Source organism: Mesorhizobium sp. LCM 4577 (assembly GCF_001854795.2).
Classification (GTDB): Bacteria; Pseudomonadota; Alphaproteobacteria; order Rhizobiales; family Rhizobiaceae; genus Mesorhizobium; species Mesorhizobium plurifarium.
The window spans coordinates 343,382-427,344 of record NZ_MDDU01000035.1; the positions used below are offsets into that span (position 1 = coordinate 343,382).

Sequence of the window (83,963 nt, forward strand, 5' to 3'; positions counted from 1 at the left end):
GCTCTCGGCCTTTATCGAAGAGATGCGGGCGAACGTGCCGGAGAATGCCGAGTTGCATGAGATCGCCGGCCACATCAATGACGCCGCCTTCAGCGCCAAGGCGCTGGAGATCTTCGACCGCTGGGTGGCCGAAGGCATCGTGCCTCCCGGCGTCACCGGTAGGCAGCCGGCATGAGCGGGGTGAGGCCGCAGGCGCTGGTGCTCGATTTCGGCGGCGTCGTCACCCGCACGCTGTTCGAGACGCATGCACTGACCGAGCAGGCGCTTGGCCTCGCGCCCGGCACGCTCGATTGGCGCGGGCCGTTCGACCCAGCCTCCGATGCGCTGTGGCGCTCGATGCAGGCCGACGAGATCAGCGAGCGCGACTATTGGAAAACGCGCACGCGCGAAGTCGGCCAATTGGTGGGCGAGGACTGGCAGGACATGTCGACCTTCGTGCAGCGGGCGCGCGGCGCCGATCCGCAGGCGGTGGTGCGGCCCGAGGCCGAGCGTGCGATCCGCATCGCACATGAAGCCGGTGTCCGCCTCGCCATCCTGTCGAATGAACTCGACCTGTTCTATGGCGCATCCTTCCGCGAGCGGCTGCCATTGCTTTCGCTGTTCGAGACGATCGTCGATGCGACCTATAGCAAAATCCTCAAGCCGGACGGCCGAGCCTATGCGATGGTCGGCGAGGCGCTCGAGCTGCCGCTTTCGGCCTGCGTCTTCGTCGACGACCAGAAGCGCAATGTCGACGGCGCGGTTGCCGCCGGCATGCTCACCGTTCACTTCGACGTCGCAGAGCCGGCGCGAAGCTATGCCGAGGCGCTCAGCCATTTCGGCCTTACGCTCTCCTGATTGGAAAACCGGAGTTCCTCCCGATGCGTGACATCAACTTCCTCACCGAGAACAACGCCAAGCCGATCTGGCATCCGATGGCGCATCCGGCCGAAATGCGGGCGAGCCCGCCGAAGATCATCATGAAGGGTGAAGGCGTTTCGGTCACCGACGCCGAGGGCCGCACCGTGCTCGACGCCGTCGGCGGCTTGTGGAACGTCAACCTCGGCTACAGCTGCGATCCGATCAAGAAGGCGATGACCGCGCAGCTCGATGCGCTCCCCTATTATTCCGGCTTTCGCGGCACCTCCACCGGACCGTCCATCGAGCTCGCTTACGAGCTGACGCAATGGTTTGCGCCGGAGGGCATGGTGCGCACCTTCTTCACCTCGGGGGGGTCGGATTCGGTCGAGACAGCGCTCAGGCTCGCCAGGCAATATTGGAAGATCCGCGGCCAGGGCGATCGAACGAAGTTCCTGGCGCTGAAGAAGGGGTATCACGGCACGCATTTCGGTGGCGCCTCGGTCAACGGCAATGCCAATTTCCGCCGCAACTACGAGCCGCTTTTGCCCGGCGTCTTCCACACGCCGGCACCTATGACCTATCGCAATCCGTTCGACGAGACCGACCCGGCGAAGCTAGCGAAGCTCTGCGCGCGGGCGATCGAGGAAGAAATCGCTTTCCAGGGCGCCGACACGATCGCCGCCTTCATCATGGAGCCGGTGCTCGGCGCCGGCGGCGTCATTGTCCCGCATGAGAGCTTCATGCCGATGGTGCGGGCGATCTGCGACCGTCACGACATCCTTTTGATCGCCGACGAGGTGGTGACCGGCTTCGGCCGGACCGGCGCCTGGGCCGGCTCGCGGCTCTCCGGCGTGAAGCCCGATTTCATGACCATCGCCAAGGCGATCACATCGGGTTATTTCCCTCTCGGGGCGACAATGATCGGCGCCAGGGTCGCCGATGTGTTCGAGGCCGACAAGACGAGCTTCGGCGCGATCGGCCACGGCTACACCTATTCCGGCCACCCCGTCGGCTGCGCGGCCGGTCTGGCGGCGCTCGCCGAGACGAAGCGGTTGGCCGTCAACGAAAATGCCGTCGCGCGCGGCGTTGAGCTTGGCAAGGCGCTGGAAGCGTTGAAGGCCAAGCACCAGCTTGTCGGCGATGTCCGCTACCAGGGCCTGATGGCCGCGCTCGAGCTGGTCTCGGACCGCGCAGCCAAGAAGCCGGCCGACAAGAAGACGATGGCCGCCGTCGCGGACGGCGCCTATGGCGCGGGCGTCATGCTGCGTGTCTCCGGCAACAACATCATCCTGTCGCCGCCGCTGGTCATCACGGCCGCCGATGTGGCGAAGATTGCCGAGGGGCTGGATGCGGGGTTAGCAGCTGCCGCGGCCTAGGGTTTCGCAGCAAGAGCTGGATGATGGCGGCTGAGGGCGCAAACACGCTGGTTTCAACCATAACGGTTGTGAAGACTGGGGATAAGGTTGTGGGTAACTCAACCGCAGCCGCAACATCTTGTGTTTTGGCACATTGACGCTACCATAAATAGTGGTTCGCAGCTTATGCGAATCGACTGACTATGGTATGCGTGACGTTGCGTAACAGTACAGCGATTCGAACGAGGGGACCAGACCCAGCAGGCATTCTAGCGACAAGTTCGCCGTCATATTGAGCCCAAGCCAAGGCCTTGAGCCTTTCCTTGGCTTCGGCGGCATCCTTCGCGACGATGTCAACCGTGTAGGTCTTATCCTGAAAGCGATAGCTGAACAGGTGAGTTGCGTATTTTTCAACTGTAGCCATACGAAAGGAGATCCAAGTTATGGCGACCAGCACCGGTTACTACGAAATCTACAAATCTGGGTATGAGTGGCGTTGGCGTTTCAAGTCAAACAACCATGAAATCATCGCCAGCGGTGAATCCTACTGGAACAAAGCCGATTGCCTGAACGCAATCGCGTTGGTGAAGGGCTCCAAGGACGCTCCCGTTTACGAGAGATAGTCAGAGCCCTTCACCTCTTCGCTTGGTAACTGGGACGGCTTCTGCCGTCCCTTTTTTTATTGAAGCAAAAGTGCGTATCAGAGTCGATTCGCCTTTTGGTCACAATGCTAGTAACAATGCTCTTACATTGCAAGAACATTGTGCCTGGACATGCCCGTCAAGCGTGAGACTAGTTCCGATTCTGTGCAGTTCTCGGTAACGATATCGAGGCAAGCGGCGGCGATGATTGACCAATTGATTGCCGTTGGATTGCACGGCACGACAAGGTCGGAAGTGACGAGAACACTAATCCACAGCCGCCTTGAGCAGCTTTTTATTGCGGGTGTCTTTGGAGCCGGCGCAGGGACCGAAGGCTAAATCGACCGCTGCCAGTACCGATCGCGCGCGCAGCCTCTATTCGAGGAGCTGAATGCGATTGGCGTTGACGATGACACCGGCCCTTACCCTACTGCCTAACCGCTCTTTTCGCCACATCRCCGGCGCCACCCCAACCGCCTGGCGAAAGAAGCGCGAAAAATAGGTCGGATCGTTGAAGCCGGTCTCGTAGGCGATGTCCTCGACCGTGCGGATGGTGAAGAGCAGAAGGCGCTTGGCTTCGACCAGGCGCCTTTCGCCGATCGCCTGACGCACGCCGGATCCCAGTACATGATGCGAAGCCTTGTCGAGCAGATGGCGTGTGGTGCCGAGTTCCTCGACATAGCGCTCGACCGGCCAGTCGTCGCGAAAATGGCGGTCGATCAGCCGTCTGAGCCGGCCGCCCAGAGCAACCGCCGCAGGCACGGTGACCGCATGTGATTGCGCATAGAGGCGGGCGATGTGCGACAGTGCCACCGCGACCAGCGGCGGCAGGATCTTTTCCGCGCCGGCTTGCGCCTCGACATATTCGGCCTGGATCATGCCGATTGTCTCGCTGAGCCTTTGCCAGAGCACCGCCTCTCCCTGACCGGTGACAAAGACCGGCTGGTCGAGCGCCAACGCCGAATGCTCGGCGATCGCCGCGAGGGCCTCATCGGCGATCGAGACGACGGTCGCGTCGGTGCCCGGCTCGATGTCGAACCCATGCACGACGCCGCTCGGCATGAAGCTTACTGTCGGTGCCGAAAAACTCCAGGTCCTGTCCTCGATCCGGTAGATGCCCTGGCCACTCGTCCAGAAGGTGATCTGCGCCATTTGCGGGTGTTTGTGCGCCAGGACCTGGCCGCGATGCACCGAAGCGCGGGCCTGCACGGTCTCGACATGCAGGAAGCCGACGTCGAGCACCCGCGCCGGCTCGCCGTAGACGAAGAATTCCGGGATAGCGGTCTGGCTCATGAGACGCCCGAAAAAGTCCAAGCGGTTTTGCGCTTTCGTCCATAAACCATTGCGCTGTCCGCGGCTACTCTCAAGAGATCAAGGGAGGATCATGATGCGATCGGAAGATTTCCGGGCCGACAAATCGCGGCCGTTTACGGGCGCCGAATATCTGGCCAGCCTGCGCGACGGGCGCGAGGTCTATATCAATGGCGAGCGGGTGGCCGACGTCACCACCCATCCGGCGATGCGCAATTCGGCGCGGTCGCTGGCGCGCCTCTACGACGCGCTGCATGATCCCAACCAGCAGCCTGTGCTGACCTCGCCCACCGACACCGGCTCGGGCGGCTACACCCACAAATATTTCCGTGTCGCCCATTCTCCCGCCGAGCTCGCCGCGCAGCAGGGCGCGATCGCACATTGGGCGCGCATGACCTATGGTTGGATGGGCCGCACCGCCGACTACAAGGCGGCGCTGATGAACACGCTCGGCGCTAATGCCGAATGGTACGGCCCGTTCAAGGACAATGCGCGCGCCTGGCATAAACGCGCCCAGGAAGCGGTCCTGTTCATGAACCACGCCATCGTCAATCCGCCGATCGACCGCCATAAGCCGGCCGAGCAGGTGAAGGACGTGTTCGTGCACATCACCAAGGAAAACGATGCCGGCATCTGGGTGTCGGGCGCCAAAGTTGTGGCGACGTCTTCGGCGCTCACCCACTATAATTTCCTGGCGCAGAGCTCGGCGACGGTGACGGAGGATCCGTCGCTGTCGGTGATGTTCATCGTGCCGATGAACGCGCCGGGCATAAAGATGTTCTGCCGCGTCTCCTACGAGCAGACGGCCAACAGCGTCGGCCACCCCTTCGACTATCCGCTGTCGTCGCGCTTCGACGAGAACGACGCGATCCTGGTGCTCGACAACGTGTTCATTCCCTGGGAGGACGTGCTGGTGCTGCGCGATGCGCAGAAGATCCTGTCGTTCCACCCGGCGTCGGGCTTCATGCATGGCTATTGCTTCCAGGGCTGCACGCGTTTTGCCGTGAAGCTCGACTTCCTCGCCGGACTGCTTGCCAAGGCGCTGCGGGCCACGGGCGGCGACGCCTTCCGCGGGAACCAGGCGGCGCTCGGCGAAGTGATCGCGCTGCGCCACATGTTCTGGAGCTTTTCCAATGCGATGGYGCACAATCCGATACCGTGGGCGAATGGCGCGGTGYTGCCAAATCTCGAGGCCGCGCTTGCCTACCGCACCTTCATGTCGGAAGCCTATCCGCGCGTCATCGACACGGTGCGCCGGGTAATCGCCTCCGGCCTCATCTATCTGCCGTCCTCGGCGCGCGATTTCGACAATCCGGAGATCGACCGCTATCTCGCTCAATATGTGCGCGGTTCCAACGACATGGGCCATGTCGAGCGCATCAAGATCATGAAATTGCTTTGGGACGCGACCGGCACCGAATTCGGCGGCCGCCACGCGCTCTACGAGCTCAACTATGCCGGCGCGCCGGAAGAGGTGCGGCTGCAGGTGCTGAAGGGCGCCGAGCGCGGCGGCCGGCTGAAGCAGATGGAGGAACTGGTCGACCAATGCATGGCCGACTATGACGAAAAAGGCTGGACCGGCGACACCTGGCTGCCGCCGCTTGCCGCGCAGGCCAACTGAGCGAAGCCCGCCATGGAAGCGGCCATGACAACACAAGTCGCGAGGCTGGAATTCCGCGAGGCCATGGCGCGGGTCTGCGCGCCGGTCAACATCGTCACCACCGACGGCCCGGCGGGGCGCGGCGGCTTTACCGCCACCGCCATGTGCAGCGTCTCCGACGACCCGCCGACGCTGCTGGTGTGCATGAACGAGCGTTCGGCGCAGACCGGCATGTTCCTCGCCAACCAACGCTTCTGCGTCAATGTGCTGACCCAGTCGCATATGCATCTGGCGGCGAAATTCGCGGGCGCAATCCGCGACATGACCGAACGCTACCAAGCCGCGCGCTGGCAGACCATGCCGTCCGGCATGCCGGCGCTGCTTGACGCCATCGTCAGCTTCGATTGCGAGATCGGCGCGGTCAACAAGGTCGGCACGCATAATGTGATGTTCGGCCGCGTCGTCGACATCCGCCACGGCAGCGACGAGGCGGCGCTGCTCTATGTCGGACGCAACTACATGCAGCCAAGCGCGCTGGGGAGTTTTGGCGGATAGGCTTCTCAGCCCTCCACCGTCTCCGACTGGATCAGGCTTTCCAGCATGTCGAGCAGGCGCTCATGCTCTTCGGCGCCATAGCGCTTTTCGATGGCGTCGTAGATGGCGATACGTTCGGGCGCCAGTTCCTCGATCAGCGCTACGCCGGCCGGGCTGATGGCGAGCAAGGCGCGGCGGCCGTCGTCCTTGACCTTGTTGCGGGTGATGAAGCCACGCTCCTCCAGCGCCTTGATGATCCGGGTGAGACTGGGCGGCAGGATCGAGGCGCGGTTGGCGAGCTCGGTTGCCTCCAGGGGGCCGGTTTCGGCAAGAACGCGCAGCACACGCCACTGCTGCTCAGTGATGTCGTGGCGGGCAAGCATCGGCCGGAAGTGCGCCATGATCACTTCGCGGGCGCGAAGCAGTGCCATGGGCAAGGAGCGGCGAGTGCTGGGCGGTAGCAAGGTCAGGTCTCCAATTCAATTTCCGCTGGCGACTCGGAGCGAAATTCGACGGCTATCGAGTTATATCCGCGATTTTGCCGAGACCGGCAATCCTGCGTCCCAAGCCGCCACGGCGCATCGACAACGACGCTTGACATTCCGCCGTCAAGATGTAATTCACATGTTAATTACAAGAACCGGCGCTGCCGGCGGAGGAATCCTTGCCCCATATGGCGATCGAATATTCGGCGAATCTCGATGCGAAGGTCGATATGGGTGAGCTCTGTGCGCTGGTCTCGCGCACCATCCTCGAAACAGGCTTGTTCGAGTCCGGCGCCGTGCGGGTACGGGCCTTCCGGGCCGAAGCCTATGCGATCGCCGACCGGCTTCCCGAGAACSGCTTCATCGACATGAATTTCCGCATCGGCAAGGGCCGTAGCGCGGCGGAAAAGAAGAGCGCCGGCGAGGCGATCTTCGCGGCGGTCACCGACCATCTTTCCTCGCTGTTTTCCACGCCGCATTTCGCGCTGTCGCTGGAGATCCGCGAGATAGACGCCGAGCTCAGCTGGAAGAAGAACGCCATCCATCCGCGACTGCGCGGCAAATGAGCGGCGGCAAGCAAGCAACAGGAAGAACCCATGGCGGCACTGGACGATAATCTGAGGAAGGCCGAGGCCTATCTCGAACGCTTCCGCAAGGACGGCGTGCTCAACCAGATCGGCGGCGAAGCGGTGCCCTCGGCCGACGGCTCGACCTTCGAGACGCTTTCGCCGGTCGACCTCAAGCCGATCGCGACGGTGGCACGCGGCAAGGCGGCCGATATCGACCGCGCGGCCAAAGCGGCCAAGGCCGCCTTCAAGGATTGGGCGGCGGTCTCTGGCGACGCGCGCAAGAAGCTGCTGCATAAAATAGCCGACGCCATCGTCGCGCGGGCGGAAGAAATCGCCTTCGTCGAATGCATGGATACCGGCCAGTCGCTGAAGTTCATGGCCAAGGCGGCACTGCGCGGCGCCGAGAACTTCCGCTTCTATGCCGACCGCGCCCCGGAGGCGCGTGACGGCCGCTCGCTCCGGGCGCCGGGCCAGCTCAACATGACGACGCGCGTGCCGATCGGCCCGGTCGGCGTGATCACGCCGTGGAACACGCCCTTCATGCTGTCGACCTGGAAGATCGCGCCGGCCTTGGCCGCCGGCTGCACGGTGGTGCACAAGCCGGCGGAGTTGTCGCCGCTGACCGCCCGGCTGCTGGTCGAGATCGCCGAGGAAGCCGGCCTGCCCAAGGGCGTCTGGAATCTCGTCAACGGTTTCGGCGAGGATGCCGGCCGGGCGTTGACCGAACATCCCGACATCAAGGCGATCGGCTTCGTCGGCGAAAGCCGCACCGGATCGATGATCATGAAACAGGGCGCTGAAACACTGAAGCGCGTGCATTTCGAGCTCGGCGGCAAGAACCCGGTCATCGTCTTCGCCGATGCCGACCTGGAGCGCGCGGCGGACGCCGCCGTCTTCATGATCTATTCGCTGAACGGCGAGCGCTGCACCTCATCGTCGCGCCTGCTGGTCGAGGCATCCGTGCATGACAAGTTCACCGACCTGGTGGCGGAGAAGGCGAAGCGCATCAAGATCGGCCATCCGCTCGATCCTGAAACCGTGGTCGGTCCGCTCATCCATCCGGTGCATGAGGAGAAGGTGCTCTCCTATATCGAGATCGGCAGATCGGAAGGCGCGGTGGTCGCCGCCGGCGGCGGCAAGTTCGCCGGACCGGGCGGCGGCTGCTATGTCAGCCCGACGCTGTTCGTCGGCGCCACCAACAAGATGCGCGTCGCCCAGGAAGAAATCTTCGGGCCGGTGCTGACGGCGATCCCGTTCAAGGACGAAGCCGAGGCGCTGGCTCTCGCCAACGACACGCAATACGGCCTCACCGGCTATCTGTGGACCTCCGATGTCACCCGCGCGCTGCGCTTCACCGATGCGCTCGACGCCGGCATGATCTGGGTGAATTCGGAGAATGTGCGGCACCTGCCAACGCCGTTCGGCGGGGTGAAGAGCTCGGGCATAGGCCGCGACGGCGGCGACTGGTCGTTCGACTTCTACATGGAAACCAAGAACATCGCGTTCGCCACGGCGCCGCATTCGATCCAGAAGCTCGGCGGCTGAGCGGAGACACCAATGGCCCTGCCCCAACCCAACCTCTACCCTGCCTTCAACATCGTGCGGCTCAGCCATGTCGAGCTTGCCGTCACCGACCTTGCCAAGTCACGCGCCTTCTATGTCGACACGCTCGGCCTGCAGGTGACCGACGAGACGAGCGGCGCCATCTATCTGCGCGCCATGGAGGAACGCGGCCATCACTGCATCGTGCTGCGCAAGGCGGCGACGCCGGAAGCGCGCGAACTCGGCTTCAAGGTTTTCTCCGACGAGGACCTCGACAAGGCCGAGCACTTCTTCAAGGGCAAAGGTTTACCGGTGGAGTGGGTGGAGCGGCCCTACCAGTCGCGCACCTTCCGCACCCGCGATCCGCACGGCATCCCGCTCGAATTCTATTCGAAGATGGAGCGGCTGCCGCCGATCCATCAAAAATACGTGCTCTATCGTGGCGTGAAACCGCTGCGCATCGACCACTTCAACTGCTTCTCGCCGAATGTCGATGAATCAGTGGCCTTCTACAATGAGCTCGGCTTCCGCGTGACCGAGTACACGCAGGACGAAGAGACCGGGAAGCTGTGGGCGGCCTGGACGCACCGCAAGGGTGGCGTGCACGACATCGCCTTCACCAACGGCTTCGGCCCGCGGCTGCACCATGTCGCCTTCTGGGTGCCGACGCCGCTCAACATCATCGACCTGCTCGACCTGATGGCGACCACCGGCTACGTCGGCAATATCGAGCGCGGCCCTGGACGGCACGGCATCTCCAACGCCTTCTTCCTCTACATCCGCGATCCCGACAACCACCGCATCGAGATCTATTGCTCGGACTACCAGACGGTCGACCCGGACCTGGAGCCGATCAAGTGGGATCTCAAGGATCCGCAGCGCCAGACGCTGTGGGGCGCGCCGGCGCCGCGAAGCTGGTTCGAGGAAGGCAGCGTGTTCGCGGGTGTGGAACCGCGCAAGGCCGACCTGGCGGCCTCGCCGATCGTGGCGCCGTAAGGGGGCATCGGCATGAGCATGGCGCGCCTCGCCACCTTCACCGTCGGCGGCAAGACGCGCTACGGCGCGATCACCGACAAGGGCGTCGTCGATCTCTCGACGCGCCATCCCGAATGGCCGACGCTGCGCGAGGTGATCGAGGCCGGTGCGCTCGTGAGACTCGCCGAGGAGGCCGACGGCCTCGCGGCCGATTTCCGGGTCGAGGACATAGCCTACGAGATTCCGGTCCCCTCCCCCGAAAAGATCATCTGCGTCGGCGTCAACTATCCGGACCGCAACGAGGAATACAAGGATGGCCAGGCGGCGCCTTCCAACCCGTCGCTGTTCATCCGCTTTCCGCGCTCCTTCGTCGGCCATGATGCGCCGCTGGTGCGGCCGCCGGAATCGTCTCAGCTCGACTATGAGGGCGAGATCGTCATCGTCATCGGCAAGGGCGGACGACGGATCGCCGAGACCGATGCGCTCGGCCATATCGCGGCGCTTTCGCTCTGCAATGAAGGCACGATCCGCGACTGGGTGCGCCACGCCAAGTTCAACGTCACCCAAGGCAAGAATTTCGACCGCACAGGCTCGATCGGGCCATGGCTCGTGCCGTTCACCGACGAGGCGCAGATCGCGGACATTGCGCTCACCACGCGCGTCAACGGTGAAATCCGCCAGCAGGATCGCACGGGCCGCATGATCTTTTCCTTCCGCAAGATCATCACCTACATCTCGACCTTCACGACACTGGCGCCAGGCGACGTCTTCGTCACCGGCACGCCGACGGGCGCCGGCGCCCGCTTCGACCCGCCGGTCTGGCTGAGGCCGGGCGACGTGATCGAGGTCGAGGCCGAAGGCATTGGACTCCTGCGCAACGGCGTCGTCGACGAAGAGGCCGGCCGATGATGACCGAAAGCCAAGTCGAGGACGCCGCCCGCCGGCTGTTCGAAGCCGAGCGCGACCGTCGTCAGATCGGGCTGCTCAGCCTCGAATTTCCGCAAGCGACGATGGACGATGCCTACCGCGTGCAGGCGGCGTTGGTGAAAAGGAAGGCCGCTTCGGGATTGACGATCAAGGGCTGGAAGATCGGCCTGACCTCGAAGGCGATGCAGTCGGCGCTCAGCATCGACATTCCGGATTCCGGCATCCTGTTCGACGATATGTTCTTCGCGGACGGCGGCACGGTGCCGGCCGATCGTTTCATCCAGCCGCGCATCGAGGCCGAGATCGCCTTCGTCATGAAGGCGCCTTTGGCCGGCCCGGACATTTCGATCGACGATGTGYTCGACGCCACCGACCACATCACCCCGGCGCTCGAAATCCTCGACACCCGCATCGAGCGGATGAACAAGGAGACCGGCAAGATCCGCACCTTCTTCGATACGATCTCGGACAATGCGGCCAATGCCGGCATCGTCGTCGGCGGCCGCGTGACCGGCCCGCGCGAGGCGGATCTGCGCTGGATCGGCGCGATCGTCTCGCGCAACGGCGAGGTCGAGGAAACGGGCCTGGGCGCCGGCGTGCTCGATCATCCCGCCAAGGGCATCGTCTGGCTCGCCACCCGGCTGCATCAATACGGCATGCGGATCGAGGCCGGGCAGGTCGTGCTGTCGGGCTCATTCATCCGGCCTGTCGAATGCCGGCACGGCGACGAGATCGTCTCGGATTTCGGCCGCTACGGAACCATCCGCATAAGCTTCGCCTGATCGGCCTAAAGCGCGTCGCGATCGTTCAGATTCGCTCCATGCGCTTCAGGCTTTTGATTTTGCGCATATCTTTATCCCGAAACCGGTTCCCACTTTCGGGAGACATGCTTCATTCCAGCACGGATAAGAAAAAGGCCGGGCGCGAAAGCGGCCCGGCCAAGAATGAAGGTCATAACCTTCAGAGGGGAACATCGCCCGGCGCAATGGGAGGAAAACACCGAGCGATGCCATCTATTTGGGGCCTGAACGGTGTATTTTCCACGAACAGAATTCCAAAAAAAATCGAAATCGCGAAAAAATCTCGCTCACTCATCGGAAACCGTCAGCCTGCGGCCGATACTTTTTCCAGCAGGTCGGCATAGTGACGCCGCGCCACGTCGGGATGCGACCTCAGCCGGCCTTTCAGCACATTGGTCCCGACATTGCGGAAGAGCGGATTGTCGGGGTCGCTGGCCGGGCCGCGCGCCTCGGTCGCCAGTTCCTCGGGCAGATCGAGCAGCGGGATGGTGGCATCGAGCCGGGCGCTGAAGAAGAACGGCACCGAAATCCGTTCGACGCCGGCCGGCGGCGTGACAACGCGGTGCACTGTAGCTCTGAGGTAGCCGTTCGAGGCGAGCTCGAGCAGCTCGCCGATGTTGACGACCAGCGTTTGCGGGATCGGATCGACGTCGACCCAGCTGCCGTCATATTCGACCTGCAGGCCCTTGTTCTCGTCCTGGAGCAGGAGCGTGAGGAAGCCGCCATCCTTGTGCGCGCCCACGCCCTGGTCGTCGCCGGTGGCGTCGCGGCCGGGATAGCGCACGATCTTCATGCGGTGGTTCGGTTCGCCGTGATAGATCGGATCGAAGGCGTCCTCCGGCTGGTCGAGCGACAGCGCGAAGGCCTTAAGCAGCCGGATCGCCACATCGGTCGCCTTGGCCTGCCAGGCAAGCAGCGCCGGCTTCAGATCAGGGAGCGCGGCAGGCCACTGGTTCGGGCCCTGCAGCCGCGTCCAGGCCGGCACCCCCGGCCTTTGCGCAATGGTCGCGCGTTCGACGCCGATGTCGAGCTGCTCTCGCCAGTCTGCCTTGCCCCTGGTCAGCTCGCCGCCGGCGCGCGTATAGCCACGGAATTGCGGCGACTTCACCATCTCGATGCCGAGCTTGTCGGCTTCCGGCAAAGCGAAGAAGCGGCGCGCCGCGCCCAGCACCGCGTCGATCTCTGGCTGGGTGATGCCGTGACCGCTCAGATAGAAGAAACCGACATCGCGGGCGGCGGTGCGCAGATCGAACAAGAATGTCCGCAGTTCCGATGCGCCCTGCTCCAGGCGGTCGAGATCGAGAACGGGAATTATTCTAGGCATTGACAGGCTCCTCTTGGCGAGACTCGCGGCCCCACCTCACGATGACATGGGCGTCATTGCGGATGAAGAAACGTACCAACCAATCTCATTGCAAACGGAGGAAGCTCGCGCTCAATTCCCATCGGTCGCGGCAAAATTGCGTTCGTTCCTCCCGCCCGCGTCCTCATCCGCGGTGATCCAGCCGCGCCACCAGCTTGTCGCCGATCCACTGGATGCCGCAGACGAGCACAATGAGCACGACGACGACGGCAACCATCACGCTGGTCTCGAAACGCTGATAGCCATAGCGGATGGCGAGGTCGCCGAGCCCGCCGGCGCCGATGGCGCCGGCCATGGCCGAAGCGCCGACCAGCGTCACCAGCGTCACCGTGAAGCCGGCGACGATGCCCGGCAGCGCTTCCGGCACCAGCACCTCGCGAATGATCGTCCAGCGGTTGCCGCCCATGGCGCGCGCCGCCTCGATCAGCCCGTGGTCGACCTCGCGCAGCGACACTTCGGCGATGCGGGCGTAGTAGGGCGTGGCGGCGATCGACAGCGGCACGATCGCCGCCCAGGTGCCGATCGAGGTGCCGACGATCAGCCGCGTCACCGGGATCAGCGCCACCAGCAAAATGATGAAAGGAACCGAACGGAAGCCGTTGATGATGGCGCCGAGAATGCGGTTGACCCAAAGGCTCTCCGCGATGCCGCCGCGATCGGTGGCGACCAGGGCAAGGCCGAGCGGCAGGCCGAAGACCAGCGAGATCAGACCGGACGCCCCGGTCATCAGCACCGTTTCCCAGATCGAGCGGATGAGGAGTTCAAACAGGACCGGCGACATGGCCAAGCACCTTTACCCGCGCGTCGCGCTCCTTGAGGAATGTCGTCACTTGCGCAAGATGCGCGGCTTCAGCGCCGGCAACGGCCAGGAACAGCGTGCCGACGGGCTGGCCCTGGACATGGTCGACGCCGCCATGCACCAGGCGGAATTGGCCCGGCACCGCCGCGGCAAGATCAGAAAGCAAAGCCCCGCGCGCGGCCTCGCCGGCGACATCGATCCTAAGGATCGTTTCCGCGCCTTCGCCCGGAACCAGCCGGCTGGCGATCTCTGGCGGCAATTGCGGCCGGATGCCGCCGAGCAGGCTGCGGGTGATCTCCGATTTCGGATCAGCGAAGACCTGCCACACGGCGCCTTCCTCGACGATCCGGCCGGCGTCGATCACCGCCACGCGATCCGCGATCGAACGGATCACCTCCATCTCATGCGTGATCAGCAGGATGGTGAGCCCGAGCCTGGAATTGATATCCTTGAGCAGCGCCAGGATCGAGCGCGTCGTCTCCGGATCGAGCGCCGAGGTGGCCTCGTCCGACAAGAGCAGCGCCGGTCGGGCGGCAAGCGCCCTGGCGATGCCGACGCGCTGCTTCTGCCCGCCCGACAGCGAGGCCGGATAGGCCCTGGCCTTCTCGGACAGGCCGACGAGTTGCAGAAGCTCGGCCGCTCGCGCCATGCGCTCGGCGCGCGGCCGCCCTTCGATCTTGAGCGGCAGCGCGACATTCTCCTCGACCGTCTTCGCCGACAGAAGATTGAAATGCTGGAACACCATGCCGATGCGACGGCGCAGCGGCTGCAGCTCGCGCTCGCCCAGACGGCTGATCTCGCGGCCCTCGATGAAGACCTCGCCGGAATCGGGGCGCTCCAGCCCGTTCAGGCAGCGGATCAGCGTCGACTTGCCGGCGCCGCTGCGTCCGATGATGCCGAGGATCTCGCCCTTCTTCACCGTGAGCGAGACACCGTCGAGGGCAGCCGTCGCGCCGAAGCGGCGCTTCAGGCCGACGAGGCGGACAACGTCTTCAAGCCCGGCCGGCTGGACGCGGACGGGATCGGCGACACCGGCCGAGACATGCTGGTTCATCTCTGTTTCCGTCTCAGTCCGAAAATACGATGGCGGCCCGCTCAGAGGCGGACCGCCTGTTGCTGCCAGCCAGGCGCCGATCAATAGGCGCTGATCCCGGTGCCTTTGTAGACCTTGTCGAACTCGGCCTTGACCGCCTCATTCTGATAGGAGGCGACCAGCGTCTTCACCCACGGCTCGTTCTCGGCTCCGGCCTTGACCGCGATGAAGTTGCGGTAGGGATTATCCGCCACCGGTTCCTGCGCGATGCGGTTTTCGGGGCCGAGGCCGCTCTTCAGCGCCCAGTCGGTGTTGACGACGGCGGCGTCGAGATCGTCGACCGAGCGACCGACGATGCCGGCGTCGAGCTCCTTGATCTCGAGCTTCTTGGGGTTCTCCGCAATGTCGGCGGTCGTCGCCAGGATACCGGTGCCGTCCTTGAGCTTGATCAGGCCTTCATGGTCCAGGACATGCAGCGCGCGGCCCTCGTTGGACGGATCGTTCGGCACACCGATGACGGCTCCTTCCGGCAATTCGGCGACCTTGGCGTGCTTCTTCGAATAGAGGCCGATCGGCCAGACGGCCGTGTAGCCGACCGGCACGATGTGGTAGCCTTGCGTTTTGATCTGGTTGTCGAGATAGGGCTTATGCTGGAAAGCGTTGGCGTCGATCTCACCGCGCTCCAGCGCCTCGTTGGGCTGGGTGTAGTCGTTGAAGACGACGGTCTCAATCGTCAGTCCTTTCTTGGCCGCCTCGGCGGTGACGACGCGCCAGACATCCTCATCCTCGCCGCTGATGATGCCGACCTTGATCGACTTCTTGTCCTCGGCGAAGGACGGCGACGGCGCAGCAAGGCCGATGACGGCCAATGTCGTGGCGAGAAGCGCCGCCAATCCGGCGCGTCTGGTGATTGACGTAACGAGAGATTTTGAAGCGTTGCCACTTTCGGACATGATGCGTTCCTTGCGATCCTGAAATCTTTTTGGCCTGGCGGGATGCGAAGCCTTGATATCAGCATCGCCAATGCTGCCCGGCTGGGCAAAGAAGCGCTTTTCCTCTCAGACGGGAGGCGGAAAATATTCTCTCAAAGATTTTGTGACTTGGAGAACACCGGCTGCTCGCAAGCCGGCTTTGATCTGGAAGCGGTGACGAGCGGTTCAGCGTTTCATGGAATCGCCAAACCGCTCCAATTTCTTGTTTTCACGCAATTCCGGACGGAAAACCGCTACGCACTTTTCCTGGATTGCTCTAGGAGGCCCGCTGCGTGGYGCGCCAGCTCGATCGGCCATTCGCGCGCAAGCGGGGCACCTTCGGCAGGCCCCGCGCTTCCTGAACGCCGAAGCCCAATCGTGTCAGGCTGGCTCGCGCCAGTGCCGCATTGCTGTCGATGACGATCAATCCGTTCGTGTCGCCGAGGCTGGCCGCCACCACCGACAATTCGGTGCAGCCGAGAAGTGCTGCATCGGCGCCGGCCAGCTGCGCGAGATGAAGCGCGCGTTCGGTCTCGGCCGCGGCTTGCGCGATCGACCCGGCCTTGACGAGCATGATCGCGCTGTCGACGCGCTCCTGAAACTCGGCATCCAGCGGGAGGCAGAGGTCGAACCCCGCCGCCGATATCCTGTGCTGGTAGAAGCCGGAAACCAGCGTGCCCCGGGTTGCGAGGTTCGCAACCCGGCCCCGGTCCAGGCCGCGGCGGATCTCCGCCACCACCGCGTCGCCGATGTGGATGATCTCGGCTCGCGAGTTCGCCGCCAGCTTGTCGTACCAATGATGGGCGGTGTTGCAGGGCATGGCGATGCACGCAACGCCGAGCGCATTGAGCGTCGAAACCGCGGCCGTCAGCGGGGCCAGAGGCCCGTCATGGCCGGCCAGGATCGCCTCGGTCCTGTCGGGCAGTTGCGGCACGCTGAGGATGACGCAAGGCACATGCTCGTTGTCGCGCAGCGCTTCGGTCATCCGGGTGAGCTTGAAGTAGAAATCGGCCGATGCCAGCGGCCCGAGACCACCGATGATGCCGAGCTGGGGACGGATGGCTTCGTCGATCATCGAGCGGGCTCGGCTTCGAGCTCTTGCGCGATGGTTTCAGTGCCCTGCGCCGCCTCCCGATGGCTGGGCGCGATCATTGCCGTGCTTGCGGCCACGGTGGAGACGCTGGACAGCGTCATCAGCGTGTCCACGGCCGCGTCCACCGCGACAAACAGGGCGAACGCCGCCTCGAAGGGAAGCTTCAGATAACCGCAAACAATAGACATCTGCGACAGGATCAGCAGGCTGCCCATGCCGCCTGTCGTTAGCGCTAGAAGCGCGGAGGCGACGCCGACAAGCAAGAGGTCCGGGATCGCCAACTGATGGCCGTAGAGCTGGGCGATGAACAGCGTGCCCGAGATGTAGACCAGCGCCGGACCGGTTCGCAGCAGCGCCGCCTGCAACGGCACGAGCAGCTCGACCACCACAAGGTTGAAGCGTAGCCGTTCGCTCAAAAGGTTGATGACCCAGGGGAGCGAGGCGACTGTGGAGCGCGTCGTGATGGCCACCATCAGAAGCGGCTGAAGGGTCTTGATCGTGGCCCAGTAGCTTCGCCGCGAGCGTATGGCGATGACGGCAAAGGCGCCGGCGAGGAATGTCAGGCAGGACAGGCCCATCACCAGCAGGTAACCGCCCATCAGCATCAGCGGCTTGGTGCCGGTCGACGCGGTCTGGTCGGCGATCAGGATGAAGGTTGCGAAGGGCAGTCCCCAGACGAACCAGTTGGTCAGCACCGTGCAGGCCCGGTACACCGCGTTGAGCGCCTGCGACAGGCTGAGCGACGAGGGCTGCGGGATTTTCCCCATCGCCAGCCCGAAAAGCAGGCAGAACAACAGCACCTGGATGGTCTGGCCCGAGGCCAGCGCGTTGAAGACGTTGTTGGGCACCAGATCCATGAAGATCGAATGCCCGCCGTTCGGATCCCCGGTCGACGGCGGCGGCTGGAAGGGAAATGCGAGATCGGTGGAGACGCTGCCCTGGGAGTTGATGAACTCGCCGAGCTCGATGCGCGACTGCGGGTTTTCGATCTGGCCAGGCTTGAGGATCAGCGAATAGGTGCCGCTCACCAGCACGGCGAGGAACGACACGACCAGCACGGCGATGCCGACCTTGCCGAGGTAGCGGACCGATTTCGGGTCCTGGACCATAGCCGTGATCGAGAAGATGACGGACGAGACGAGATAGGGCAGGACGACCATCTTGAGGAAATTCAGGTAGACCTGCGCCAAAGGGCTGATCGCATGGGCGAATGCCGGGTAGTAGAGTCCGCACAGGATCCCGGCCAGGATCATGATGATCGTCGTCAATGGCGAGCGCAGGATGCGCTTTGCCGCCAAGCGCCAATCGAAGGGCATGGGTGCGGCTGCATCCGAGACGGCCATTGTCAGGCTTTGCTCCCCTGGCGATAGCGGGCGATGATCTCGTCGGTGTTGAGGACCTGCTGGCCTCGCGCGAGATCGAGATAGAGATCGACAAAGGCCGCCAGATGCGGATTGGCCGGACTGACGCCGACCGCGATCGTGTCGACCTTGTCGGTCAGCGTGATCGAGCGCGCGACCACCGTCATCGACGGATCGTCGACCATCAGCTTCTTGATCTCGAAATCATCGCGATAGGCGAGGTCGATCGTGCCGTTGCGGATCGCATCGATGACCGTGTTCCAGCCCGCGAACCGCTGGATCGTGGCGTGCGGGAAAGTGACCGCCGCATAGGTGGCGAAGGACGAGCCTTCGATCACGCCGAGATCGCCGGAGAAGTCGCGGATGATCTGTTCAGGCGGCTTGCCTTGCGTGATGCGCGCCAGGTTCACGCGATTGGCGAGCAGGCCCTGGTGCAGCATGGCGTAAGGCCGCGAATAGAGGATCGAACGGCCGCGCTGGAGGGTGCGGCTCAGCTTGCCGATCGCCAGGTCCGCCTCACCGGAGGTCAGCCTTTGCACCATGGCGTCGAAGGTCACCGCAGACCGGTCGAACACCGGTTCGACGCCAAGCTCCGTGGCTAAGCCGCGCGCAAGATCCATATCGATGCCACCGGCTCCGGAGCCGTCGGCCGGAAAGAACGGATCCGAAGCGAAGGCCGGCATGGCGATGCGCAGCCTGTTGTCGCCGACGATGGGTCTTGGAGCGTCCTGCGCCCGGGCCGGCGTGGCCGCGGCTTGGGCCTGCGCGATCAGCAGCCCTCCGCCTCCGGCTGCAAACAGCGTGCGACGTGTAAGCGGCATGCCCATTCTCAATTCGTGCAGGAGAGCCGGACAACAATTCTGACCAATTCGCAGTATGCACGCCGAAGTTAAGTAAAGGTATCTTTTATTTTGTGCTTTTTTACATTGCAGATCGCTAAAATGGCACCACGGCATATGCAGACCTTCTAAAACAAAGAGTCCGCGGCCGGGTGCGTTATTGTGCAGTTCGTGCGACGGATCGTCAGAACGTCTCGACCCAGGGCCTCAGCTCGACCTCGAAGCTCCAGGCGCTGCGATGCTGGCGATGGACGGCGAGATAGGTCTCGGCGATCGCGTCGGGCGAGAGGCGACGATCCGGACGGTCGGGCTCGGGCGCCTGTCCGGTCGGCTCGATCTGGCCGTCGATGATGAAATGCGCGACATGAATGTTCTTCGGGCTAAGCTCGCGCGCCATCGATTGCGCCAGCCCGCGCAGGCCGAATTTCGGCATAGCGAAACCGGCCGAGCCGGGGAAGCCCTTGAGGCTTGCCGTGGCGCCGGTGAACAGGATCGAGCCGGAGCCGCGCGCAAGAAGCCGGCGCGCCGCCAGCTGGCCGACCAGGAACCCGCCATAGGCACCGACAAGCAGYGCCTGCTTGACCGCCTCCGGATCGAGCTCGGCGATCGGGCCGCGCGTGCGGCCGCTGGCGTTGAAGACGGCGATTTCGAGGGGGCCAGCCTTATCGGCCGCCTCGAACAGCCGCTCGACGGAAGCCGGGTCCGACACGTCGGTTTCCACGGCCACCGCGCCCGTTTCCTTCAGCAGCGCGGCAAGCTTGTCGACATTGCGCGCGGCGAGAACGACGCGGAAACCTTCCTTGGCGAGAAGCCGCGCCAGCGAGGCGCTTAAGCCTGAGCCGGCGCCCGCGATCACTGCAACATTGGCTGCCATGGCCTTTCCTCCGGATAGCTCGATATCGGATCCGCAGGCTCGCGCCTTCGGCGGCAAGAGGCAAGAACGTGGTTGCTCGATTTTCGTCCTTTGGCGCAAAAGGCGGCCGGCATAGAGCGGTTCGCCGTTTCACGGAAGCGGCGAACCGCTCTATCTTCTTGTTTTCACGCAATTCCGGACGGAAAACCGCTCACACTTTTCCTGGAATTGCTCTAGGCGCGGTGAAAGACTTGCCTGCCGCGCCGATCCGTCCGACACGTGGTTGGACGACGATTCGGGGACAAGATCATGGAACCAATCTGGGCCGTCGGCCTGATGACCGGCACGGTGCTCGACGGCAATATCGACGTGGCGCTGATCAAGACGGACGGCGAGCGCATCGCCGACACCGGCACGTATACGCTGGCCCCCTACCCGCGATCGATCCGCGCCCTGCTCGAAGAGACGCTGCGCCAGGCGCGCGCCTGGAATTTCGAGGGACCGGAGCCGGCGATCTTCCGCGAGGCGGAGGAGGCGCTGACGCGGGCGCAATCGGCGGCGGTCAAGGATCTGGTCGAGAGCCAAGGCATGAGCATGGCCGATATCGGCATCGTCGGCTTCCACGGCCAGACGGTGCTCCACCGCGCGCCGCAGCCGGGACGCATCGGCCGCACCCGCCAGCTTGGTGACGGCGAACTGATGGCCTCGCTGCTCGGCACCAAGGTCGCCTATGATTTCCGCTCGGCCGATGTCGCGGCTGGCGGGCAAGGCGCGCCTTTGGCGGCCGCCTATCATGCGGCGCTGCTCAAGGCGGCCGATGTCAGCGGCGATACCGCCGTGCTCAATCTCGGCGGCGTCGGCAACATCACCTGGTGGGACGGCAAGGGCGATATCGTCGCCTTCGACACCGGGCCGGCCAATGCGCCGGTCAATGATTTCATCAAGGCGAAGGGCCTCGGCGAGATGGACCGCGACGGCAGGCTGGCGGCCGCCGGCAAGGTCGACGAAGAACGGCTCGTCAGGCTCTTGCAGCATCCGTACCTGACGAAGCCTTATCCGAAATCGCTCGACCGCTTCGACTTCACCGCGGCGATGGCCGAAGGACTCGGACCCGAAGACGGCGCGGCGACGCTGACAGCCTTCACCGTGTCGGCCGTCGGCAAGGCGCTCGACCTGTTGCCGCGCCGGCCGAAGCGGCTGGCGGTCAGCGGCGGCGGCCGCCACAATCCGACGATGATGGCGATGCTCGAAAGCCGCGCCGGCGTCGAGGTGGTGCAGGCCGAGACGCTTGGATGGAAGGGCGACGCGGTGGAAGCGGAATGTTTTGCTTTCCTCGCCGTGCGCGTGCTGCGCGGCCTGCCGATCAGCTTTCCGAGCACCACGGGCGCGCCTGAGCCGCTACGCGGCGGAAAGCTGGCTGGCTGATCAGGGCTACAATTTCTTCTGCAGGAAGATGCGGCTGCGGCCGACCGGGAAATCCGGCAATTCGCCGAACGGCCTGTAGCCCTGGCGCTCGTAAACCTTCTCGGCGGTCGGACTGAAAGTGTCGATCCAGGCGCCATGGCAGCCGCGTTCGATGGCCTCCCGTTCGGCGGCGTCGAGCATGCCGGCGGCTGTGCGCCGGCCGCGCAGCCTTTCGTCGACCCACAGCCACTGCACGTAGAGCCAGCCCCAGGCGGTATAGCCGGAAATGCCGGCAACGACGGCGCCACGCTCGTCGCGCACGAAAACCGCCAGCGGTTTTCGGCCCGACGCGCCGACATCGGCATCGTTGAAGGCGGTGAGGCTCCCGCTCAGGAAAGCGAGGTCCTGCGGCAAGGGCTCGGCGGTGATCTCGAGGCTCGTCTTCATCGCGCTTCCGCTCCGGTTCGCAAGCCAGCCTTAGCGAAGGTGCGAACGCAGATGCAAGCCTATTGCCGGGCGGATGAACGCCATGCCGCTGCGCCCGCTGCCACCAGMATCAGCCCGGCCGCGATCAGCACGCAATTGGCGAAGCCGAGGCTCGTGTAGATCGGGCCGAAGCCCGCGGTGCCGACGGTGACGGCGAGATAGGTGACCGCGCTGTTCAGGCCCATGATGGTGCCGCGCCGCGACGGGTCGAGAGCGGTGAGGCGCATGACCAGCACGTTCAGCCCGAAATGGTTGGCTAGGCCCCAGACGGCGATCGTCGCGATCAGCAGGCCGAAGCCGGTGCTCGTCAGGGCAATCGCGACATAGACAGCGGCGACCAGCAGATAGGCGAAGGGCATGACACGGCGAGCGCCGAGCCGGTCGATGACGCCGTCGAGCAGAGCCGCCGCGCCGAAGCCGAGGCCATACGCGATGGCCGCCAGGCCGTTGGCGCTGACCGGCTCGCCGAGAGCTTCATGGAGATGATCGCCGAGATAGCCGTAGACGCCGTAGAAGGCGGTCATGAAGGCGCCGCAGGCGATGAGCAGCGGGACGATGCCGGCAACGGCGAGCGCGCCGAGCGGTGACGGCGCGGGGCCGCTTTTCCTGGTGTCGTGCAGCGAACTCATCGCCAGGCCGGCAACAGCCGCTCCCGCCAGCAGCGCTACGGCCGCGAAGACGGCGCGCCAGTGGATGAGGTCGGCGATCACTGCCGACAGCGAGACGCCGGCGACCATCGAAAGCGTCCAGCCGGTCAGCACGACACCGATGGTGCCGCTCTCGCGGCCGGGCGGCGCGATCGCCGCCGAGCTGGCATAGATCGCCGGCATGGCGATGCCGGCGGCGACGCCGGCAACGAGCTGAGATGCCACTAGCGCCATTACCGTCGGCGCGAGGGCACTGGCGACCAATGCTGCCGCCAGCAACAGCAAGGCTCCCTGCAGCATGCGGCGCGCGCCGATCCGGTCGATGTAGCGAGCCAGGAAAAGCGCGCTGGCCGACGTGCCGAGGCCGAAGGCCGCGGCAGCCGTCATCACTGCCGGCACGCTGGCGCCGAACGATGCCGCGACTGCCGGCGCGATCGGTCCCAGAACCAGCGAATTGGAGCCGATGACGGCGATGCAGCCGGTCAGCAGGTAGGCGGCGGCCGGGATCGGCGCGCGGGGGGCCTCGGTTATGATTGCTGATTGATTGGTGTTCGACATATCATCATAATGGCCGAATTAAATTCCGCATCAATGGAGAATTTCCATATGGACTCAGAAACAGATGACATTCAGCGGAACAGGCATCCGACCCGCGAGGTCGACCCTATCGACCGAAAGATATTAGGCGTCCTGGTCGAGGACGCGACCATCAGCTATGCCGAACTCGGCGAGCGCGTCGGCCTGTCGCCGCCGGCGGCGCACGAGCGGGTCAAGCGGCTGAAGCGCGGCGGCGCCATCCGCGCCACATCGGCGATCATCGATCCGAGGGCGGTGAAGAAGCCGCTGCTTGCCTTCGTGCATATCGACACCAGGGGCTGGGGCAAGACGCCGGAGCTGATGGCGGTCTCCAAATATCCGGAAGTCGAGGAGATCCACACCGTCGCCGGCGACACCTGCATGCTGCTCAAGGTGCGCACCGAGGACACGCGCGCGCTGGAAGGCCTGCTGGCCCGCCTCTACGATACGCCCGGCGTGACCTCGACGCGCAGTTATGTCGTGCTGTCGACCTATCTCGAGCGTCGGGTGCAGCCGGAGATCACGAGCGAGTGGCCGGCGCCCAAGCACATGGCGACGCCTGTGTATTAAGCCGCGGCCAGCTGACGGCGCCTGGAACGCGCCAGCAGATAGAAGGCCGCGACATGCGTGATCATCAAAAGCGGCACGTAGAGGGTCGGGATCGCGTAAGTGGCGCCCAACTGCCCGGCATGGCCCGGTAGGTCGAGCATGACGCCGTGGTAGTAATCGCCGACAAGGTCGACAACGCCCACGACATTGAAGGCGACGGCGAGCGGCCAGAAGATCGTGGGCCGCCTCACGCCAAGCAGCGCCAGCATGGCGAGCAGGCCGGTGGCGAAATCGCCATAGGCGGCGAAGCTTGCGAAGCCGGCTGACAGGTCCGGCCCGGTGACGCCCGGGATAAGAAAAACAAGCCCGAAGAAGCGGAAGCTGTGCAGCGCTGCGATCGCGCGCTGCGCCTCTATCGGCTCCATCGATTTGAGCTTCGGCCAGATATAGGCGGTGAAGCAAAGCAGCCAGGGCACATAGCCCAACGCGAGGTGGATGTTGAAGATCACTGCCGGTGACATCTTCGCCTCCTATAAATCTTAGTTTTCGCAATTCCGGACGAAAGGCTACGGCGAAGTCGCCGAGCCTAACCGCTGAACACTTTTCCTGGAATTGCTCAGTTGACGGGAACGGCTTCGAACACCGCCGTGAGGATGCCCAGCCGACCTTCCATAAGATTGCGTCCGAGATTGGTGGCGAGTTCCGCGAACCCCTGCCCCATGACGACGCCGAGATTGAGTGTAGGCGGCGGGCCGGAGGCGCGGAGCTCGGCGAACCAGGCCTTGGCGACGGTGGTGTCGTCGCGGCGCACGAGCGTGCCGAAGCCGGCCGCCTCGATCGCCTCGCAGGTCGCCTCGGCCGTCAGCAGGAAGCTTTCGCCCGGCGTCCTCGCCCACGGAACCGGATAGAGCGGATCGCCGCTATTCAGCACGACGTCGAAGGTCGCGAATTTTCCGCCTGGCTTCAGCACGCGCCTGATCTCGCGGTAGAGCAGCGGCCGGTCGGCGATGTTCATCGCCACATGCTGCAACAGCGCGGCGTCGAACATGCCGTCCTCGAAGGGAAGCGCAAGCGCGCTGCCGGTTTCGAACGACACCTTGTCGTCCTGCCCGGTTCGCGCGGTCAGGTAGCGCGCGGCCTCGACGAAAGGTTCGCTGAGGTCGAGGCCTGTCACCTGGCAGCCATAGGTCTCCGCAAGGAAGCGAGCCGGCCCGCCGACGCCCGATCCGACGTCGAGCACCGACATGCCGGCAGTGATGACGGCCAGATTGGCGAGCTCCGCTGTCGCGGCCAGCCCGCGGGTGTGGAACTGGTCGAGGGTCGCCAGTTGCCCGGGCTTCAGCCGCTGTTCCTGAGGCCCAAACACCGCCAGCGCAGTCTTCAATCGATCGGTCAATCCTGTTGCGCGATAGTGATCGCGCACGCGGTCCAGTTCATCGGTCATCGCCACTTCCTTTCAGGCTTCCAAGGTCACGCCAGAAATACGGCCGCTTTCTGCCGGCAACTATCCGCGATAATGTCGATGGGTCATGAAGCAGAACTTCACAGTCAGGCATGGCGCGCTCGACGGCGTCGAAGCCTTCTTGAGCGTGGCCAGGCACCGCAATTTCCGCAAGGCGGCAGCCGAGCTTGCCGTCACCCCGTCAGCGATCAGCCAGGCGATACGAACGCTGGAGGCGCGCATAGGCGCTGCGCTCTTCATCCGCACGACGCGCAGCGTCGGCCTCACCGAAGCCGGCGAGCGCTTTTTCACGCGCGCCCGGCCGGCCTTCGAGGAGCTGATCGCGGCAAGCGAGATCGCGCGCGGGATGGGCCAGCGGCCGGCCGGGCTGTTGCGCCTCTCGGTGCCGCCGGCCGTGGTGCCGATGCTGCTGGAGCCGATGATCGCCTCCTTCTGCCAGGCCTATCCCGAGATCGAGCTGGAGATCGTCGCCAGCGGCGAGCTGGCCGATCTCGCCGCGGAAGGTTTCGACGCCGGCATCCGCATGGGCGATCTGATCGCGCCTGACATGATCGCGGTTCGCCTGACGCCCTCCTTTCCGATGGTGATCGTCGGCAGTCCGGATTATCTGCGCCGGCGCGCGACGCCCGAGCGCATCGAGGACCTGCGCGACCATGCCTGCCTGCGCCTGCGCCGCTCGAACGGCTCGGTCGCGCCCTGGTCCTTTGTCGACGGCAACAAGGCCGTCGAGGCAATCGTGTCGGGACCGCTCATCGCGCACGATTATCCGTCGCTGCTCGGCGCGGCGATCCAGGGTGTCGGGCTGGCCCAGGTGCCAGGCCCGATCGCCGAAGCGCCGATCGCCGACGGGCGTCTGCAGGCGCTGCTCGGCCGCTTCGCGGTGACCACGCCCGGCGTGTTCCTCTATTATCCGGAAAGGCATCAGGTTCTGCCCAAGCTGCGCGCCTTCATTGACCATATCAGGCATTCGGGCGATACCGGCACTTCCCCGAAGCGGGCAGGCAGGCGGAAGCAAAACTGACGCTTCACGGCGTCGGCTGTATCCGCGGATATTCGAGTTGCATGGCGACGAAATCGGTGGTGCGCTCGCCGTAGCGTGCCGTGATGTCCTTGAGCGTCCGGTCCAGCGCCTTTGCCGGCGGAACATCCGCCATGGCCGGAACCTTCCGATCCGCCGGCCAATCGCTTGCAACCTGGTCGGGCAGGATGCGGATACCTGCGCGGCTGACGACGGCGCCGCCCTTTGGGGCGAAGGTGACCGCGCGGGAGCGAAAGGTCCGCGACCAGGCGTCGGCAGCCAGCGCCAGCGACACCTCGTCCATGCCTGGCGTCAGCGGAATGCCGAGCTGCTCGTGATTGAAAAAGGCCAGCGTGTTGCCGATCGCCGTCAGCGCGAAAGGCCGCGTGAACTTGAAGGCGCCGCTGTCGTGGCGCGCATCCCAATGGTCGAGGCCGAGATCGCGGGCGACGGCTTCCGCCTTGTCGCGGCCGGCTATCGCCTCGATCAGGGTCAGCATCATCGGCATCGACGCGGTGATGCCGGTCGTGGTCGCGACATTCCGGTCGACGACGTAGCGGCGATCGGCAACGTAGCGGATCGTCGGATGTTTCTGGCGCAATTCGTTCAGGGAATACCAATGCGTCGTCGCGCGCTTGCCGTCGAGCAATCCGCTGGCGCCGACCACCGTGGCGCCGACGCAGACGCCGATCACCATGGCGCCCTTGGCCGACTGGTCCCTGATCCATCTCAACACGTCCGGATCGTCGTCGCGCATCATGGCGGGAACGATGACATAGTCGGCGCCTTCCGGATGCTGGGCATCGAACGCCGCTATCGTCGCGTCGGGCTCGACGCGCAAAGCCGGGTGCAATTGCACCGGTCCCGGCCGCGTCGCCAGCGCGACGACGTCGGCGACGTCGGCGCGGCGCAGGATGCCGTAGGGCATCAGATAGTCGGTCGTCTCGGTGCCGTCATTGACGCCGACGATCGCGATCAGCGGGCGCTGGCGCTTCGGCTTCAACGCCGCGAGCGTGGCTTCGGCCTCCTTGGCATCGATCGCCGGCTGCACCGCGGCCAGCGACGCGGAAGGCAGCGACAGCAACCATGCGGCGCCGGCTGCGACGAAAATCAGCAGAACGCCGAGAACGCTCCACAACACGATACGCAGACTCATGGCTTGATCCTTCCGATCTCAACGCTTGACCGGCAGGCTAGCTCCGATAGGTTTTGGCCGAAATGACATATATCGGGCAAAAACTGCCATGCGCATGATAGGCATCATCATCCATCCGGGCTTCCAGTTGCTGGACGTAGCTGGCCCCGCGGCAGCCTTCGAATTGGCCGAACACTATCAGCCCGGCAGCTACAGGCTGGAAATGCTGGCGCCCAGCGGCGGCGAGGTCGAGAGTTCATCGGGCATGCGGCTTTCAGCATGGCCTCTGTCCGATGCCAGGCCCCTCGACACGGCTGTCGTTTCAGGCGGCGAGATCATCCGCTCCATGGCCGCGGCCCAGGAAATCGTCGCCTGGCTGCGACAGGCAAAGCCGCGCCGGACGGCAAGCGTGTGCACCGGTGCCTATCTGCTGGCGGAGGCAGGCCTGCTCGACGGCCGGAGCGCCACCACACATTGGTGGAGCACAGACGATTTCGCCCGCCGCTATCCGAAGGTGAAACTCGATGCCGAGCGCATCTTCATCCAGGATGGCAGCGTGTGGACGTCGGCCGGCATCTCGGCCGGCATCGATCTCGCGCTGGCGCTGATCGAGGACGATCTCGGGCCGGCGATCGCGCGCCGCACCGCGCAGCAGCTCGTGGTCCACCAGCGCCGGCCTGGCGGGCAGTCGCAATTCTCCGGCCTTGTGGAGTTCGGCGGGCGTTCGGGCCGGTTCGTCGAACTAATCGAGTGGATGCGGACCAAACTCGCCCAGCCGCTGACCGTAGAGCGCCTCGCCGAACGCGCTGCCATGAGCCCGCGCAATTTTTCCCGCGCCTTCGCCACTGAGACCGGCACCACGCCGGCCAAGGCTGTCGAACGCCTGCGCCTCGAAGCCGCGCGGATGGCGGTCGAGACGAGCAACACGCCGCTCGACCGCATCGCCGAGGAGAGCGGCTTCGGCGACGCCGGACGCATGCGCCGCGCTTTCATGAGGAGCTTTGGCCAACCGCCGCAGGCGCTAAGGCGCGCGGCGACGAGGGCCTGAGGAACACGCCATCAGCCAGCGCGGGACTCAATCAGTGACCGGATGCGTTCCGCATCCGCCTGCGTCGCGGGGTTGTAGACGATCATGCCGAGCTCGGGCCGCCCGTCGACGGCAAAGACCGAGAACTCCAGCTCGATCAGTCCGATCTCGGGATGGCGCAGGCGCTTCACGCCTTCGCCATGGGCCGGAACGACGTCGTTGTCGCGCCACAGCGCCTCGAATTCCGGACTGATCCGGCAAAGCTCCTCGACGAGCTGGGTGATTTCCGCGCCCGCGCCTGCCCGCGTGGCATCCGCCCTGAAGGAGCCAACCACGAAGCGGGCGACGCTCCGCCAATCCTCCTGCGCGTCGCGCACGCGGGGATTGCCGAACATCAGGCGCAGGATGTTGCGCTGCTCGCGCGGCAGCTTGGAATAGTCGGTCAGCATCGCCGCGGCGGCACGGTTCCAGGCCACCACATCCCAGGTTGCGGTCTTGATGATCGCCGGGCTGGGGTCCAAAGCGTCGAGGACGCGCTGCAGGCGCGGCGTCACGCTGTCGACGTTCCTGTAACGGACCTCTGGCGGCCGGCCGAGACCCAGCATGAACAGATGCTCGCGTTCGGGCTCGGTCAGCATCAGTCCCGCCGCGATGCGGTTCAGCACATCGGCGGACGGGGCGCCGCCCCGCCCCTGCTCCAGCCAGGTGTACCAGGTCGGGCTGATGTTGGCGCGCTGCGCCACTTCTTCGCGGCGCAGCCCTTGGGTACGCCGCCGCCCCGTGGCGAAGCCGAACGCTACGGGATCGAGACGCATGCGGCGATCGCGCAGAAAGGTGCCGAGCTTGTTTGCGGCCTGTTTGTTGGCAATCTCTTGGGCCATCGCCACCCTGTTGGCAATTATACCATGATAAAGTCACTACTTTAACAGGATGAGTTATAGCGCAAATAAGGTCTCCGAACAACCACAGGAGACCTTCCCATGCGTGTATTCCTTACCGGCGCGACCGGTTTCATCGGTTCCAGGATCGTGCCCGAACTCCTTGCCGCCGGACATCAGGTGCTCGGCCTGACCCGCTCCGAAGCTGGTGCGCGCTCGCTTGCCGCCGCCGGCGCCGAGCCGCATCGCGGCGACATCGAGGATCTCGACAGCCTGCGCGACGGCGCGGCGAAATCGGATGCGGTGATCCACACCGCCTTCGATCACAATTTCTCGAATTTCGTCGCGAATTGYGAGAAGGACAAGCGGGTGATCGAAGCGCTGGGCGGCGCGCTCGCCGGCTCCGACCGGCTGCTCATCATCACGTCGGGTGTGGGCATGGGCTCCGCCGAACACGGACAGCCGGCGCGAGAAGACGTCTTCAACACCGACCATCCCAATCCGCGCATCCTGTCCGAGCTCACCGGCGCGGCGATGGCCGAGAAGGGCGTCAAGGTGTCGGTGGTGCGGCTGCCGCAGGTGCATGACACGGTGAAGCAAGGGCTCATCACCCCGCTGATCGCGCAGACGCGCGCCAAGGGCGTGTCGGCCTATCTCGGCGAGGGTCGCAACCGGTGGTCGGCGGCRCATGTGCTGGATGTCGCGAAGCTCTACCGCCTGGCGCTGGACAAGCAGGAAGCCGGCGTGCGCTACAACRCCGTCGCCGAGGAAGGCATCGCCATGCGAGGGATCGCTGAAGTGATCGGCGCCGGCCTCAACGTGCCGGTGGTCTCGCTGTCGCAGGAAGAGGCCGCCGACCATTTCGGGTGGCTCGCCATGTTCGCGGGCCTCGACATGCCGGCGTCGAGCGAATGGACGCGTCAGCATCTCGGCTGGCAGCCGACCGGACCCGGCCTCATCGCCGATCTGGAGCGGATGGATTATTCGCAGGCCGCCGCGGCTTAACAGGCTGCCCAGGCGGTTCGGCAATCCAGCTGAACCGCCTGCAAGTCGCTATGCGCGCAGCAAATCCGCCAGGCTGTCAGACTTCTCGACCTTGTCGGTGAGGTCGAGCCCGGACAAAAGATCGACCAGATGGCTGTTCATCAGCGCGGCCGCGTCGGCGCTGTCGCCGGCCTCGATCGCATCGACCAGGGCGTGGTGGGCGTGCTTCTCGCAGGTCGCGTCGCGGCGCTTCCAGTAGAGCGCGATGATCAGCGAGGAGTGCGAGACGAGATCGCGGACGAAATTGGTGAACACCGAATGCGCGGCGATCTCGGCGATGCCGACATGAAAGCGCGCCGACAGCATGATGGCATCGCTGTCGCGGCCGTCATGCAATGCTTCGTGCTCCTTCTCAAGATGTTGGCGCAATTGCACGATGTCGGACGGCACCGCCACCTTGGCGGCAAGCGCGGCGACCTTTGGCTCGATCAGGGCTCGTGCCTCGAACACCTCGCGCGCCTCGATTTTCGATGGCTGGGCGACAAAGGCGCCGCGATTGGGCTCCAGCCGCGCCAGCCGGTCATGGGCAAGAGCCTGCAGGGCGGCGCGGACGACGGTGCGGCTCACCGAATAGATCGAGGCCAGCTCGTCCTCCGGCAGCTTGGTGCCTGGCGCAAGGCGATGGCTGACGATGGCATCCCTCAACCCATAATAGATCGGCGACCAGCGCGCCGCCGGCTTGTCATCTCGATCTTCTTCCTTGAGGACTGTCAGCATGCTCTTCAACGCGCAGGCGCAACACGCCTGATTTGCCTCCACCGGTAGAGGTGAGTTCAATCTAATATGGCTTGCGCGACGGTCAATCCCGGCAACCTCCTCTCAGCCGGTCGGCGACAGCGAGGCGAAAGCGCCCGAAAAGCGCTTGCCGCGCGGCGCGGCATAGCCGCCGATCTTCGATGTCTTCAAACCGACCTTGAACAGGCTCTCGGCCAACGTGACGGCGCAGACGACACCGTCCAGCACGGGAACGCCATGCTCCTCGGACAGGCTGTGCGCAAGGTCGGCCATGCCGGCGCAACCGAGCACGATCGCCTCGGCATGGTCCTCGTTGATGGCGCGCGCGATCTCCCGCGATATCCGGTGCCTGGCATTCGAGCCCGGACGTTCGAGCTCGAGCACGGCGACGTCCGACGAGCGCACCTTGGCGCAGCGCGAGGCGAGGCCGTATTTCGCCAGATTGTGCTCGATCGCCGGAACGGAGCGGGCAAGCGTGGTGACCACGCTGAATTTGCCTGCGACAAGGCTCGCCATATGGAACGCGGCCTCGCCGATGCCGATGACCGGAGCCTCGGTGGCGCAGCGGGCTGCATCGAGGCCTGTGTCGTCGAAGCAGGCGATGACATAAGCATCGGCAGGCGCCTTGCCCATTTCGGCGATGATGCCCGGAATGGCGAAGACCTCGTCGAAATAACCCTCGATGCTGGGCGGACCGTCGGCCGGATTGACGGCGACGATCTGGGTGGCCTGGGACGCAACGCTTGCCGCCGCCTCGCCGATCTTGGCGGTCATCGATTGAGTGGTGTTGGGATTGATGACGAGAATGCGCATTCCAATCAGCCTCAGATCTCGCCGCCCAGGTAAAGACGCTTGACCCGGTCGTCGGTCAGCAATTCGGCGGAGTTGCCGCTCAGCGCGACACTGCCGGTGGTCAGCGCATAGGCGCGCTGCGAGATGCGCAGCGCCATGCGCGAATTCTGCTCGACCAGAAGCACGCTGACCTTCTCGTCGCGGTTGATGGCGACGATCGAGCGGGCGATGTCCTGAACGAGCTTTGGCGCGACGCCGAGCGACGGCTCGTCGAGCAGCAGGAGCTTCGGCTTCGCCATCAAGGCGCGGCCGATGACCAGCATCTGCTGCTCGCCGCCGCTCATCGTGCCGGCGGCCTGCGAGAAGCGCTCCTTCAGCCGCGGAAAGCGCCCCAGCACCATCTCCATCGACGCGGCGATCTCGGCTTTGCTGGTGCGCGTGAAGGCGCCCATCAGGAGGTTGTCTCTGACCGACATGAAGGGGAAGACGCGGCGTCCCTCGGGCACCATGGCGATGCCCATCTTGACGATCTCGTCGGGGGCGGCACCATCGATGCGCTTGCCGTTGTATTGGATTTCGCCGGACCAGATCTTGCGCAGACCGGTGATGGCGCGAAGGATCGACGATTTGCCGGCGCCGTTGGCGCCGATCAGCGCGACCGTCTCGCCCTCATTGACCTCGAGCGAAACGCCTTTCAGCGCATAGACGTGGTCGTAGTAGAGCTCGACATTGGCGAAGTTCAGGATCTGGTTCATAGGCCGATCGCCTCGTCTTCGCTGCCCAGATAGGCCTCGATCACCTTCTCGTTGGCCTGGATTTCCGACGGCGTTCCCTCGGCGATCTTCTGCCCGAAATTGAGCACGACGAGGCGGTCCGAAATCTTCATCACGGCCGGCATGTCGTGCTCGACCAGAAGGATGGTGAGGCCGCGCTCGCGCAGGCGTCGCACCATTTCCACCATGCGCATGGTCTCGTCGTGGTTCATGCCGGCGAAAGGCTCGTCGAGCAGCAGGATGGAAGGGTTGGTGGCGAGACCAATGGCGATGYCCAGCGCGCGCAAATGGCCGTGCGGCAGGTTGCGGGCGGTCTCATTGGCGAGCGAGGAGAGGCCGAGCAGCGCCAGGATCTCGTCGGCCGATTGGCCGAAGTCCGCTTCGTCGGCCTTCGCGGTGCCAGTGCCGAGGAAGAAGCCGAACAGGCTCGCCTTCGAGCGCAGATGATGCGCGATGATGACGTTGTCGCGCACGCTCATGTTCTTGAAGATCGTCGTCTCCTGGAAGGTGCGCACCACGCCCCTGCGGGCGGCGATATGCGGGGCGAGACCGGAGATGCGTTCGCCCTTCAGGCGCACCTCACCGGTTGTGGGCCTGAGGAACGACGAGATCAGCTTGAACAAGGTCGACTTGCCGGCGCCGTTCGGACCGATCACCGACAGGATCTCCTTCTCGCGCACCGAGAAGGACACGTTGTTGACCGCAACCAGACCGCCGAAGCGCTTGGTGATGCCGGAGACCTCGAGCATTTCGGCCATCGCTCAACCCTTCTTCCGGGTCGTTTCGGCAAGGCTGAGCAGACCGTTGGGCAGCACCAGCATCAGCACGATCATCAGGCCGGAATAGATGAGCAGCTGGAACTGGCCGGTCTGGAACAGAAGGTCCCAGCCGAAATAGAGCACCAGCGTGCCGAGCATCGGACCGAACACATAGCCGAGACCGCCGAGGAAGCAGTTCAGCATGAAGTTGACGGAATCGGTGACCGTGAAGCTCGACGGGTAGATCGATTGCGAGATGGCGGCGAAGATGGCGCCGGAAACGCCGCCGAAGAAGGACGACACGGCATAGGCGATGACGCGCAGCCAGGCGATGTTGACGCCGATCGAGGACGCGAGCTCCTCGTTCTGCTGCAGCGACTGGCAAAGCTTGCCGATGCGCGAATTAACCAGCCGGTACATGATGGCGAAGCAGACCACCATCAGCGTGACCGCCAGCAGATAGAAGGCGAGCCGCGAATTCTGCAGCGTGGCGAAATCCGGAATGATGGTCAGGCCGAAGATCGACAGGGCGCCGGGCAGCGGGATGCTGACGATGCCCTTGGCGCCGTTGGTGATCGGCAGCGCCAGCGCAAGCAGCCGCGCCACCTCGGTCAGCACCAGCGTGACCATGGCGAAATAGACGCCGCGCAGCCGCAGGATCGGCAGGCCRATCAGCACGCTTGCAGCGGCGCAGAAAAGCCCGGCCACTGGCAAGGTCAGYCAGAACGACCAGCCATGGTTCATCACCAGTATGGCCGAGACGTAGCCGCCCATCAGCGCGTAGGCACCCTGGCCGATGTTGATGCGGCCGATGTAGAAAGTGAGCCAGACACCGGCGCTGGCGATGCTGAGCAACGCCACCGAGGTCAGCGTATAATAGAGGTCGAAGCGGCCGCTCGACGAGATGGCAGCCGGCACGGCGACAAAGACGATCGCTAGGAAGGCGACGACCGCGGCGATCCTGGTGTTGCGATTGACGATCATGGCGCCATCAACCCCACGGCTTGCCCATCAGCCCGTTGGGGCGGACCGACAGGAACACCATCAGGGCGGCGAAGATGACGAGATAGGTCACGTCGCCATATTCGCGCAGCACGGTGAGGCCGACCGACTCCATCATGCCGAGGATGAAACCGCCAGCGATCGCGCCGCCGACGACGCCGGCGCCGCCGATCATCACCATCAGGAAGGCCTTGATCGAGATCGGCCCGCCAATGCCGGAATTGACGCCGGTGATGGTGACCAGAAGCCCGCCGACGACGCCCGCGAGCATGGCGCCCATGGCAAAGCCGATCATCGAATAGCGGTCGACGCGGACGCCCATCAGCTGGGCTGCGACGCGGTCCTGGGCGAGCGCCCGCATGGCGCGGCCGACCCGGCTGTACTGCATGTAGAGCACGAAGGCGGCGATGAAGACGATCGCCAGCGCGCCGACGACGATGCGGTCGTAGGGCATGATGATGCCCGCGTCGTTGAAGACGCCCTTGACGATCTTGGGAACGCCGCGCTGCTTCTCGCCGAACAGGAGCAGGATGACGGCGTCGAAGAAGAAGGCCGTCGCGGCGGCGAGCAGCATCGTGCTCTCCTCGCGGTGGCTGCGCCGGATGACGGTGCGGAAGAGGAATTTCTCCATCAACGCGCCAATGACGGCGAGCGTGACGCCGGAGGCGAGCAGCGCCACCACGAAAGGCAGGCCGAGCTGGCCGTAGACGGTGTAGGTGATGAACCCGCCCAGCACATACATCTGGCCGTGGGCGAAATTGAGCACGTTCATCAGGGCGAAGATCAGGGTTAGCCCGAGCGCGATCAGCGCGTATTGGGCACCGAGATACAATCCGTTGGCGATGACCTGTTCCATGGATACCTTCGATCTTCCGCGAGGTCCGGCCTATCGGACCTCGCGGCAAGCTGGAGGAAGCGGCGCTCGAAGGTAACGCTAGTCGACGGAGCCGACGAAGAGGGTCTGGAAGGCGCCGTCCTTATATTCGTTGACCACCATCGGCACCGAAAGCTGACGCTTCTGGCCGAAGGACGTCATGCCGACATAGCTGAGCTTCGCGTCGCCCTTGAGGAAGGGATTGGGCGCCGAGAAGCTGTCCATGGTCTTCTTGAATTCGGCTACGTCGTTGATGGCTGCCGGGTTCGCCTTCAAGGTCTCGATGATGTATTCGAGCGCATAGACCTTGGTGTTGGACTCGTCGTTGTATTCGCCGAACATCTTGGTGTAGCGGGTGACGAATTCCTTCATGGCGTCCGAGGCGATTTCCGGCGTGGAGGCGCCGCCGACGGAGATGAAGCCGTTGGCGTATTCACCGGCGCCCTCTTCCAGGACCTTGGCGTCCTGCGCGGTTTCCGTCGAGATCAGGCCTTCATAACCGAGCTCGCGGGCGGCGCGGATGAGCAGCGGCGCGTTGGCCGGCGCCACGCCCGACAGCACGAGCAGGTCGGGCTTCAGCGCGACGATCGGCGTCAGCACCGGCGTGAAGTCGCGGGTGTCGTTCTGGTAGGTGTCGTTCTGGGCGACGATTTCCAGGCCGAGCGCTTTCGCCGCCTCGACGCCGCTGTCGCGCTGGCTGAGCGGATCGGATTCATTGGCCGCGACGAAGGCGATCTTCTTCACGCCTTTGTTTTCCTTGAGATATTTGTAGATCGCCGGACCGGACTGGTAGTTGGCGATCATACCGAGCACGGCATTGGAGGCCGGCTTCTGATAGAGCGCCTTGGGGAAGGCGTAGGGGAAATAAATGATGCCGTTGGCTTCGGCGACGGGGCGCACCGCCGCGGCGCCGTCATCGACATTCGGGCCGACGACATAGTGGACGCCTTCCTGCGCCATCTTCTCCATGCCGGCGATGGCGCGCTTGGGGTCCTTCTGGTCGTCGAAGGTGACGATGTTGATGTTGTAGGTGTCGTTGCCGATCTTGACGCCGCCGGTCTCGTTGATCCAGGCGGCGCGGGTCTGCATCGAGCGCACGTTCGACGTGCCCCAGGCGGCCGCGGGGCCGCTGGTGACGCCGACGAAGCCGATCTTCAGTTCCTTGTTTTCAGCCTGCGCGGACGAAATGCCGAGAGCGGCAAGCGCCAGGGTCGAGACGGCGCCGAGCGCCATTGATTTCAAAGTCGAGCGACGGTTGATCATATCGGTAGTTCCCCTTGGTTATCGCGCTTTGTGTTTTGCTCGTAGGCTGCGCGTATGGCGTAAGGGAAACCGACTGCGACAGATTGTCAACATCTTTCTTTGGTATTGTATACAATATTTGAGCCGAATGTGTGCGATGACCCGCCAACCATAACAGGATCAACATTCAAAGGAGGCTAGGTCCGGCCAACGACAATCACCCCAGCGACTCCAATGAGTTCGCAGGGATCATAAACGCAAATGGGGTCGAGGCTTATCGAAATGGCCCGCGCGGCACGCCGCCGGGGGACCCTACTTCCCGCAATAGTGGTCGTTGATGTCGTTCACCGCATTCGCGTCCGGTCCGACGCGGTGATACGCGCAGGCGCCCGCCGCCGTGTTGGTCATCTGCTGGTCGTAGTAGCGCGGACCACCGAACAGCGTCTCGATAATGTCGTCGCTGGCCGGAACATAACGCTCGTGCTCGACGACGCGGTAGCGATGTTCGCCGGCGGCAGCGGGACCCGCTATCGCGGCTGCCGCGGCAAGCATGAGCGCGGCGATTGCAAAATGTTTCGTCATGGCAGCGACCTTCCAGCAATTTGGACTTGCAGCATATCCAAAATCGCCAGCGGAGCAAAAGTTCCCGCAGCTGCTTTCATCCCAGCTAGTGCAGATGCCGCAACTTGTCGGGGTTGCGCATGACATAGATCGCCGTGATGTTGCCGTTCTCGATATCGAGCGCCGTGGTCTGGAGTTCGCCATCGACCTCCAGCGTGACGAAGCCCGGCAGGCCGTTGATGAAGCCGTAGCGGATGAGCGTCGAGGGATTGTCCTTCAGCCACGACGCCACGGTCGCGTATTGCGTCATGACCGCCTCGAAGCCGAGGGCCGGCTCGGTCGCCGCCGGGCGCTTGCCGCCGCCGTCGGCGTGAGCGGTGACATCGGCGCTCAGCATCGCGCCGAGCGCTTTCATGTCGCCGCTGCGCGAGGCGTTGAAGAAGGCCTCGGCGATCTCCAGCCCGCGCTCTCTCTCGACTTTGAAGCGCGGCCGTGCCTCGCGGACATGCTCACGCGCTCTGGCCGCAAGCTGGCGGCAGGCGGCGGGATCGCGCTCGATCTCCGCCGCGACCTCCTCGAACTGCAGGCCGAACACGTCATGCAGCAGGAAGGCTGCGCGCTCGAGCGGCGACAGGCGCTCCAGCACCAGCATCAGCGGCAAGGTGACGTCCTCCGCCTCGTCTTCCTCCACCAGCGGCTCAGGCAGCCACGGGCCGACATAGGTCTCGCGCTGATGCCGCGCGGATTTGAGCTGGTCGAGGCAAAGCCTAGTTACCGTGCGGCGCAGGAACGCGTCGGGCTGGCGCACCTCGGCGCGCTCGGTCCGCATCCAGCGGATGAAGGCCTCCTGCACCACATCCTCGGCATCGGCGACCGAGCCCAGCATGCGGTAGGCGACCCGCATCAGCTTCGGGCGCAGCGGCTCGAACTCCGCCGCCGCGCCCGTCAATGCCGGCTCCGTCGTCAAGCCGCGGCCGCCTTGTTGGCAGCCTGGGCGGCAGCCGCCTTGTTGGCGGCCTTGATGGCGGCCGGATCGACAAAGCCGCCGAAGCCGACCGCGATGCGGTTCCAGCCATTGATTATGTTGATCATCAATGTGAGCTTCACGCGCTCCTCCTCGGAGAAATGCGGCTTCAGCGCTTCATAGGCCGCTTCATGCGTATGGCCTTCTGAGATTCTGGTCAGCGCTTCGGTCCAGCCGAGCGCGGCGCGCTCGCGATCGGTATAGCACGGCGCCTCGCGCCAGGCCGACAACAAATAGATGCGCTGCTCGGTCTCGCCGCGCTCGCGGGCATAGGTCGAATGCATATTGATGCAATTGGCGCAGCCATTGATCTGCGAGGAACGGATCTCGATGAGCTCGGCCAGCGCCGGATCGAGGCTGCCGGAAATGGCGAGCGAAGCGCGCTGCCACTCCTTCATCAGCGAAGGAGCGGCGGCAAGGGGGTCAAGTCTGACAGTCATGGGTCGATTCCTTTCGTTGCTTCCGATCTCAAGACGAGCGAGGCTTGGCCCGATGTGACATCGGCGCCGGAAATTTTCGCCGCCGTGCCGCTTATCCGGACCGCGGAAAAATAACGGCAACCGCGACGGCGGATTTTCGACAATGGCCGGCTCCGATGCCGGATATCCTGCATTCGTTCGGCCACCAGTCCGGAGGCCTGAGGAATTGCCCGATGACAGCCAGAGTGATCGTCCTCGACGCCAAGCCGCTGGGCACGGAAGATGTCGCCGAGATCGCGCGGCGCAATGCCCGGCTCGTGCTCGGCGAGGAAGCCATGCGCCGCATCCGCGCCAGCCGCGCCCTGATCGAGCGTCTCACCCAGCTCGGCAAGCCGCTCTATGGCGTCACCACCGGGCTCGGCGCCTGCGTCGACACGCCGCTTGCCGAGGCCGACCTGATCGCCTTCCAGCACAGCGTGCCGCTCAGTCACTCGATGGGCGCCGGTCCGTCGCTGCCGACCGAGGCGGTGCGGGCGCTGATGGTCGCGCGCATCTGCGGCATGGCGGCAGGCGGCACCGGCACCTCGGAAGGCGTGGTGCTCGGCCTGCTCGCCGCGCTCAATGCCGGTGTCCATCCGGTCATTCCGAGCTGGGGATCGGTGGGCGCCGCCGACCTTGCGCCGCTCGGCCATCTGGCGCGGGCGCTGCGCGGCGACGGCGAGACGGAATATCAAGGCCGGATCATGCCGTCAGCCGAGGCGCTCAAGCTTGCAGGGCTCGAACCGCTCGACCTGCGCGAGAAGGATGGCCACGCCATCATCGTCGCCAACAGTCTCTCGACCGGAACGGCGTGCCTTGCCCTCGAGGAGGTCGCCTGCCTGATCGATTGGTCGCTGGCGGCGGTGGCGCTGAACTACGAAGCCTTTCGCGCGTCGCTCAAGGCGATCGACGAGGATGCGCTGGCGGCGCGGCCGGCCTTCGGCCAGCGCGAGATCGGCGCGCGGCTGCGGGCAGAGCTTTCCGGAAGCGGGCTGTGGCAAGACAACGCCGCGCGGCGGCTCCAGGATCCGCTCAGCTTCCGCTGCGTGCCGCAAGTGTGGGGCGGGCTGCTCCATGCCTATGAGCAGGCCAAGCTGGCAACCGAGATCGAGCTCGGCCATTCCGGCGACAATCCGGTCATCCTGCCCGAGGCCGAACGGGTCGTCTCCAACGGCAATTTCGACCTGACCGCTTTCACGCTGACCTGGGAAAGCCTCGGCCAGGCGCTGGCGCATTGCGCGGTCGGCACCGCCAACCGCTCGATGAAGCTGATGTCGCCGACGGTGGCGGAGCTGCCGCGCTTCCTGTCGGCCAGGGGCGGCAGCCGCCAGGGCTATGCGGAACTGCAGAAGCCGGTCGCCGCGCTTGAAGCCGAGATCCGGCACCTCGCCAATCCGATGTCGCTCAGCCCTCTTGCCATCTCGGACGGCGTCGAGGACCAGTCGTCGATGGCGCCGCGTGTCGTGGCCAAGACCGCCGCGATCATCGAACGCCTGCGCTACCTGGTGGCGATGGAACTGATCTTCGCCGCGACCGGCGTCGAGTTGCGCGGCGTGCTGGACTCGATGGGCGACGGCCCGCGGCGCAGCTATGAGGCCGTGCGGGCGCTCGTCGCCCCGCTCGACGACGATCGCGAAATGAGCGCCGACATGGCGCGCGTCGCCAGGATGGTCGCGGGGCCGCGGCTGTAGCGCAGGCCCGCTGCAAGCCTCAGTGGTAGTAGATACCGCCGTCGACGTTGAGCGCTTGACCGGTGACGAAGGCCGAGAGATCCGAGGCGAAGAACAGCACCGGACCGATGATGTCCTCCGGCGCGCCGAGGCGCTTCAGCGCCGCGACATCCTCCCAATGGCGGATCGCCGCTTCGCTGCCCAGATTGTTCTTGCCCATCTCGGTCAGGATGATGCCTGGGCAGATCGCATTGACGGTGACGCCGTCCATGCCGACCTCCTGCGCCAGGACACGCGTCAGCGTGATCACCACCGCCTTGGTCGCGGCGTAGTGGCCCTGCGTCGGCACGCCCTGCCGACCGGCGATCGAGGCGATGTTGATCACCCTGCCGGACTTCCTGGCGCGCATATGCGGCAGCACCGCCTGGCACATCATCAGCACGCCCTTGGCGTTGACGTTGAAATGCGCGTCCCAATTGGCCTCGTCCAGATCCTGCAGCAGGCTGGGTTTCAGGATGCCGGCATTGTTGACCAGCACATCGATGCTGCCCGCCGCTTCAAGCAACGCCTGCGCGGTCGCTTCGATGTCCTTCTTCTTGCTGACATCCATCGTGTAGACATAGGCCTTGCGGCCGGCCGCCTCGATCTCGCTTTTGGTCACGTCAAGCTCCGCCGCCTGCGACGGCAGATCGGTGATGGCGACGTCGAAGCCCGCTTCGGCGAGCCCCTTGGCGAGCGCCCTGCCGATGCCGCGGCTGGCGCCGGTGACGAGAGCCGTCTTGCCCTTGGCCTCAGGGAGAATTGTCATGCTGCTTCCACCTTTGATGTCTTGACCGGAAGCGAGTTCATCGCCGCGACCGTGTCGTCGAATGAAACGAGTTTGCCGTCGGAGCCCAGCCCCATCGCCACCTTGGCGGCGACCGCGCTGGCAAAGCGCGCGGACTGTTTCAGGTCCCAGCCCTTGACGATGCCGACGATGATGCCGGCCGTGAAGGAATCGCCGCAGCCCGTGGTGTCGAAGACCTCGACCTCGAAGGCCGGCAGATGGAAATCCTCGCCATGCTCGGGCGAGACATAGACGCCGCCGGCGCCGAGGGTGAGGATGCAGTTCCTCACGCCCCTCGCCTTGAAGAAGGCGGCGACGCGGGCCGGATCGCGGTCGTGCGCCATCTCGCCGGCCTCGTCGATGCTGGGCACGAAATAGTCGATATAGGGAAGGCATGGTTCGACCAGCTTCCAGGTCTCCGGCGTCGCCTGGATGAGGTCGAAGGTGGTGATACGGCCAAGCGCCTTGGCGCGCTTCAGCAGTCTGACCGTCGGCTCGCCGTCAAAGCGCTTCAACAGGCCGGTGCCGCCGACATGGACCACGGTCGCGTCGAGCGCGGCATCGAGATCGGCATCGGCGACCTCGAACAAGGCGGCTGTGCCCGGCACATGCAGCGCGGGACGCTCGCCGTTCGGCCGCACCGGCAGGATGGTGGACGAGGTCTGGACGCTGCCGTCGCGGCGCACGAGGCTCGTCTCCAGGCCGTATTTCTTCAGCTTGGCGAGGAACCAGTCACCCATGTCGTCGGTGCCGAGCGTGGTGACGGCTCGCGTCTTCAGGCCGAGGATGGCGCAATCCATACCGGTCGCGCCGGCCGTGCCGGCGACGGTCATGCGGATCTCCTCGATATAGTCGGCGCGGCCGCCTTCGGGAATGCGCGAGACCGGCCGTCCCAGGATGTCGAGGACGTAGAAGCCGATCGAGCTGACGTCGAACTGGGGCATGGCTGACTTGACCTTTCGAACTCAATGGGCGGCGCGGCGCAGGCCGAAGCTCGCGGCCAGCACCAGGAAGACGAGCACGCCGATACCGACCTGCTGCCAGTAGAAATTCCAGCCGACGAGCAGCAGCCCGTTCTTGACGATGGCGAGCAGGAGCACGCCGAGCAGCGTGCCGATGACCGAAGGCTTGCGCTCGCGGCTGAGCGTCGTGCCGATGAAGGTGGCGCCGATCGCGTCGAGCAGGAAGGCGTTGCCCGACAGCGGCACGTAGGATTTCACCGTTGCCGACAACAGAATGCCGGTGACGCCGGCGAGCAGCGCGCACAGCACATGCACCATCGACAATTCGCGCGGCACGCGGATGCCCGAATACCAGGCCACGCCCGGCTGGGCGCCCATCGCCTGCACGTAGCGGCCGAACACCGAACGATGCAGCAGGAGATGGRCCGCGACGGCGAGCACGATCAGCACAATCACCGGCGTCGGTATTCCGAACAAAGCGGTGCGGGCAATGGCGTTGAACTGGTCGGCGGCATAACCGCTGGTGAGATAGATCGGCTGGCCGCCGCTGGTGGCGAGCTGCTGCGTGCTCTGGCCGATGAAGAGCACGCCGAGCGTCGCCAGGAAGGGGCTGATGTTGAGCCTTGTGATGAGGATCGCGTTGAGGATGCCGACGATCAACGCAGCGCCGAGCCCGCCGGCGACGCCGACCACGCCGCTGTAGCCGGCGGCCAGAAGCATGACGAAGATCATGCTTGCCATGTCGACCGAGACGCCGACCGAGAGATCGATGCCGCCCGACGAGATGACGATGGTCAACCCGAGCGCCACGATCGCCAGCATGACGACGTTGTTGACCAGCACGTTGAAGAGGTTTGCCGGCGTGAGAAAAGTCGGGCTCGCCACCGAAAAGAAGATGACGATTACCGCGAAGGCGATGAGCACGCTGTATTTGGCGAGGAAGCCGCGCATACTCGCCTTGGATGCGTTGTCGTTGGCCGAGACGCTCATCGCGAACCCTCCGAACCACGGGCAAAGGATGTGATGGCCACCACCAGCAGGATCAGCGCGCCCTGCACGCCGTTGACCCAGTAGCTGGAGACGTTGAGCAGCTGGAAGCCGTTCGCCAGAAGGCCGATGAACAGCACGCTGAGCAGCGTGCCGCCCATGGTCGGCACGAAGCGGCGGGAGAAGACGGTGCCGAGCAGTGCGGCCGCCAGCACCGACAGGAGCAGCTCGCCGGAGCCGGGCGTGCTGGCCGACAGGCGCGAGACGGTGAGGATGCTCGCCACCGCAGCGCAGAAGCCGCTCAGCACATAGGTGAAGGAGACGTAGAAGGGCACGCTGATGCCCGCCGCGCGCGCCGCCTCGGGATGGCCGCCGACCGCGTAGAGCCTGAGCCCGAACGACGTGCCGTGAACGACCACGATCATAACAGCGGAGAAGACGATCAGCGCCCAGGCAAGCGCGGAGATGCCGAGGAAGCTGCCCGAAACCAGCACGCCGAGCAGCGGGGAGGATGCGCCGACGACCGTGTTCTGGGTGAGCGTGAGTTCCATACCGGCCGCGACGTTGAGCACGGCAAGCGTTGCCAAGAGCGGCAGGATACCGAGGCCGACCACGGCAAGCGCGTTCAGCGCGCCGACCGCCATGCCGACGGCAATCGCCGCCATCACCGAGAGAAAATCGCCATAGCCCATCGACAGCAACGTGGCGTAGACGGCGGCGCAAAGCCCCATATTGGCGGCGATCGAAAGGTCGATGCCGCCTTCGGTGACGTCGGAGCCGCCGCCGATGATGACGGCCGTCATGCCATAGGCGAGCACGCCCAGGATCGCCGACTGCTCGACGACGTTGATCAGGTTGAAGGTCGAGGTGAAGCCCGGCGCGAAGATCACGAAATAGGCCATGATCGCGGCAAAGGCGGCGATGGCGCCAAGCCGCACGACGAGCGCGCCAAAGCGACGGCCGGCGCTCTTGGCGGCGGCTTGCTTTTCGTCTGACACGCCGACTTCGGTGTGGAGGACTGTCGCGCTCATGCGGCCACTCCATCGGCGTTCGAGCGGGCCCCGGACGAAGCCGCGAGCAGCGCGTCGCTGTTCATCGCGGGACCGGAGAAGCTGCCGGCAAGCCTGCCGCGATAGACGACCAGCACGCGGTCGCAGACGCCGACCAGCTCGAGCAGGTCGGAGGACAGAAGCAGGATCGCCGCGCCCTCGCCCGCCAGGCGATTGAGGAGATTGTAGATCTCGACCTTGGCGCCGACATCGACGGCTACCGTCGGCTCGTCCAGCACATAGACCCGCGACTGGCAGCTCAGCCATTTGGCGATCGCCACCTTCTGCTGGTTGCCGCCGGAGAGCTCGCGCACCAGCGCGTCGCGATGCGGCGTCTTGATCGACAGTTCCTTGATCAGGCCGTCCACCGCCTGGTTCTCAGCGCCACGGCTGACCATGCCGCTGCGCGAATAGCGGCGCAGGCTGGCCAGGGAGATGTTCTCGCGCACAGACAGGCCAAGCGCCACGCCATGCGCGCGGCGGTCTTCCGGCAGCATGGCGATGCCGTCACGCACCGCTTTGACCGGCGTCGACAGCGACAGCTCCCTGCCCTCGACCTTGACCTCGCCGCCATCGGCGGTCTTGAGACCGAACAGGCACTGGACGATCTCCTTGGCGCCGGAGCCGAGCAGGCCAGTGAGGCCGACGATCTCGCCGGCGCGCACATTGAAGCCGATGTTCTCGAAGCTGCCGCCAAGCCGCAGGTTGGAAACCTCCAGCACCGGTGCGCCAAGCTCGACCGAGCGCTTCGGAAACATCTCGCCGACATCGCGGGCGATCATCATCGCGATGATCTCGTCGATCGGCGTCTGGCGCGGATCGACCGTGCCGACATCGGTGCCGTTGCGCATCACGGTGACGCGGTCGCAGAGCTTCTCGATCTCCTGCATGTAATGCGAGATGAAGACCACGGCGATGCCGTCGTCGCGCAGCCGGCGCAGCACGTCGAACAGGCTGTCGACCTCGCGCTTGACCAGCGCCGCCGTCGGCTCGTCCAGCACCAGCACCGACGCCTTCTGCGCCAGCGCGCGGGTGATCTGCACCACCTTCTGCTGCGCGGTGGTCAGGTCCTTCACCAGCGTCCCGGCCGGCAGCTCCATGCCGAAGAACCGCTTCAGCAGATCGGCCGCGCGGCGCTCCATGGCGCGGCGGCTGACGAACGGGCCGAGGCCGATCTCGTGGCCGAGGAAGACGGCTTCGCCGACGGTCGCGGTCGGCACCAAAAGCCTGTCCTGATGGATGAAATGGACGCCGAGCTTTTCGACCGACGCCGGCGTCAGCGTGCTGACGGTCTCGCCGTTGATGACGATCGAGCCGCTGTCCGGCTTGATGATGCCGGCCAGCACCTTGATGATGGTCGACTTGCCGGCGCCGTTCTGGCCGACAAGGCCGAGGATCGAACCGCGCGCGATCTCGAGGTTCGCGTTTTCCAAGGCGCGCACCGGACCGAACCGCTTCGATATGCCTGTCATCGATACAGCAATGTCACGCTTTGCTGTCTGCATGGCCGTCAATCCTGATTGGATGTGACGGGCAGCCGCATAGCCATGGCTGCCCGTCGTTTCGTCCGCTCTATTTAACGCCGGCCTTCTCGGCGGCGTCGAGGAAAGGTTTACCCTTTTCAGCGGCATTTTCCTTGTTGATCAGCACCGACGGAACGAAGGTGAAGGGCGGCACCTTCTGGCCGGCCAGGTACTTGGCGGCGTTGTCGACCGAGGTCTTGCCGATCTCATAGGGCTGCTGCGCGGCGACCGCGCCGGCCGACGACTTCGGATCCATCACCATCTTGATGACTTCCGGGCTGCCGTCGATGCCATAGGTCTTGACCTCGTTGCGGCCGGCGGCCTCGACCGCCTGCGTGGCGCCGATCTGCGGCACGTCCCAGCAGGCCCAGACCGCGCCGATCGAACCCTTCTCGGGCGATTTGGTCAGCATGTCGGTGACGTTGGAATAGGCGCTCTGCACCGTGTTCGGGATAACGTCGCGCAGCTCCGGCTCGACGATCTTCACATCCGGGAACGAGGTCAGCACATATTTCAGCTGGTCGTAGCGGATCTTGCAGACCGGCACGCTGTAGAAGCCGTTGAACACCAGCACATTGCCCTTGCCGCCCATGTCGGCGACCATCTGCAAGGCGATCTCGGCGCCGATATTGTAGTTGTTGGAGGTGGTGTTGTTGATGGCGTGCGGCGTCGCGGTGTCGACAGTGAACAGCGGGATGCYGGCGTCGCGGATCTTCTGCAGCCACGGGTTCAGCACTTCGAGGTTGCCGAGCTGCTCGATGATGGCGTCGGGCTTCTGCGCGATCAGCGTCTGCAGCTGCGCGATCTGCTGCTGATCCTTGCGGCCGGCGTCGAGCGCGATGACCTCGCCGCCGAGTTCCTTGACGCGGTCCTGGATGCCTTTGAACGCCATCAGGTCCCAATAATGGTCCGTGCCGATGGCCGAGACGCCGATGCGCTTGCCCTTGAGCGACAGCTCCTCGGCGGTCGCGCCCGAGACGGCGGCAAGGCTGCAAGCCGCCGCCAACCCCAAAGCGAGCGCCTTGACGAGGCCTTTCATGGATCTGGTCATTTTTCATTTCCTCCCTTGTTGATCGCTCCGGGCCTTCCCGGAGGATATGCGAAACCATGGTCCTCCGCTTAGGCGGCGGCCTCCTTGTCGCGCAGGCCGTAGCTCGCCATGCGCTTGATGACGTTCTCGATCTCCTCGTCGGACAGGATCGGCGGCTCGCCGATCTGCAGGGCGCCGTGATACTGGCGCGCCAGTGTCTCCACCTCGACCGCCAGCCACATCGCCTGGGCGAGGCTCGATCCGACGGCGATCATGCCGTGCTGGGCCAGCAGGCATGCCTTGCGGTCGCGCAGCGCCTCCACCGCATGCGCCGAAAGCTCCGACGTGCCGAAGGTGGCGTAGGGCGCGCAGCGTATGTCGCTGCCGCCGGCAACCGCGACCATGTAGTGGATCGCCGGTATCTTCCTGCCCATGATGGCGATCGTCGTGCAGTAGGTCGGATGCGCGTGGACGACGGCGTTGACCTCGGGCCGCGCCTTCATGATGTCGAGATGGAAGCGCCATTCGCTGGATGGCGGCAGGCGCCCGTCGACCGCGCCATCCCAGCCCATGAAGACGATGTCCTCCGGCTGCAGCGTGTCATAGGGCGTGCTGGTCGGCGAGATCAGCATACCCTCGCCGTGGCGACAGCTGATGTTGCCTGATGTGCCCTGGTTGATGCCGAGCTCATTCATCTGGATGCAGGCGTCGATGATGGCCTGGCGCACATCTCGGTCCGAAACGGTCATGCGATATTCCAATCCTTATTCGGTCCGCTACCAGGCCGTGTAGCCGCCATCGATCGACAGGATCGCGCCGGTGACGTAGCTCGAGGCCGGCGAGGCCAGGAACAGGATCGCCGAGGCGATCTCCTGCGGTGTGCCCAGCCGGCCCATCGGGGTCATGTCGATCCAGGTGTTGAAGAGTTCGGGACGCTCGCGCATCTTCAGCGTCATCTCGGTGCCGACATAGCCCGGCGCCAGCGCGTTGACGCGCACGCCGGATTTCGCCCATTCGACCGCGAGCGCCTTCGTCATCATGTGCACGGCGCCCTTGCTCACCATGTAGGACGGCGCCGTCTGCGGACGGTTGATGATCAGGCCCGACATCGAGCCGAGATTGACGATCGAGCCCTTCTTGCGGGCGACCATCGAGCGGCCGAAGGCGCGCGAGGCCCAGTAGACGCCGTTGACGTTGACATCCATCACCAGGCGCCATTCCTCGTCCGGCGTGTCGAGCGCGGTGTTGAGGCGCGCGATGCCGGCGCTGTTGACCAGGATATCGACCTTGCCGAAATCGGCGACGATTGCAGTTGCCATTGCCTCGACGGCTTGCGGATCGGTGACGTCGAGCACGCGGCCTTCGACGCTCGCCACGCCGGCGGCCTCGAGCGCTTCGGCAGCGGCCTTCAGCCCATCCGTGTTCATGTCGAGCAGGACGATATTCGCGCCGCAAGTCCCGAGCGCCCTGGCGGCCTCGAGACCGATCCCGCTGGCGCCGCCGGTGACGACGGCGACCTCGCCTGTCAGGTCGAATTGCGACCGGTAATCCATGCACGTCCTCCATCAGGACAGGCTCGAGCGCGGACAAAACTCCGCCCTCGCCGCCGAGGCAGCGCCGCAAGCCGACAGGTCCTGATAATGCCTCCGGGTCAGGCTCCTCCCGACCCCATGAAAGGGACGTTACAGAAGCTTCCCGGGGCCGTCAATCTGGTTATAACCAGAAAACAGAATCTTTTTTCGATGCACGCAAGTCAGGTGCGATCGACGCCGTTCACCGTCGCCGACGGCTGCTCGACCGCCATGTGGATGCGCGCGACGGAGGAGTTGTAGAAGGCCTCGTAATATTCGAGCGCGGCGCCGTCGGCGTCATAGGCGATCGACTCGATCTCGATCAGCGGCGTGTTGGCGGCGACGCCCATCTCATCAGCCTCTTCCTTGGTGGGAAGGGCCGCGCGCAGCCAGCGGTCGGCGCGCTTCACGGTGAGGCCGAAGACGGCGCGGATGGTGCCGAAGATCGACTGGTTTTCCGACAGGATGTTCTCCAGCCCCGGCACCCTGTGCCCCGGCAGGCTGATGCGCGTCATGGTGATCGGCGCGCCGTCGGTCATATAGACGCGGCTGATGCGGACCACGCTGCCATTGGCGGGAATGCCGAAGACCTTGGACTCCTTCTCGCTCGGCGGGCAGCGGTAGACCTCCAGCGTGCGGGTCGAGACCTTGTGGCCCTTGGCGGTCAGGTCGTCGAACACGCCGAGATTGGCGGTCATGAAGTCGACATGCTCGCGGGGGGCTGCGACGAACATGCCCTTGCGCGGCATCTTGATGATGCGGCCCTCGTTGGAGAGCGAGCCGATCGCGGCGCGCACGACGGGACGCGAGACGCCGAAGAAATCGCAGAGCGCCTGTTCCGACGGAATGCGCGAATTGGCGGCCAGCAGGCCGGTGTTGATGGCCTCCTCGACCTGGTTGCGCAACTGCACCCAGAGGGGTGCGGCCTCATCGCGGTTGAGCTGGACCTTGGAGCCGATCGAGCGGAAAGCCTCGGCCGCCTCGGCATCTTCCTGGTCGTAACGAGGACGCCCGCGCATTCTGGTTGCTTGTTCCATCCGGTCCTGCCGCATTTCAGTTGCCGCGACTCAGCAAGCGGCAGCGCCTCCCTAGCGGAGACCACCGGCCATTTTCACGCTCTCCGGCAAGTTTCGCAACCATAGCATGGCGGCCGCCCCCAGAAGCGGTCCGGGAACCAAGAGCAGGAAGGCCCAGCGCCAGCCGCCGATGAAATCGGCGAAGCGCGGCGTCAGCCAGATGGCGAGCACCGTCAGCGCGAAACCGGCGCCCAGTTGCACCGAAAGTGCGGTGCCGACGAAGCGGCGGTCGGCAAGCTCGGTGACGGCGGCGGAGAACTGAGCCGAATCGCCGATCACCGAAACGCCCCAGACGATGGCCACCAGCATGAACAGCCAGAGCGGGCCGGTGAAGAGAAAGCCCATCAGCAGCGCACAGCTGCCCGAGACGAGCATCATGCCGGCGGTGGTGGCGGTGCGGCCGACGCGGTCCGACAGATAGCCGCCGAGCAGGCAGCCAAGGATACCAGAGGCGACGACAAGGAAAGTCGAGAGCGACGCGGGAGCGGCGGTCCCGATCGCCTGCGCCTCGAAAGCGGCGCGCGTATAGGCAAGCAGCCAGGCCCACATGGCATAGAGTTCCCACATATGGCCGAGATAGCCGAGATTGGCTAACAGCAACGGCTTCTCGCGGAACACCTGGCCGATGCGGGACGGCTCGAACACCGCCTTGCCGAAGGGATAGGGTCCCTCCTTGGCGAACAGCAGGAAGAGCAGCGCGCCCGCCGCCGTGGCCACGCTGGCGGCGGCGACCACGGGACGCCAGTCGAGCGCGGTCGAGGCGGCGCGGAAGAGATGCGGCAGCGCCGAGCCGACCGTCAGCGCGCCGATGACCGCGCCGAGCGCCAGCCCCCGGTCGCGGGTGAACCAGGTGGCGACCAGTTTCAGCGCCGGCGGATAGACGCCGGCAAGCGCGGCGCCCGTGACGATGCGTGCGGCGATCACGCCGCCCGGCCCGGGATGAAGCAGTAGCGTCGCGTTGGCCAAAGCGGCGACAAGAGCCGCGGCCGCCATGAGGCGGCTCAGCCGCACAAGGTCGGGAAGATTGATGAGACTCGCCGCCAGCGCGCCGACCACGAAGCCGACCTGGACGCCATTGGTCAGCCAGGCTTCGGCGCTGGCGCCGAGCGCCAGTTCCTGCTTGAGTTCCGGGAGGATGGCGGTCGCCGAAAACCAAGTGGTCAGCGACAGCACGACCGCCAGGCAAAGCAGCGACAACACGCGCCAGCGCTCGCTGTCGGCCGCCATGTCGAGCCGGCCGTCGCCGACCGTGCTCATGCGCTTTGCAGCGGAACGGTGAAGACCGTGGCCGTGCCGGTGAGGCAAAGCTCGCCCTGGCCGTTGCGCACGCTGGTCTCGATCTTGCAGATCGGCTTGTCGGGGCGCACGTCCTTGACCTCCACGCGGCCGGTGATCTCCTCATCGACGCCAACGGCCTTGACGAACTTCCAGGCCACTTCGAGGAACACGGTTCCAGGCCCGGGCAGATCCTCCGCCACCAGCGCGTTGAGGATACCGGAGGTGACGCCGCCCTGGACGATCAGCTTGCCGAACACCGATTTCTCGGCCAGCGCGCGGTCGTAATGCAGCGGATTGCGATCGCCGGTGATATCGGTGAAGGCCTCGATGTCGCTCATCTTCGTGCGCCGCGTGCGCTCGGCGAAGGCGCCGACCTGCGGGCGGCCTTTCACGACGCCCACCCAACCGTCTTTCGTTCCGGTGCTCATTGCGGCTTCTCCTCTGCTCTGTTCGACTGGTTTGAAGGCCGGCAGGACGCGACCGCCGATGGCGGTCGGCGCAAGAAGCAGCATGTCCCCGACCTGTAGCGGTCGTGTGCCGGCCAGGATAAAGCTCAGTATCGTCGGGCCTTCGGCCAGCTCGACCAGGCCGACCAGGTAAGGCACGGCGGGCAGCCAGCCCGGATGGCCGGGCTTGTGCACTTCCGAAAAGGATTTGAGCCGCCCCCTGCCCGATGCGTCTTTCCAGACCAGCCGCGTGCTCCAGCAATGGGGACAGATCGGGCGCGGATAGAAGACAGCCTTGCCGCAGTCCTCGCAGTGCTGGATGGTCAGCCGGCCTTCGGTGGTAGCATCCCAGAACGGCTTGGTCAGCGCGGTGATCGTCGGCCCTGGGGTCTTCAGCGTGTTCAAATCGATCGCCATCAGGCTGCTCCCAGCACGAGCGCGGTCGCTTCGCTCATCGTCGCGCCATTGCCGGTGACCAGCGCGAGGCCGGCCCTGGCGATCTGGCGTTCGCTCGCCTCGCCGCGCAACTGGCGCACCGCTTCGACGACATGGGTCATGCCGCCGGCAAGGTCCGGCTGGCCGAAGCCGAGCTGGCCGCCATGCGTGTTGAGCGGCTTGTCGCCCTTGTGGGAAAGGTCGTGGTCGTTGAGCCACGCGCCGAACCCGCCCGGCCCGCAGAGGCCAGCATCCTCGATCGTGGCGGCGACCATGATCGTGTAGCAGTCGTAGAGCGACAGAAGGTCCATCGCGCCGGCCTGCGTGCCGGACTGCGCAAAGGCCCGCGCCATGGCGCTTTTCAGTGGACCGGAGGTCAAGCTCGGCGCCTGGCTGACCGCGCGGTGCGTGACCTTCTCGCCGGCCCCGAGCAGATGGACCGACGGCTTGCGCAGTGCGCGCGCGCGTTCGGCGGAGGTGACGACGACAGCCTCACCGCCGGCGACCGGCATGACGATCTCGAGAAGATGCAGTGGCGAGGCGATCATCGGCGAGGCCAGCACCGCTTCCACATCGGCCGGCTTGCCGAAGAAGATCGCATCGGGATTGAGCTGCGCATTGGCGCGCGCCGCGGCGGCGATCATGGCGAAATCCCGCGCGGTCGAACCGTATTGCGCCATATGCGCCTGCATCAGCAGCGCATAGGAGATGTTGGCGCCCGAGGCGCCGAAGGGCACGTCGAACTCGCGGATCGGATTGCGGTTGGGCGAGCGCGGCGCCGTCTCCTCGCGGTTGTTGGCGAGCACGCAGAGCACCGTCTCGCACATGCCGGCCTCGATCGCGGCCGCCGCGCGCCAGACCATGCCGGCGCCGGACGCGCCGCCGAGGTCGACGACATTGGCCATGGTCGGCGCGAGACCCAGATATTCGGCGATGGTCGCCGGCACATGCTGCGGCGTCTCGCCGACCTGCGGCCCGACCAGCAGCCCGTCGATCGCCGCCGGCTCCAGCCCGGCATCGAGCACGGCCAGGCGCGAGACCTCGGCGATCATCTCCAGCGTCGTCACGCCGCTGGTCAGCCGTTGCGGCTTCAGCTCGCCGATGCCGACGATCGCTCCCTTCGACCCGCTCATGCCGCCTTGCTCCGGTCGAGCGCGCGGTATTCCTCGAGGCAGGCCGGATTGGCGAGCGAAGCCATGTTCTTGACCGGCTTGCCCTCGAGCGTCGTGCGGGCCRCGCCCTCGACGCGCTTGCCGTTCAGCGTGTAGGGCACGGCCTGCACCGCGTGGATGCGATGCGGCACATGGCGCGGCGAGGCGCCTTCGCGAATCGCTTGGCGAATTCGCGCGGCAAGCTCGGGGGTCAGCGCAAAACGGTCGTTCAGCCTGACGCAGAGCACGATTTCCTCGTCGCCCTCGATGGGCGCTCCAAAGACGAGGCAATCCTCGATCTCGGCAAAGCTCTCGCAGGCCGCGTAGATTTCGGCCGTGCCGATGCGCACGCCGCCGGGTTTCAGCGTCGTGTCCGAGCGGCCGTGGATGATCCCGGAGCCGTAAGCGGTCATCTCGGCGACGTCGCCATGCRTCCAGATCTCGCGCCGCGCGGCGAAATAGGTGGCGTGATAGCGCTGATCGCCGTCCTTGCCCCAGAAAGTCAGCGGCATGGACGGGAACGGCTCGGTGCAGACGAGATCGCCCTGACGGCCGATGATCGGCGCATTGCGCTCGTCCATGACGGCGACGGCGAGGCCGAGGCCTTTCGTCGTCAATTCACCACGCCGCACTGGATGGATCGGCGATCCCAGCAGGAAGCAGCCGATGATCTCGGTGCCGCCGGAGATGGAGGCGAAGATCATGTCGCGCTTCACATGTTCGTAGACCCAGTCGAATTGCCCGGGTGAGACGGGTGCGCCGGCCGACAGCAGCGAGCGCAGCGATGAGAGATAGTGCAGGCTCCCTGGCGCGTAGTTTTCGGCGGCGAGTGTGGCCAGATATTTCGGGCTGGTGCCGAAATGTGTGACGCGGGCGCGCTCGGCCAGCTTCCAGAGCGGGCCGGGATCGAGGCCGTCGGCCGATTTCAGGATCGGCGCACCGTCATAGAGCACCACTGTCGCGTGGCAGGCGAGGCCCGAGATCAGCCAGTGGTACATCATCCAGGCGGTGTTGGTGTACCAGCTCATCACGTCGCCCGGGCGAACATCGCCATGCAGCAGATGCTCCTTCAGGTGCTGGAGCAGCACGCCGCCGGCGCGATGAACGATCGCCTTCGGCGCGCCTGTCGTGCCGGAGGTGTAGAGCACATAGGCCGGATGGTCGAAGGGCACACGCTCGAAAATGAGCCGGCCGTCGCCGCCGAAATCGTCGAATGAAATGCAATCCGCCGCGCAGTCCGGCCCGGCGCCCGCTTCGCCGGTCAGCACCAGCGTCGTCACCGTCGGCATCGCGGCGACGATTTCGGCCAGCCTGCCGGAGATGTCGTGCTCCTTGCCCGCATAGCGGTAGCGGGGTGCCGCGAACAGYACCTTGACGCCGATCTGGCCGAGGCGGTCGACGATCGCGGCGGCGCCGAAATCCGGCGAGCAGGACGACCAGACGGCGCCGATCGACAGGGTCGCCAGCAACGCCACGAGGCCTTCGACACGGTTGGGCAGGATGCCGCCGACGCAATCGCCCTTGCCGATACCGGCCGCGCGCAGGCCGTCGGCCGTCCGGGCGACGAGACGGCGCAGTTCGCCGAGCGTGGCGGTGCGGAAATGGCCGCTTTCGTCGGCTTCGATGAGGGCAACCCTCTCCTCGTCGCCGCGCAGCAGGTTTTCCGCGAGATTGAGCGAGGCTTCCGGCAGGAAGCGGCTCCCGGTCATCGGCGCATTGTCGTCGCGCAGGAAGGAGGTCGCGCCCGGATCGCCGATGACCTCGGCGAAATCCCACACCGCCCGCCAGAAGGCGCCCGGATCGCCGGTCGACCAGCGATGCAGCGTCTCGTAGTCGCGCGGGTCGAAGCCGTTGGCCGTCGAAAAGCGCGCAAGGTTGGACGATTGGAACGCGGCCGGCGCCGGCGTCCAAAGCACGGATGACATGGATTTCCTCCCGCAACGCAGGCCGGGCTCGATGCCGCGACCTTGCTTGCCGATGCGTTTCATGATTATTGGTTATAACCAGAATGTCAAGCGGTGATCCCGCCTGTGTGGATCGCGCGTGCGGAGGATCGGAAATGGATGCGGTTTATATCGTTGCCGCCAAGCGGACGCCCATCGGCAAGCTGAATGGCGCGTTCGCCAGCCTGTCGGCGGCGGAACTCGGCGGGCAGCTTATCCAGGCAATGCTTGCCGATACCCAGCTCGCGCCCGATGCCGTCGGCGAGGTGATCATGGGCCAGGTGCTGACCGGCGGCGCCGGGCAGAACCCCGCCAGGCAAGCTTCACTGAAGGCCGGCCTGCCGGTCAGCGTTCCCGCAATGACCGTCAACAAGGTGTGCGGCGCCGGCCAGAAGTCGATCCATCTCGCCGCCCAGGCCATCCGCTGCGGCGACGCAGACTGCGTGATCGCCGGCGGGCAGGATTCGATGACCTCGGCACCGCATGTCATTCACGGCGCCCGCGCCGGCATCCGCATGGGCGACCGTACCGTCAAGGATTCCATGATCACCGACGGGCTGTGGGATGCCTTCCATCAGGTGCATATGGGCGTGACCGCCGAAACGCTGGCGCAGCGCTACCAGATCACCCGCGAGGAACAGGACCGTTTCGCGCTGCGCTCGCAGGAAAAGGCGGACACCGCCATCCAGTCCGGCAGGTTCGACGAAGAGATCGTCCCGGTCTCGATCAAGACGAGGCAAGGCGATGTCGTCATCGAGCGTGACGAGCATCCCAATCCTTCCACCACGATTGAAGGCCTCGGCCGGCTGAGACCGGTCTTCGATGCAGCGGGGACAATCACCGCCGGCAACTCCTCCGGTCTCAACGACGGCGCGGCGGCGGTGCTGGTGATGTCGGAGGCGCGCATGAAGGAACTCGGCCTGACGCCCCTCGCCCGCATCGCGTCCTACGCTTCCGCCGGAGTCGAGCCGATGGATATGGGCCTCGGACCGGTGGCAGCCTCGCGCCGCGCGCTGGATAAGGCCGGCTGGCGCGCGTCCGACCTCGACGTGATGGAGATCAACGAAGCCTTCGCCGCGCAAGCCATCGCGGTCAACCGCGAGATGGGCTGGAACGAGGACATCATCAATATGAGCGGCGGCGCCATCGCGCTCGGCCATCCGCTGGCCGGCTCCGGCTGCCGCATCGTGGTGACGCTGTTGCACGAAATGGTCCGCCGCGGCGCGAAGAAGGGCCTCGCCTCGCTCTGCATCGGCGGCGGTCAGGGCGTGGCGATCTGCCTGGAGCGGTGAAGCCGTCAAACAAACAGCGGTTCTGCGTTTTTTCGAGAGAGGGTGAACGCCCTACGCGTTGCGCCTCCTGCCCTCCATGAGGTCGAGCACGGCCTGGGCTGCATGGAGGACATTGATCAATTGCGGCCAGCGTGCAGTACCGCCGCTCAAGCGGCGGCTGAGCATCGACCCGGACTCGCGAGCCGTCCTGCCATACTCGATCGTTTAGAGCGCTGCGGGACGCGAACCGGGACACTGCAGGAATGCCGACATGAAGCGTGTCAAAAGTTACGCCGCAGCCGATCTTCGAAGCGCCAGTCGTAATCGCGTCGTCATGTCGCTCCGCGCGGCCCGGTGGGACGCCGGACGATAACCGGGGAGAGAGGAACCGCCCCTCTCCCCGAGCCCTTTACGGGCGGACGCGGATGACGGTCTTCCCCGCGCGCCGCTCGGTCGAATTGAAGGTTGCGACGGCATCGTCGAGAGATGACACCTTGCCGATGTTCGGCCGCAGTCTTCCGTCCCGTACCCGCTGGATTATCTCGGATAGCTGGGCGCGATCGGCCTCGACGACGAAGTCGACCGTCAGGCCGTCGGCGGGTCGAACATCCGTCGGCGCGACGACGGTCACCAGCGTTCCTCCGGCCCGGACCAGCGCTGCGGACCGCTTCTGGATGTCGCCGCCGATGACATCGAACACCAGGTCGACGCCGCCGATGTCCTCCAGGGTGTCGTTCCCGAGGTCGACGAATTCATTTGCACCGAAGTCGAGAGCCTTCTGGCGGTCGGCGGCGCGTCCGGTGCCGATGACATAGGCGCCGGCTTCCCGCGCAAGCTGCGTCACGACCGAACCGACGGCGCCGGCCGCGCCATGCGCCAGCACGCTCTGTCCCGCCTGAAGGCGGCCATGCTGGAACAGGCCCTGCCATGCGGTGAGGCCCGAGATCGGCAAGCTCGCGCCCACGGTGAAGTCGACATCGCCGGGCAGCGGCGCGAGGTTGCGCGCCTCCATGGCGACATACTCGGCGAGCGTGCCGTCGCGATGCCAGTCCGACAGGCCGAACACCCGTTGGCCGATCGACAGCCCCGTGGTGCCGTAGCCGAGCGCGGTGACCACACCGGCCAATTCATGGCCGAGGATCGACGGCGTCCGGTCACGGAAGGCCCGATCCGCCCAGGTCGAAGGCCACTCCAGTTCGGTGTTGACGAATCCCGCCGCGTGAACCTGAACGACGACGTCGTTTATCGCGGCTTGCGGCTCGGGCCGCTCCACCAGCTTCATTCCGGCTGGCCCCGCAGTCTGGTCCGTCACAACGATTGCTTTCATGGGAATTGTCTCCTTGTTCGTTCGAGGTAAATTGCAGGGGTGGAAGGTCTTTTCGATCTCTCACGCGGTTGGCTATCGGTTCGACGCCTTCCGCGACGGACTTGATGTCGAATTGCTGCGTGATGCCGACGATGGCGGGCGCTTCATCGTCAGAAGCTCCGTCACATCATGCAGATCATCTGCCGATGCGATGGCAATCGTCAGCCATTTTCCGTCGATGTATGTCTTGGCTTCATCGTAGAGCTTGACCAGTCGCGGGCGCCAGACATAACGCCGCTGCTCGAACTGCTCTCGTTCTGCTCCACCCATGACCACGACAGCCGAAAACCGCCGGTATTCCGGCATTAAGGTGCAGAGCGCCTTGGTCTTCTTGTAGCGCAAGGACCAACCGCGGTTCTTGCCGCCGTAGAGCCAGTCCGGCGTGAAAACCCCAGGGTAGGATTCGTCTATCCAGCTTCGCAGCTCGGCCCAGCGCTCGAACGTCTCCGCTCCGATCCATTCGCGGACGGCGCCGTCGTCGGGTGGCGCTGATTTATCGGTGATCCTGTCGCCGATCTGGGGAGGCGTACCGCCATCAGCGGCTGTTGCTCTGGTGCGGGTGGGTGACATCGTCAAAGGACCTCGTGTTCATGGTCCGGCGGACGCCGGAGGGTTCAGATGCGGGCGTGCCAAGAGTTTGCGGGGCGCGCCTCAGAATGCCGGCGCGACCCGCCCCAGGGCAGGGCGGACACCGCGATACGGTCTACCGGCGCTTGCGAGCACTGCAGGCCAACCATCGACGCCTCGAAGCTCTCGCACGACCGTCAGATCGATCGCCGCCAAGGCCTTCTCCCTCGCCAATGCGGCCTTGTCCCCGTCAAGAAACGCGGTGGCCTGCACCGAGAGGAATTGCAGGGTCTTCAGCCCAATGGAGTTCAGCGCCAGCGAGAGATACGGCGTGAGAAAATCGGGTTGGTTCGCTCGCTCGCCGGAGAAAACGCCACCGGAAGCGACGCCGATAAACACCGGACGATCCCGGAGCATTCCCACCTTTCCGGCCGGTGTCGACTTCATCGTGCGACCGACGCGCAGGATCTGGTCGATCCAGGCCTTGAGGATCGAGGGAATGGTGAAGTTGTACATCGGCGTTCCGATGACAATCACATCGGCCGTCTCGACTTCCCGAATGAGCGCCTCGGAAACATCCACGGCGCCCTTTGGAGGCGCCGCCAACGTGGCCGGCGTCGACAGCGCAAATGCGTAGTCGGCCGCGGTGTGAGGCAACGGATCCGCTCCCAAATCACGTCGACTGATGCTCGCCCCGGGCGCAACCCTAAGGAGCCTTTCGACGATCGCCGCCGAAAGCTGGCGGCTATGCGATTCCTGTCGCGGACTGACATCGATATGAAGAATGTTCATGTGACTGTTCCAATGGCTTCACGAGGTTGCGACAGGACCGGGCTCAGATCGAGCCGGCCGGCATCACGGCTGGAAAGTCCTTCTCGTGATCGAACACGTTGTTGAAGAAGTTGGTCAGGGAGTACATCGCCACCAACGCGACGATCTCGATGATGTTCGCATCCGTGTAGCCAACCCGGCGAACCGCTTGCAGGTCGGCATCACTGACGTGCCCCCGGGTCTCTATGACCTTGCGCGCGAACTGCAGAGCCGCGTCCCGCTTCGGGTCCCTGGCCCGACCCTTGCGAGCGAGAATGACGTCATCCGCCGGCAACTTGGCCATATGCTCGGCCGTGAAGCTGTGAACCGTGAGGCAATAGTTGCAACCGTTCACTTCGGAGACCGCGAGGCCGATACTGTCACGCGTCTTCACGTCCAGGGCCTTGCTCAGCGAGCCGAGCAGAGTGGCCCAGGCGTTGAACGCGATCGGGCTCTGCGCGAAGGCCGCCATCATATTGGGTGTGAAACCGATATTCCTGGTGAAAGCGTCGAGCGTCGGTTTGGATTCGGCCGGCACCTGTTCCGGTTTCAGAGCAGCGGTTCTCGCCATCGTAGTCTCCATAAGCTTCTGAAATGATTGAGGATTATGCGAAGTCCAGGACATCGGCCACAGGCAGGCGCGGCTTCTGCGGCCAGTTGCCAGCCCGCTCCGGCCCGACGGTCAGCAGCATGACCGGCACTTCGTCCTCGGCCAGGCCGAACTCGCTGTGCACGGCCTCGGCGTCGAARCCGATCATCGGCGTCGAACCCAGGCCCAGCGAACGGGCCGCGTAGATGATCGCCGCGGCGCCGAAGGTCGCGGAGCGCACGGCTTCGTCGCGCTGACGCTGCGGCTGGTTGTCATACAGACCACGAGCGGGGATTTCCCAGTCCGGCACCAGACGCGCCGGCATGATGCCCGCTTCCACCACGGGCGCCAGACGGTCGGGAACGGTGCTGGCATCGGCAAGCTGGCCGATGATGATGAAGGTCACCGCGGCGTCGGTGATCGCGGGCTGATTCCAGGCGATCGGACGCAGCCTTGCCTTGGCTTCAGGCGAGCGTACGGCGATGAAGCGCCAGTTCTGCAGGTGGAAGGAAGTTGGCGCGGACGTGCCGATACGCACCAGGTCGCGGATCTGGTCGTCGTTCAGGGTGGCGGTAGCGTCGTAGTACTTGGCGGCACTGCGGCTCAGGATGGTTTCGATGACGGCGTTGGTCGCGAAAGCGTTTTCGCTCTTCCCGGTCTCCCCGAAGATCTCGGCGGCGATGCGGGTCGCGGTTCCGGCGGTGGCGGCGCTGATGCAGTTCATTGGATGGCTCCCTTATCAAGTGATTACGGGAGCCAATTTACGGTCAGGAGTGATAATTTCGAGACTGAATTAACTCAATATGATGCGCAAAAGGATCAAACTACGTCGTCCTGAATCTTGGACCGCGCGGCTTACTCGCCCTTGCGCGCCAGTTGCCGCCACTCACCCGGCGTCATTCCCATCCTTTCCGCGAAGACATGCCGGAAGGCCGAAACGGATTGATACCCAACGGTCTCGGCCACAGCTTCCGTGCTGATCGCCGGTTTCCTGAGCTCGTTGGCGGCCAGGCTCATGCGCAGATCGGTCACGAAGTCGAGGGCGGAGCGACCCAACTTGTCCTGAAACTGGCGCATGAACGTGGCGCGTGACATGCCGCACAAATCGGCCAGTTCGGGCAGCTTCCAAGGCCGTGCCGGATTGGCGAACATCGCGGCCATGGCCGGAGCAAGGCGCGGATGGCCGGCCAAGGCCAACAAGCCCTCCGGGGCTTTCCCCGATTGGCTCGCCGCGCGCAGGACCAATGTGAACAGGGCCGACGAAAGCGCGTTGAGAATGGCGCGTCCTCCGGCTCGGTCGCCGGCTGACTCCATTCGCATCAGCCCGACAAGACCGGCAAGTTGGTTGGAAGCGGACCCGATGCCTTCTTCCGCATGGCCGTCCGTTGCCCGCGCCACCAGATTTGTGGGCAGGTAGCTGCGGATCAGCCGATCATGGGGCGGCGCGACGAAAAATCGCCCGCACAACAGATCCAGTTGCTCGCCCTGGCTGTCGTTCTCGCTCAGCATCCATCCGGCGGAGCCCACGCTTTCGTGCGTCCGGATTGGTGTTTGCCCGCTGCCGTCGTGCAGCACATGCGGCGCACCGTGGGGGAGCAGCACGATATCTCCGCTCACCAGCTCCCGCACCGTTTTCGACTCCGGATCCTCGAGAACGGCCCGGCCCTTGACTATGACGTGATAGGGGATCTCGTTCGCCGCCGCTCGGCCCCAGGCGACACGCCACGGCGCACCATAGGCGCAGCGAACCTCGAGCTGGCCGCTGACGGTGATGATTTGCAAGAGATGGCTAAGCCAGTCCACTTCAGACATTTGACCTCGAAAACCGGAAACGGTGAAACATCTTATCGCAATTGTGCACCGGTTCTACTTGTCGCCCTCGTTTCCAACACTGGCTCCGTTCCGGGCCTAGATGGTGAGCGAGCCACCGAGCGCTAATGTTCGGCTATCGCGTGGCTGAGGCATCTGTTGTGGCTCATGTTGGCCGCGATCTTCAGAGTGTTCGCAGACCGCTCGGCGCTCAACCAGGCTTCTTGACGGACGACGCTGGAGTTGTGCGCGCACAGGCAGATGGGAAGTCGGACGTCGCAGGCCAGATCTCAGCTGGACGATTTCGTGGGCGATCAATCCGTTGGCGCTTGAGATCGTAAGACCAAGACTGGAACAGCGATTTTGCCGGTCGTGATGCGGCATGGGGCTATCACCCGCACCGGTGTCGGATGTCGTATGTTAGTTTACTGGCACGAAAGGTGGTTCTGCGATACGGCTTTTTGACCAAGTGACTCTGGGAGGAGCAATGGTCGAGATCATATCGAAGCGCGACGGCTCGCGACGCGAGGACGTCGCGATGAAGCGCTTGATCGAGCAGAACCGCGCAACCATCACGCGGCTCGCCGACCATATCAGCGGCGGAAGCTATTCGGCAGGCAAGGCGCCAAAGCCGAAGCGCAGGCAAAAGGCCTCATCATCCATTCCGTCGGCAGCGCAAGGCCCGCCGTCGAAGCAAGCCCCAGTATCCGCATCAGCCTCAACGGGCGGGTGATCATGGTGGACGAGAATTCGGGCCGCCAGCTGCATCATATCGGCGATCTCAGGTTCCGGGACGGCAGCGACGTCTTTGTGCTCGCGACCAAAGCCAATCAGTATTTCTCGCCGGTCGACGAGGGCATCGCGGCGGCATTGTCCGACCTCGCAGTGGCCACCGATACGGTGGCAGGCGAGACCGCGATCGTGGACGGGGTGCCGCAGGCAAACCCCGGCCATATGAAGAGCTGGTTGCCGCACGACATACTGATCGTCGAGATGCTTACCAACCTCGAGGAACTGACACCGCGATCGCTGTTCCTTGCAATGCCCCTGAACATCGACGAGGGGTCGGGATCGCCGATACGGCCCGTCGCCTTCTGCCCGGCCTAACCCGTTGCGCCTCTGCGAAGGCCCTCGCAAAGACGAAGCCGCGCGGTCGTTCGAATCTGCCGAGAGATGCCGGCCATCGCAAGGCAGGCGATTGCCTGCATGGCCGCATCAATGCGACGCAAGCTCTATACGGCCTCAGCCCGAAGACGGGTTCCGGTCGGGACATCTGAATAAGTCTGGAGGAAACGATGAATCTCAGTGGCAAGACGGCCATCATCACGGCGGGCGCATCGGGCATAGGCCGGGTCATCGCGCACCGCTTTGTCGAGCAGGGCGCGCAGGTCTGCCTTTGCGACATCGCGGACGATGCCTTGGCGGCCGTGACCAGGGAACTGCCGTCGGCGATCGTTCTGAAGGCCGACGTGTCGAAGTCGTCCGACGTCGCCGCGCTTTACGACGCCTTTCTGGCGCGCCATTCGCGGCTCGACATCCTCGTCAACAACGCCGGCATCTCCGGCCCGACCAAGCGGGTCGAGGACATCACCGACGAGGAGTGGAATGAGACCATGGCGGTCAACGTCAGCGGTCAGTTCTACATGGTGCGTAAGGCTGTGCCGCTGTTCAGGCAGGCGGGCGGAGGTTGCGTGATCAACCTCTCGTCGGTCGCGGGCCGACTCGGCATGCCGCTCAGGGCACCCTATTCCACGTCAAAATATGCCGTGCGAGGGCTGACCGACGTGCTGGCGGTCGAACTCGGCGAGATCGGTGTCCGCGTCAACGCCATCCTGCCCGGCCTGGTCGACGGGCCGCGTGGGCAACGGGTGATGCGCGAGCAGGCGGAAAAGCGTGGTATGACGCTGGAAGAATGGATGCCTTTCTTCCTTCACAACATCTCGATGCACACCATGATCGACATGAAGGAGATCGCCGACGTCGCCGTCTTCCTCGCATCCGACCTCGCGCCGCATATTTCGGGACAATCGATCAGCGTCTGCGGCAATTTTGAGAGCTATCGCGGGCCGAAGACCGCGGGCCACTAGCTGCCACGCCAATCTACGCCAAAATAGCTGTTTCGCCGAATTCTGTAGGTTTTTCCCCTACTCCCACTCGATCGTCAATAGAACTCATATGTATCTGTTATATTTATATAATTCCTTCAACAATTACAAAATACCGTCGAAAATACCGTCAAGTTTTTACACTGTTGAAAAGATTGCAACAATGTGGTGGCAGTCGCGGCATGCACGCTTTTAGGCACATCATTTACGAGCGGCCGCCTGGCGAATTCCAACGTGGAGCCCCCCGCGATCGCCAAGAGTGATCTCCGCTCTTGCTCGGAAACGAGGTAGAGCGGGCGAGAGGTCGCATCGGAAATGGGCAGACGGGAAGCTAGCAGCATGCGCAGCGCTCGGTTGATCGTCTCGATCACCAAAGCTCCGCATTGGCTCGTCGATGCTCTTGGCCGCTCTCTCTACTGGTCATGCGACGCGCTTTTCAATTCGTCCTCAACTCTTCACAACCACTCATTCCGAGTAACGGCGTCACGCAGGTCCGACGCTTATAACGCCACTTTGGGTCAGCGCGGCACGTACGCGCTGCGCGCGTTCGCGATCTCCGAGCCGCCGCCTCGTTTGCTCTATCTCGCTTTCAAGGCGCTTAGGCGGGCGCATAGGTGTCGCCATGCCGGATGACCAAATAGGCCGCCACGGCAAGATAATGTTCGAGCTCGGCTAATAACGAATTGGTTTCTGGGACGATTCCGGTCAACGTTCGACAATCTGCAGGCTACGTGTTTCCCTCTCCCTAGAGGCCTGGTTGCAAGCGGATCAACTGCACCTTTTCATTGATTTAACGAATCCGATCGCAATATGCCAATACATCTTGGCACAGAAGCGTGAGTGCTTCAAAGGACCGCATTCACCGCGCTTGAGGCTGGCGAGATCTTGTGCGACTGATTTCTTACGCTCGTGCAGTTGGAAGGTTTGGTACGCACGAATCGCTCGGCGCCGGCAGCCCACGTTCGAGCTACCGAGCGATGGATTGGGGGTGGCTGGAGAACTGGCAGATTGGGTGGCGCGCACTGGGTCCGGCTTGACCAAGCTACTCGGAACCTGACCCAGGCAGGCGTCGCGATCTCTCCGACATGCGCGCTACGGGAAGGCCATCCTTTCTGGCTTTGGCAAATGCTCGGTCACCTTCCAGAAACCCTGCCAACATGAACGGGATGAGCTCGGCCACCGTTTCAGACTCGCCGTAGGTTTGACGATATAGTGCGGCATAGTCGTTGAGAGCTTGGCTCAAAGCCGCACTGACAGTGATGGTGATCTTCGCAGGTGTCCGGTCGGGAAGCTTTCCTAGTTTTAGGCTGGCCATGATTATTCCTCTTCAACCCGTGTACGGCCGGAGCAAGACGTCTTTGTACAAAATCACCCGTAGCGGCCAACCCGGGCGGACGGTGATGGTGGGCTGAATATTCAGGTTCTTTTCGGTGATGCGTTGGCCGGCTTGGCTGACGTTCTGTTGAGTGGATTCTCGGATCGCCTTGACGAGGTCGCTTTCGTTTTCCCCGAAGCTCAACTCGGTGCCGACCCCTAGCAATGTGGCCATCGCAACGCCCTTGATCAACTGCCAAACATGGAAATCCACCTTGTCCTCGAGCCCCGCATARCCGGCAGTGTCCGTCGCCGGCAGATTGTCGATTTCGATCGAGGAACCATCGGGCAGGATTATTCGCTGCCAGACCAGCAGCGCGCGCTTCTGTCCAAAGGCGACGACGCTGTCATAGGTGCCGATCAGGCGCGATCCCTGCGGGATGAGCAAGGTGCTGCCGGTGACAGTGTCGTGCACATTCTCAGTGACCTGCGCAACGACCAGACCGGGCAAATCGGAGTTGATGCCGGTGATGAGACTTGCAGCGATCACGCTGCCGGCCATCAGTTGATAGGGTGATGCGGGCGTCTGCAGCGCATGCGGATTGTAGATCCCGCCCGTACTCCGTTGGCTGATGAAATCGAGCTTCCGCTGTTGGTTGTTCTGATCGCCTTCGGCTGGTGCAACGGAAGCTGACGTGGCGGCGGCACCGGCTTGAGGAAGCACCTCAAATGGCTGCTGGCGGGCTTGCCCGTTGTCCGGGCCATCGGTCTGCTTCGGTCGATTGTCGATCCGGAACATGACTTGCGACTCGCGCGCCGAAATTGCCTGCTGGGCGAGCCGTTGCTCCTCCGCGGAAACCTGCTGCCCCGGCGCGATGCCGAGCTGGCGTTGCCGCTCAAGAATGGGGCGGCCGAGGTCGCCCGGCAGCGGCGGTCCAAGCACGGGCGCCTTTGGCTTCATTGCGGAATAGTCCTTGGGCAGGCTATCGAGACCCTCGGCTGTCGGCTTGCGCTCGGTGTTATAGCGGTCTTCCGTCAAGTCCTGGATGCGCAGAGCTGGAGCCCTCAGCGCGACCATGGTGACGCCGAATATTGCTCCGGATCCGACTGCAGCGATCGCGATGATCACGCCGCGCCTGAACCGCACAGCACGGCGGGGCGAGGCTCGCAGCTGCAGCTGCTCGGGATCGAGCTTCGGCGGAGCGGTGGAATGCGACGTGTCAGTCATGGGCGTTCCCCTCATCTGCCGAGACTAGAAAACAGCGAGTTTCGCCGCGCCGGTTGCCGTCCGTCTGTCCGGGTGATGCGGACCACTTGCTGCTGCTTGGTGCCAAGCCGCAGTTCTGCCGCCGCAAAGAGGCGATCGACAACGTAGTAGTTGCCGCGCATGCGGTAGTTGACGAGCTGGTTGCTGCCGTCAGCACCGACGATGAAGAGCGGCGGCGCCTCGCCCTGGTCAATGCGGCGTGGGAATTCGATATAGACCTTGCTGCCGTCGTCGAAGGCACGCGTCGGTCTCCATGGCGGTGTGTCGCCTGAGATGGCATAGCGGAAGCGAATGTTCTCGAGCGCCACATTCGACGCGACCGGCATGACAGCCTCGGCTTGCGCGTTGCCCTGCCGGAGCGCAATGATCTGGTCCTCGCTATACGTCCATGAGATTGCCGCCATTGCGGTCTTGTCAGTGCTTTGGAGCTGCAGGTGATATGTCCGCCGTTCCGTGGTGATCACCAGGTTGGTGCTAAGCCCCGGCGCGAAAGGCTTTACCAGCACATGGGTGCGCTGATTGTCTCCGGTGCCGCTGACAGTATTGCCAATGACCCAACGCACTGTATCGCCGGCGGAAACTGACGTCAGCTTCTCGCCGGGTTGTAGGGCGATATCGGTCACACGCTCGGGTGCTGCGTAGAGCTGATAAAGCGCGCCATCGGCAAAGGGATAGACCTGGACCGCATTGACATAGCCGTATTTGGTGGGCTGCTGTGTCGCCGCCTTGTTGGCGTCCGCGACACGTTCTTGAGGGGTGCGCTTGTCCTCGACGACTTTGCCTGGGTCGGGCTGCAGCTGGCCCGGCAAAGGCAGCGGCTTTGGCACCTCGACGATCCTGACCGGCTTCTCCGGCGGCTTCTCGATTGCCGCTGCTTTGAAGTCGGCAGCATCATAGGAAATCTCAGGTGGCGTCACCGGCTTCGATGCGCAAGCCGAAAGGACGGCTGCCGACGCTGACAGGATCAGCGCGGCACGGAGCGATGGGGCTCTATTGGTCATTGTCGGGCTCCTTCGGGGAAATGGATGTTGGCGTGGCGCTGTCGAGTTCACGCGACCAGTCGATGGCGTTGATGAAGACGCCGAGCGGGTTGCTGCGCAGTTGCTCGGTATTGCTTGGCGGGCGGATCACGATGGTGAGGATCGCGGTCCAGCGCGTCGTGCCGGCCAGGCTGCCGCGCTCAAAAATCTGCTCGGTCCATTTGACCTGGAACGAGCTGTCGGAAGCCCTAACCACGCTGGTCACCTGCACCGACACGCTGCGCGTGCCGATCTGCCCGAATGGGTCGTTCGCCTTGGCGTACTCGTTGAGGAAGAGTGCTGCACGGTCGGTGGCAAAGTCGTAGGCTGCCAACCAATTCTGCCGTACCAGCACTGGGTCGGTTGAGATGGAACGGACATTTTGGATGAAGCGGCCGAGATGCCAGGCGATCTGGGCATCGGAAGGTTGGTAGTCTTGGATCGCCGGCGCGACAGCACGCGCCTCGCCGAAGCGGTCGACCTCGACGACGTAAGGCACGACACGGCTTTGCATCGACTGCCAAACGAGACCAACGGAGAGCCCGGTCGCCAAGGCGAGGCAGCCAAGCGCCATCAGCCGCCAATTGCGGGCCTGCACCCGCGACGAGCCGATGCGCTCATCCCAGAGTTGGCCGGCCTTCTGATACGGCGTGACGGGCTGGGGTGTCTTGCTGTATCGTTGAACGGGTCGCTTGAAGAACATCTAGTCGTCCTTGTCGTTGAGAGAGGGATTGGCGCTGCCGCCTGGCCTGTCACCCTCGCGGACAGCCTGAATGGCGGCGTGGCGATGAGCACGAGCAGTCTGTTCGGAACGCAAGCGCCTTGCCCATGTCGGCGCTGAATCCGCGGTCGTGCCGGCGGAACTTGCAGTCATGGATGGGGTCGGCGAGCCGCCGGTGGCGGTCCATGCGGCTTCGCGCCCGGCATTGACGCTGGGCCCGAAGCTTCCCGCGGCAGATCCTGCTGCTCGCATCACGGCGCCGCCGGCGGCCGCGGCCACGCCCTGCATTCCAGCAGCCACACCGGACAGGCCGGTGTCAGTCGAGGTAGCACGTCCCAACTGCCAAGCCGAGGAAGTTGCCGAGCCCATGGTCGTGCCAGCTCGGATTGCAGCGAGACCGCCGCCCGTTCCCATGCGTGCACCGGCGAACGCCGTTCCCCCGGCAACGAGCGCCGATCCGGCAGCGGCCGCCGTGGTCCCGAGCGCAGCACCGGCGCCAAGCTGCGGTGCACCGGAGACCAGCCCTGAAGCGATCCCCGGCCCGAAGATGCCCAACCCAAGCAGCGCCAGCGCGCCCAGCACCTGTGACATGGCCGCCGCCAGATCAGGCTCCTTGCCCTGGAGCGCTGAAGCGAATTCGCCGAAGAGCGTGGAGCCGATACCGACAATGACGGCGAGCACCATCACCTTGATGCCCGATGAGATGACATTGCCGAGCACGCGCTCGGCCAGAAACGCCGACCGGTTCCACAGCGCGAAGGGCACCAGAACAAATCCGGCCAGCGTGGTGAGCTTGAATTCCAGGATGGTGATGAAGAGCTGGATCGAGAGAATGAAGAAGGCGATGATGACCAGGAACCAGGCTACGAGCAGCACGAAGATAGTCAGCGCGTTACCGAAGATTTCCGGAAAACCCAAAAGCTGACTAGCCTGATCAAGCAGAGGCCAGGCGCCCTCGAAACCGGTGGCGGCGATGCGGCCCGGATGCAGGAGATTGTCGGCGGAGAGATTGCCGGAGGACGCGTTGATGCCGAGCCCCGCGAACGACCGATAGATGATGTCGGCGAGGTTCTTGAAATTGTTCAGGATGAAGGCGAAGACGCCGACATAGAGCACCTTGCGGATGAGGCGGGCAAGAACATTGGGCTCGCCGCCGAAAGCCCAGGCGAGGCCTGCCAGCGTGATGTCGATGCCAATCAGGGTGGTGGTGAGGAAGGCGACGTCGCCCGAAAGCAGACCGAACCCGCTATCGATATAGCGGATAAAAGTCTCCATGAAGCGATCGATGACACCCAGATCGTTCATGCCGCCGCCTTCCTCGTCTGATGAACTGTTGATCAGTTGCCGGGATAGGCTGTGCCGGTGCCCAGGAAGCGCTTCGTCGTTTCGCGAGCGGCTTCTTCGGACTGGGCCTTCCGGGCGGCATCCTCGGCCTCGGCGCGGAACTGCGTCGCGAGCAGCGTCTGGATCTGCATCTGCTGCTTGGTCGAAAGTGCGATCAGCTGATTGGTGGCCTGGGTCGCCTCAAGCGCGCCGGCCGCTCCCTGGCTGCGATTGACGAGATCGGCGAGCAGGTCGCCGTCGCCGCGGACATTTTCCACGATCTGCGACTGCACACCCATGGTCTGGCGGAACGCCTGCATGGCGCTCTGCCAACGCTCGCGTGCGGCACTCGCCACATCGCTGACCTTGATCGTGGCGTCGTAGCTTTCCGGATACTGCTGACGCCACTGGTCTTGAAGTTTGTCGAGATCGAAGCTCAGGCCGCTCGCCTGCTCCATCAGTCCATCGATTCGTTGGAGCGAACCGGTAAGCTGGCCGACCGAGGAAAAATCCAGACTCTGAAGATTGCGTGCCATGTTCTGCAGCATGGTCGCCTGGTTTTGCAGCGACTGGATCTGGTTGTTGATCTGCTCCAATGCGCGCGCCGCCGAGAGTACGTTCTGCGCATAGTTCGACGGATCGAACACGATCAGGGCGTAGGCTGGCTGCACATAGTCGGCCATCGGCTTGGCGACCAGGGAAAGCGTGATCAGGCTGGAGAGAAAACGGCGCCGCATCATGATGATTGCTCCTTGTCGGGTTGAGGGAATTGCCGGAGAAGCTCGGCGGCCCAATCGAGGCCGCGCGCACTGAGAAATCGGGAGGCAAAGCTCTCCTGACCGTCGTCGGACAGGACGCTGTCGATGAGCGTCTGCGTGGCTGGGTCGGAGGCGCCGCAGAGCGCGAGCGCGATCGGGCCGAGGCCGAGCTCGAAGAGCCGGTTGCCGCGGCGCGATTGCAGATAGTATTGCCGCTTTGGCGTAGCGCTGGCGACCAGCTCGATCTGGCGCTCGTTCAGACCGAAGCGCTCGTAGGCGGCTCGTCCCTGCGGTTCCACGGCGCGATCGTTGGGGAGAAAGATCCGTTGTGGGCAGCTCTCGATGATTGCCGGCGCGATCGCCGAGCTCGCGATGTCGGCCAGCGACTGCGTGGCGAAGATCACCGACACGTTCTTCTTGCGCAGCACCTTCAGCCATTCGCGGATGCGCGCTGCAAAGAGAGGGTTGTCGAGATAGACCCACGCCTCGTCGAGCATGAGCAGCGTCGGCCGCCCATCAAACCGCTCTTCGAGACGATGGAACAGATAAGTGAGCACCGGCAGCACAGCGCCTTGGCTGTGCATCAGCTCCTCGGTCTCAAAACACTGCACATTCGACAGAGCGAGCCGATCGTCATYAGCATCGAGCAACTGGCCGAAGGGGCCGTCGAGCGTGTAGGGCATCAAGGCGGACTTCAGCGCATTGGACTGAAGCAGGACCGACAGACCCGTGAGCGTGCGTTCCTGCGCCGGCGCGGTGGCAAGGCTGCCAAGCGCAGACCAGATTGCCTCCTTCACCTCCGGCGTGACGGTGACGTTCTCATGAGCAATAAGGCCGGCGATCCATTCGGCGGCCCAACTGCGCGTGGCCTGATCGTCGATTGTGCGCAGCGGCTGGAAGGCAAGGGAGCCGTCCGCCCCCAATGCGTGGTGTTCTCCACCTATGGCGAGCGTTGCGGCACGAGCGGAATTGCCTTTGTCAAAAACATAGATCTGCGCGCCGGCATAACGTCGGAACTGCAGCGCGATCAGCGCAAGCAGCACCGATTTGCCGGCGCCGGTCGGACCAACGATCAGCATGTGGCCGACATCGTCGACATGAGTGGATAATCGAAACGGTGTCGATCCGCTGGTTTCCGCGAAGAGAAGCGGGGGCGCTTCGATCTGGGTGACTTTCGCGAGATGCTCGTTCGCCGATGGGCCGGCCCACGCCGACGATAGCGGCATGAGGTGGGCAAGGTTCAGCGTGTGAACGAGCGGCTGGCGAACATTGGCGTAGACATGACCGGGCAACGAGCCGAGCCACGCCTCGACCGCATTGACGCTTTCACGGATCGAGGTGAAGCCGAGCCCGTTGACGATGCGCTCGACGGCGCGAAGTTTTTCGGCGGCGGCTTGGCGGTCCTCGTCCCACACCGTCACCGTTGTGGTGAGATAGCCGAAGCCGACATGATCAGCGCCCAATGCCTGAAGTGCCTCGTCGGCATCGAGCGCCTTGTTGTCGGCATCGCTATCGACCAGCGGCACCGGCTCGTTGGTGACAACCTCGCGCAGGATCGCGACGATCGACTTGCGCTTTGCAAACCACTGCCGGCGCAACCGCATCAGCGTCTTTGTGGCTTCCGTCTTGTCGAGCGGGATGAAGCGCGTCATCCAGCGATAAGCGAAATCCTGATGGTTGAGCGCGTCGAGGATCCCGGGCCGAGTGAGGTTGGGAAAACCGAGGATGGTGAGGGTTCGCAGATGCTGATCGCCCAGCATCGGCTCCAACCCGCCGGTGAGCGGCGCATCGACCAGAATGCCGTCGAGATAGATCGGTGTTTCCGGCACGGCGACCGGATGCCGGCGAGCCGAGATCGTGCCGTGCAGATAAGTCAGCGTCTCGGCATCGTCGAGCGCGCGTACTTCGGGCATGAAGCCCGACAGGAGATCCAACACGCGGTCGGTCTCGTCACGGAACCGCGCCAGCTCCTGGCGCCAATCTCTTTCGGCTTCTGGATGATAAGAGTCGACGAGCGCGCTTTCCGCCCTCGCCTGGCTGTCCGGCGGCGGCATGAAGAGCAAGGTCAGGTGATAGCAGCTCTCGAAATGTGCGACTTTGCCCTCGAAGGCTGCGCGACGTTCTTCGTCGACCAGCCATGAGGCCGCGTCGGGAAAGCGCGAGGCGGGATAGCCCAAGGCTTCGATGCGTTCGGCCTCGAAGAACAATGCCCAGCCGGAGCCTGGACGTCTGAGCGCATTGTTGGCTCGCGCACAGATGCCGATGAGTTCGGCTTCCGTCGCGCTTTCGAGATCGGGGCCACGGAACCGCAGCGTCCGCTGAAAACTGCCGTCCTTGTTGAGCACGATACCCGGGCCGACGAGTGCGGCCCAGGGCAGATGGTCGGCAAGCCGGTCGGCCCTGCTACGATATTCTGAAACATTCAGCATGCCAGCCACCCCCTCAGCCGAAGGTGGCGAACAACGACGCTGGCGAAGTCCGGATCGCGGCGGGCAGCGAAGACTGCAAGCGTGTGACCAGCAAGCCAGAGGACCAGCCCGGCAATCCACTGCTGTAAGCCAAGGCCTATCGCGGCGGCCACCGTACCATTCAGGATCGCCACCGCTCGCGATGCTCCGCCGAGCAGGATCGGCTCGGTCAATGCCCGGTGAACCGGCACCTCGAAGCCTTCGATATGCTGTTCTGCGGTGGCCATTAGACGAGCGCCCCGCCACCGAAGGAGAAGAAGGAGAGGAAGAAGCTCGATGCAGCGAAGGCGATCGACAGCCCGAAGACGATCTGGATCAACCTGCGAAAACCGCCCGCCGTGTCGCCAAAGGCAAGGGTTAGGCCTGTGGTGATGATGATGATCACCGCAACGATCTTGGCGACCGGTCCCTGCACAGACTCCAGGATCTGCTGCAGTGGCTGTTCCCAGGGCATACCGGAGCCCGCTGCGTAAGCCGGGGCCGTGAAACAAAACGCGAGCGCGGTGGACGAAAGAAAGCGAAGCTTCTTGCGCATAGGTGACCTTTCAAAATTGCTGGAGTTGCGGAAGCGTGAGCTGGGTGACGGCGTAGTCGCCACTGCCGTCGATGCCGGTGACCTCGGCGATCGCGTCGATGCGGCGCGAGGATCCGCGCCCGGCGATGAAAACGATCAGATCGATGGCTTCGGCGATGAGGCGGCGCGGAACAGTGACGACGGCTTCCTGGGCGAGCTGTTCAACACGGTAGAGTGCGGAGCGTGCAGAGTTAGCGTGGACGGTGGCGATGCCGCCGGGATGCCCGGTGTTCCATGCCTTCAGCATGTCGAGCGCTTCCGAGCCCCTCACCTCGCCGACGATGATGCGGTCTGGTCTGAGCCGCAGCGTCGAGCGCACGAGATCGGCAAGCGACACCGAACCCCGCCTCGTCCTCAAGGCAACGCAGTCCTTCGCCGCGCATTGCAGTTCGCGCGTGTCCTCAATCAGGATCACCCGCTCGTCGCATTCGGCCACTTCGGCCAAGAGCGCATTGGCAAGGGTTGTCTTGCCCGATGACGTCCCGCCTGCGACCAGAATGTTGCGCCGCTCGCGCACCGCCTTCTTAAGTGCATCAGCCTGCAGCGGCTGCATGATCCGATCGGTGACATAGTTGGCCAGCGTGTAGAGCTTTGCCGCTGGCTTACGGATGGCAAAGCAGGGCGCCAGCACGACAGGCGGCAGCAGTCCCTCGAAGCGCTCGCCTGAGGGCAGTTCAGCACTGACAATCGGATTGTCCGCATGCGCCTCGGCGCGCACGTGGGAGGCAACCAGGCGGATGATGCGTTCGGCCTCGGAGGGGTGCATATGCACGTCGGTTTCGACGCGACCGTCTCCCAGTCGGTCGAGCCGGAGCGCGCCGTCGGGATTGACCATCACCTCGATGACCAGCGGATCGGTCAGCGCCTCGGTGACCGCCGGACCTAGGGCGGTGCGGAGCATGGCGCGGCGGCGATGGTCGGTTTCCGGATGAGAGCTCATCCTTCCCCTCCCCCGCCATTCTCGTTGCCGAGAGAGCTTTTCCCGGACGCGATCTGCCGGCCGACCTGTTCGACGAATTTGTCGAAACGGTCTTGGGCGATGGCTTGCGTTGCCCGATCGGGGACCGGCGTGTGGGCATGAAGCGTGATCAAAAAGCGGATGAAGAGCGCCAGGCTCTCAAGGATCATCTCGGTATCGTGCCTGACGTGAGCGAGGTCGCGGGAAAGACGGTCGAGCCTCACGCCGTAGCGTCGGTCGAGCTCATTCTCGCCACGCCGCTCGATGAAGGCCTCGACCGCCTTCGCCACAACGGCTGATTTGGTGGTCGATGGATCGCGGCTGAGATTGTCCAGCTTCTCGCTGAGCTCGGGCTCGAGCAGGAACTGATGACGAATGCGGTGGGACTTCATGCGGCTTGTTCTCGACAGGCCGGCGTTGCGCCGGCGACGGGAACAAGCATCGGCCAAGCGCTCGAAATCGCTTATGGCCGTTATCTACGCTGAGATACGCTTTGGCTTTTAGCAGCGCTCAGAAGCCGGGCACGATGTCCTTGTCGTCGCCCCTGCCCTCATTGATGCCGTAAGCACGCGCAGCGGTGGAAACCCGATCCATGACGCGTTTGTCAGCAACCGCCTGGCTATCGTCGTCAGCGGGATCGAAAAGATCGCTCTGATCAGACCGGTTGGCGGCGACGGGTTGTTCTTCAGGCAAACCGGGATGGCGCTGCTGCTGGACGCCTCCCTCGTCTTCAATTGTCGGGCCGGCGCTTTCGTCGTCGGCGGCAAGACGGCGATCGACGCTCCGCACCTGTCCAGTCCAGTCGTCCGGACGTGATGCAGGACCGTCAGCGTAGGGCCCCTCGCGCAATACCGGTGCAGGCAGCACCCGCTCGGTGAAATTCTGGTCTTCATAGTAGCGCAGCTTCTTCGCACGAATTGGCGGCAACCCTGAAACCAGGACCAGTTCGTCAGATGGCGGCAGCTGCATGACTTCGCCGGGCGTCAACAGCGGACGTGCGGTCTCCTGTCGGCTGACCATGACGTGCGAAAGCCAGGGCGCCAGCCGATGCCCGGCATAGTTGCGCATGGATCTGAGTTCCGTCGCCGTGCCGAGTGCGTCCGAAATCCGTTTGGCCGTGCGGTCATCATTTGAGGAAAAGGCAATTCGCACATGGCAATTATCGAGAATGGCGTTGTTCTCGCCATACGCCTTGGAGATCTGGTTCAAGGATTGCGCGATCAGATAGGCCCGAATGCCGTATCCCGCCATGAAGGCAAGCGCGGTCTCGAAGAAGTCGAGGCGACCGAGTGCAGGGAATTCGTCCAGCATCATGAGCAGTTGGTGCTTTCTGCTCTTCTTCGGATCTCCCTCCAGGCGCTCGGTCAGCCGGCGGCCGATCTGATTGAGCACCAGTCGGACCAGTGGCTTGGTGCGGGAGATGTCAGATGGCGGCACCACTAGGTAGAGCGACATTGGGCGCTCGGCATCCATGAGATCGGCTATGCGCCAGTCGCAGCCCGATGTTGCCGCGGCTACGGTCGGATCGCGATAGAGACCGAGAAACGACATCGCAGTTGAGAGAACGCCCGAACGTTCGTTCTCTGACTTGTTAAGCACCTCGCGTGCCGCCGAAGCCACTACGGGATGCACCTGAGGCCTGTCCGCCGCGCCAAGGTGGTTGGTCGTCATCATTCGCTGCAGTGTCGCGGTAAACGAGCGTTGCGGGTCGGACAGGAAGGTGGCGACGCGGGCGAGTGTCTTTTCCTCTTCGGCGTAGAGCACGTGCAGGATGGCGCCGACCAATAGCGAGTGACCGGTCTTCTCCCAATGATTGCGCCGCTCGAGCGCACCTTCCGGATCGACCAAGACGTCGGCAATGTTCTGAACGTCGCGGACCTCGTTTGGACCTTTGCGCACTTCCAGCAGCGGATTATAGCGCGCCGATCGAGGATCGGTCGGATTGAACAAAAGGCAGTATGAGAACTTCGACCGCCAGCCTGAGGTCAGCTGCCAGTTCTCGCCCTTTATGTCGTGAATGACGGCCGAGCCAGTCCAGGAAAGGAGCGTCGGAACGACCAATCCGACTCCCTTGCCTGAACGTGTCGGAGCAAAGGCCATCACATGCTCCGGCCCATCATGGCGAAGATACCGATCCTTCAATTTGCCCAGGAAAACGCCGGCCGGCAGAAACAGGCTTGCCTTCTCGATCTCTAGCGTCGTGGCCCATCGCGAGGAGCCGTAGGTGGAAACCAGACCTCTTTGCCGCGCGCGCCAGAGTGAACCAGCGATCGCGGCTGCGCAGCCCAAGAACCCGCTGGCGCCGGCAAGCACGCCGGCCTGATCAAATATTTCGGGCGCGTAGGCGTCGAAATGGAACCACCATTCAAACAATTTCCACGGCTTGTAGATCGGCCAGCCGGCTACGACGAGCCATGGGACGCCAAGCGGCGACTGATAGCCGAGCATGTGAGCGCACCATTGCGTCGACGTCCACACCCCAAGAATGACGATCGCGAACACGACGGCGATCTGCCCGACTAACAGCTTCGTGGGCGTCATTGGCTAGGCTCGTTGGTATCGCACGTAGCATCGCGCGGCCAGGCACAATTACGAATGCGCCTTATGTACGATTGGATGCGATGACCCGCTATGTATTGCCGTCAACCGTTTCGGTCGGTCGTTCCATTGTGTAGTCACGAATGGACCTCGCAACGTGATTTCGGTCATGAACGAACTGAATGTCCGGCGACTTATCCAGGTTTCGACCGCGAGCCACCGCGATCCAGAAGATGGCTTCGGCTTGAAATCGAAGGCTTTGGTGGCCCTGTTCAAGGTGATCGCACGGAGTTCCTACGACGAAATCAAGGCGACCGGCCGAATTGGTCGCAGACTCCGACCTCGACTGGAGTGCGAAGTGCATTCCTCAAGGACGGTCCCGCCGCGGGTTAGCGGTTGGTTCCCACGGGAAGGACGAAGCTCGGCATGAAACTGTCCAGAGGACATCTGGCAACGTTTATGTTCGATCAAGTCTCGAGCAGAGAGTTTGTGCTGGCCGCTCCTAGCGTTGCCGACCATTTGTAACCCGACATGGAAGCTCACAGGCGTGCGCATGAACATCGATATTCATCTCGCTACTCACGGTCGCTCGCGAGGAGCCAGTAATCAGGTCAGAGTCCGCCATGGAGTCTGAAATCGTCGCAACCTGCCGAAGGCGGAGCGTGGCAGTGCTTCGGCGAGGAACGTTCTCGACTTCTTCGACAACCGCATAGATCCGACGCTGACCGTCAACCGTGCTTGTCTGTGAGGCGCGCCGTTAGGGCGGCGCTATGTTGGCCTGGCGAAGCATTTGCATCCAAGTGGAACGCTCGGCTTCTGGGCTTCCACAAGTGCGGCTAAAACGAAGAGCGGGGTGCCAAATTCACCCGAATGCATCCTGCTCCAGGACTTCCGTGAAAGAGCGGGCATCTCGAAGTCCAGTCCCAGGCCTCCGCCGCATGTTTCCGATGCAGAGAGCGGAACCGCCGCCGCGAGGTTGCGTGGCGGTCCTTTTCTCCTCGCCGATCGGGGTGTGTCAGGACCGTATGCCGGCCAGGAACCGCTCGTACTCGGCGTCATCCATCGGCACGACATGCTGGGGCGCCGGGTAGACGCCGGTGGCGACGTCCGAAAAAAATTCGCGGAAGGCGGCGATGCGCTCGTGCTGCAGGCGATCGAACTCGGCCGCGAAGTTGCGGTAGGTCTTGGCATGGCGTGGCTTGTGGCCGGCCGTATGCCCCAGCACATCCTCTGCGAAGAGGTACTGCGCATCCGCGCCCGGCCCGGCTCCCATGCCCAGCATGATCAGCGGCGTGCTCCTGGAGATCGCCTCGGCCACCCGGTCAGGCACAACTTCCAACTCTGCACCGAAGCAGCCTATGGCTTCCAGTCGCTTCACGTGGTCCCACACGGCCCTGGCGCTCTCTGCTGTTTTACCAACCGCCTTGAAGCCGCCGGTCCAGGTACATTGCGAAGGAATGAGCCCGACATGGGCTACAACCGGAACGGCGTTGTCGCAAAGTGTCTTCTGGATATCGAGCGAGGCCGCGCAGTAGAAACAGTCGCCGCCCATGCCCGTGCAGCGGAACGCCTCGCGCAGATAGTCCTCGGCCGTCACGAGATTGCCCGCCGCGCCATAGGGAAGGCCGACCTGCACAAAGCAGTTGCCGGCGGCCTGGCGCATTTCAGGGCTGAAGAAGCGACCCTCGATAGAGAGAATGTCTATACCGGCAGCCGCTGCGGCCGCCGCTTCATCCAGCGTCGTCACGTACAGCATTGATATTTTCTGGCCCCGCGCTTTCATCGCGCGGATGTCGCCGACCGTCGGGCGGCTGTTCTTGCTGACCATTGCTGACTTTCTCCTGATGGTGGGAATCTTTTGCTATTCAGCCTATTTCGGCCAGTACTTGTCGAGGTTGCGCTGCATCTCCTTCCGCGTGAAGCGGGAAGACTGCTCCCCTCGCTCCACCCACGGCGCCGCGTTGGTGTCGTTGGGGAAAATAGCTTGACAGCGGACGGGCCTGACAGTTGGATTTTGAAGGGAACCCATCAAAAAAGCAGCCATGGCCAAGACAACCACCCTTGAACAGATTGCTCGGGAGGCGGGCGTCAGCCTGTCGACCGTGGACCGGGTCATCAACAATCGTGGCGGTGTATCACCAAAGCGGGAGCAGAGGGTGCTGGCCGCGGCCCACGGGCTGCGGTTGGATCGCCTGAGCTTCCGCACGCCGTTGCGCACCGTCCGCATCGCCTTTGCAATGGCCTCGCCGGAAAACCCCTTCTATGTCGGGCTGCAAAACGCGGTGGTGCAGGAAACCGGCGCGCTGACGCACCTCAATATGCGCAGTTTCATCCTCCATTTCGAGCGCACGACCCCGGAGGGAATCGTGGCGCGGCTGCGCGGCCTGGAAAGGGAATATGATGCAGTTGTGGTGACCTGCTACGCCACTCCTCTCATCAAGGAGGCACTTCGCCAGATTTCCACCAGGGTGCCGTTGCTCGCCTTCATCAACGACTTGCCGGGAAGCGGCCGCCTTGCCTATTTCGGTCCTGACCACGAACGGTCCGGGCGCGTCGTCGGCGAACTGATGGGGCGTTTCCTCGGGTCGGAAGGAGGCGACATTCTGCTTATCCAGGGCTTCCGCGCGATGCTTAATCAGTCCATGCGCGAGCAAGGCTTCCGCGCGGTGATAGCCGAGCGCTTCCCGCGGTGCCGCGTCGTCGCCTCCCGGGAGAGCCAGGACATTCCGGAACGACCGGGGGAGATCCTGCTGGAGGAGATGAGGCGTTTCCCCTCGATCCGCGGCATCTACAACATGTCCTCCGGCTCACGGTCGGTGGCGTCGGTGCGCCGGCAATGCCGCGATGGGCACCGCATGGCCTACATCACCCACGAACTGACAGCCTCGCGCAAGGGGCTCCTCAAGGCCGGACTGATTGACGCGGTGATCGACCATAACAACACGGTCGCGGCGCGTTCGGTGCTCGCCTTCCTGGCTGCCCATTTCGGGCGGCTGCCGCAATTGCGGTCGGAACCGTTCACACCCTTCGAGATCTATCTCAGGGAGAACAGCTGATCCGCTGCCGAGCGCGTGCCACGACTCCAGGTGTTCGACAGTTGCGACATGAAAGCAATGTCAACCAAATAGCTTGCAAGGTAATGAAACCAAGGATTCGGGGGATGTTTCGAGCCGCGGCGTTTCGCATGAACGGTCCTCGGCCGGCATTGGCAGTCTCCACCTAAAGCGCAACGGCGCCTCTTGCCTTGCTCTACCCCATGATGGTGTAATGTTTCAAAGCCTCTCATCGGCAGTTTATCTGCCTTTCATTCAGTCTCATCTCGGGCCATGGCCAGGCGACCAACAATCACGGATCTCGCTGAGCGTGCAGGGGTTTCGGTCTCGACCATCGATCGTGTGCTGAACGGCCGGCATCCGGTGCGCGAGGAGACCGCCCGCAGGGTCTACGAGGCCGCGCGAGAGATCGGCTATCACGCCGCGGGTCTCATCCGGCAGCGTATCGAGCGAGACCTTCGGCCTATCCGGTTCGGCTTCCTCCTTCTGAAGGAGGAACAGGCGTTCTATAGGGCGTTCGCTCTGCAACTGACCAGAGCGGTGGAAGAAACGCCGGGTGTTCGAGGCATCGTGCATATCGAATTCGTCCGGTCCCAGACCCCGTCCGACTTCGTCAAGGCGCTGGAGACGGTGGCGACGCGCGCGGACGTGATCGGGATGGCCAGCCTCGATCATCATCTGGTGACGCGCGCGGTGGAGACATTGAAGGCATCCGGAAAGGCCGTGTTTTCGCTCCTGTCTGATTTCGCCCAGGGCGTTCGCCACACCTATGTCGGCGTTAACAACATGAAGGCAGGCCGCACCGCGGCCTGGCTAATCTCGCGGACGGCGCCGCAGGTCGGCAAGGTGGCGGTCTTTGTGGGTAGCCACCGTTGGCATGGCCACGAACTGCGCGAAACGGGCTTTCGCAGCTACTTCCGCGAACATGCGCCGCAGTTCCATGTGCTGGACACGCTGGTGAACCTCGACACAAAGGAAGTCACCCACGAGGCGACGGTTACCCTGGTTGAACGGTATCCCGATCTCGCCGGCTTTTATGTCGCCGGCGGTGGATTCGAAGGTGYAATCGCGGCATTACGCGAACTGGATCTTGCGCGGCCGCCAAGCGTCGTTGTCAACGAACTCGTGCCCGAGACCACCGACGCCTTGCAAGAGCATCTGGTCGTCGGTGTCATCGCGACACCGCTCGAGCAGCTCTGTCGGGCGCTGATCGACCTGATGGTGAGGACCCTCCAGGCAGGACCGCTAGAGACGAGTGGACAATTATTCCTCCCATTCACACTACACGTCCCAGAAAGCGTGTAATCCAGCGCCTTTATGATAGAATGAGAGAATAGTGGCATGGATTTGCCGCAATCCCTCTTCGCTGATGGGATTTCGTTTTCGCCTGGTTGACCACAGGAATGAGCTTCGTCAGTGAAGGCCAAATCGGTCCAAACCGCGACCGCATGAGGAGTTTACATGACAGGTCACCCGAAGTTCGCCATGAACCATATGGCAGCGCCGGAACTCGATTGCCGCGCGTTCCTCGATCTTGCGGCGTCGCTCGGCTGCGTGGGGGTCGAACTGCGTAATGACTTGGCGGACAAGCAACTGACGGATGCGGCCTTCTTCGACGGCGAAGCCCCGTTGGCGATCGGCAACTATGCGCGCTCCAAAGGCCTGCGTCTTCTCGGGCTTTCGGAAGTTTATGGATTCAACGCCTGGTCGGACGATGTGCGCGCGAAGGTCCAGCTGCTCATCAACCAAGCCAAGGAGGCCGGTGCAGAGTCGATCAGCCTAATTCCGCGCAACGATGCACCGCAATACAGCGAGGGCGGCCGCAAGGAGGCGCTGCGTCGCTCGCTGGGCGAGATCCTGCCGATGCTGGACGCAGCCGACCTGGTGGCGCTTGTCGAGCCGTTGGGCTTCGTCACCTCGTCGCTGCGGTACAAGGCCGATGCCGTCGCGGCCATCGAGGCGGTCGGCGGCAGCGGGCGCTATAAGCTCGTGCACGACACCTTTCACCATTGCCTTGCAGGCGAGAGCGAGTTCTTTCCTGAGCATACGGGCATTGTCCACATCTCCGGTGTCGTCGTTCCGACCCTTAGCCCCGAGGAGATGCAAGATGGCCATCGAATCCTCGTCGACGAACGCGACCGGCTCGGCAATATCGATCAGATCCGTGCTTTGATTGACAAAGGTTATTCTGGCGCTTTCTCCTACGAGCCGTTCTCTCGCGAGATTCATCGGCTAAACAATGCTGAGAAGGCTTTCAATCTGAGCATGGATTTCATCCGCTCCAATCTCCATTGAGACCCGCGCGGTAACAATTGCTCACTCCCGGATCCCGAGCTCCGGGTCTTTTTGCAGCGTGGGCACCTGCCTGTTCACCAACGGGCTGTCAGTCGAAGTTTTGCCGCAACTTGCTGGCGTGAAACTATGAAGGAAGGAAACGATGTTCAGCTTCGCGCTTCGGGTGAAATGCCGCTCCACCAGGGGGATCGTAGCTGCGATCTCGGGATTTCTTGCCGATCAGGCCTGCAACATCACCGACAGCGCGCAGTTTGATGACGCTGATACCGGCAATTTCTTCATGAGGGTGAGCTTCCGTTCCGAGGGTGGGCTTGAACTCGAAGAGCTGCGCGCAGGTTTCACCCCGATCGCGTCGCGCTTTGGGATGGAAGCAGAATTCTTCGACGAGGCCACGAAGCGAAAAGTCATCATTATGGTCTCGCGATTCGGCCACTGCCTCAATGATCTCCTGTATCGTTGGCGCATCGGCGCTCTTCCGATCGAGATCGTGGCAGTGATCTCCAATCACATGGATTATCAAAAGCTCGCGGTGAATCACGACATTCCGTTTCACTGCATCAAGGTCACAAAAGACAACAAATCCGAAGCGGAAGCGCAGCAAATGCGGATCCTGGCCGGCACTGGGGCCGAGCTGATCGTGCTTGCCCGCTATATGCAGGTTCTCTCGGATGAAATGTGCCAGAAGATGTCCGGGCGCATCATAAACATCCATCACTCGTTTTTGCCTTCTTTTAAAGGCGCCAGTCCGTACAAGCAAGCTTACGAACGCGGGGTGAAATTGATCGGCGCCACATCGCATTACGTGACCGCAGATCTCGATGAAGGGCCGATCATCGAGCAGGACATCATCCGTGTGACACATGCCCAGTCGAATGATGACTACGTCAGCCTCGGCCGCGACGTTGAGGCACAAGCATTGGCGCGGGCGGTACACGCGCACATCCACGGACGAGTATTCCTCAACGGCAGCAAGACGGTCGTGTTTCCACCTTCGCCAGGTTCATATGCTTCAGAGCGAATGGGATGAACGCCCGCAGGATGATTGAAAGATCAGTTACGGATCACCGGTGGACAAACGGTCGCACGAAGAGGGCATCGGGCGAGGTTCGGGCGATCTGATATGGCCGACCACTGCGTGGTGTCACATTGTTGAGCCGAAGAGCCCGCATGTGCTCTGGCAGGCCCATCGAGACAGACTGACAATTCACCGAGCTTATCATTTTCACGGCGATCTCGAGACAGCGGCCAGGTAGCGGCATCATCGCGTCCGAGTTCTTCGAACTGCAGGCCGCTTTCGTGAACAAACAGATTGACGTTTTCATCGAGCAGGTGCCCTATCGCGATCACCATCGCGTGCTTCTTAGGTATCAAAGGTATCGAACGCAACAAGTGCTCCGCTATATCTCCCTGCTTGACGGTAGCCACTGAGACTCAACGCCCCGCCTCAGAACGTGTCGACGACCGTCAGCACACGGATCTTTCTTGTCCGTCGCGAGCTCATCGTGGACGAAGTCCATCACCCAGACGTCGTTCGGGCCGACGGCTTCCTCCCGGCCTTCCCGCAGCTTCGCCTTCACACGCCGCTTCGGCGTCTTGTTCCTGAGCTGCAGGCCCAAGTCCTGTAAATTCGATAGGATCGCTTCATGTTGATGTCCCAGCCCTCGCACGTGAGCATTACGTGCACGCGGCGGTATCCGTAGCGGACCCGCGTGGCGCAGATGTCCTTGATCCGAGCTTCGATGCCAGCCCTGATCGCGGCGGCGGGACTTGTAGTGAGAGGTGGCGAACTCCAGAACCCAGCATGCCCTTCGGATCGACACGTTCACACGTCTCCGCCACCAGCTCGCGTTTGCGACCAGGCCTCACAGTTTTCGGCGAATGACGTCCTGCAGCATCTCCTTGTCCAAGGACAGATCGGCCACCAGCTTCATGAGCTTGCCGTTCTCGTCCTCAAGCTGCTTCAGCCGCTTCATCGCGGTCGGCAGCAGTCCGCCGTATTTCTTTTTCCAGTTGAAATAGGTCGCTGGCGGATTCCCGCCCGTCGACAGATCTCGGCAACAGGAATCCCGTCCGCTCCCTGCTTCAGAATAAACGCCTTCTGCGCGTCGGAAAACTTCGGGGCCTTCATCATCTTCCGCTCCTCTCAGTCAAGGGATGTTACCGCGGAAAACTCAACTTTCGAACAGTCCAGTTTTCAGGGGTCATTTCTGGCCTCATGAGGCCTGTTTTTCCAGCGTGGATCTCATTGCGAACTCAGCCGGCGGCATGTTGCCGAGGGCCTAGTGTGGTCTGGGGTGGTTGTGATCCTCCTTCCATGAAGTGACGGCGTTGCGGCCCTCGGACAGCGTCGAGAACAGCGTGTTGTTGAGGCGCTCGTCCCTGAGGCTGAGGCGCCCGTTGATGGGGAAGACGGCCCCGCTTCTGAGAAGGGACCGTATACTGGTCCTACACTGCAAAAGGAGCATTCTGATGAACCCAGCCACCGTAGGCCTCGACCTAGCCAAGAATGTTTTTCACGTCCATGTCGCCGATGCATCTGGCAAGACGATTGACAGCAAAAGGCTCACTCGTCGTGATCTCCTGCCCTATTTCAAAGCGTTGCCGCTTTGCCTGATCGGYATTGAGGCCTGYGCAACTGCCCATAACTGGGCCCGTCAGTTGCAAGGGCTCGGGCATGACGTGCGCCTGATTCCTCCAAGCTACGTCAAACCTTTCGTGCGTCGCGGCGCGAAGAATGACGCCACTGACGCGGCGGCAATTTGTGAAGCAGTGACCCGACCCAACATGCGCTTTGTTCCGATCAAATCGCGTGAAGATCAGGCGTTCCTGATGCTGCACAGGGCCCGAGGCCTTTTGGTTAGGCAGCGAACCATGG

At 63.8% G+C, this 83,963-nt stretch carries 87 protein-coding genes and 1 pseudogene (1 of these 88 cut by a window edge); 26 read left to right on the forward strand and 62 right to left on the reverse strand.

Annotated elements, in window-relative coordinates; translation table 11 throughout:
- The 3 genes in view from LCM4577_RS26480 to LCM4577_RS26490 are tightly spaced (at most 23 nt apart) and all read left to right on the forward strand, a layout consistent with a single transcriptional unit that may run on beyond the window.
- On the forward strand, window positions 1-175 hold the 3' portion of the coding sequence (locus LCM4577_RS26480; protein WP_083354862.1) for a Tm-1-like ATP-binding domain-containing protein. Its footprint begins 1,085 nt before the window's first position; only the last 175 of its 1,260 coding nucleotides appear in the window; the start codon falls outside the window, past its left edge; its stop codon occupies window positions 173-175.
- Window positions 172-837, forward strand: a complete 666-nt coding sequence (locus LCM4577_RS26485) for an HAD-IA family hydrolase (protein ID WP_071035359.1) — start codon at window positions 172-174, stop codon at window positions 835-837. Before LCM4577_RS26480 ends, LCM4577_RS26485 begins: the two co-directional genes overlap by 4 nt.
- Before the next feature lie 23 nt (window positions 838-860).
- A complete protein-coding gene (locus LCM4577_RS26490; protein WP_071074120.1) occupies window positions 861-2,216 on the forward strand; it encodes an aminotransferase class III-fold pyridoxal phosphate-dependent enzyme in 1,356 nt (451 codons plus the stop codon).
- Between the two features lie 163 nt (window positions 2,217-2,379).
- On the opposite strand, the gene LCM4577_RS26495 is transcribed toward LCM4577_RS26490, so the two are convergent.
- A complete protein-coding gene (locus LCM4577_RS26495; RefSeq protein ID WP_071035869.1) occupies window positions 2,380-2,619 on the reverse strand; it encodes a hypothetical protein in 240 nt (79 codons plus the stop codon).
- Between the two features lie 19 nt (window positions 2,620-2,638).
- On the opposite strand from LCM4577_RS26495, the gene LCM4577_RS26500 reads away from it, so the two are divergent.
- Window positions 2,639-2,818 (forward strand): DUF1508 domain-containing protein, encoded by a 180-nt coding sequence (locus tag LCM4577_RS26500; RefSeq protein ID WP_071074121.1) that lies wholly within the window; start codon window positions 2,639-2,641, stop codon window positions 2,816-2,818.
- A 393-nt stretch (window positions 2,819-3,211) separates the two neighbouring features.
- Here the strand turns inward: LCM4577_RS26500 and LCM4577_RS26505 are convergent, their stop codons facing one another.
- Complete coding sequence (locus tag LCM4577_RS26505; RefSeq protein ID WP_071074176.1) at window positions 3,212-4,129, reverse strand: helix-turn-helix domain-containing protein; 918 nt, start codon at window positions 4,127-4,129, stop codon at window positions 3,212-3,214.
- A 94-nt stretch (window positions 4,130-4,223) separates the two neighbouring features.
- On the opposite strand from LCM4577_RS26505, the gene LCM4577_RS26510 reads away from it, so the two are divergent.
- Both LCM4577_RS26510 and LCM4577_RS26515 read left to right on the forward strand, forming a co-directional pair.
- Entirely contained in the window at window positions 4,224-5,768 is a 1,545-nt protein-coding gene (locus LCM4577_RS26510; RefSeq protein WP_071074177.1) for a 4-hydroxyphenylacetate 3-hydroxylase N-terminal domain-containing protein, read from the forward strand.
- Between the two features lie 24 nt (window positions 5,769-5,792).
- On the forward strand, window positions 5,793-6,302 hold the full coding sequence (locus tag LCM4577_RS26515; RefSeq protein ID WP_040980261.1) for a flavin reductase: 510 nt from the start codon (window positions 5,793-5,795) through the stop codon (window positions 6,300-6,302).
- A gap of 5 nt (window positions 6,303-6,307) precedes the next feature.
- On the opposite strand, the gene hpaR is transcribed toward LCM4577_RS26515, so the two are convergent.
- A complete protein-coding gene (gene hpaR, locus LCM4577_RS26520; RefSeq protein WP_244508438.1) occupies window positions 6,308-6,712 on the reverse strand; it encodes a homoprotocatechuate degradation operon regulator HpaR in 405 nt (134 codons plus the stop codon).
- 233 nt (window positions 6,713-6,945) lie between these two features.
- Between hpaR and LCM4577_RS26525 the strand changes: the two genes are divergently transcribed.
- Genes LCM4577_RS26525 through hpaH form a run of 5 tightly spaced genes read left to right on the forward strand, consistent with a single transcriptional unit; the run spans window position 6,946 to window position 11,561 of the window.
- A complete protein-coding gene (locus LCM4577_RS26525) occupies window positions 6,946-7,332 on the forward strand; it encodes a 5-carboxymethyl-2-hydroxymuconate Delta-isomerase (RefSeq protein WP_071074123.1) in 387 nt (128 codons plus the stop codon).
- 30 nt (window positions 7,333-7,362) lie between these two features.
- Window positions 7,363-8,880: a 5-carboxymethyl-2-hydroxymuconate semialdehyde dehydrogenase gene (gene hpaE / locus LCM4577_RS26530; protein ID WP_071074124.1), complete on the forward strand. Its 1,518-nt coding sequence runs from the start codon at window positions 7,363-7,365 to the stop codon at window positions 8,878-8,880.
- Window positions 8,881-8,892: 12 nt separating this feature from the next.
- A complete protein-coding gene (gene hpaD, locus LCM4577_RS26535) occupies window positions 8,893-9,873 on the forward strand; it encodes a 3,4-dihydroxyphenylacetate 2,3-dioxygenase (protein ID WP_071074125.1) in 981 nt (326 codons plus the stop codon).
- 12 nt (window positions 9,874-9,885) lie between these two features.
- Window positions 9,886-10,761, forward strand: a complete 876-nt coding sequence (locus LCM4577_RS26540; protein ID WP_071035351.1) for a fumarylacetoacetate hydrolase family protein — start codon at window positions 9,886-9,888, stop codon at window positions 10,759-10,761.
- Window positions 10,758-11,561, forward strand: a complete 804-nt coding sequence (gene hpaH / locus LCM4577_RS26545; protein ID WP_071074126.1) for a 2-oxo-hept-4-ene-1,7-dioate hydratase — start codon at window positions 10,758-10,760, stop codon at window positions 11,559-11,561. The genes LCM4577_RS26540 and hpaH overlap by 4 nt, the downstream gene beginning before the upstream one ends.
- A 322-nt stretch (window positions 11,562-11,883) precedes the next feature.
- On the opposite strand, the gene LCM4577_RS26550 is transcribed toward hpaH, so the two are convergent.
- From LCM4577_RS26550 to LCM4577_RS26585, 8 genes are all read right to left on the reverse strand, one after another.
- Window positions 11,884-12,903: an isopenicillin N synthase family oxygenase gene (locus tag LCM4577_RS26550; RefSeq protein ID WP_071074127.1), complete on the reverse strand. Its 1,020-nt coding sequence runs from the start codon at window positions 12,901-12,903 to the stop codon at window positions 11,884-11,886.
- 163 nt (window positions 12,904-13,066) lie between these two features.
- Window positions 13,067-13,723, reverse strand: a complete 657-nt coding sequence (locus tag LCM4577_RS26555) for a methionine ABC transporter permease (protein WP_071074128.1) — start codon at window positions 13,721-13,723, stop codon at window positions 13,067-13,069.
- Complete coding sequence (locus tag LCM4577_RS26560; protein ID WP_071074129.1) at window positions 13,704-14,795, reverse strand: methionine ABC transporter ATP-binding protein; 1,092 nt, start codon at window positions 14,793-14,795, stop codon at window positions 13,704-13,706. The genes LCM4577_RS26555 and LCM4577_RS26560 overlap by 20 nt, the downstream gene beginning before the upstream one ends.
- Window positions 14,796-14,875: 80 nt before the next feature.
- On the reverse strand, window positions 14,876-15,727 hold the full coding sequence (locus tag LCM4577_RS26565) for a MetQ/NlpA family lipoprotein (protein ID WP_071074130.1): 852 nt from the start codon (window positions 15,725-15,727) through the stop codon (window positions 14,876-14,878).
- Between the two features lie 295 nt (window positions 15,728-16,022).
- A complete protein-coding gene (locus tag LCM4577_RS26570) occupies window positions 16,023-16,820 on the reverse strand; it encodes an aspartate/glutamate racemase family protein (protein WP_071074131.1) in 798 nt (265 codons plus the stop codon).
- Window positions 16,817-18,181: a dicarboxylate/amino acid:cation symporter gene (locus LCM4577_RS26575; RefSeq protein ID WP_071074132.1), complete on the reverse strand. Its 1,365-nt coding sequence runs from the start codon at window positions 18,179-18,181 to the stop codon at window positions 16,817-16,819. The genes LCM4577_RS26570 and LCM4577_RS26575 overlap by 4 nt, the downstream gene beginning before the upstream one ends.
- Before the next feature lie 2 nt (window positions 18,182-18,183).
- A complete protein-coding gene (locus LCM4577_RS26580; protein ID WP_071074133.1) occupies window positions 18,184-19,020 on the reverse strand; it encodes an ABC transporter substrate-binding protein in 837 nt (278 codons plus the stop codon).
- A gap of 202 nt (window positions 19,021-19,222) precedes the next feature.
- Complete coding sequence (locus LCM4577_RS26585) at window positions 19,223-19,912, reverse strand: SDR family NAD(P)-dependent oxidoreductase (RefSeq protein WP_071035344.1); 690 nt, start codon at window positions 19,910-19,912, stop codon at window positions 19,223-19,225.
- A 288-nt stretch (window positions 19,913-20,200) separates the two neighbouring features.
- Between LCM4577_RS26585 and LCM4577_RS26590 the strand changes: the two genes are divergently transcribed.
- Window positions 20,201-21,316, forward strand: a complete 1,116-nt coding sequence (locus LCM4577_RS26590; protein WP_071074134.1) for an anhydro-N-acetylmuramic acid kinase — start codon at window positions 20,201-20,203, stop codon at window positions 21,314-21,316.
- 6 nt (window positions 21,317-21,322) lie between these two features.
- Here LCM4577_RS26590 and LCM4577_RS26595 read toward each other — a convergent pair whose 3' ends face one another.
- Together LCM4577_RS26595 and LCM4577_RS26600 are read right to left on the reverse strand one after the other, a co-directional pair.
- Window positions 21,323-21,742, reverse strand: a complete 420-nt coding sequence (locus tag LCM4577_RS26595; RefSeq protein ID WP_071035342.1) for an N-acetyltransferase — start codon at window positions 21,740-21,742, stop codon at window positions 21,323-21,325.
- Window positions 21,743-21,801: 59 nt separating this feature from the next.
- The gene (locus tag LCM4577_RS26600; protein ID WP_071074135.1) at window positions 21,802-22,986 is read right to left on the reverse strand and encodes an MFS transporter; all 1,185 of its coding nucleotides are present in this window, start codon (window positions 22,984-22,986) and stop codon (window positions 21,802-21,804) included.
- Window positions 22,987-23,034: 48 nt separating this feature from the next.
- Here LCM4577_RS26600 and LCM4577_RS26605 point away from each other — a divergent pair, with 48 nt between their 5' ends.
- The gene (locus tag LCM4577_RS26605; protein WP_071035865.1) at window positions 23,035-23,574 is read left to right on the forward strand and encodes an Lrp/AsnC family transcriptional regulator; all 540 of its coding nucleotides are present in this window, start codon (window positions 23,035-23,037) and stop codon (window positions 23,572-23,574) included.
- Here the strand turns inward: LCM4577_RS26605 and LCM4577_RS26610 are convergent.
- Both LCM4577_RS26610 and LCM4577_RS26615 read right to left on the reverse strand, forming a co-directional pair.
- Window positions 23,571-24,074: a hypothetical protein gene (locus LCM4577_RS26610; RefSeq protein ID WP_071035340.1), complete on the reverse strand. Its 504-nt coding sequence runs from the start codon at window positions 24,072-24,074 to the stop codon at window positions 23,571-23,573. The two genes, LCM4577_RS26605 and LCM4577_RS26610, sit on opposite strands and share 4 nt — an antisense overlap.
- Window positions 24,075-24,169: 95 nt before the next feature.
- Window positions 24,170-24,997 carry a class I SAM-dependent methyltransferase gene (locus tag LCM4577_RS26615; protein ID WP_071074136.1) on the reverse strand — a complete coding sequence of 276 codons (828 nt, stop codon included), beginning with the start codon at window positions 24,995-24,997 and terminating at the stop codon, window positions 24,170-24,172.
- An 85-nt stretch (window positions 24,998-25,082) separates the two neighbouring features.
- On the opposite strand from LCM4577_RS26615, the gene LCM4577_RS26620 reads away from it, so the two are divergent.
- Window positions 25,083-26,036: a LysR family transcriptional regulator gene (locus LCM4577_RS26620; RefSeq protein WP_071074137.1), complete on the forward strand. Its 954-nt coding sequence runs from the start codon at window positions 25,083-25,085 to the stop codon at window positions 26,034-26,036.
- 4 nt (window positions 26,037-26,040) lie between these two features.
- On the opposite strand, the gene LCM4577_RS26625 is transcribed toward LCM4577_RS26620, so the two are convergent.
- The gene (locus LCM4577_RS26625) at window positions 26,041-27,189 is read right to left on the reverse strand and encodes a DJ-1/PfpI family protein (protein WP_071035337.1); all 1,149 of its coding nucleotides are present in this window, start codon (window positions 27,187-27,189) and stop codon (window positions 26,041-26,043) included.
- Window positions 27,190-27,283: 94 nt separating this feature from the next.
- On the opposite strand from LCM4577_RS26625, the gene LCM4577_RS26630 reads away from it, so the two are divergent.
- On the forward strand, window positions 27,284-28,216 hold the full coding sequence (locus LCM4577_RS26630; RefSeq protein ID WP_071074178.1) for a GlxA family transcriptional regulator: 933 nt from the start codon (window positions 27,284-27,286) through the stop codon (window positions 28,214-28,216).
- Window positions 28,217-28,227: 11 nt separating this feature from the next.
- On the opposite strand, the gene LCM4577_RS26635 is transcribed toward LCM4577_RS26630, so the two are convergent.
- Window positions 28,228-29,076, reverse strand: coding sequence for a helix-turn-helix transcriptional regulator (locus tag LCM4577_RS26635; RefSeq protein ID WP_071035336.1), 849 nt, complete (start codon window positions 29,074-29,076; stop codon window positions 28,228-28,230).
- Window positions 29,077-29,175: 99 nt separating this feature from the next.
- On the opposite strand from LCM4577_RS26635, the gene LCM4577_RS26640 reads away from it, so the two are divergent.
- Window positions 29,176-30,078 (forward strand): SDR family oxidoreductase, encoded by a 903-nt coding sequence (locus LCM4577_RS26640; RefSeq protein ID WP_071074138.1) that lies wholly within the window; start codon window positions 29,176-29,178, stop codon window positions 30,076-30,078.
- Between the two features lie 48 nt (window positions 30,079-30,126).
- On the opposite strand, the gene LCM4577_RS26645 is transcribed toward LCM4577_RS26640, so the two are convergent.
- The 10 genes from LCM4577_RS26645 to LCM4577_RS26690 all read right to left on the reverse strand — a co-directional run bounded on the left by LCM4577_RS26645 (window position 30,127) and on the right by LCM4577_RS26690 (window position 38,318).
- On the reverse strand, window positions 30,127-30,834 hold the full coding sequence (locus LCM4577_RS26645) for a GntR family transcriptional regulator (protein ID WP_071035863.1): 708 nt from the start codon (window positions 30,832-30,834) through the stop codon (window positions 30,127-30,129).
- Window positions 30,835-30,936: 102 nt separating this feature from the next.
- On the reverse strand, window positions 30,937-31,665 hold the full coding sequence (locus LCM4577_RS26650; RefSeq protein WP_071074139.1) for an aspartate/glutamate racemase family protein: 729 nt from the start codon (window positions 31,663-31,665) through the stop codon (window positions 30,937-30,939).
- An 11-nt stretch (window positions 31,666-31,676) separates the two neighbouring features.
- Complete coding sequence (locus tag LCM4577_RS26655) at window positions 31,677-32,399, reverse strand: ABC transporter ATP-binding protein (protein ID WP_071074140.1); 723 nt, start codon at window positions 32,397-32,399, stop codon at window positions 31,677-31,679.
- Complete coding sequence (locus tag LCM4577_RS26660; RefSeq protein ID WP_071074141.1) at window positions 32,396-33,175, reverse strand: ABC transporter ATP-binding protein; 780 nt, start codon at window positions 33,173-33,175, stop codon at window positions 32,396-32,398. Before LCM4577_RS26660 ends, LCM4577_RS26655 begins: the two co-directional genes overlap by 4 nt.
- Before the next feature lie 3 nt (window positions 33,176-33,178).
- Entirely contained in the window at window positions 33,179-34,159 is a 981-nt protein-coding gene (locus LCM4577_RS26665; RefSeq protein ID WP_071074142.1) for a branched-chain amino acid ABC transporter permease, read from the reverse strand.
- A 7-nt stretch (window positions 34,160-34,166) separates the two neighbouring features.
- Window positions 34,167-35,033, reverse strand: a complete 867-nt coding sequence (locus LCM4577_RS26670; RefSeq protein WP_040980130.1) for a branched-chain amino acid ABC transporter permease — start codon at window positions 35,031-35,033, stop codon at window positions 34,167-34,169.
- A gap of 78 nt (window positions 35,034-35,111) precedes the next feature.
- Window positions 35,112-36,314 carry an ABC transporter substrate-binding protein gene (locus tag LCM4577_RS26675; RefSeq protein ID WP_041008953.1) on the reverse strand — a complete coding sequence of 401 codons (1,203 nt, stop codon included), beginning with the start codon at window positions 36,312-36,314 and terminating at the stop codon, window positions 35,112-35,114.
- Between the two features lie 291 nt (window positions 36,315-36,605).
- Window positions 36,606-36,875 carry a hypothetical protein gene (locus tag LCM4577_RS26680; protein WP_040980126.1) on the reverse strand — a complete coding sequence of 90 codons (270 nt, stop codon included), beginning with the start codon at window positions 36,873-36,875 and terminating at the stop codon, window positions 36,606-36,608.
- 85 nt (window positions 36,876-36,960) lie between these two features.
- Window positions 36,961-37,758: a sigma-70 family RNA polymerase sigma factor gene (locus LCM4577_RS26685; protein ID WP_071074179.1), complete on the reverse strand. Its 798-nt coding sequence runs from the start codon at window positions 37,756-37,758 to the stop codon at window positions 36,961-36,963.
- Between the two features lie 59 nt (window positions 37,759-37,817).
- The gene (locus LCM4577_RS26690) at window positions 37,818-38,318 is read right to left on the reverse strand and encodes a carboxymuconolactone decarboxylase family protein (RefSeq protein ID WP_040980123.1); all 501 of its coding nucleotides are present in this window, start codon (window positions 38,316-38,318) and stop codon (window positions 37,818-37,820) included.
- Between the two features lie 212 nt (window positions 38,319-38,530).
- Here LCM4577_RS26690 and hutH point away from each other — a divergent pair, with 212 nt between their 5' ends.
- Window positions 38,531-40,027 (forward strand): histidine ammonia-lyase, encoded by a 1,497-nt coding sequence (hutH, locus tag LCM4577_RS26695; RefSeq protein WP_071074180.1) that lies wholly within the window; start codon window positions 38,531-38,533, stop codon window positions 40,025-40,027.
- 19 nt (window positions 40,028-40,046) lie between these two features.
- Here the strand turns inward: hutH and LCM4577_RS26700 are convergent, their stop codons facing one another.
- The 13 genes from LCM4577_RS26700 to LCM4577_RS26760 form a co-directional block, all read right to left on the reverse strand.
- Entirely contained in the window at window positions 40,047-40,814 is a 768-nt protein-coding gene (locus LCM4577_RS26700; protein ID WP_071074143.1) for an SDR family NAD(P)-dependent oxidoreductase, read from the reverse strand.
- Window positions 40,811-41,776 (reverse strand): carbohydrate kinase family protein, encoded by a 966-nt coding sequence (locus LCM4577_RS26705; protein ID WP_041005148.1) that lies wholly within the window; start codon window positions 41,774-41,776, stop codon window positions 40,811-40,813. The genes LCM4577_RS26700 and LCM4577_RS26705 overlap by 4 nt, the downstream gene beginning before the upstream one ends.
- Before the next feature lie 21 nt (window positions 41,777-41,797).
- Window positions 41,798-42,784, reverse strand: coding sequence for an ABC transporter permease (locus LCM4577_RS26710; protein ID WP_071074144.1), 987 nt, complete (start codon window positions 42,782-42,784; stop codon window positions 41,798-41,800).
- A complete protein-coding gene (locus tag LCM4577_RS26715; RefSeq protein ID WP_082048917.1) occupies window positions 42,781-43,812 on the reverse strand; it encodes an ABC transporter permease in 1,032 nt (343 codons plus the stop codon). The genes LCM4577_RS26710 and LCM4577_RS26715 overlap by 4 nt, the downstream gene beginning before the upstream one ends.
- Window positions 43,809-45,335 carry a sugar ABC transporter ATP-binding protein gene (locus LCM4577_RS26720; RefSeq protein WP_244508440.1) on the reverse strand — a complete coding sequence of 509 codons (1,527 nt, stop codon included), beginning with the start codon at window positions 45,333-45,335 and terminating at the stop codon, window positions 43,809-43,811. The genes LCM4577_RS26715 and LCM4577_RS26720 overlap by 4 nt, the downstream gene beginning before the upstream one ends.
- A gap of 67 nt (window positions 45,336-45,402) precedes the next feature.
- Complete coding sequence (locus LCM4577_RS26725; protein ID WP_071074145.1) at window positions 45,403-46,404, reverse strand: sugar ABC transporter substrate-binding protein; 1,002 nt, start codon at window positions 46,402-46,404, stop codon at window positions 45,403-45,405.
- A gap of 68 nt (window positions 46,405-46,472) precedes the next feature.
- Complete coding sequence (locus tag LCM4577_RS26730; RefSeq protein WP_071074146.1) at window positions 46,473-47,132, reverse strand: L-fuculose-phosphate aldolase; 660 nt, start codon at window positions 47,130-47,132, stop codon at window positions 46,473-46,475.
- A gap of 27 nt (window positions 47,133-47,159) precedes the next feature.
- On the reverse strand, window positions 47,160-47,936 hold the full coding sequence (locus tag LCM4577_RS26735; RefSeq protein ID WP_071074147.1) for an SDR family NAD(P)-dependent oxidoreductase: 777 nt from the start codon (window positions 47,934-47,936) through the stop codon (window positions 47,160-47,162).
- Window positions 47,937-48,136: 200 nt separating this feature from the next.
- Window positions 48,137-48,973: a GntR family transcriptional regulator gene (locus LCM4577_RS26740; RefSeq protein WP_041008943.1), complete on the reverse strand. Its 837-nt coding sequence runs from the start codon at window positions 48,971-48,973 to the stop codon at window positions 48,137-48,139.
- A 69-nt stretch (window positions 48,974-49,042) separates the two neighbouring features.
- On the reverse strand, window positions 49,043-50,287 hold the full coding sequence (locus tag LCM4577_RS26745; protein WP_071074148.1) for a nitrate/nitrite transporter: 1,245 nt from the start codon (window positions 50,285-50,287) through the stop codon (window positions 49,043-49,045).
- A complete protein-coding gene (locus LCM4577_RS26750) occupies window positions 50,284-51,171 on the reverse strand; it encodes a MaoC/PaaZ C-terminal domain-containing protein (RefSeq protein WP_244508441.1) in 888 nt (295 codons plus the stop codon). Before LCM4577_RS26750 ends, LCM4577_RS26745 begins: the two co-directional genes overlap by 4 nt.
- Entirely contained in the window at window positions 51,171-52,322 is a 1,152-nt protein-coding gene (locus LCM4577_RS26755; protein WP_071074149.1) for a thiolase family protein, read from the reverse strand. Before LCM4577_RS26755 ends, LCM4577_RS26750 begins: the two co-directional genes overlap by 1 nt.
- Window positions 52,319-54,265, reverse strand: coding sequence for an acetoacetate--CoA ligase (locus tag LCM4577_RS26760; RefSeq protein WP_071074181.1), 1,947 nt, complete (start codon window positions 54,263-54,265; stop codon window positions 52,319-52,321). The genes LCM4577_RS26755 and LCM4577_RS26760 overlap by 4 nt, the downstream gene beginning before the upstream one ends.
- A 134-nt stretch (window positions 54,266-54,399) precedes the next feature.
- On the opposite strand from LCM4577_RS26760, the gene LCM4577_RS26765 reads away from it, so the two are divergent.
- Window positions 54,400-55,575 carry an acetyl-CoA C-acetyltransferase gene (locus LCM4577_RS26765; protein ID WP_071074150.1) on the forward strand — a complete coding sequence of 392 codons (1,176 nt, stop codon included), beginning with the start codon at window positions 54,400-54,402 and terminating at the stop codon, window positions 55,573-55,575.
- A gap of 388 nt (window positions 55,576-55,963) precedes the next feature.
- On the opposite strand, the gene LCM4577_RS26770 is transcribed toward LCM4577_RS26765, so the two are convergent.
- The 6 genes from LCM4577_RS26770 to LCM4577_RS26795 form a co-directional block, all read right to left on the reverse strand.
- A complete protein-coding gene (locus LCM4577_RS26770; RefSeq protein WP_071074151.1) occupies window positions 55,964-56,881 on the reverse strand; it encodes an NADP-dependent oxidoreductase in 918 nt (305 codons plus the stop codon).
- A gap of 72 nt (window positions 56,882-56,953) precedes the next feature.
- Entirely contained in the window at window positions 56,954-57,490 is a 537-nt protein-coding gene (locus LCM4577_RS26775; protein ID WP_071074152.1) for a DUF3788 domain-containing protein, read from the reverse strand.
- Between the two features lie 81 nt (window positions 57,491-57,571).
- The gene (locus LCM4577_RS26780) at window positions 57,572-58,279 is read right to left on the reverse strand and encodes an FMN-dependent NADH-azoreductase (RefSeq protein ID WP_071074153.1); all 708 of its coding nucleotides are present in this window, start codon (window positions 58,277-58,279) and stop codon (window positions 57,572-57,574) included.
- 43 nt (window positions 58,280-58,322) lie between these two features.
- Window positions 58,323-58,868: a carboxymuconolactone decarboxylase family protein gene (locus LCM4577_RS26785; RefSeq protein ID WP_041008933.1), complete on the reverse strand. Its 546-nt coding sequence runs from the start codon at window positions 58,866-58,868 to the stop codon at window positions 58,323-58,325.
- Window positions 58,869-58,902: 34 nt separating this feature from the next.
- A complete protein-coding gene (locus LCM4577_RS26790; RefSeq protein ID WP_244508442.1) occupies window positions 58,903-59,610 on the reverse strand; it encodes a nitroreductase family protein in 708 nt (235 codons plus the stop codon).
- A 131-nt stretch (window positions 59,611-59,741) separates the two neighbouring features.
- Entirely contained in the window at window positions 59,742-60,698 is a 957-nt protein-coding gene (locus LCM4577_RS26795; protein WP_040980094.1) for an AraC family transcriptional regulator, read from the reverse strand.
- A 484-nt stretch (window positions 60,699-61,182) separates the two neighbouring features.
- Here LCM4577_RS26795 and LCM4577_RS26800 point away from each other — a divergent pair, with 484 nt between their 5' ends.
- From LCM4577_RS26800 to LCM4577_RS26810, 3 genes are all read left to right on the forward strand, one after another.
- Window positions 61,183-61,428 (forward strand): hypothetical protein, encoded by a 246-nt coding sequence (locus LCM4577_RS26800; RefSeq protein WP_052469005.1) that lies wholly within the window; start codon window positions 61,183-61,185, stop codon window positions 61,426-61,428.
- A 2-nt stretch (window positions 61,429-61,430) separates the two neighbouring features.
- Window positions 61,431-61,802, forward strand: coding sequence for a hypothetical protein (locus tag LCM4577_RS26805; protein WP_052467668.1), 372 nt, complete (start codon window positions 61,431-61,433; stop codon window positions 61,800-61,802).
- Window positions 61,803-61,990: 188 nt separating this feature from the next.
- Window positions 61,991-62,782, forward strand: coding sequence for an SDR family oxidoreductase (locus LCM4577_RS26810; protein WP_071034935.1), 792 nt, complete (start codon window positions 61,991-61,993; stop codon window positions 62,780-62,782).
- A 1,060-nt stretch (window positions 62,783-63,842) separates the two neighbouring features.
- On the opposite strand, the gene LCM4577_RS26815 is transcribed toward LCM4577_RS26810, so the two are convergent.
- From LCM4577_RS26815 to LCM4577_RS26875, 13 genes are all read right to left on the reverse strand, one after another.
- A complete protein-coding gene (locus LCM4577_RS26815) occupies window positions 63,843-64,115 on the reverse strand; it encodes a DUF2274 domain-containing protein (RefSeq protein WP_042643577.1) in 273 nt (90 codons plus the stop codon).
- A 12-nt stretch (window positions 64,116-64,127) separates the two neighbouring features.
- Complete coding sequence (locus LCM4577_RS26820) at window positions 64,128-65,342, reverse strand: TrbI/VirB10 family protein (protein WP_042643579.1); 1,215 nt, start codon at window positions 65,340-65,342, stop codon at window positions 64,128-64,130.
- Window positions 65,343-65,353: 11 nt separating this feature from the next.
- Complete coding sequence (gene trbG, locus LCM4577_RS26825) at window positions 65,354-66,382, reverse strand: P-type conjugative transfer protein TrbG (protein WP_042643581.1); 1,029 nt, start codon at window positions 66,380-66,382, stop codon at window positions 65,354-65,356.
- Window positions 66,372-67,103 carry a conjugal transfer protein TrbF gene (gene trbF / locus LCM4577_RS26830; protein WP_042643583.1) on the reverse strand — a complete coding sequence of 244 codons (732 nt, stop codon included), beginning with the start codon at window positions 67,101-67,103 and terminating at the stop codon, window positions 66,372-66,374. The genes trbG and trbF overlap by 11 nt, the downstream gene beginning before the upstream one ends.
- Window positions 67,104-68,426 (reverse strand): P-type conjugative transfer protein TrbL, encoded by a 1,323-nt coding sequence (trbL, locus tag LCM4577_RS26835; protein ID WP_042643585.1) that lies wholly within the window; start codon window positions 68,424-68,426, stop codon window positions 67,104-67,106.
- A 32-nt stretch (window positions 68,427-68,458) separates the two neighbouring features.
- Window positions 68,459-69,184 carry a P-type conjugative transfer protein TrbJ gene (trbJ, locus tag LCM4577_RS26840; protein ID WP_042643587.1) on the reverse strand — a complete coding sequence of 242 codons (726 nt, stop codon included), beginning with the start codon at window positions 69,182-69,184 and terminating at the stop codon, window positions 68,459-68,461.
- Window positions 69,181-71,631: a conjugal transfer protein TrbE gene (gene trbE / locus LCM4577_RS26845; protein ID WP_071074154.1), complete on the reverse strand. Its 2,451-nt coding sequence runs from the start codon at window positions 71,629-71,631 to the stop codon at window positions 69,181-69,183. Before trbE ends, trbJ begins: the two co-directional genes overlap by 4 nt.
- Window positions 71,625-71,897, reverse strand: coding sequence for a VirB3 family type IV secretion system protein (locus LCM4577_RS26850; protein ID WP_042643591.1), 273 nt, complete (start codon window positions 71,895-71,897; stop codon window positions 71,625-71,627). Before LCM4577_RS26850 ends, trbE begins: the two co-directional genes overlap by 7 nt.
- On the reverse strand, window positions 71,897-72,205 hold the full coding sequence (locus LCM4577_RS26855) for a TrbC/VirB2 family protein (RefSeq protein ID WP_040980072.1): 309 nt from the start codon (window positions 72,203-72,205) through the stop codon (window positions 71,897-71,899). Before LCM4577_RS26855 ends, LCM4577_RS26850 begins: the two co-directional genes overlap by 1 nt.
- Before the next feature lie 10 nt (window positions 72,206-72,215).
- Window positions 72,216-73,184 carry a P-type conjugative transfer ATPase TrbB gene (trbB, locus tag LCM4577_RS26860; RefSeq protein ID WP_042643595.1) on the reverse strand — a complete coding sequence of 323 codons (969 nt, stop codon included), beginning with the start codon at window positions 73,182-73,184 and terminating at the stop codon, window positions 72,216-72,218.
- On the reverse strand, window positions 73,181-73,594 hold the full coding sequence (locus LCM4577_RS26865) for a CopG family transcriptional regulator (RefSeq protein ID WP_042643597.1): 414 nt from the start codon (window positions 73,592-73,594) through the stop codon (window positions 73,181-73,183). Before LCM4577_RS26865 ends, trbB begins: the two co-directional genes overlap by 4 nt.
- 118 nt (window positions 73,595-73,712) lie before the next feature.
- Entirely contained in the window at window positions 73,713-75,743 is a 2,031-nt protein-coding gene (locus LCM4577_RS26870; RefSeq protein WP_041005522.1) for a conjugal transfer protein TraG, read from the reverse strand.
- 1,012 nt (window positions 75,744-76,755) lie between these two features.
- Complete coding sequence (locus tag LCM4577_RS26875) at window positions 76,756-77,568, reverse strand: 3-methyl-2-oxobutanoate hydroxymethyltransferase (RefSeq protein ID WP_041005525.1); 813 nt, start codon at window positions 77,566-77,568, stop codon at window positions 76,756-76,758.
- A gap of 214 nt (window positions 77,569-77,782) precedes the next feature.
- On the opposite strand from LCM4577_RS26875, the gene LCM4577_RS26880 reads away from it, so the two are divergent.
- The 4 genes from LCM4577_RS26880 (at window position 77,783) to purU (ending at window position 82,115) form a co-directional block, all read left to right on the forward strand.
- Entirely contained in the window at window positions 77,783-78,796 is a 1,014-nt protein-coding gene (locus tag LCM4577_RS26880) for a LacI family DNA-binding transcriptional regulator (protein WP_042643600.1), read from the forward strand.
- Window positions 78,797-79,066: 270 nt separating this feature from the next.
- Window positions 79,067-80,098: a LacI family DNA-binding transcriptional regulator gene (locus LCM4577_RS26885; protein ID WP_071074155.1), complete on the forward strand. Its 1,032-nt coding sequence runs from the start codon at window positions 79,067-79,069 to the stop codon at window positions 80,096-80,098.
- Between the two features lie 156 nt (window positions 80,099-80,254).
- Complete coding sequence (locus tag LCM4577_RS26890) at window positions 80,255-81,088, forward strand: TIM barrel protein (RefSeq protein WP_041005532.1); 834 nt, start codon at window positions 80,255-80,257, stop codon at window positions 81,086-81,088.
- Between the two features lie 142 nt (window positions 81,089-81,230).
- Window positions 81,231-82,115, forward strand: a complete 885-nt coding sequence (purU, locus tag LCM4577_RS26895) for a formyltetrahydrofolate deformylase (protein ID WP_071074156.1) — start codon at window positions 81,231-81,233, stop codon at window positions 82,113-82,115.
- 23 nt (window positions 82,116-82,138) lie between these two features.
- Here purU and LCM4577_RS26900 read toward each other — a convergent pair whose 3' ends face one another.
- The 3 genes and pseudogenes from LCM4577_RS26900 to LCM4577_RS26910 all read right to left on the reverse strand — a co-directional run bounded on the left by LCM4577_RS26900 (window position 82,139) and on the right by LCM4577_RS26910 (window position 83,553).
- Entirely contained in the window at window positions 82,139-82,513 is a 375-nt protein-coding gene (locus LCM4577_RS26900; RefSeq protein ID WP_131614294.1) for a hypothetical protein, read from the reverse strand.
- A 22-nt stretch (window positions 82,514-82,535) separates the two neighbouring features.
- Window positions 82,536-83,216: pseudogene (locus tag LCM4577_RS26905) on the reverse strand (transposase); the annotation flags it as partial.
- A gap of 151 nt (window positions 83,217-83,367) precedes the next feature.
- Window positions 83,368-83,553, reverse strand: a complete 186-nt coding sequence (locus LCM4577_RS26910) for an integrase core domain-containing protein (RefSeq protein ID WP_371410081.1) — start codon at window positions 83,551-83,553, stop codon at window positions 83,368-83,370.
- 4 nt (window positions 83,554-83,557) lie between these two features.
- Here LCM4577_RS26910 and LCM4577_RS26915 point away from each other — a divergent pair.
- Window positions 83,558-83,963: IS110 family transposase (locus tag LCM4577_RS26915; protein WP_198541089.1), on the forward strand; the 406-nt coding region annotated here is incomplete at its 3' end.

Coding starts and splice junctions, on each gene's coding strand:
- LCM4577_RS26485 (WP_071035359.1), top strand. CDS start 172: ATGAGCGGGGTGAGGCCGCAGGCGCTGGTGCTCGATTTCGGCGGCGTC.
- LCM4577_RS26490 (WP_071074120.1), top strand. CDS start 861: ATGCGTGACATCAACTTCCTCACCGAGAACAACGCCAAGCCGATCTGG.
- LCM4577_RS26495 (WP_071035869.1), bottom strand. CDS start 2,619: ATGGCTACAGTTGAAAAATACGCAACTCACCTGTTCAGCTATCGCTTT.
- LCM4577_RS26500 (WP_071074121.1), top strand. CDS start 2,639: ATGGCGACCAGCACCGGTTACTACGAAATCTACAAATCTGGGTATGAG.
- LCM4577_RS26515 (WP_040980261.1), top strand. CDS start 5,793: ATGACAACACAAGTCGCGAGGCTGGAATTCCGCGAGGCCATGGCGCGG.
- hpaR (WP_244508438.1), bottom strand. CDS start 6,712: ATGGCACTGCTTCGCGCCCGCGAAGTGATCATGGCGCACTTCCGGCCG.
- hpaE (WP_071074124.1), top strand. CDS start 7,363: ATGGCGGCACTGGACGATAATCTGAGGAAGGCCGAGGCCTATCTCGAA.
- hpaD (WP_071074125.1), top strand. CDS start 8,893: ATGGCCCTGCCCCAACCCAACCTCTACCCTGCCTTCAACATCGTGCGG.
- LCM4577_RS26540 (WP_071035351.1), top strand. CDS start 9,886: ATGAGCATGGCGCGCCTCGCCACCTTCACCGTCGGCGGCAAGACGCGC.
- LCM4577_RS26550 (WP_071074127.1), bottom strand. CDS start 12,903: ATGCCTAGAATAATTCCCGTTCTCGATCTCGACCGCCTGGAGCAGGGC.
- LCM4577_RS26555 (WP_071074128.1), bottom strand. CDS start 13,723: ATGTCGCCGGTCCTGTTTGAACTCCTCATCCGCTCGATCTGGGAAACG.
- LCM4577_RS26560 (WP_071074129.1), bottom strand. CDS start 14,795: ATGAACCAGCATGTCTCGGCCGGTGTCGCCGATCCCGTCCGCGTCCAG.
- LCM4577_RS26565 (WP_071074130.1), bottom strand. CDS start 15,727: ATGTCCGAAAGTGGCAACGCTTCAAAATCTCTCGTTACGTCAATCACC.
- LCM4577_RS26575 (WP_071074132.1), bottom strand. CDS start 18,181: ATGGCCGTCTCGGATGCAGCCGCACCCATGCCCTTCGATTGGCGCTTG.
- LCM4577_RS26580 (WP_071074133.1), bottom strand. CDS start 19,020: ATGCCGCTTACACGTCGCACGCTGTTTGCAGCCGGAGGCGGAGGGCTG.
- LCM4577_RS26590 (WP_071074134.1), top strand. CDS start 20,201: ATGGAACCAATCTGGGCCGTCGGCCTGATGACCGGCACGGTGCTCGAC.
- LCM4577_RS26595 (WP_071035342.1), bottom strand. CDS start 21,742: ATGAAGACGAGCCTCGAGATCACCGCCGAGCCCTTGCCGCAGGACCTC.
- LCM4577_RS26605 (WP_071035865.1), top strand. CDS start 23,035: ATGGACTCAGAAACAGATGACATTCAGCGGAACAGGCATCCGACCCGC.
- LCM4577_RS26610 (WP_071035340.1), bottom strand. CDS start 24,074: ATGTCACCGGCAGTGATCTTCAACATCCACCTCGCGTTGGGCTATGTG.
- LCM4577_RS26615 (WP_071074136.1), bottom strand. CDS start 24,997: ATGACCGATGAACTGGACCGCGTGCGCGATCACTATCGCGCAACAGGA.
- LCM4577_RS26620 (WP_071074137.1), top strand. CDS start 25,083: ATGAAGCAGAACTTCACAGTCAGGCATGGCGCGCTCGACGGCGTCGAA.
- LCM4577_RS26625 (WP_071035337.1), bottom strand. CDS start 27,189: ATGAGTCTGCGTATCGTGTTGTGGAGCGTTCTCGGCGTTCTGCTGATT.
- LCM4577_RS26630 (WP_071074178.1), top strand. CDS start 27,284: ATGATAGGCATCATCATCCATCCGGGCTTCCAGTTGCTGGACGTAGCT.
- LCM4577_RS26635 (WP_071035336.1), bottom strand. CDS start 29,076: ATGGCCCAAGAGATTGCCAACAAACAGGCCGCAAACAAGCTCGGCACC.
- LCM4577_RS26645 (WP_071035863.1), bottom strand. CDS start 30,834: ATGCTGACAGTCCTCAAGGAAGAAGATCGAGATGACAAGCCGGCGGCG.
- LCM4577_RS26650 (WP_071074139.1), bottom strand. CDS start 31,665: ATGCGCATTCTCGTCATCAATCCCAACACCACTCAATCGATGACCGCC.
- LCM4577_RS26655 (WP_071074140.1), bottom strand. CDS start 32,399: ATGAACCAGATCCTGAACTTCGCCAATGTCGAGCTCTACTACGACCAC.
- LCM4577_RS26670 (WP_040980130.1), bottom strand. CDS start 35,033: ATGGAACAGGTCATCGCCAACGGATTGTATCTCGGTGCCCAATACGCG.
- LCM4577_RS26675 (WP_041008953.1), bottom strand. CDS start 36,314: ATGATCAACCGTCGCTCGACTTTGAAATCAATGGCGCTCGGCGCCGTC.
- LCM4577_RS26680 (WP_040980126.1), bottom strand. CDS start 36,875: ATGACGAAACATTTTGCAATCGCCGCGCTCATGCTTGCCGCGGCAGCC.
- LCM4577_RS26685 (WP_071074179.1), bottom strand. CDS start 37,758: ATGCGGGTCGCCTACCGCATGCTGGGCTCGGTCGCCGATGCCGAGGAT.
- LCM4577_RS26690 (WP_040980123.1), bottom strand. CDS start 38,318: ATGACTGTCAGACTTGACCCCCTTGCCGCCGCTCCTTCGCTGATGAAG.
- hutH (WP_071074180.1), top strand. CDS start 38,531: ATGACAGCCAGAGTGATCGTCCTCGACGCCAAGCCGCTGGGCACGGAA.
- LCM4577_RS26700 (WP_071074143.1), bottom strand. CDS start 40,814: ATGACAATTCTCCCTGAGGCCAAGGGCAAGACGGCTCTCGTCACCGGC.
- LCM4577_RS26705 (WP_041005148.1), bottom strand. CDS start 41,776: ATGCCCCAGTTCGACGTCAGCTCGATCGGCTTCTACGTCCTCGACATC.
- LCM4577_RS26715 (WP_082048917.1), bottom strand. CDS start 43,812: ATGAGCGCGACAGTCCTCCACACCGAAGTCGGCGTGTCAGACGAAAAG.
- LCM4577_RS26720 (WP_244508440.1), bottom strand. CDS start 45,335: ATGCAGACAGCAAAGCGTGACATTGCTGTATCGATGACAGGCATATCG.
- LCM4577_RS26730 (WP_071074146.1), bottom strand. CDS start 47,132: ATGACCGTTTCGGACCGAGATGTGCGCCAGGCCATCATCGACGCCTGC.
- LCM4577_RS26735 (WP_071074147.1), bottom strand. CDS start 47,936: ATGGATTACCGGTCGCAATTCGACCTGACAGGCGAGGTCGCCGTCGTC.
- LCM4577_RS26740 (WP_041008943.1), bottom strand. CDS start 48,973: ATGCGCGGGCGTCCTCGTTACGACCAGGAAGATGCCGAGGCGGCCGAG.
- LCM4577_RS26745 (WP_071074148.1), bottom strand. CDS start 50,287: ATGAGCACGGTCGGCGACGGCCGGCTCGACATGGCGGCCGACAGCGAG.
- LCM4577_RS26750 (WP_244508441.1), bottom strand. CDS start 51,171: ATGGCGATCGATTTGAACACGCTGAAGACCCCAGGGCCGACGATCACC.
- LCM4577_RS26755 (WP_071074149.1), bottom strand. CDS start 52,322: ATGAGCGGGTCGAAGGGAGCGATCGTCGGCATCGGCGAGCTGAAGCCG.
- LCM4577_RS26765 (WP_071074150.1), top strand. CDS start 54,400: ATGGATGCGGTTTATATCGTTGCCGCCAAGCGGACGCCCATCGGCAAG.
- LCM4577_RS26770 (WP_071074151.1), bottom strand. CDS start 56,881: ATGAAAGCAATCGTTGTGACGGACCAGACTGCGGGGCCAGCCGGAATG.
- LCM4577_RS26775 (WP_071074152.1), bottom strand. CDS start 57,490: ATGTCACCCACCCGCACCAGAGCAACAGCCGCTGATGGCGGTACGCCT.
- LCM4577_RS26780 (WP_071074153.1), bottom strand. CDS start 58,279: ATGAACATTCTTCATATCGATGTCAGTCCGCGACAGGAATCGCATAGC.
- LCM4577_RS26785 (WP_041008933.1), bottom strand. CDS start 58,868: ATGGCGAGAACCGCTGCTCTGAAACCGGAACAGGTGCCGGCCGAATCC.
- LCM4577_RS26795 (WP_040980094.1), bottom strand. CDS start 60,698: ATGTCTGAAGTGGACTGGCTTAGCCATCTCTTGCAAATCATCACCGTC.
- LCM4577_RS26800 (WP_052469005.1), top strand. CDS start 61,183: ATGGTCGAGATCATATCGAAGCGCGACGGCTCGCGACGCGAGGACGTC.
- LCM4577_RS26805 (WP_052467668.1), top strand. CDS start 61,431: ATGGTGGACGAGAATTCGGGCCGCCAGCTGCATCATATCGGCGATCTC.
- LCM4577_RS26810 (WP_071034935.1), top strand. CDS start 61,991: ATGAATCTCAGTGGCAAGACGGCCATCATCACGGCGGGCGCATCGGGC.
- LCM4577_RS26815 (WP_042643577.1), bottom strand. CDS start 64,115: ATGGCCAGCCTAAAACTAGGAAAGCTTCCCGACCGGACACCTGCGAAG.
- trbG (WP_042643581.1), bottom strand. CDS start 66,382: ATGACCAATAGAGCCCCATCGCTCCGTGCCGCGCTGATCCTGTCAGCG.
- trbF (WP_042643583.1), bottom strand. CDS start 67,103: ATGTTCTTCAAGCGACCCGTTCAACGATACAGCAAGACACCCCAGCCC.
- trbL (WP_042643585.1), bottom strand. CDS start 68,426: ATGAACGATCTGGGTGTCATCGATCGCTTCATGGAGACTTTTATCCGC.
- trbJ (WP_042643587.1), bottom strand. CDS start 69,184: ATGATGCGGCGCCGTTTTCTCTCCAGCCTGATCACGCTTTCCCTGGTC.
- LCM4577_RS26850 (WP_042643591.1), bottom strand. CDS start 71,897: ATGGCCACCGCAGAACAGCATATCGAAGGCTTCGAGGTGCCGGTTCAC.
- LCM4577_RS26855 (WP_040980072.1), bottom strand. CDS start 72,205: ATGCGCAAGAAGCTTCGCTTTCTTTCGTCCACCGCGCTCGCGTTTTGT.
- trbB (WP_042643595.1), bottom strand. CDS start 73,184: ATGAGCTCTCATCCGGAAACCGACCATCGCCGCCGCGCCATGCTCCGC.
- LCM4577_RS26865 (WP_042643597.1), bottom strand. CDS start 73,594: ATGAAGTCCCACCGCATTCGTCATCAGTTCCTGCTCGAGCCCGAGCTC.
- LCM4577_RS26870 (WP_041005522.1), bottom strand. CDS start 75,743: ATGACGCCCACGAAGCTGTTAGTCGGGCAGATCGCCGTCGTGTTCGCG.
- LCM4577_RS26875 (WP_041005525.1), bottom strand. CDS start 77,568: ATGGTCAGCAAGAACAGCCGCCCGACGGTCGGCGACATCCGCGCGATG.
- LCM4577_RS26880 (WP_042643600.1), top strand. CDS start 77,783: ATGGCCAAGACAACCACCCTTGAACAGATTGCTCGGGAGGCGGGCGTC.
- LCM4577_RS26890 (WP_041005532.1), top strand. CDS start 80,255: ATGACAGGTCACCCGAAGTTCGCCATGAACCATATGGCAGCGCCGGAA.
- purU (WP_071074156.1), top strand. CDS start 81,231: ATGTTCAGCTTCGCGCTTCGGGTGAAATGCCGCTCCACCAGGGGGATC.
- LCM4577_RS26910 (WP_371410081.1), bottom strand. CDS start 83,553: ATGCTCCTTTTGCAGTGTAGGACCAGTATACGGTCCCTTCTCAGAAGC.